The 83446-nt window shown below is 66.3% G+C and carries 71 protein-coding genes, 3 tRNA genes and 1 pseudogene; 45 read left to right on the top strand and 30 right to left on the bottom strand.

The window, feature by feature from the left end; all coding sequences use genetic code 11:
- Both SLQ31_RS28815 and SLQ31_RS28810 read left to right on the top strand, forming a co-directional pair.
- A pseudogene (locus tag SLQ31_RS28815) lies at nt 1–108 on the top strand (hypothetical protein); the annotation flags it as partial.
- The gene (locus SLQ31_RS28810; RefSeq protein ID WP_319437605.1) at nt 95–1981 is read left to right on the top strand and encodes a family 2A encapsulin nanocompartment cargo protein cysteine desulfurase; all 1887 of its coding nucleotides are present in this window, start codon (nt 95–97) and stop codon (nt 1979–1981) included. The pseudogene SLQ31_RS28815 and the gene SLQ31_RS28810, both read left to right, overlap by 14 nt.
- A gap of 141 nt (nt 1982–2122) precedes the next feature.
- On the opposite strand, the gene SLQ31_RS28805 is transcribed toward SLQ31_RS28810, so the two are convergent.
- From SLQ31_RS28805 to SLQ31_RS28795, 3 genes are read right to left on the bottom strand one after another with little or no spacing between them, the layout of a single operon-like run.
- Complete coding sequence (locus SLQ31_RS28805) at nt 2123–2815, bottom strand: GNAT family N-acetyltransferase (RefSeq protein ID WP_319437612.1); 693 nt, start codon at nt 2813–2815, stop codon at nt 2123–2125.
- Between the two features lie 31 nt (nt 2816–2846).
- Entirely contained in the window at nt 2847–4229 is a 1383-nt protein-coding gene (locus tag SLQ31_RS28800) for an NtaA/DmoA family FMN-dependent monooxygenase (RefSeq protein WP_319437604.1), read from the bottom strand.
- A gap of 13 nt (nt 4230–4242) precedes the next feature.
- On the bottom strand, nt 4243–5445 hold the full coding sequence (locus tag SLQ31_RS28795; RefSeq protein ID WP_319437603.1) for an LLM class flavin-dependent oxidoreductase: 1203 nt from the start codon (nt 5443–5445) through the stop codon (nt 4243–4245).
- 285 nt (nt 5446–5730) lie between these two features.
- Between SLQ31_RS28795 and SLQ31_RS28790 the strand changes: the two genes are divergently transcribed.
- Nucleotides 5731–5970 (top strand): TauD/TfdA family dioxygenase, encoded by a 240-nt coding sequence (locus tag SLQ31_RS28790; protein WP_319437602.1) that lies wholly within the window; start codon nt 5731–5733, stop codon nt 5968–5970.
- Nucleotides 5971–5979: 9 nt separating this feature from the next.
- Here SLQ31_RS28790 and SLQ31_RS28785 read toward each other — a convergent pair whose 3' ends face one another.
- The 4 genes from SLQ31_RS28785 to SLQ31_RS28770 all read right to left on the bottom strand — a co-directional run bounded on the left by SLQ31_RS28785 (nt 5980) and on the right by SLQ31_RS28770 (nt 9120).
- The gene (locus tag SLQ31_RS28785; protein WP_319437601.1) at nt 5980–7155 is read right to left on the bottom strand and encodes an LLM class flavin-dependent oxidoreductase; all 1176 of its coding nucleotides are present in this window, start codon (nt 7153–7155) and stop codon (nt 5980–5982) included.
- A gap of 485 nt (nt 7156–7640) precedes the next feature.
- Nucleotides 7641–7982, bottom strand: a complete 342-nt coding sequence (locus SLQ31_RS28780) for a WhiB family transcriptional regulator (protein ID WP_319437611.1) — start codon at nt 7980–7982, stop codon at nt 7641–7643.
- Nucleotides 7983–8672: 690 nt separating this feature from the next.
- Nucleotides 8673–8746 (bottom strand) — tRNA-Arg (locus SLQ31_RS28775).
- A gap of 95 nt (nt 8747–8841) precedes the next feature.
- Nucleotides 8842–9120 (bottom strand): hypothetical protein, encoded by a 279-nt coding sequence (locus tag SLQ31_RS28770; protein WP_319437600.1) that lies wholly within the window; start codon nt 9118–9120, stop codon nt 8842–8844.
- Between the two features lie 380 nt (nt 9121–9500).
- Here SLQ31_RS28770 and SLQ31_RS28765 point away from each other — a divergent pair, with 380 nt between their 5' ends.
- Nucleotides 9501–10709 carry an alpha/beta hydrolase gene (locus SLQ31_RS28765; protein ID WP_319437599.1) on the top strand — a complete coding sequence of 403 codons (1209 nt, stop codon included), beginning with the start codon at nt 9501–9503 and terminating at the stop codon, nt 10707–10709.
- A gap of 3 nt (nt 10710–10712) precedes the next feature.
- Here the strand turns inward: SLQ31_RS28765 and SLQ31_RS28760 are convergent, their stop codons facing one another.
- Both SLQ31_RS28760 and SLQ31_RS28755 read right to left on the bottom strand, forming a co-directional pair.
- A complete protein-coding gene (locus SLQ31_RS28760) occupies nt 10713–11381 on the bottom strand; it encodes an SDR family oxidoreductase (RefSeq protein ID WP_319437598.1) in 669 nt (222 codons plus the stop codon).
- Between the two features lie 127 nt (nt 11382–11508).
- On the bottom strand, nt 11509–12726 hold the full coding sequence (locus tag SLQ31_RS28755; protein ID WP_319437597.1) for a cytochrome P450: 1218 nt from the start codon (nt 12724–12726) through the stop codon (nt 11509–11511).
- 140 nt (nt 12727–12866) lie between these two features.
- Here SLQ31_RS28755 and SLQ31_RS28750 point away from each other — a divergent pair, with 140 nt between their 5' ends.
- A complete protein-coding gene (locus SLQ31_RS28750) occupies nt 12867–13472 on the top strand; it encodes a TetR/AcrR family transcriptional regulator (RefSeq protein WP_319437596.1) in 606 nt (201 codons plus the stop codon).
- Nucleotides 13473–13478: 6 nt separating this feature from the next.
- Here SLQ31_RS28750 and SLQ31_RS28745 read toward each other — a convergent pair whose 3' ends face one another.
- Complete coding sequence (locus SLQ31_RS28745; protein WP_319437595.1) at nt 13479–13781, bottom strand: hypothetical protein; 303 nt, start codon at nt 13779–13781, stop codon at nt 13479–13481.
- Nucleotides 13778–14008 carry a hypothetical protein gene (locus SLQ31_RS28740; RefSeq protein ID WP_413643253.1) on the bottom strand — a complete coding sequence of 77 codons (231 nt, stop codon included), beginning with the start codon at nt 14006–14008 and terminating at the stop codon, nt 13778–13780. Before SLQ31_RS28740 ends, SLQ31_RS28745 begins: the two co-directional genes overlap by 4 nt.
- A 100-nt stretch (nt 14009–14108) precedes the next feature.
- Here SLQ31_RS28740 and SLQ31_RS28735 point away from each other — a divergent pair, with 100 nt between their 5' ends.
- Complete coding sequence (locus SLQ31_RS28735; RefSeq protein WP_319437594.1) at nt 14109–14369, top strand: hypothetical protein; 261 nt, start codon at nt 14109–14111, stop codon at nt 14367–14369.
- A 7-nt stretch (nt 14370–14376) separates the two neighbouring features.
- Here SLQ31_RS28735 and SLQ31_RS28730 read toward each other — a convergent pair whose 3' ends face one another.
- On the bottom strand, nt 14377–17160 hold the full coding sequence (locus SLQ31_RS28730) for an ornithine decarboxylase (protein ID WP_319437593.1): 2784 nt from the start codon (nt 17158–17160) through the stop codon (nt 14377–14379).
- 162 nt (nt 17161–17322) lie between these two features.
- On the opposite strand from SLQ31_RS28730, the gene SLQ31_RS28725 reads away from it, so the two are divergent.
- The 4 genes from SLQ31_RS28725 to SLQ31_RS28710 are packed head-to-tail and all read left to right on the top strand — an operon-like array spanning nt 17323 to nt 24748.
- Nucleotides 17323–18798, top strand: a complete 1476-nt coding sequence (locus SLQ31_RS28725; RefSeq protein ID WP_319437609.1) for a wax ester/triacylglycerol synthase family O-acyltransferase — start codon at nt 17323–17325, stop codon at nt 18796–18798.
- Nucleotides 18798–20405: an HAD-IB family hydrolase gene (locus SLQ31_RS28720; protein ID WP_319437592.1), complete on the top strand. Its 1608-nt coding sequence runs from the start codon at nt 18798–18800 to the stop codon at nt 20403–20405. Before SLQ31_RS28725 ends, SLQ31_RS28720 begins: the two co-directional genes overlap by 1 nt.
- Nucleotides 20402–22738, top strand: a complete 2337-nt coding sequence (locus SLQ31_RS28715) for a glycerol-3-phosphate 1-O-acyltransferase (protein WP_319437591.1) — start codon at nt 20402–20404, stop codon at nt 22736–22738. Before SLQ31_RS28720 ends, SLQ31_RS28715 begins: the two co-directional genes overlap by 4 nt.
- A 15-nt stretch (nt 22739–22753) precedes the next feature.
- A complete protein-coding gene (locus SLQ31_RS28710) occupies nt 22754–24748 on the top strand; it encodes a bifunctional copper resistance protein CopD/cytochrome c oxidase assembly protein (protein ID WP_319437590.1) in 1995 nt (664 codons plus the stop codon).
- A 575-nt stretch (nt 24749–25323) separates the two neighbouring features.
- Here the strand turns inward: SLQ31_RS28710 and SLQ31_RS28705 are convergent.
- Nucleotides 25324–26361 carry a hypothetical protein gene (locus tag SLQ31_RS28705; protein WP_319437589.1) on the bottom strand — a complete coding sequence of 346 codons (1038 nt, stop codon included), beginning with the start codon at nt 26359–26361 and terminating at the stop codon, nt 25324–25326.
- Between the two features lie 467 nt (nt 26362–26828).
- Here SLQ31_RS28705 and SLQ31_RS28700 point away from each other — a divergent pair, with 467 nt between their 5' ends.
- The 6 genes from SLQ31_RS28700 (at nt 26829) to SLQ31_RS28675 (ending at nt 35690) form a co-directional block, all read left to right on the top strand.
- Nucleotides 26829–27293, top strand: a complete 465-nt coding sequence (locus tag SLQ31_RS28700; RefSeq protein WP_319437588.1) for a single-stranded DNA-binding protein — start codon at nt 26829–26831, stop codon at nt 27291–27293.
- 112 nt (nt 27294–27405) lie between these two features.
- Nucleotides 27406–29079, top strand: a complete 1674-nt coding sequence (gene ettA / locus SLQ31_RS28695; RefSeq protein ID WP_319437587.1) for an energy-dependent translational throttle protein EttA — start codon at nt 27406–27408, stop codon at nt 29077–29079.
- A 51-nt stretch (nt 29080–29130) separates the two neighbouring features.
- Nucleotides 29131–33951, top strand: coding sequence for an NAD-glutamate dehydrogenase (locus SLQ31_RS28690; protein WP_319437586.1), 4821 nt, complete (start codon nt 29131–29133; stop codon nt 33949–33951).
- Complete coding sequence (locus SLQ31_RS28685; protein ID WP_319437585.1) at nt 33944–34357, top strand: thioesterase family protein; 414 nt, start codon at nt 33944–33946, stop codon at nt 34355–34357. Before SLQ31_RS28690 ends, SLQ31_RS28685 begins: the two co-directional genes overlap by 8 nt.
- On the top strand, nt 34354–35001 hold the full coding sequence (locus tag SLQ31_RS28680) for a hypothetical protein (protein WP_319437584.1): 648 nt from the start codon (nt 34354–34356) through the stop codon (nt 34999–35001). The genes SLQ31_RS28685 and SLQ31_RS28680 overlap by 4 nt, the downstream gene beginning before the upstream one ends.
- Before the next feature lie 8 nt (nt 35002–35009).
- Entirely contained in the window at nt 35010–35690 is a 681-nt protein-coding gene (locus SLQ31_RS28675; RefSeq protein WP_319437583.1) for a DUF1345 domain-containing protein, read from the top strand.
- On the opposite strand, the gene SLQ31_RS28670 is transcribed toward SLQ31_RS28675, so the two are convergent.
- Both SLQ31_RS28670 and SLQ31_RS28665 read right to left on the bottom strand, forming a co-directional pair.
- Nucleotides 35687–37264: a glycoside hydrolase family 13 protein gene (locus tag SLQ31_RS28670; RefSeq protein ID WP_319437582.1), complete on the bottom strand. Its 1578-nt coding sequence runs from the start codon at nt 37262–37264 to the stop codon at nt 35687–35689. The genes SLQ31_RS28675 and SLQ31_RS28670 overlap by 4 nt on opposite strands.
- An 8-nt stretch (nt 37265–37272) precedes the next feature.
- A complete protein-coding gene (locus SLQ31_RS28665) occupies nt 37273–37683 on the bottom strand; it encodes a globin (protein WP_319437581.1) in 411 nt (136 codons plus the stop codon).
- Nucleotides 37684–37813: 130 nt separating this feature from the next.
- On the opposite strand from SLQ31_RS28665, the gene SLQ31_RS28660 reads away from it, so the two are divergent.
- From SLQ31_RS28660 to SLQ31_RS28650, 3 genes are read left to right on the top strand one after another with little or no spacing between them, the layout of a single operon-like run.
- The gene (locus SLQ31_RS28660; protein WP_319437580.1) at nt 37814–38446 is read left to right on the top strand and encodes an HNH endonuclease; all 633 of its coding nucleotides are present in this window, start codon (nt 37814–37816) and stop codon (nt 38444–38446) included.
- 19 nt (nt 38447–38465) lie between these two features.
- Nucleotides 38466–38705: a hypothetical protein gene (locus SLQ31_RS28655; protein WP_319437579.1), complete on the top strand. Its 240-nt coding sequence runs from the start codon at nt 38466–38468 to the stop codon at nt 38703–38705.
- Nucleotides 38692–39168: a DUF5130 domain-containing protein gene (locus tag SLQ31_RS28650; RefSeq protein ID WP_319437578.1), complete on the top strand. Its 477-nt coding sequence runs from the start codon at nt 38692–38694 to the stop codon at nt 39166–39168. Before SLQ31_RS28655 ends, SLQ31_RS28650 begins: the two co-directional genes overlap by 14 nt.
- Before the next feature lie 48 nt (nt 39169–39216).
- On the opposite strand, the gene SLQ31_RS28645 is transcribed toward SLQ31_RS28650, so the two are convergent.
- Nucleotides 39217–39564, bottom strand: coding sequence for an HNH endonuclease signature motif containing protein (locus SLQ31_RS28645; protein WP_319437577.1), 348 nt, complete (start codon nt 39562–39564; stop codon nt 39217–39219).
- A 23-nt stretch (nt 39565–39587) separates the two neighbouring features.
- On the bottom strand, nt 39588–42158 hold the full coding sequence (pepN, locus tag SLQ31_RS28640; protein ID WP_319437576.1) for an aminopeptidase N: 2571 nt from the start codon (nt 42156–42158) through the stop codon (nt 39588–39590).
- Nucleotides 42159–42192: 34 nt separating this feature from the next.
- Here pepN and SLQ31_RS28635 point away from each other — a divergent pair, with 34 nt between their 5' ends.
- From SLQ31_RS28635 to SLQ31_RS28610, 6 genes are all read left to right on the top strand, one after another.
- Nucleotides 42193–43404 carry an inorganic phosphate transporter gene (locus SLQ31_RS28635; RefSeq protein WP_319437575.1) on the top strand — a complete coding sequence of 404 codons (1212 nt, stop codon included), beginning with the start codon at nt 42193–42195 and terminating at the stop codon, nt 43402–43404.
- Complete coding sequence (locus tag SLQ31_RS28630) at nt 43401–43682, top strand: hypothetical protein (RefSeq protein ID WP_319437574.1); 282 nt, start codon at nt 43401–43403, stop codon at nt 43680–43682. The genes SLQ31_RS28635 and SLQ31_RS28630 overlap by 4 nt, the downstream gene beginning before the upstream one ends.
- A gap of 67 nt (nt 43683–43749) precedes the next feature.
- On the top strand, nt 43750–44358 hold the full coding sequence (locus tag SLQ31_RS28625) for a DsbA family protein (RefSeq protein ID WP_319437573.1): 609 nt from the start codon (nt 43750–43752) through the stop codon (nt 44356–44358).
- Between the two features lie 49 nt (nt 44359–44407).
- Nucleotides 44408–45817 (top strand): purine-cytosine permease family protein, encoded by a 1410-nt coding sequence (locus SLQ31_RS28620; protein ID WP_319437572.1) that lies wholly within the window; start codon nt 44408–44410, stop codon nt 45815–45817.
- Entirely contained in the window at nt 45814–46260 is a 447-nt protein-coding gene (locus SLQ31_RS28615) for a nucleoside deaminase (RefSeq protein WP_319437571.1), read from the top strand. Before SLQ31_RS28620 ends, SLQ31_RS28615 begins: the two co-directional genes overlap by 4 nt.
- On the top strand, nt 46257–47210 hold the full coding sequence (locus SLQ31_RS28610) for an isopenicillin N synthase family dioxygenase (RefSeq protein ID WP_319437570.1): 954 nt from the start codon (nt 46257–46259) through the stop codon (nt 47208–47210). Before SLQ31_RS28615 ends, SLQ31_RS28610 begins: the two co-directional genes overlap by 4 nt.
- Nucleotides 47211–47255: 45 nt before the next feature.
- On the opposite strand, the gene SLQ31_RS28605 is transcribed toward SLQ31_RS28610, so the two are convergent.
- Nucleotides 47256–47504 (bottom strand): hypothetical protein, encoded by a 249-nt coding sequence (locus SLQ31_RS28605; RefSeq protein WP_319437569.1) that lies wholly within the window; start codon nt 47502–47504, stop codon nt 47256–47258.
- 201 nt (nt 47505–47705) lie between these two features.
- On the opposite strand from SLQ31_RS28605, the gene SLQ31_RS28600 reads away from it, so the two are divergent.
- The 3 genes from SLQ31_RS28600 to SLQ31_RS28590 are packed head-to-tail and all read left to right on the top strand — an operon-like array spanning nt 47706 to nt 50716.
- Nucleotides 47706–48185: a ribose-5-phosphate isomerase gene (locus SLQ31_RS28600; RefSeq protein ID WP_319437568.1), complete on the top strand. Its 480-nt coding sequence runs from the start codon at nt 47706–47708 to the stop codon at nt 48183–48185.
- Between the two features lie 3 nt (nt 48186–48188).
- Nucleotides 48189–48980, top strand: a complete 792-nt coding sequence (locus SLQ31_RS28595) for an Fpg/Nei family DNA glycosylase (RefSeq protein ID WP_319437567.1) — start codon at nt 48189–48191, stop codon at nt 48978–48980.
- 47 nt (nt 48981–49027) lie between these two features.
- Complete coding sequence (locus SLQ31_RS28590; RefSeq protein ID WP_319437566.1) at nt 49028–50716, top strand: sodium:proton antiporter; 1689 nt, start codon at nt 49028–49030, stop codon at nt 50714–50716.
- Here SLQ31_RS28590 and SLQ31_RS28585 read toward each other — a convergent pair.
- A complete protein-coding gene (locus tag SLQ31_RS28585; RefSeq protein ID WP_319437565.1) occupies nt 50713–51564 on the bottom strand; it encodes a DUF1542 domain-containing protein in 852 nt (283 codons plus the stop codon). The two genes, SLQ31_RS28590 and SLQ31_RS28585, sit on opposite strands and share 4 nt — an antisense overlap.
- A 54-nt stretch (nt 51565–51618) precedes the next feature.
- Nucleotides 51619–52800 (bottom strand): serine hydrolase domain-containing protein, encoded by a 1182-nt coding sequence (locus tag SLQ31_RS28580; protein WP_319437564.1) that lies wholly within the window; start codon nt 52798–52800, stop codon nt 51619–51621.
- A 152-nt stretch (nt 52801–52952) separates the two neighbouring features.
- Here SLQ31_RS28580 and SLQ31_RS28575 point away from each other — a divergent pair, with 152 nt between their 5' ends.
- The gene (locus SLQ31_RS28575) at nt 52953–54683 is read left to right on the top strand and encodes a metallophosphoesterase (protein WP_413643257.1); all 1731 of its coding nucleotides are present in this window, start codon (nt 52953–52955) and stop codon (nt 54681–54683) included.
- A 6-nt stretch (nt 54684–54689) separates the two neighbouring features.
- Here SLQ31_RS28575 and SLQ31_RS28570 read toward each other — a convergent pair whose 3' ends face one another.
- Both SLQ31_RS28570 and SLQ31_RS28565 read right to left on the bottom strand, forming a co-directional pair.
- A complete protein-coding gene (locus tag SLQ31_RS28570) occupies nt 54690–56303 on the bottom strand; it encodes a PecA family PE domain-processing aspartic protease (protein ID WP_319437563.1) in 1614 nt (537 codons plus the stop codon).
- A 10-nt stretch (nt 56304–56313) separates the two neighbouring features.
- Nucleotides 56314–58209 (bottom strand): hypothetical protein, encoded by a 1896-nt coding sequence (locus tag SLQ31_RS28565; RefSeq protein ID WP_319437562.1) that lies wholly within the window; start codon nt 58207–58209, stop codon nt 56314–56316.
- Nucleotides 58210–58408: 199 nt separating this feature from the next.
- Here SLQ31_RS28565 and SLQ31_RS28560 point away from each other — a divergent pair, with 199 nt between their 5' ends.
- Genes SLQ31_RS28560 through SLQ31_RS28550 form a run of 3 tightly spaced genes read left to right on the top strand, consistent with a single transcriptional unit; the run spans nt 58409 to nt 61901 of the window.
- Nucleotides 58409–59986: a S53 family peptidase gene (locus SLQ31_RS28560; RefSeq protein WP_319437561.1), complete on the top strand. Its 1578-nt coding sequence runs from the start codon at nt 58409–58411 to the stop codon at nt 59984–59986.
- Nucleotides 59983–61167, top strand: coding sequence for a zinc ribbon domain-containing protein (locus tag SLQ31_RS28555; protein ID WP_319437560.1), 1185 nt, complete (start codon nt 59983–59985; stop codon nt 61165–61167). The genes SLQ31_RS28560 and SLQ31_RS28555 overlap by 4 nt, the downstream gene beginning before the upstream one ends.
- A complete protein-coding gene (locus tag SLQ31_RS28550) occupies nt 61164–61901 on the top strand; it encodes a hypothetical protein (RefSeq protein ID WP_319437559.1) in 738 nt (245 codons plus the stop codon). The genes SLQ31_RS28555 and SLQ31_RS28550 overlap by 4 nt, the downstream gene beginning before the upstream one ends.
- 3 nt (nt 61902–61904) lie before the next feature.
- Here SLQ31_RS28550 and SLQ31_RS28545 read toward each other — a convergent pair whose 3' ends face one another.
- Nucleotides 61905–62648 (bottom strand): hypothetical protein, encoded by a 744-nt coding sequence (locus tag SLQ31_RS28545; RefSeq protein WP_319437558.1) that lies wholly within the window; start codon nt 62646–62648, stop codon nt 61905–61907.
- A gap of 71 nt (nt 62649–62719) precedes the next feature.
- Complete coding sequence (locus SLQ31_RS28540; protein WP_319437557.1) at nt 62720–64081, bottom strand: flavin monoamine oxidase family protein; 1362 nt, start codon at nt 64079–64081, stop codon at nt 62720–62722.
- 84 nt (nt 64082–64165) lie between these two features.
- Between SLQ31_RS28540 and SLQ31_RS28535 the strand changes: the two genes are divergently transcribed.
- The 4 genes from SLQ31_RS28535 to SLQ31_RS28520 all read left to right on the top strand — a co-directional run bounded on the left by SLQ31_RS28535 (nt 64166) and on the right by SLQ31_RS28520 (nt 67966).
- Nucleotides 64166–65632: a hypothetical protein gene (locus SLQ31_RS28535; RefSeq protein ID WP_319437556.1), complete on the top strand. Its 1467-nt coding sequence runs from the start codon at nt 64166–64168 to the stop codon at nt 65630–65632.
- Complete coding sequence (locus SLQ31_RS28530; RefSeq protein ID WP_319437555.1) at nt 65614–65967, top strand: hypothetical protein; 354 nt, start codon at nt 65614–65616, stop codon at nt 65965–65967. The genes SLQ31_RS28535 and SLQ31_RS28530 overlap by 19 nt, the downstream gene beginning before the upstream one ends.
- 118 nt (nt 65968–66085) lie before the next feature.
- The gene (locus SLQ31_RS28525; RefSeq protein WP_319437554.1) at nt 66086–67396 is read left to right on the top strand and encodes a hypothetical protein; all 1311 of its coding nucleotides are present in this window, start codon (nt 66086–66088) and stop codon (nt 67394–67396) included.
- 42 nt (nt 67397–67438) lie between these two features.
- Complete coding sequence (locus SLQ31_RS28520; protein ID WP_319437553.1) at nt 67439–67966, top strand: hypothetical protein; 528 nt, start codon at nt 67439–67441, stop codon at nt 67964–67966.
- Here the strand turns inward: SLQ31_RS28520 and SLQ31_RS28515 are convergent.
- Together SLQ31_RS28515 and SLQ31_RS28510 are read right to left on the bottom strand one after the other, a co-directional pair.
- Nucleotides 67963–68838, bottom strand: coding sequence for a L,D-transpeptidase (locus tag SLQ31_RS28515; RefSeq protein WP_319437552.1), 876 nt, complete (start codon nt 68836–68838; stop codon nt 67963–67965). The two genes, SLQ31_RS28520 and SLQ31_RS28515, sit on opposite strands and share 4 nt — an antisense overlap.
- 26 nt (nt 68839–68864) lie before the next feature.
- Entirely contained in the window at nt 68865–69473 is a 609-nt protein-coding gene (locus tag SLQ31_RS28510; RefSeq protein WP_319437551.1) for a hypothetical protein, read from the bottom strand.
- A 126-nt stretch (nt 69474–69599) separates the two neighbouring features.
- On the opposite strand from SLQ31_RS28510, the gene SLQ31_RS28505 reads away from it, so the two are divergent.
- Nucleotides 69600–70316, top strand: coding sequence for a hypothetical protein (locus SLQ31_RS28505; protein WP_319437550.1), 717 nt, complete (start codon nt 69600–69602; stop codon nt 70314–70316).
- Nucleotide 70317: 1 nt separating this feature from the next.
- Here SLQ31_RS28505 and SLQ31_RS28500 read toward each other — a convergent pair.
- Nucleotides 70318–70388, bottom strand: a tRNA-Gly gene (locus SLQ31_RS28500).
- A gap of 134 nt (nt 70389–70522) precedes the next feature.
- Here SLQ31_RS28500 and SLQ31_RS28495 point away from each other — a divergent pair.
- From SLQ31_RS28495 to clpX, 5 genes are all read left to right on the top strand, one after another.
- Nucleotides 70523–70596, top strand: a tRNA-Pro gene (locus SLQ31_RS28495).
- A gap of 54 nt (nt 70597–70650) precedes the next feature.
- Nucleotides 70651–72087, top strand: coding sequence for a trigger factor (gene tig, locus SLQ31_RS28490; RefSeq protein ID WP_319437549.1), 1437 nt, complete (start codon nt 70651–70653; stop codon nt 72085–72087).
- 105 nt (nt 72088–72192) lie between these two features.
- A complete protein-coding gene (locus SLQ31_RS28485) occupies nt 72193–72780 on the top strand; it encodes an ATP-dependent Clp protease proteolytic subunit (RefSeq protein WP_319437607.1) in 588 nt (195 codons plus the stop codon).
- On the top strand, nt 72773–73435 hold the full coding sequence (locus SLQ31_RS28480) for an ATP-dependent Clp protease proteolytic subunit (RefSeq protein WP_413643237.1): 663 nt from the start codon (nt 72773–72775) through the stop codon (nt 73433–73435). Before SLQ31_RS28485 ends, SLQ31_RS28480 begins: the two co-directional genes overlap by 8 nt.
- Nucleotides 73436–73784: 349 nt before the next feature.
- The gene (clpX, locus tag SLQ31_RS28475) at nt 73785–75065 is read left to right on the top strand and encodes an ATP-dependent Clp protease ATP-binding subunit ClpX (protein WP_319437548.1); all 1281 of its coding nucleotides are present in this window, start codon (nt 73785–73787) and stop codon (nt 75063–75065) included.
- On the opposite strand, the gene SLQ31_RS28470 is transcribed toward clpX, so the two are convergent.
- Nucleotides 75062–76366: a nucleotide disphospho-sugar-binding domain-containing protein gene (locus SLQ31_RS28470; RefSeq protein ID WP_319437547.1), complete on the bottom strand. Its 1305-nt coding sequence runs from the start codon at nt 76364–76366 to the stop codon at nt 75062–75064. The genes clpX and SLQ31_RS28470 overlap by 4 nt on opposite strands.
- Nucleotides 76367–76511: 145 nt before the next feature.
- Between SLQ31_RS28470 and SLQ31_RS28465 the strand changes: the two genes are divergently transcribed.
- The gene (locus tag SLQ31_RS28465) at nt 76512–76772 is read left to right on the top strand and encodes a hypothetical protein (RefSeq protein WP_319437546.1); all 261 of its coding nucleotides are present in this window, start codon (nt 76512–76514) and stop codon (nt 76770–76772) included.
- Nucleotides 76773–76783: 11 nt separating this feature from the next.
- Here the strand turns inward: SLQ31_RS28465 and fdhD are convergent, their stop codons facing one another.
- Both fdhD and SLQ31_RS28455 read right to left on the bottom strand, forming a co-directional pair.
- Complete coding sequence (gene fdhD / locus SLQ31_RS28460; RefSeq protein WP_319437545.1) at nt 76784–77611, bottom strand: formate dehydrogenase accessory sulfurtransferase FdhD; 828 nt, start codon at nt 77609–77611, stop codon at nt 76784–76786.
- Nucleotides 77599–79935: an FdhF/YdeP family oxidoreductase gene (locus SLQ31_RS28455; protein WP_319437544.1), complete on the bottom strand. Its 2337-nt coding sequence runs from the start codon at nt 79933–79935 to the stop codon at nt 77599–77601. The genes fdhD and SLQ31_RS28455 overlap by 13 nt, the downstream gene beginning before the upstream one ends.
- Nucleotides 79936–80036: 101 nt before the next feature.
- Between SLQ31_RS28455 and SLQ31_RS28450 the strand changes: the two genes are divergently transcribed.
- Together SLQ31_RS28450 and SLQ31_RS28445 are read left to right on the top strand one after the other, a co-directional pair.
- On the top strand, nt 80037–80978 hold the full coding sequence (locus SLQ31_RS28450; RefSeq protein WP_319437543.1) for a LysR family transcriptional regulator: 942 nt from the start codon (nt 80037–80039) through the stop codon (nt 80976–80978).
- A 142-nt stretch (nt 80979–81120) separates the two neighbouring features.
- Nucleotides 81121–83295 carry a glutamine synthetase III gene (locus tag SLQ31_RS28445; protein ID WP_319437542.1) on the top strand — a complete coding sequence of 725 codons (2175 nt, stop codon included), beginning with the start codon at nt 81121–81123 and terminating at the stop codon, nt 83293–83295.
- Nucleotides 83296–83446: the final 151 nt, after the last annotated feature.

The following is an 83446-nucleotide window of genomic DNA, read 5'->3' as shown; positions in this document are numbered from 1 at the left end:
ATCGCCTCCTACCTGGTGACCCAGTACTCCTCGTTGGCCGTGCTGACCGACGATGCACTTGCCGTGCTCGAGGGCGCTGCGGTGGACCAGTTCCATGAGTACAAGTGAGTATCGATCGGTAGACGCCGAAGGCGACCTCCCGATCAGCGAGGCCGAACTGGCCGCAATGGCGAATCAGCTGTTTGCCGCCAGCTTTCGGCCCGGTAATGACAGTCCGCCGCAGACGGCTCCGCCGGCTCCGCGCGGAAACGTCCCCGACACCACATCGGCTGCCAGCTATGCACAGTCCGGCTTGGGGTCGCAGACCCACCTGGAGCCGACCGCCGTAATGGCGACACCGTCGCTGGCGGTTCCGGCTCCGAGTTCACCGGGGCCCGAACCGATTCCGCCGCAGGCGGTACCGGTGGCACCGCGGGGGAGCGCACCCGATCTGACCTCAGTGACGTCGGCCGGACATGCCGGGAGCGGCGTGGGCAGCTCGTTCAGTCCGTTCAACCTCGGCGAGTTCACGGTGCCCGACGGCATCATGCCGACGGCGCCGGGCGTGCTTGCGCAGGCGCGCCCGGCGGCTCCGGTCGCTCCGCGCGGTTCGGTGCCGGGGTGGTCGACGGAGGTTCCGGGGATTCCGGATCTCAGCTTCCTGTCATCACCCGAATTGGCTTCGGCCCCATCGGGTGACGAGGCGAGTTACTATTTCACCTCGGCAGCTCCCGGGTTGGCCGAACCGGTGCCGCAGATTCCGGACAAGCACGAGATCTTCGATGTGCACGCCATCCGGGCGGATTTCCCCATCCTGCGCGAAACGGTCAACGGCAAACCGCTGATCTGGTTCGACAACGCCGCCACCACCCAGAAGCCGCAGGCGGTGATCGATCGGCTGGCGTACTTCTACGCGCACGAGAACTCCAATATCCACCGTGCCGCACACGAATTGGCCGCCCGCGCCACCGATGCCTACGAAGAGGCCCGCGAAGCGGTTCGGCGGTTCATCGGAGCACCGAAATCCGAGCAGATCATCTTTGTGCGCGGCACCACCGAGGCGATCAACCTGGTGGCCAAGGCCTGGGGCGGCAAGCACCTGGGTCCCGGCGACGAGATCGTCATCACCAACCTCGAGCACCACGCCAATATCGTTCCCTGGCAGATGATCTCGCAGAAGACCGGCGCCGTCCTCAAAGTTGCGCCCGTCGACGATGCCGGTAATCTGCTGCTCAGCGAGTTTGAGGACCTGCTGGGGCCGCGGACCAAACTGGTTGCCGCAACGCAGGTTTCCAATGCGCTGGGCACGGTCACCCCGGTGGACAAGATCGTCGAACTCGGCCACCGCTACGGAGCCCGAGTCCTCATCGACGCCGCCCAATCAGTCCCACACATCCCGATCGACGTCAGCAAGACCGGCGCCGACTTCCTGGTGTTCTCCGGCCACAAGATCTTCGGCCCGACCGGGATCGGGGTGCTCTATGGCACCGAGGAGGCACTGGCCGAGACACCGCCGTGGCAGGGCGGCGGCAACATGATCGCCGACGTCACCATCGAACGCTCGATTTATCAGGGCCTGCCCAACAAGTTCGAAGCCGGCACCGGCAACATCGCCGACGCCGTCGGACTCGGTGAAGCCATCCGCTACGTCGAGAAGGTGGGGATCGACCGGATCGCCGCCTACGAGCACGCCCTGCTGGAATACGCCACGCCGCGGCTGGCCGCCATCCCCGGGGTGCGGCTGATCGGTACGGCCGACGAGAAGGCCAGCGTGCTGTCCTTCGTCCTAGCCGGCCACGACTCGCTCGAGGTCGGCAAGGCGCTCAACGCCGAGGGGATCGCCGTCCGGGCTGGACACCACTGCGCCCAGCCGATCCTGCGGCGGATGGGCGTAGAAACCACCGTTCGGCCGTCCTTCGCGTTCTACAACACCTACGACGAAATCGACGTCTTCCTCAAAGCGGTACGCCGAATCGCAGAAGGTGGCACCAACACCGGGTAAGCGTGGGCCCGTCAACGGTGCAGGCGAGGGTGACCCGGTGCAACGGTATAGGTCACGTCGACCAAAAGAACGCACGACAGGCACGTCTAGTCGGCGTGGCCGACATGCGACCGGGGAGTAGCGAATCATTGGATTGTTGGGCTAGCCCGGAACCCGCACCGTCATGAACGTGGCAGCGCGGCGGAGCCGGAAGCCTAGCGACTGGTAAAGGCGAATCGCGTTGGTATTGCTGGCCGCTGCGTGCAGGAAGGGTATCTCACCGCGTTGCCGGATGCCGTGGGCAACTGCATGCACCAGGCGGGTGGATAGGCCGCGACTTCGGTAATCGGCCGCGGTGCACACCGCGCTGATCTCCGTCCACCCGGGTGGATGCAACCGCTCGCCGGCCATCGCGACCAATCGGCCACCTCGACGGATACCCAGATAAGTGCCCAATTCGATTGTGCGCGGTAAGAAGGGCCCCGGTTTCGTCTGCTCGACCAGCGCCAGCATCTCCGGCACATCGGCGGCGGTCAGTCGTACCGCCTCGTCATCGGGTTGAGCGGCGACGCCGTCGTCAACCAGTTGGACACCCGCACCGCGCGCAACGATCTCCCACTCGGTGGGCGGCTGACCTTCGACGCCCGCGAGAGGGATTAACGCCCCGGGACCGGCAAGCGCGGCGATATCGGCCCAGTCCTGATCGTCCGGAGACAACGGCAGGGCCACGAACGGTGAGACGTCCACCGGATATCGCAGCGCCCTGCCCTTGCGTTCGGCGAAATGCGTATGCGGCCCGGAAAGCGATGCGTAAGCGGGGTTGTCAAGCGGGTGCCGCGCCGCGCCGGTCGACAGGCCATCGCCTGCAAATGTCGCCGCCGCGCGGTCAGGAGGCGACACTGCTGGATGCGTTACCGGATTGTGCACGCAGGGGAGCGAGCCCCAGATGGTCGCGCAGGGTAGTTCCTTCGTAGTCGCTGCGGAACACGCCACGCTCCTGCAGGAGGGGCACGACCTTGTCGACGAGGGGAGCAAGCCCGTCCGGCGTGATGTGCGGAACCAGGATGAAGCCGTCGCTGGCATCGGCCTGGACGAATTCATTGATGGTGGCGGCAACGGTCTCGGGGGAGCCGATGAAGTTCTGCCTACCGGTGACCTCGATGATCAGCTCACGGGTGGTCAGGTTCTCCGCCTCCGCCTTGGCGCGCCATTCGTTGGCTACGGCGACCGGGTCCCGGTGCATCCGGACGCTGGCCCGCCCGCGGGCGATGACGTTCTCCCCAACCACCGGGTCGACAGTGGGCAACGGACCATCGGGGTCGTGGTCGGACAGATCCCTGTTCCATAGCTGTTCGAGAAACTTGATGGCCGTCTGCGGTGAGACCTGAGCCAACCGGACCTCGTGTGCGAGATCCGCTGCTTCAGTGTCGGTGTCGCCGAGGACAAAGGTGGCCGCGGGCAGGATCAGCAACTCGTCATGGCGGCGTCCGTATTTGGCGAGTCGGCCCTTGACGTCGGCATAGAACGCCTGACCCGCGTCCAGCGTGCTGTGCCGCGAGAAGATCGCGTCGGCATCGGCGGCCGCGAATTCACGGCCCTCGTCAGAGTCCCCGGCCTGGAAGATCACGGGTCTGCCCTGCGGACTGCGGGGGACATCGAACTGGCCGGTGATATCAAAAAACGCGTCGCGGTGGGTGAATGCACCGGGTGTGGGGTTGGACAGGAAGACACCGGAGGCCTTGTCGGCCAGGATCTCGTCGCCGTGCCAGGAGTCGAGCAGTTCGTGTGTGGTGTGCAGGAAGCTGCGGGCCCTGTCGTAACGCTGATCCTCCGGGAGATAGCCGCCTCGGCGGAAGTTCTCACCGGTGAACGCATCCCAGGAGGTGACGACGTTCCACGCTGCCCGGCCGCCGGAAAGATGGTCCAGGCTGGCGAATTGCCGTGCCACTTCATAGGGTTCGTTGAACGTCGAGTTGATGGTGCCTGCCAGTCCAAGGTGTTCTGTGACTGCGGCCAGCGCGGCCAGTACGGTGAACGTGTCGGGGCGACCCACAACGTCGAGGTCGTAGATCTCATCGTTCTGTTCGCGTAGCCGCAGTCCCTCGGCGAGAAACAGGAAGTCGAACTTGCCGCGCTCGGCGGTCTGGGCGAACCGTACGAACGAGTCGAACTCGATGTGGCTGCCCGCCGCCGGGTCGCTCCACACCGTCGTGTTGTTGACACCGGGGAAGTGGGCGGCGAGATGAATCTGCTTGGTGGGCTTACTCATATCACAATCCTCGTCAGGCTGTCGCATAGCGGCTGGTGGGGCGGTCGAAGCCGAGCGAACCGCGCAGTGTGTTTGTGCCGTACTGGGCCCGGAACAGGCCGCGGCGCTGCAGTTCCGGCACCAGCCCGTCGGCGATCTGGGTCAGGTCATGTGGCAGCGTGGCCGGCCGTAGCCGAAAACCGGTAAGGCCGGCGGCATGCCACTGCTCCAGCAGATCGGCGAGTTCCTGAGGCGTGCCCGCAAAAATCTTTGCGTCACTGGCGTATTCGCTGCCCGCAGTTTCGTCGAGCCGTTGCTGTCGCGCCTGGGCCGCGCTCGTCGTGTCGTCGAGGAACACCACCAGGTCGGCGAACAACAGGAGATCATCGGTGCGTTCCACGGCTCGTCGTGCCACGGCGACACGTTCCACAATCGTGGTGGCGTACGCAATGTCATGCGGCGTCACAAACCCGACGTCAGCCGTGCGGGCGATCAACCGGTAGTCGTCGGCGCCGTGGTCCAGTGCGGTCACGATCGGCTGACCTTGCGGCGGCCGGGGAGTGATCGACGGTCCCTTGACCGAGAACCATTTGCCCTTGAAGTCGATGTAGTGCAACTTGTTCCGGTCGATGAACCGGCCGGTGGCCACGTCACGGATCTCGGCGCTGTCCTCCCAGCTGTCCCACAACCGGCGCAGTACTTCGACGTAGTCCGCCGCCTCGTCGAAGTGCTCGGCAATGCGTTCTCGCACCTGACGATCTCGCAGCAACAGCGCAGTCACGGGGGTGATCTCGCGTCGACCGAAGTGCGCGGCCGCATCGGTGCGGCTCGCGACCTGCACCCGCACCCCGGCGCGACCGGTGCTGACGTAGTCGAGGGTGGCGATCGCCTTCGAGGCGTGAAACGGCTCGCTGTGGGTGGTCGTGACGGTGGGGACGAGTCCGATGCCGGCCGTCCGCGGGGCGACCCTGGACGCGATCAATACTGCGTCGAGGCGGCCGCGTACCCGATCGGTGCGCTGGTCGGCGGCGAATTTATCGTCGGACTGCAGGGTGAACGCATCCTCGATCGTGACGAAGTCCAGCAGCCCTCGCTGAGCTTCGACGACCAGGTCAGTCCAATAGCCGGCTGTGAGAAGGTCTGCCGGCCTGGCGTCAGACTCCCGCCAGGCGGATGGATGCCAGCCGGCGCCATCAAGGGCGACGGCCAAGTGAATCAATGCTGACTGTTCTGACATGAACTCGGGCTCTCGTCGGTCGGCGGAGTGGAGAATATGGCCGATGCGGCGACGTCGCCCTTGCGGTTAAGACGTTCGCCGCTCACGACAACAACGCGAGGCGATGTAGCCAACGGCCGAACGCACGATGAGTTCCTCACGGTCGAGACACTTGCGACTGTCGATCCAACAACGACTCTAGCCCGGACATTCCCAACATCATCGCTACGATTCAAACCATTCCGCGGCGATGGCAGCGAATTTTAAGATGGCGCCGAGATTTCCGCTCAGGTGAGGCGACGCACGATGACAAGCCGCAAGGGTCTGTTCATCAGCTCGTCCGCGATCCGGCTGACCGGTATCGCGGAGGCAGAAGGTCGTGCGCTCCTTCCGGTCCTCCGTGCACACGCCTCCTCGCCCAACTCCAGCATCGGATTCGGTTGGAATGCCGGAGATTTCGTCATCTGGGACAACCTTGCCAGGTGGCATTTCGCAGTCAATGACTACGACGTTCCACGGGCCTACCGCAAGGTCATTGCCGGCTGAGCTCAGCCCTCAACGTGACGCTGTCGCCCCGACGAACGGGATCGATACCGGTGGTGCGTCGACCCGTCCGCTATCGAACAAGCCGCGCTCCCGCAGTATCGGCACGACGCCCTCGCCGAACCAGAACAGTTCTTCCAGGTGCGGGTACCCGGAGAAGATGAACTCGTCGATGCCGACCTCGGCGTATTCGGCGATGCGGTCGGCGACCTGGGTGTGGCTGCCGACGAGCGCCGTGCCCGCACCGCCGCGGACCAACCCGACGCCCGACCACAGATTCGGCGCGATCTCCAAGCTGCGGGCGTCGTGCCACGAGCCGTCGGCGCGATTGGCCTCGTGCAGTGCGAGCATCCGTCGCTGCCCTTCGGACTGGCTGCGGCTTAGGCCCGCCTGCGCGGCCTTGACCGTCTCCTCGTCGAGTGCGGCGACGAGTTTGTCGGCTTGCGCCCACGCCTCGTCGGCATCGTCGCGGGAAATGGTGTGTAGACGGATCCCGAATCGCACATTGCGGCCCTGCTCGGCGGCCAGCCCGCGTATCCACGCGACCTTCTCGGCCACCGCCGCCGGCGGCTCACCCCAGGTCAAATACACGTCGGCGTGCCGCGCCGCGACGGGCCCGGCCGCAGCCGAACTACCGCCGAAGTACAACGGCGGCACCGGATTCGGTGGGATCGCCAAGGACGCTTCTTCGACACTGATGTAGTTACCCTGCGTCGTGACCGTGTCGCCGGCCCAGAGCCGTCGGACAACCTCGAGGAACTCGTCGGCCCTCTCGTAACGGGCGTCTTTGTCGAGATGATCACCGAAGGCCCGCTGTTCGTGCGCCTCGCCGCCGACGACAACGTTGAGCAGGATGCGCCCCGGTGCATGGCGGGAGAAGGTGGCTGCCATCTGCGCCGACAACGTGGGACTGACCAGCCCGGGCCGGAATGCCACCAGGAACCCCAGTGAGGTGGTCTCGCGCGCGAGCAATGCCGCGGTGATGAACGCGTCCTCGCACCACGCACCGGTGGGGATCAGTGCCCCGGTGAACCCGAACGTTTCGGCAGCGCGCACGATCGACGCCAGATAGTCGATGGATGCGTCGCGGTCACTGTGTGCGGCGCCGACGGCTGTGCCGTGACCGCCACCCACGATCAGTCGGCTGTCGCCGTAGGTCGGCAGGAACCAGTGCAGCTTGACAGTCATAGGTTTGACAGTAGCGACCCCTCACGCACAGCGACTGCAACCGGTCCCATCTCACGCCAATCCGGTTTTAACTCAGCCTGATCCGAAAGAGAACGTGCTCAATTGGCCGCCCGGACGTCCACTGACGGAGCTGCGCTCTGCGCACATCTGAGTCGACGGGCGTCGCGTCGTTAGCCTGAATCAGGCCGCCACTGACAGTGCTCGACGAGCACCACCTCAATCCAGGAGTGGCGGGCACGTCACCCGCAGTGCGACCGAGTGCTGTCCTATCAACTGCTTGCCGAGGAGTGGGCCCGGCGATGATCGTCAGATGATCGGATCAGCCTGTGCCACAACGACGGAAGCCCTAGAGATGCGCGACGTCACCGCCTAGCTGTTGGTACCTCGGGTCCCATTAGGTGTCGCGGATCTTCTGCTCAAGTAGGAGACGGCGGCGGGGTCGTTCCTCGACGGTTCGGCACCAATCGGTTCATCGTTGTCCGCCATCAGGCGATCACTCGTTTTGGCACGGTCTGTCGATCGGCGACAGCCGCCTCGGTGCGGTACTGCTGGCGTTCACTGGATGTCATCGCGCCCCACACCCCGTGTGGTTCTGGGGTATTCAATGCGTGTGAGAGGCATTGGGCCCTCACCGGGCAGTCGGTGCAGATACCCTTGGCTTGTCGTTCAAGTCGACGACGATTAGCGCGTGGGCCGTCTTCGGGAAAGAACACCTCCACCGGGTGACCGACGCATCGCCCGATCGTCTGCCACTCCCATTCGACGGCCAACGGCGGCGGAAGTCGTTGGCCGGAGCGGGCAGACAGCGATAACGGATAGCGCGACACCACGATGGCAAGCACTCCTCTCGGCGGTATGTTGTCCTGATCATGAGCGTTCAGCCTCGCCAAGCCGAGGTATGTGATCGAGGTGAATCTAGAAGGATGGCGCTGACCGGTAATGTCGGCAGCTCGGCGACGGCTCTACTCCATCGGGGTCTCGGGTCCGTGATGATCCGCCTGGCTTGATCCCGTCGACGACTCAGTGCTCGAAGAAAAGTGCTGTGGCTGAGGCGAAATCGGGGTTAGCGGCTCAAGACATCTAATTGTTCATAGAGCCGTAGGCGTGTTCGTCGGCGTTGGGGGCGTTGCGCCGCTGGACCTCCCGATGCCGATCCCGATGCCGATGCCGATGATCGCTGCCTGCGGCAACGTCATCTCCGAGAGAAGGCCAAGGGCCCGGTCCGCGTCAACGAGACCAAGACCGGCGGGGCGGCGGGTGGATCCCGCTGATCGCATTCGCCATCGTCACGCTGCGCGATCCCGACAACTTCGCCGAACAGTGGCGCAAGACTCGCGACGAACGGGGCGTCCCGGATATCCGCTCGCACAGCTTCCGTAAGACGGTCGCGACGCTCATTGACGACGCCGGCCTGCCTGCTCGCATGACCGTCGACCGCCTCGCCGCCGCCATGCGCACCGCGGCCACGTCGTGGCCGCTGTGGAGTCCTTGCTGCACCGCCAGTAGCAAAAATTCTGCGCCCCCGGCAGGAATCGAACCTGCGACCTAGGGATTAGAAGGCCCTTGCTCTATCCGACTGAGCTACGGAGGCAGCGCGTGAATAGTCTAGCGGGGCTGGTTTGCCAGAAGGGGCGCGTGTAACTCCCTGTGAATTGGAATCTCAGTGAGCGCAGATCCACGCGAGCGTCAGTCAGTGCCGAATCGGGCCTGCATGGCCTTCTGTAGCCGCTGCACTTCCTTCAGCTTTTCGCGCAGCCGCAGCACCGGTTCCGGCGTCCGCTCGGCACCCCAGCCGGCGTCGAGCCGGCTCGACCAGCGGCGCTCCGCGACGGCGATCAGATCCTGGAGATCCTCGATCTCAGCCTGCATCAGGTCGCTGAACAGCCGCGCCTGAGCTGCATCGTTGGGATGAAATGCATGCTCCGTCGATTTTCGCGGAAACCGCCGGCTCAACGGCGCGGTCACGTGCGCGATGTACGAAGGCTCGGTGCGGGCGGTCAGGGCGCCGGCCGCAGCGGTATATGGATCCTCGAGAAGCATCGTCAAATCATCATGGAAATCGCCCGACGTTTCCTGGGAGTCAAGTTGGCAGACAGCGCGACGTCATCGCGCGTTCACTTTGCCGGGCGACACGCGGCCCGGCTGAGCTAGCTGGCGTGGTTCGCCAATTATCTTGACCTCTGGCCTGCACGAAGAGCGCGGCGGCAAACCGGAACCTGAGAATTCCTCAGCTTCGGCCAAAGTTGAGTTATGGTGTGACGACTGGCACACGCCTGGTCCATGCGCCGCTTCCGCGGTCTGGCAAAGGCGTTAGGCGAGCTAAAGACAAGGGAGTCTGACAGCTTATGAGCAGCCCGTTCGAGCAGGTCACCGCGCGCTGTACGCGGGCCTTTCACACTGGTTCGCTGTTGCTGCGGGGTTCGCCGGCTGCCGCGGGCTGGGTACTCGGTTGGCTCTCGGCGGAATTCGCCCCGCAGGTCCTCACCGGTCACGCGCTCTCGGCAGTCCCGTCGCCGCTGGAGAAGATCGCCTGCGCGCTGGCCGTCCAGAAAGCCGACACCGTCCTCGACGCCGCGCTCCAGGAGACCTTCGGCCGGAACTACACCGACGCCGTGCGCCACCCGCTGGAGGCGTACACGGCCCGTCGGCCCAGTCTGGCCGGCGTCGTCGAAGCCGCGCGTCGTCGGGGCCGGTACGCAAAAAAGACCACGAACATCTCCTACGGACCCGGCGGGCGCAATCACCTACTCGACATCTGGCGCCGCCCTGACCTGCCGGAGGGGTATCGCGCACCGGTCCTGATCCATGTGCCCGGCGGCGGGTGGTCGGTCAATGACAAACGAGGCCAGGGCTATCCGCTGATGACTCGGATGTCCGAGCTGGGCTGGATCTGCGTCTCGATCAACTACAGCCGCAGCCCGCGCAACGCGTTCCCGGCGCACATCATCGACGTCAAGCGCGCCATCGCCTGGGTGCGGGACAACATTGCCGAGTACGGGGGTGACCCGGACTTCATCGCCATCACCGGCGGTTCAGCCGGCGGGCACCTCTCCTCACTGGCCGCGCTGACCGCGGGGGACCCCACGTTCCAGCCGGGCTTCGAGGACGCCGACACCAGCGTCCAGGCCGCCGCGCCGTATTACGGCGTCTACGACCTGACCAGCTCCGACAACATGCACCCGCTGATGATGCCGCTCCTCGAACATGTCGTCATGCAACGCCGCGTGGCCGATGATCCCCAGCTGTACCGGGATGCCTCGCCCCTGCACCGCATCCACCGCAACGCCCCGCCGTTCTTCGTGCTGCATGGTGAAAACGACGCTGTCATCCCGAGTTCGCAGGCGCGGGCCTTCACCGCCGCACTGCGAAAGTCCGGCCCCCGCACGGTGTCCTACGCCGAATTGCCCAACGCGCACCACGCATTCGACACCATCGCCACGCTGCGCTGCCAGATGGCGGCCGAGGCCGTCGCGAGCTTCCTGGGCATCGTCTACGGGCGGCACGTCGCGGCGGGCAAGCGCACCAGAAGGGTTGCGGTCAGCTCCGCGAGCTGACGCTCAGGCCACCGTCATCAGATAGTCGGCGCCACCGCGATAGACGATGGTCGACGGGCTCGGCGTGACCGCGGCGTTGACGATTGCGGTCGCGAATTCCTCGGCCGGGACGATGACGGTCCCGTCGCCGGACACCACCGTCAGGTGGATTCCTGCGTGGTCGAGCTCGGAACGCATTGTGTAGAGCGCGGTTTCGCCCGCCCGCTTGCTTGCGGCGACGCCCGCGTATCCCTTCGGCACTGCCTTGTTCGGATAGAAATGAGCCTGGTGGCTGGTGACATACACGATCCGAGAATCGGCAGGCATCAACGGCATGGCCAGCGACACGAGTCGGCGCTGGGCGTCGCGGTTGAGCCGCATCGCGTAACCGGGATCCGCGCCCTTCTCGAGGCCACCCGACGCGTTGAGGATCAACGCATCCAGCTTGCCGAACTGGGTCGTGACGTATTGCATCATCGCGGCGACCTCAACATCGTCGGAGATGTCGGCAGCCAGGGCCGTGGCGTTCCCGCCGGCAGCGCGGATCGCCTCGACGACCGCGTTCGCCCGATTCACCTTTTCCCGGTAGTTCACGATGACGTGGGTGTCGGGGGAGGCGAGCTGGCGCGCGACCTCGGCTCCGATACCTCTCGATGCGCCCGTGATCAGGACGACGCGTGCAAATGGCTGCATGGCGGGTTCCTTCCATTGCTGCGGCGAAGCCCACGCTACACGAACTCTAAGAAAAATAAGGTAAATATAAGATAACGCTAAACGGTGGCCGGCCTCCTCAGGCCGGTGAGCTCACCTCATGCAGCCTTCAGCCTGAGCGCTTTCCTGCCGTGAATGTCACTGGAACCGTGCGGTATCCGCGTGTGACGGAGTTCCCGTGGAACTTCGCCTCGGTGTCGGTGGACAGCGTGAAGTCGGGCATTCTGGCCAGTACCTGTTCTACGCCGATCCGGAACTCGAGGCGCGCGAGATTGGAACCGAGGCAACGGTGCACGCCCGCGCCGAATCCCAGGTGGCGGTTCTGCCGTCGGTCCAGGACGCAGCGCTCGGGCTGCGGAAACTCGGCCGCATCCCGGTTCGCCGAGGCGTAGTTGACCTGGACGGATTCGCCAGGACAAAACGTCTGCCCGTCCAGTTCGACGTCGCGTGCGACGGTTCGCGGAATGCCGTGGATCGACCCGGCGAACCGAATGAACTCCTCGATGGCGTAGGGCATGATTTCTGGCTCGCGAATCAGTCTGTCGCGTTCGCCTGGATGAGTGGCGAGGTAGTGGAAGGCGAACGACATCGCGTTGGCAGTAGTCTCCAGCCCAGCCTGCACCAGCAGCATGGCGTTGCCGACCACGTCCTGGAATGCCAGTTTCTGGCCGTCGATCTCCGCATTGAGCAGCACGTCGATCATGTCGTCGACTGGGGGGCCTTCGGAGTGCGCGACGACCGCGTCCGTGAGGTGCTGGTACAGCCCGCCCCACGCTGTGCTCCGCACTTCCTCTGTGGTGCCGTTGAGGGCGGTGTCGGTCAATTCGATGCACAGCGGGACGTCGTCGACGGGCAACCCGAGCAGGTACTTGAAGAAAACAATACCCGGCTGTCGCCATGCCACCTCGGCGAGGTTACCGGCTCCCGACTCGATGAACTCATCGATCAATCGGTCTGTCTCAGAACGTATTTCGGGCTGTAGCTGTTGCATCCGGCCGGGAGAGAAGTACGGATTGAGGACCTTGCGGAATTTCTGCTGACGCGGGGGATCGAGGGTGATCACGATATCGCCAGGAAATTGCTCGGCACCCTGCGGCGTCGGGTTGCTCGAGAAGTGCTCCCAGTCCTTGAGGATCGCGGAGCACGCGCTGTAGGTGACTGCCACCCACGACCCGCCGCCGTCGGGGGTCAGGAAGGGCGTGTCGGTATAAGCGAATGAGGACTTCGCGCGCATGACGTCGTATACGTCGTAGAGAAAGTCGTTGTCGTTGAAGTCCTCATGGCGCAGGTCCCACCGCTCGGCATGCTCTTCGCGAGATTTGGGCAACGTCACACCCCTCGATGTGGTCGAACCAGTAACAGCAGCTCAGTCACTTATATACGAAACCGGATAATTTATCCGGCCATGAATATATCGACTGGGGCCGAGCTGTACAAGGTGCGACAGCGATCTGAGACTATCGACGCATGGTGGAGAGATGGACGCGTGAGCGGCGGCTGCAACACACCCGAAATCTGCTGCTCGACGCGGCAGAGGCGGCGTTCGCCGATCACGGCTTCGCAGGTGCCGCGCTCGACGACATCGCCGAGGTCGCCGGGTACACGCGCGGTGCGATCACGTCACACTTCGGAGCCAAGGACGACCTGTTTCTTGCTGTCGTCGAGCGGCGGCTACAACGCCTGGCGGCCAATTTCGACGACGTCATCGGCTCTTTCGAGGTGCTCAACGACCAACTGGTCGACGAACTTGTGAAGCGGTGGCGCGGCGTCACAACCGCCAGTCGGGCTGATGCTGCGCTCAACTACGAATTCTCCCTGTACCTGCTGCGAAACGCAGATGCACGCGAGCGTCTGGCGCCACACCGCGAACGGATGATCCAGTGGATCGCCAACTACATCATCAATCACGTTGCTCGCCTTGGCGGCGAGCTCCGGATGCCCGCCGAGACGTTGGCTCGGCTGCTTGTCGCCAGCACGGAGGGCGTGTTGATGGGAAGCCATTTGGACGACCAGGACCTTTACGAGCCCTATCTGCAGTTTGTGATGGCGAATCTCGTGCTGCCCAGCAGGTAACGGTTGTCAGGCCGGTGAGCGGGCGTCCTGTGGCCTGAGCAACGGCAGCGCCACCGCGACGACGATCAGCCAGCCCAGCGCCGCAACGGGGATCGCCCACATCCGCCGCACCGCCAGCGCCTGCTGGCAGCGATCGGTAGCGCCGGCGAATGTCGCCTGTGCCAGGTCGGCGCTAAAACCGCTGCCGCACTTGACTTGTACACCCCAGGCGTCGTAGTCGGGGAGGTATACCGGCCAGCGCAGGGCGAGTAGGCCGACCGTCAGCAACGCCACCGCGACGGTGCCCGCGACGATGCGCCGGGTGGTCACGTCATGCAGACATTCGCGAACAGCAGCACGGGCCACGATGCGATGGACCCTAAGAACGACACGACCAGATCAGCGCCGTGCAGTTGATGCAGGTGCTCGGTGTGGGTCGACGACCACACCAGCCCGACCGCGAGATAAGGGATGCCGAGCAGCAACCCGATGCCGATCAGTTCGGCGATGGTCAGCTTGTAAGCCAGGATCTGTCGAAGCTTCGTCACCAGCTGCATTAGGTCCCCTCCCGCCTGCGTGAGCCCAATCCTAATCAGAAGGGCGGCCAACGAGAGCGATTTGTGAGAACCTGAGTTTCCAGACTCGGGGAGGGGCCTGATGGACGATTTGATGACGCGAGTGCGCCGGGTGCTCAACTACAAGGTCAGCATCGAAGCAGTGCTCGAGGTGGCGATGTGGCTGGCCGTGCCACACCTGATCATCGGGCTCACCTGGGCGTTCTTCCACCCCGAAGCCGTGCAGCAGCTAGAGGTCCAGCTCGGCCGGATCCTGCCGGCCGGCGCCGAGGTCGCGGCGTACGTGGAGGCGGCCCTGTTGTGGCCGGTGCTGTTGCTGCTGCCGCCGCTGTGCATTGGCTAGACCAGGCCTAGTCGGCGCCCGAGTCCTCGCTGCTGGCAGTGACCAGGGCGCGATGCCCGTTCGACTCGGGTGTCACGGTACCGGCGGCGATCTCCATCGCCTTCTCGGTGTAGACCCGATACCCGTAATCGGGCCGGTAGCCATGTATCTCGGGGGTGTCCAGGTCGCGGATGAAAGCCAGGATCTGCGGGCTGAACAACTGCCCGGGCACCAACACCGGGAACCCGGGCGGGTACGGCGTGACGAACGTCGCCGAGACCACCTGCCGGCCGGCGGCCAGCCGCTCGTCGATCTCGGCGTCGGAGAGGTACTCGCAGTTGCCGTCGTTGTAGGACAGGTAGAACGCCGCCCGAACGTCCCCTTCGGGGGTGGCGTCGCCGTCGCGGAAGGCGGCGTGGAATCCGCTGAAGTCCGGTAGCGGAATCGATTGCCGCATCAGGCGATGCACCCGCCGTTCGAATCGTCCGCGCTCGCCCAGGCTCATCTCGGACACCTGCTCGTCAAGCTCGCAGGCGATCTTCACCAACACCTCGACCAGGAACGCCACCGAACTGCGGGTGGTGCCGATGTTGGTCATGAACAGCACGGTGTTGCGGGAGGTCTTGTTGATCTGGACACCGTGGCGGTCCATCAATTGTTCGCGCTTGAACTGATCGCCGTCGTAGCCGGTGTTGCCGATCGACAACGTGATTCGTGACGGATCGAGCACGAACTCGTCAGCCGCCCAGGCCGCCATCATGTTGCGCAGACCCGAGCGCAACGGCTGGCCGATGCGTGATGGCCGGTACATCTCCGGGATCAGATCCGAGGTGCGCAGGCACGACACGTACTTGCGCAACAACGGGTGAATGTCGATCGCGTCGCGCAACTGCATCGCGTTCTCGAGCTGACGCTGCACGAGTTCGACCCCTTCGAGTGCCACCTGACGCCGGCCCAGATCCAGCGATGCCAGGATTTGATAGTTCGGCGACGTCGACGTGTGCGCCATGTACGCCTCGTGGAACGCCTCGGCGACCTTCTGTTCGAAGTCCTGGTCGAAGACGTGAATCATCGAGCCCTGCCGAAGCGCCGTCAGTGTCTTATGGGTCGACTGGGTGGCGTACACCCGCACCCGCGCCCTGGCCGGATCGGGGATCAGCCGGTTTTCCAGCAGTTCCTCGTCCGACATCGTGGCTCGCTCGGCCAGCGTCGACTCGTAGTGCGCGATGTAGGACGGGTCTTGCAGCTTCTCGCGCAGCGCCTTCGCCGCGGCCATCCCGGTCCGGCTGCGGTAGACGGGGTGGAATCGCGCGAACGCGAACCATGCCTCGTCCCAAAGGAATACGAGGTCGGGCTTGATGGCCAGGCATTCCTCCATGACTCGCGTGACGTCGTAGACGATCCCGTCGAACGTGCAGTTGGTCAGCGACATCATCTTGACGCGGTCGAGCTTGCCCGCCGCCTTGAGGGCGAGCAGCTTGGATTTGATTTCGTGCAGCGGCACCGCGCCGTACATCGAATAGGTCTCCAGCGGATACGCCTCGAGATAGACGACCTCCGCGCCGGCCAGCATCATTCCGTAGTGGTGGGACTGGTGGCAGTTCCGGTCGAGTAACACGATGTCGCCCGGGGCGACAAGTGCTTGCGTGACGATCTTGTTCGCCGTCGAGGTGCCGTTGGTGACGAAGTAGCTGTGCCGCGAGCCGTAGGCCTCCGACGCCAAGTCCTGCGCCTCCCGCAATGGGCCGGTCGGGTCGAGCAGCGAATCGAGCCCGCCGCAGGTGGCTGACGTCTCCGCCATGAACACCTCGAGGCCGTAGAAGCTGACCATGTCCTTGATCCAGTGCGAGGTGACGATCGACTTGCCCTGCGAGATCGGCAGCGCATGGAACACACCGGTGGGCCGGTGGGCGTACTGCTTAAGGGCGCTGAAGAACGGGGTGCGGTAGCGGGCGGCGACCCCGTGCAGGATCGACAGGTGCAACTCGAGCATGCCTTCGCGGGCGTGGAATACCCGGCGGAAGTGCTGGCCGAGCCGGCCGGCGATGCTCTCGACGTCGATCTCGGTCATCAGGTAGAGGTCCAACTCGGGACGGAGTTCGGCCAGCGAGGTCGCCAGGATCTCGGCTCGGTCGTCAGGGGACTGGTGGTCAGCGAGTTCGCCGGTGAGTTCGGTGTCGATGAACTCGGCCAGCGTGGACAGATCCCGGGTCGACTGATGGGAGAACCGCCGCCGGATCACGACGGCCTGCAGGTTGACGTTGAGCCGGGCGGCGATCAACGCTTCGTCGCCGCTGCCGACCACGACCAGCTCGTAGACGAACTCGTCATCGGGACGGCGCCAACTGCGCACCTCTTTGCGCAGCGCGCGCTCTTGCGCGTCGGTCATCTTTTCCACGACCAGGACCTCGAAGTACGGCTGATCGCGATGTGACGTGGGCGCGCTTTCCAGCTGTCGCGGGTCGGTCGGGAACAGGTCCTGGTCTTCGGCTGCGGTCTCGGGGTGCCCGGACCGGTAGGACTCAGTGGTCAGCGCGCGGTTGACGCGGGTGACGACGCCGGCGAACTTGTCGTAGCTGCCGCCCGCGAATAGCCGCTGCACCCTGGCGAATTGCGGCGAGCCGGGGAACGCCCAGTACGGCTCCAGTGGCGTGAGGTCATTCAGTAGATCGCGGCAGATGCCGACGTATTTCTCTTTCAGCGCACCGGTCGTGGTTGTCCTCGTGAGCCGGTCGGCGGCCTCTTCGAGTCGGCACCAGGCGTCCGCCCGCAATTGCCCAACACTGTTGTACGCACGCGAGATGTCCACCATTTGAGGCCCTTTCACGATTCTCGGTGACAAGGGTTGCAGAGCGGGCATGTCGGGCGGGCCAACCGTGGACCAAGCGTGCCTGTCGATCGGCTGACGCCAGGGTGTCGACTCCCGCCAAGCCGTCTCACAATCGAGACCCGCCACCGTTGCGTGCCGACTAGCGTGGTCGGGGTGAGCGGACCTGTCGACGAACTCGGCGCCCTGGACATGCTGCTGCATCGCGGGGAGGCCAATCCGCGGACGCGGTCAGGGATCATGGCGTTGGAGATCCTCGACCGCACACCGGACTGGAACCGGTTCCGGACCGGCTTCGAGAACGCCTCGCGCAAGGTGCTCCGGTTGCGCCAACGGGTCGTCGTGCCGACCCTGCCAACGGCTGCGCCGCGCTGGGTGGTGGACCCCGACTTCAACCTCGACTTCCACGTCCGCCGGGTGCGCGTGCCCGAGCCCGGCACGCTGCGCGAGGTGCTCGATCTGGCCGAGGTGAGCCTGCAGTCGCCGCTGGATATCTCGCGACCGCTGTGGACGGCGACCCTCGTCGAAGGTCTGGAAGGTGGCAAGGCTGCCACCCTGCTGCACTTGAGCCATGCCGTCACCGACGGTGTCGGCGCGACCGCGATGTTCGCCGAGATCTACGACCTGGAACGCGAACCGGCACCCAGGCCGGCGCCGCCGATGCCGGTGCCGCAGGACCTCACGCCCAACGACCTGATGCGCGAGGGCTTCAACCAACTGCCCGGCGCCATCGTCAGCGGATTGTTCGGCGCTGTCTCGGGCGGACTGTCGGTGATCGGGCGCGCGGTGCGTAACCCGGGAACGGCCGTGTGGGACGTCGTCGACTACGCCCGCTCCGGCCGCCGGGTCGTGGGCCGCGCCGCCGAGCCCTCCCCGCTGCTGCGCCGCCGCAGCCTGTCGTCGCGAAGCGAAGCCATCGAGATGCGCCTGGCCGACCTGCGCTCGGCCGCACACGCCGCCGGCGGCTCGATCAACGACGCCTACCTGGCCGGGCTGTGTGGAGCGCTGCGGCGCTACCACGAGGCGCTCGGCGTCCCGATCAACAGCCTGCCGATGGCGGTGCCGGTGAGCCTGCGCGCCGAGGCCGACCCGGCCGGCGGCAACCGGTTCGCCGGGGTCAACCTCGCCGCACCGATCGCCGTCGCCGACCCGGCCGTGCGGATCCAGAAGATCCGTAAGCAGATGACGTCACGGCGCGAAGAGGCGGCCATCGATCTGATGGGTGCCATCGCGCCGGTGGTCGGGCTGCTGCCCGATGCCATCCTCGAGGCGATGACGGGGTCGGTCATCGCCTCCGATGTGCAGGCCAGCAATGTGCCCGTCTACGCCGGTGACACCTACATCGCCGGGGCAAAGGTGCTGCGGCAGTTTGGCATCGGTCCGCTTCCCGGGGTGGCGATGATGGTCGTGCTGGTCTCGCGTGGCGGCTTTGCCACGGTGACCGCCCGTTACGACCGCGCGTCGATCACCGACGAGGGCCTGTTCGCCCAGTGCCTGCGTGAGGGTTTCGACGAGGTGCTGGCGCTGGCCGGCGATCCGCCGCCGCGCGTGGTGCCCTCGTCGTTCCCCGATCAGGTCGACAACTCCGCCCAACCCTCCACGAACGGATCGGTGTCCTTCTGATGAGCGACAAGGAGATGCGGCTGCCCGGGTCGGTCGCCGAGGTGATGGCCAGCCCGGAGGGCCCACAGATCGGAGCGTTCTTCGATCTGGACGGCACGCTGGTGGCCGGCTTCACCGCCGTCATCCTCACCCAGGAACGCTTCCGCAGCCGCGATATGGGCATCGGTGAGCTGATCACGATGATCGCCGCCGGTCTCAACCATCAGCTCGGCCGGCTGGAGTTCGAGGAGCTGATCACCAAGGCGTCGCAGGCTCTTCGCGGGCGGGCGATGAGCGATCTGCACGAGATCGGCGAGCGGATGTTCGTGCAGAAGATCGAAAACCGGATCTATCCGGAGATGCGCGAGCTGGTGCATGCGCACATGGAGCGCGGGCACACCGTGGTGCTCAGCTCGTCGGCGCTGACCATTCAGGTCGAACCGGTAGCCAACTTCCTGGGTATCAAGAACACGCTGACCAACCGGTTCGAGGTCGACGAGAACGATGTGCTCACCGGCGAGGTGATCCGGCCCATCCTGTGGGGGCCGGGCAAGGCCAACGCCGTGCAGAAGTTCGCCGCCGACAACGACATTGACCTCAAGGGCTCCTACTTCTACGCCGACGGCGACGAGGACGTCGCGCTGATGTATCTGGTCGGCAATCCGCGGCCGACCAACCCCGAAGGCAAGATGGCCGCGGTGGCCCGCCGGCGGGGTTGGCCGATCCTGCAGTTCTCCAGTCGTGGCAGCGGCGGGCTGATGGGTCAGGTCCGCACCCTGCTCGGTGTCGGCGCCTTGGTGCCGGCCGCGACCGGCGCGATCTGGTGGGGGGCGCTCACCCGCAGCCGACGGCGCGGGCTCAACTTCTTCACCACCGCGTTCCCGAACCTGCTGCTGGCCGTAAATGGTGTGCGACTCAACGTCCTTGGTGGGGAGAACCTCACGAAGGAACGCCCGGCGGTGTTCATCTTCAACCACCGCAACAATGCCGACCCTGTCATCGTCGCGTCGCTGTTGCGCGACAACTGGACCGGTGTGGGCAAGAAGGAATTACAAAGCGACCCCGTCGTCGGCACCCTTGGCAAGCTCGTCGACACGGTCTTCATCGACCGGGACGACCCCAAGGCCGCCATCGAAACCATGCATGAGGTCGAGAAGATGGTGGCCAAAGGCCTGTCGATCATGATCGCACCCGAAGGCACTCGGATCGACACCCGCACCGTCGGCCCGTTCAAGAAGGGCCCGTTCCGGCTGGCGATGGCCGCCGGTGTTCCGCTGGTGCCGATCGTGGTCCGCAATGCTGAAGTGATCGCCTCCCGGGATTCCTCCACCATGAACCCCGGCGAGGTGGATATCGTTGTCCATCCGCCTCTTTCGATCGCGGACTGGACGCTCGACGATCTGCCGGAACGCATCGACGAGGTTCGTCAGCTCTACCTGGATACTCTCAAGGATTGGCCGGAAGGCGAAGTTCCGGTGCACGACCTGTACAAGAAGACACCGAAGAAGGCCGCCAAGAAGGCGCCTGCCAAGAAGGCTGCGGCCGAGAGGTCTGCGGCCAGGAAAACGCCCGCAAAGAAGGCCGCGCCTGCCACCCCGAAGTCGCCGAATGCCAGGGGCCGCAAATGACCCACACCGACCACCTGGCCGACTTCAGCACCACCGACGACGCGCTGGTGCTGGCCTCGGTCTCCTCGAAGGCCGAGTTCGAGCTGCTCAACGACTGGCTGCACGCCCAGCGGCGCGCACACCCCGACACCAAGGTCGAGGTGCTGCAGCTGCCGGCCGGTGATCCGCCGCCCGGCGTGGTGGCATCGCTCGTCGAGGAACTCTCGGGCGGAGAGGACCGCTTGGTCGTCCCGGTCCGGGTGTTCTGGGTTCCGGGCGGCCTGCCCACCCGGGTCAAGATCGTCGGCCTGCTGTCGGGGCGCGACACCTACCGTCCGCCGCAAGTATTGCAGCGCAACATCCTTCGCAAGGATCCATCCCGGGCCCGTATCGTCGCCGGCGAACCGGCGAAGGTGTCCGAGCTACGCCAGCTGTGGCAGGAGAACACCGTCGGCGACAGCCCGCGCGACTTCGCGCGCTTCGTGCTGCGCCGCGCGGCACTGGCGGTCGAGCGGATGGAACTGCGGCTGCTCGGGCCGGAATACAAGTCGCCGCAACTGATCACCGACGAGCTGATGTCGTCGTCGCGTTTCATGGAGGGCCTCGAGCAGATCCCCGGGGCCACATCGGTCAAGGCCGAGGAGATGCTCAACGAGTTGGCCACCGGGTGGAGCAGATTCTCCGTCGACCTGATCCCCAACCTCGGGCGTGCCATCTTCAGCCGGGGATTCGATCCCCGAATCGACTACGACAGCATGGAGATCGAGTCCATGCGCCGCGGCCTGGAAGACCACCCGGCGGTGCTGCTGTGGTCGCACCGGTCCTACCTCGACGGCGTCATCGTCCCGGTGGCCATGCAGGAAAACAAGCTTCCTCCGGCGCACACGTTCGCCGGGATCAACCTGTCGTTCGGGTTCATGGGACCACTGATGCGCCGCTCGGGTGTCATCTTCCTGCGCCGCAAGCTCGACGATCCGCTCTACAAGTACGTACTTCGCCAGTTCGTCGGGTACATCGTGCAGAAGCGCTTCAACCTCAGCTGGTCGATCGAGGGCACCCGGTCGCGAACCGGAAAGATGTTGCCGCCCAAGCTCGGTCTGCTCGCCTACGTCGCCGACGCGTACCTGGACGGCCGCAGCGAGGACATCCTGTTGCAGCCGGTGTCGATCAGCTTCGATCAGCTGCACGAGACCACCGAATACGCCAACTACGCCCGCGGCGGGGAGAAGACCCCGGAGAGCGCGGAGTGGTTGTTCAACTTCATCAAGGCGCAGGGGGAGCGCAACTACGGCAAGATCTACGTCCGCTTCCCCGAGGCGGTGTCAATGCGGCAGTACCTCGGTGAGCCGGGTGGCGAGGTCGCCACCGATGAAGCCGCCAAACGCCTCGCCATGCAGAAGATGGCGTTCGAAGTGGCGTGGCGGATCTTGCGGGTCACCCCGATCAACGCCACCGGGCTTGTATCGGCGCTCCTGCTCGCCACCCGCGGTCGCGCATTGACGCTGGGGCAGCTGCACCACACGTTGCAGGACTCGCTGGATTACCTTGAGCGTAAGCAGAATCCGATCACCAACAGCACCTTGCGGCTGCGCACCCCCGAGGGCGTGCGTGCCGCGGTCGACGCAATGTCCAACGGCCATCCGGTCACCCGGGTGGACGGTGGTCACGAGCCGGTGTGGCGGATCGCGCCGGAGCACGAACACGAGGCGGCCTTCTACCGCAACACGCTCATTCACGCGTTCCTCGAAACCGCGATCACCGAGCTGTCCTTGGCCCACGCCGGGCGGGCACCCGACGGTGACCGGGTTGCGGTGTTCTGGGACCAGGCCATGCGGTTGCGGGATCTGCTGAAGTTCGACTTCTACTTCGCCGATTCCGCCGCCTTCCGCGAGCACCTCGCCGAAGAGTTGTCGTGGCAAGAGGATTGGGAGGTGCATGTCGCCGGCGGTGGTGACGCGGTGGACAACCTGCTGCGCCGCAAACAGCCGCTGATGTCGCACGCCATGTTGCGGCCGTTCATCGAGGCCTACGAGATCGTCGCCGACGTGCTGTGTGACGCACCGACCGACATCGACGAGAAGGAATTGACCAAGCGGGCGCTGGGCGTGGGCGCCCAGTACGCCGCGCAGGGTCGAGTCCGCAGCAATGAGGCGGTGTCGGCGCTGCTGTTCGCGACCGCGCGGCAGGTGGTTGCCGACCAGCACCTGATGGAAGCCGCCCCGGATCTGCCGGAGCGCCGCCGGGCGTTCCTGCGTGAGCTGCGCAGCATCCTCGCCGACATGGACCGCATCAGCGCACTGTCCACCGAACAGTTCTATGTCCGCGAGCTGAATTTACGTGAGCAGGACGCCTGAACTTACGCTGACACCATGACCGCACCCGCCGACCGCCGCACCGCGGTATGGCCGGTGCTGTGGATGGTGGCGCTGCTCGCCGGGATCACCGCCGCCGGCATCGGCGCGCTGTCGCTGGCCGACGCACTGACGGCGACCGGCCTGCCCGACCCCGGTCCGGTCACCACGTTGGGGCTGCCGTTCGTGCGGGCCGCCGGTGAGATCGCGGCGGTGCTGGCCGTCGGCTCGTTCATGTTCGCGACGTTCTTCGTGCCGCCGCAGGACAGCGGCGTGCTCGACGTCGCCGGTTACCGTGCCCTGCGGATGGGCGTCGCCGCCACGGGGGCGTGGGCGGTGTGCGCCGTTCTGCTGATCCCGCTGACCATCTCCGACGTCTCCGGTCAGCCGCTGGGTGACCACCTCAACCCGGTCGAGCTGTGGTCGGTGGCGGACTTGGTCGACACCGCCGGTGCGTGGCGATGGACGGCGTTTCTGGCCTTGGCGGTGGCGGCCGCCGGCCGGGCGGTGCTGCGCTGGTCGTGGACGCCGTTCTTGTTTGGCGGCTCGCTGATCACGCTCATCCCGCTGGGGCTGACGGGGCACTCGTCGGCGGGCGGCGCGCACGACCTCGCCACCAACAGCCTGTTGATTCATCTGCTGGCCGGGGCACTGTGGGCTGGCGGTCTGCTGGCCCTGCTGGCCCACGCGATCCGCGGCGGCGAGCATGCCGCCCTGGCGGCGCGGCGCTTCTCGGCGGTGGCGTTCTGGTGCTTCATCGCGATGGCGCTCTCCGGCGTGATCAACGCCTTCATCCGGATGCGGTTCGCCGACCTGTTCGCCACCGAGTACGGCTGGCTGGTCGTGGCCAAGATCGTCGCGCTGTGTTCCCTTGGCTTCATCGGGTGGCGACAACGCCGCGGACCGGTGGCCGCGTTGCAGGCCGACCCGCAGGCGCGCGGCGTGCTCATCCGGCTGGCGTTCGTCGAAGCACTGGTGTTCGGCCTGACCTTCGGCATCGCGGTCGGTCTGGGCCGCACCCCGCCGCCTCCGCCGCTGACGGCGAACCCGTCACCGGCCGAAGTGGCGATCGGCTACGACTTCGCCGGGCCGCCGACCGTCGCGCGGATTCTGGTGGACTGGCGCTTCGACCTGGTCTTCGGCACGGCCGCCATCGTGTTCGCCGCGGTCTATGTGGCTGGGCTGATTCGATTGCGCCGTCGCGGTGATGCGTGGCCGGTGGGGCGGACGGTCGCCTGGCTGCTCGGCTGTGCGGTGCTGCTGTTCACCACGTCGTCGGGACTGGGCCGCTACATGCCGGCGATGTTCAGCATGCACATGGCGGCGCACATGCTGCTATCGATGCTGGTGCCGGTATTGCTGGTGCTGGGCGCCCCCGTCACCCTGGCGTTGCGGGCGCTGCCCACCGCGGGCAAGGGCAATCCGCCCGGGCCGCGGGAGTGGCTGCTCGACGCGCTGCACAGCAGGTGGTCGCGGTTCTTCACCCACCCGGTCGTCGCCACGATCGTGTTCGTGGCCGGCTTCTACGGCCTGTACTTCGGCGGCATCTTCGACGCCGCGGTGAGCAATCACGGCGCGCACGTGCTGATGAACCTGCACTTCCTGATGAGCGGCTACCTGTTCTATTGGGTGGTCATCGGCGTCGACCCCACCCCGCGGCCGTTGCCGCCGGTGGCCAAGATCGCGATGGTGTTCGCCTCGCTGCCGCTGCACGCGTTCTTCGGCGTGGTGTTGATGGGCACACCGCGGGTGCTGGGGGAGAGCTTCTACCGGTCGCTACAGCTGAGCTGGCACACCGATCTCGTCGGTGACCAACATCTTGGCGGTGGGATCGCTTGGGCGGCAGGGGAAATCCCGCTCGTGCTGGTGATGATCGCGCTGCTGATCCAGTGGAGCCGCAGCGACCGGCGCACGGCCAAGCGACTGGATCGGGCCGCCGACCGCGACGACGACGCCGATCTGTCCGCCTACAACGCGATGCTGGCCGAGATGGCCCGCCGCGAAGGCCGCTAACGACGCGCTTCGTTCGCCGAACGTAACGCCACGGCGGCGAAGTCGGCGATTTACCGCCATGGCGTTACGTTCGCGACGGGGTCTAGACCGGATTTCCGTAGCGACGGGGTTCGGTCGCCGATCGAGGCTCCCGCTGTGGCTCTGGGGAATCCACGGGACATGACGGTTGTCGGCGCGACTCCGGAATATCGCCAATGCGTTCAATGAGGTCGTTGAGAGGCCACCCCGACCACCGGATGAGATCGGGATCGTCGCCAGGCTGGAGCGAAGAGCTGCCTGGCCAGCCCTCCTCAAGATCCAGCAAGTAGTAATACAAGGCCGGATCGTCGGTGTCGTTCCACGGGCCTGGGTCGATGAGCGACCTTGTGGTGTCGCGGACCAAACCCCAAGTGATATCTGACGGCGGAGTTCTGTAGACCAGGTACATCATGGGCCCTTTGGTCCACGCGTGCGAGACCTCAAAAACATAGTGACCGGGACGAAGCTGACCGGTGTTCTTCGCATTCTGAATTGCGATGTGCCGCAGCAGATCGCGTAGCACACTTGCGGCGAATGAGCCCTCGCCGGCAATGGAGTCAGTTGATGGGCACATTGTTATTCACCCACGGTGGTGTCCAGGTCCAGTTCGGTCCGAGTTCCACTACGCCACTTCCTCCTGCAATGGGATACATGGTGATCAAACCCTTCTGCCCCCCTCCGGGTACAGTCGGGCTCCCGTTGATGTTGGCGACGATCCTCATCGTCAGGCTTTCGCCAGTGTCATTGCAACTGGGTATTCCGAGCGGGCCCGATGTGCAGTGCACTCGATTGATTGGGACCTCGTAGACGAGTGTTCCGTTTGTGTTGCTGATTGGCCGACTGTGAGAGATGAGATCTTTGAACACATTCGGGTTGATGACGCCGTGTCGCCAGTAGGCCTTGTCAAAACCGAAACCCTGTTGGGTTTGTGCGTCGTAGTAGCCGCGACGCATGACTACGTGATTGCCATCTAGGTCGGTTGCGTCGGCGACCACATCGTTAATCGGATAGGGAGAGGACGGCGGTGGAGCTTCCTTGAAGTCCACCGCCTGAACGCCGCCGTTCTCGGGTGGCTCGATAAATCGGTGATTGGACAACTCTGCAGTGGTAGCGGTGATCCTGGATGCAAGCTCATTGTCCGTGGTGCTGAGAGCGATTGCGCGACCGGCGATGACTGCGGCGTGCGAGCGGGCTGCCGCAATTCGCCCGCCCCGACTGGAGTCCGTTACCGACAAATCCTCGCTCACGCTGAATCCCGCTTCACGCGCTTGATTGATGGCGTTGAGGGCGTCGCGTTTGAGGTAATCGAGTTGATCGGCACCACGCCGGGCGATCTCGGAGGCTTCGTGCAGGGTGTCGGCGAGTCCACCGACTTGTATGAGATCGGCCATGGCCCGTTGCTGGGCAGCTTCGGCCGCTTGACCCTCCCACGAGGTGCCACCGGGCGAAAGGGTGTCGTGATGCGTGCTGGCGAACGAGTCCTCCCAATGCTCAGCGGTGTTCACCCAATCGGTAGCCGCCTGATACAGGTGCGCGGTGTCCCAGCCGACAATCTGCGACAGACTCGGCGCACCGGGCGTACCAGCGGGGGACATTTACACCCGGACCGATCTATCCAGCGCGGCCAGTCGATCGGCCGAACCTGCCTCCGTCGTCTCGTACCCGATTGCCGACGTGGCGATCTTGCTACCGGTTGCCTGCACTCGAGCGGCCAATACAGCTGCCGTTGAATGCAAGGCGGCGTAAGCGGCGCTTACGGCCTCGGAAGTCGCCTGCATTGGGGGTCCCGTAACTGCGGTCGGGACTTGGTTGGCTAACCGCGCTGATGTGGCCGCATGCTGCCCAGCTAGGGACTGCAAGGCGACGTCGCAAACCTCAAGGCGTCCCATTCCGCCAAGCCTAGAACTGGCCATCTGAGCTGACCAGTCACCCGCGCGGGTGACTATCCACAGTTGGCCCTCCATCCACAACCTCACCGATAGGGCTGCTTCCCGTCGTGGGGCTGTCGGCTAGTTGCGGCTGACTGGAGGCGCACACCACATCAAACGAAAGGACCACAGCCATGTTCGAGACTCATCTCACTGTCGTCGGCCGCGTCGTGACCGACCCTCGCCGCCGGATCGTCGGCGGCCAGGAGCTGATTAGCTTCCGGGTGGCCAGCAATTCCCGGCGCCGCACCGGTGACGGCACCTGGGAGCCCGGCAACTCGCTGTTCATCACCGTCAACTGCTGGGGCAAGCTCGTCACCGGCGTTGGCGCCGGCCTCTACAAGGGCGCGCCCGTGATCGTCGTCGGCGACGTTTTCACCAGCGAGTACGAGGACAAAGAGGGCATACGGCGGTCATCGCTGGAGATGCGGGCCAGTGCGGTTGGCCCCGACCTGTCCCGCGCCATCATCCGCTTCGAACAGCCCCAGCCCAGGCCGGCCGAGCCCGTCAGTGAGGAGCCCGAGAGTGAGGCGGGCACCCTGGACACGGGTGTCGCCGACGACGCCGAGGAGACCACGGGTCTGCCGTTGTCGGCCTGAGCGGCCGGTGTGGCCGCGCTGGCCTGGCCAGCGCGGCCGCAAGCCGTTCGTCGCGCGCGCCTAGGATGGTCGACGAGCATTTCACGACCAGACGGAAGGCAACACCGCGGCAATGGCGGAATACATCTACACCATGCGGAAGGTCCGCAAAGCGCACGGCGACAAGGTCATCCTCGACGACGTCACGCTGGCCTTTCTGCCCGGAGCCAAGATCGGCGTCGTCGGCCCCAACGGTGCCGGTAAGTCGAGCGTCCTGCGGATCATGGCCGGCTTGGACCAGGCCAACAACGGTGACGCGCTGCTGGCGCCCAACGCCTCGGTCGGCATCCTCATGCAGGAGCCGCAGCTGGAGGAAGACAAGACGGTCCGGGAGAACGTCGAGTCCGGCGTCGCGATCAAGGGCAAGCTCAACCGGTACAACGAGGTCGCCGAGCTGATGGCCACCGATTACACCGATGAGCTCATGGACGAGATGGGCAAGCTCCAGGAAGAACTGGACGCCGCCGACGCCTGGGATATCGACTCCCAGCTCGAACAGGCGATGGACGCGCTGCGCTGCCCGCCGCCCGACGAGCCGGTGACCCACCTCTCCGGTGGTGAGCGCCGCCGCGTGGCGCTGTGCAGGTTGCTGCTGTCCAAGCCCGACCTGCTGCTGCTCGACGAGCCGACCAACCACCTCGACGCCGAGAGCGTGCTTTGGCTCGAACAGCACCTCGCCGCCTACAAGGGCGCCATCCTGGCGGTCACCCACGACCGGTACTTCCTGGACAACGTCGCCGAGTGGATCCTGGAGCTCGACCGCGGCCGTGCCTACCCGTACGAGGGCAACTACTCGACCTATCTGGAGAAGAAGGCAGACCGCCTCGACGTGCAGGGCAAGAAGGACCAGAAGCTGCAACGGCGGCTGCGCGAGGAACTCGCCTGGGTGCGCTCCGGGGCGAAGGCCCGGCAGGCCAAGAACAAGGCCCGTCTCGGCCGCTACGAGGAGATGGTCGCGGAAGCCGAGAAGACCCAGAAGCTCGACTTCGAGGAGATCCAGATCCCGGCTCCGCCGCGGCTGGGCAACGTCGTCGTCGAGGTCGACCACCTCGACAAGGGGTTCGATGGCCGCATCCTGATCAAGGACCTGTCGTTCACCTTGCCCCGCAACGGCATTGTCGGCGTCATCGGCCCCAACGGTGTCGGTAAGACGACGCTGTTCAAAACGATCGTCGGGCTCGAGGAGGCCGACAGCGGCATCGTCCGGGTCGGCGAGACCGTGAAGCTCAGCTATGTCGACCAGAGCCGTGCCGGTATCGACCCGAAAAAGACGGTGTGGCAGGTGGTTTCGGATGGACTCGACTTCATCGAGGTCGGCCACAACGAGATCCCGTCGCGGGCCTACGTGTCGGCGTTCGGGTTCAAGGGGCCCGACCAGCAGAAGCCGGCCGGGGTGCTCTCCGGTGGTGAACGCAACCGGCTCAACCTGGCGCTCACCCTGAAAGAGGGCGGCAACCTGATCCTGCTCGACGAGCCCACCAACGACCTCGACGTCGAGACGCTGTCCTCGCTGGAGAACGCGCTGGAGGTCTTCCCCGGCTGTGCCGTGGTCATCAGCCACGATCGCTGGTTCCTCGACCGCACCTGCACGCACATCCTGGCGTGGGAGGGCGACGACGACAACGAGGCCAAGTGGTTCTGGTTTGAAGGAAACTTCGGGGCCTACGAGGAGAACAAACTCGAGCGTTTGGGAGCCGACGCGGCCCGTCCGCACAGGGTCACCCACCGCAGGCTCACACGCGACTAATGTGGCGCTGCGGACCAGCGCCGGTTCGCATGCTGATCAGGAGCGGCAGGTATGACGGCTGACCCCAGAACTACCGAGTCGATGGGCGAGGCCTACCTCGCCACGTATCGCGGTCCCCACGGCGGGGCCCCCGACCCGGATGCCACCGACACCGGTCCGCTCGTGACGGCGGCCGCCGCACGGGCGGTTCCACCGGGCCTGATCGCCGCACAGGAACAACTGGCGCAGAGCCGGGTGGTGGGGGAGAGCCTCGTCGCGATCTACTCCAGCGACGATCCCGGGGGCTTCGGGCCGGCGCTGCAGATCGTCACCGACCAGGCCACCATGCTGCTGGACTCGGTCACCGTGCTGCTGCACCGGCTCGGCGTCGCCTACATCGCATTGATGAACCCGGTGTTTCGGGTGCGGCGCGGTCCGACCGGCGAACTGCTCGACGTGCGGCCGTTGGCCGACGATGCGGCCGGCCAGGATTCGCAGGGCATCGAAGAGTCCTGGATCCACGTACAGCTGTCGCCGTCGGTCAACCGCAAGGCGCTGGCCGAGGCCGAGCGGATGCTGCCGATGGTGGTCGCCGACGCCCGGCAGGTGGCGCTGGATTCGGTGGCGCTGAGCGCGGCGCTGCACGACCTGGCCCGCGACCTCGACAACGACTCGGGAACCCGATTCACCGGTCCCGACCGCGAGGACGTCGCCGACCTGCTGCGCTGGCTCTCAGTCGGCAACTTCGTGCTGTTGGGCTGCCAGGACTGCACCGTGAGCAACGGGACGGCCACCGTCGTGGAGTCCAGCCGCCTCGGGGTGGCGCGGTTGCGCACCGAGGTGCTGCCGCAGCTCACCCATCCGGGTGATTTGTTGGTGCTCGCGCAGGCCACGATGCCCAGCTTTCTGCGTTATGGCGCCTACCCATACATCGTGGTGATCCGCGAGCACACCCCCACCGGCGACGTCGAGCACCGGTTCGTCGGGCTGTTCACGGCGACCGCGATGAGCGCCAATGTGCTTGACATCCCGTTGATCTCGCGACGGGTTCGCGAGGTGTTGACGCTGTCGCAGAACGACCCCAGCCACCCCGGTCAGTTGATGCTCGACATCGTCCAGACTATCCCGCGCTCAGAACTGTTCTCGCTCAGCGCCGAACAACTGCTCGCGATGGCGACCACCGTCGTCGACCTCGGCTCCCGGCGTCGCGCGCTGCTGTTCCTGCGCGCCGCCCAGCTCGGCCACTTCGTGTCCTGCCTGGTCTACCTGCCTCGCGACCGCTACACCACCGAGGTCCGGCTGCACATGCAGGACATCCTGGTGCACGAGTTCGGCGGACTGAGCATCGATTACACCGCGAGAGTCAGTGAATCTCCCTGGGCGGTCGTGCATTTCACGGTCAGGCTGCCAGACGGGTCCACGTACGAGTCGATCGACGCCAGTGAGGCCAACCGCACCCGCGTCCAGGAACTGCTCACCGAGGCGCTGCGCACGTGGGGCGACCGGCTGATCGCCTCCGCGCGTGAGGGCAAACTCGATCAGGCGATCGCCGAACACTACGCCGACGCGTTGCCCGAGGAGTTCAAGAAGGCCGTCACCTCAACCGAGGCGATCACCGACATCGGCCTCATCGAAGCGCTGCAACCAGATTCGGTCAAACTTCAGTTCGAAGAGGGCGACGAAGCCAACGAGGCCTTCCTCACCTGGTACCTCGGCGGGTCAACGGCGTCGCTGAGTCATCTGCTGCCGATGCTGCAATGCATGGGTGTGCTGGTGCTCGAGGAACGCCCGTTCACCGTCGTGCGCCCGGATGGCCTGAAGGTGTGGATCTACCAGTTCAAGATCCGGCCGGACGCGTCGATGCCCGACGCCGCGACCCAGGAGGAGTGGGACGCCACCGCCGTTCGGTTCGCCGACGCCGTCACCGCCATCTGGCAGGGCCGCGCCGAGATCGACCGGTTCAACGAGCTGGTGCTGCGGGCCGGGCTGACCTGGCAACAGGTGGCTGTACTGCGCGCCTACGCAAAGTACTTGCGGCAGGCTGGTTTTCCCTACAGCCAATCGCATATCGAGTCGGTGCTCAATGAAAACCCCGTGACAGCACACTCACTGGTCAGCCTGTTCGAGGCGGTGTTCGATCCGGACTCGGCCGACAAGGGCCTGGACGCGCTGGCCGCGGCGGATGCCGTCGCGACTGACATCGATGCGCTGGTCAGCCTGGACACCGACCGGGTGCTGCGGGCGTTCGCCGCGATGATCCAGGCCACGCTGCGCACCAACTACTTCGTCACCAGCGAGGACTCGGCGCACGCCCAAAATGTCTTGTCGCTCAAGTTGAATCCCCAACTGATCGACGAGTTGCCGCTGCCGCGACCGAAATTCGAGATCTTCGTGTACTCGCCGCGGGTCGAAGGTGTGCACCTGCGATTCGGCCAGGTCGCACGCGGTGGGCTGCGCTGGTCGGACCGCCGCGAGGACTTCCGCACCGAGATCCTGGGCCTGGTCAAGGCCCAGGCCGTCAAGAACGCCGTCATCGTGCCCGTCGGCGCCAAGGGCGGATTCGTCGTCAAGAAGCCGCCGGCACCGCTCGGCGACGCCGCTGCCGACCGGGATGCGTTCCGCCTCGAAGGAATTGCATGCTACCGGCTGTTCATCGCCGGCCTGCTCGACGTCACCGACAACGTCGACCGGGCCACCGGCGAGGTCGTCACCCCACCCAGAGTGGTCCGCCGCGACGGTGACGACGCCTACCTCGTCGTCGCCGCCGACAAGGGCACCGCCACCTTCTCCGACATCGCCAACGATGTTGCCCACTCCTACGGCTTCTGGCTCGGCGACGCGTTCGCCTCCGGCGGATCGGTGGGCTACGACCACAAGGCCATGGGCATCACCGCCAAGGGTGCTTGGGAGTCCGTCAAGCGGCACTTCCGGGAAATGGGCGTCGACACCCAGAGCGAGGACTTCACCGTCGCCGGTGTCGGCGACATGAGCGGCGACGTCTTCGGCAACGGAATGCTGCTGTCGCACCACATCCGGCTGATCGCGGCCTTCGACCACCGGCACATCTTCATCGACCCCAACCCGGTTGCGGAGCGGTCGTGGGCGGAACGCCGCCGGTTGTTCGACCTGCCGCGCTCGAGCTGGGAGGACTACGACCCCGCGCTGATCAGCGAGGGCGGCGGCGTGTTCAGCCGCCAGCAGAAGGCGATTCGGATCAGCCCGCAGATGCGTGCGGCCCTCGGTCTGCCGGGCGACGCCAACGAGATGACGCCGCCCGCCCTGATGAAGGCGATCATGCAAGCCCCGGTGGACCTCTGGTTCAACGGCGGCATCGGCACCTACATCAAGGCCGAGTCGGAATCGGATGCCGAAGTCGGTGACCGTGCCAATGACACTGTGCGCGTGAACGGAAACCAGTTGCGGGCCAAGGTGGTCGGCGAGGGCGGTAACCTCGGCGTGACGTCGCTGGGCCGTATCGAGTTCGACCTGTGCGGCGGGCGGATCAACACCGACGCCATGGACAACTCCGCTGGTGTGGACTGTTCCGACCACGAGGTCAACATCAAGATCCTGGTCGACTCGCTGGTCACCGGCGGCAAGGTCAGCGCTGCCGAGCGCACCGAGCTGCTGGCTTCGATGACCGACGAAGTCTCGCGGCTGGTGCTCACTGACAACATCGACCAGAACGATCTGATGGGTACCAGCCGAGCCAACGCGGCCTCACTGCTCAATGTGCACGCCCGCCAGATCACCGAGCTCGAGGAACGGCGTGGGCTCAACCGCGAGCTGGAAGCGCTGCCGTCGAACAAGGAGATCCATCGGCGTCAGGAAGTCGGAATCGGGCTGAGTTCACCGGAATTGGCGACGCTGATGGCGCATGTGAAGCTCGCGCTCAAGGACGAGGTGCTGGCCAGCGACCTGCCCGATCAGGAAGTGTTCGCGTCCCGGCTGCCGCGGTACTTCCCGAGCCAACTGCGCGACCACTTCACCGCCGAGATCCGCACCCATCAGCTGCGTCGCGAGATCATCACCACGATGCTTGTCAACGATGTCGTCGACATCGGCGGTATCTCGTTCGCCTACCGCGTCACCGAAGACACCGGCGTCGGTTACGTCGACGCGGTGCGCACGTTCGTGGCTGCCGACGCGATCTTCGGAATCGGCCAGGTGTGGCAGCGCATCCTCGACGCGTCGCGCAACAATGAGGTGCCGGTCAATGTCTCCGATCGGATGACGCTGGAACTGCGCCGCCTGCTGGACCGGGCGGCACGGTGGCTGCTGAACTACCGCCCGCAGCCACTGGCGGTCGGCGCCGAAATCAACCGGTTCGCCGCGAAAGTCACCGAACTGACGCCGCGGATGCCGGACTGGTTGCGTGGCGATGACAAGGCCATCGTCACCAAGGAAGCCGCCGAGTTCGCCGCACACGGTGCTCGCGCGGATCTGGCGTACGCGGTGGCCAGCGGGCTGTATCAGTACAGCCTGCTCGACGTGATCGACATCGCCGACATCGTCGACCGCGATCCCGCCGAGGTTGCCGATACCCACTTCGCGCTGATGGACCACCTGAGCACCGACGGGCTGCTGACCGCGGTGTCGGGACTTCCGCGCGACGACCGCTGGCATTCGTTGGCCCGCTTGGCGATTCGCGACGACATTTACGGGTCGATTCGGGCGTTGTGTTTCGACGTGCTGGCAATCGGCGAGCCGGAGGAGACGGGGGAGGAGAAGATCGCCGAGTGGGAGCACACCAACGGCTCGCGGGTCGAACGGGCGCGCCGCACGCTGGCTGAGATCTACGCCGACGACGAACGTGATCTGGCCACGCTGTCGGTGGCGGCGCGCCAGATCCGCAGCATGACGAGGACGAGTGGAACAGGATCAAGTGGCTAAGGGATTCACCACCGGCGTACATGTGCGCTGGTCGGATATCGACACGTACCAGCACATCAACCACGCCACCATGGTGACGATCTTGGAAGAGGCGCGGGTGGACTTCCTGCGCGAGCCCTTCGCCGAGGACATCACCACCATCGGGCTGCTCATCCATGAGGTGCAGGTGCTCTACAAAGGCCAGCTGCGGCTTGCTGATTCGCCGCTTCAGGTGACGATGTGGACGAAGCGGCTACGTGCGGTGGACTTCACCCTCGGTTACGAGGTGCGCTCGCTGACCGCCGAACCGGACTCACGGCCGGCGGTGATAGCCGAGACGCAGCTGGCGGCGGTGCACATCGAAGAGCAACGGCTGGTGCGGCTTTCGCCCAAACATCGGGAGTATCTGCAGCGCTGGCAGCGATGAGCCCCGACCGGAGCCTGACCATTCCCGACGCCGGTGGGCGCAGCGATCTGGCGGTGTTCGTCGAGCATGCGCTACGCCTCGACGAGGCCGCGGTGATCCGGCTGCGGGCCCGTTCCGATAGTCTGGTGACGGCCTGGGTGGCCACCGGGTTGGACGTGCTCGCCGTACGCGTCGTCGCCGGCCAGCTCAACCCGGCTGACTTATCCTGCGGCGCAGATGCATTGGCCCGAGGATTGCGCGGCGCCGACGACTCGGGCTACATCGACCCCGGTTATCCGATGGACTCCGCGTGGCGTGGGGGGTTGCCGCCGGACACCGGATTCACCCACGTTGACGACGTGCCGGCGGCCGTGCTCACCGAGCTGGCCGAGCGCGGTGCCGGCGTGGCCAAGGAGCACAGCAGTGCGCACGGGCCGCCCGCCTCGCTGCTGGATCAGGATGTGCTGCAGGTGAGTTCGGGTGACACCGCGGTTGGCGTGCCGATGCGCTGCGTCTTCGCCCTGACGGCCATGGGGTTTATACCCGAATCCCCGGGTGTCGAGGAGATCGTCCGCGTTCGGCTGTCGCCGACCTGGTTGCGCATCGACGCGCGCTTCGGATCGGTGTATCGACGACGCGGGGACCCCGCGCTGGTACTGCGTTAGGAGCCCGCATGGCCGATGTGAAGCCCGGCAAGCTGCCATTCTGGAAACGGCCCGCGGCTCGCGTCGCCGTCGGTGCAGCCGTCGGCGCGGTCGTGACGGCGGTGCTGTGGAACCACAACGGAATGCTGTCGCTGCTCGGCGGGTGGACGGCGCTGGCGCTCATCTTCACCGGCTGGACGTGGCTGGTCCTGTGGCCGTTCGACTTTGACGAGACACAGCGGCACGCCGGCCAGGAGGAGCCCTTGCCGTGGGTCGTCACCGCATTGGTACTCGGCGGCGCGACCGCCAGCTTGGTGGGAGTCTGGGTTCTGCTGGGGCGGAGTCAGGAAGCCTCCGCAGGTGTGCCGCACGATTCCGGCGCGGGCTGGATGGCGGTCGGCAGCGTCGTGCTGTCTTGGCTGACCATCCACACGCTCTACGCGATCATCTATGCCAAGCACTATTTCGATCCCAGGCAAGCCGCGCCCGGCGGGATCGACTTCAATAGCCCGCCGGGGCAGGAAGACCATCCTTGTTTCAAGGACTTCTTCTACGTCGGCTTCGCCGTCGGGATGAGCTTTGCGATCTCCGACACCAACCTGACCTCGACCAGAATGCGGGCCACCGCGCTGGGGCACGGACTGCTGTCGTTCGTGTTCGGCGCGATCATCGTCGCCTCGGTGGTGAATCTGATCGCTGCGGGCGTCTAGCCCGTCGCGATCCACGCCGCTGAATCCGGCGCCAGCTCGCCGCCGACCAACGGTGCACTGGCGGTGAGCAGTTCACCTGGCGGCAGCGGCAGCGGGGTGCTCCCGGCGTTCAGCACACACAACACGCCGCCGGACAGGAATGCCAGTCCGTCGTCCCGCAGCTGCAGCCATTCGACGTCGTATTCGGTGAAGTGAAAACGGTTGCGCCGCAACTGCAGAATCGTGCGGAAGAACGTCAGCGTCGAATCCGGATCCGCCAGCTGACGCTCGACGGTCAGCGGCGCCCACTCGGCTGGCATCGGCAGCCAGGTGTCGGGGTTCGACGAGAAGCCGTATGGGGGCGCGTCGCCCGACCACGGCAGCGGCACCCGGCAGCCGTCGCGGCCGCGTTCGGTGTGCCCGGAGCGCTCCCAGACCGGGTCCTGCAGAACCTCGTCGGGCAGATCGACGTTGGGCAGGCCGAGCTCTTCGCCGTTGTAGAGGAACATCGCGCCCGGCAGCGCCAGCATCACCATCGCGATGGCGCGGGCCTGGGCCAGCCCCGTGGCGCCACCGCCGTAGCGGGTGACCTCACGTTCGACGTCGTGGTTGGACAACGTCCAGGTCGGGCTGGCGTCGGCGAGGGCGGCCGCGGCCAGTGCGTTCTCGATCGCGCCGTGGATGCTGGCGACATCGAATTCGGCTCGTACCAAACGAAAGTTGAACCCCATGTGGAGTTCGTCGGGACGCAGATACTTCGCAAAGTCCTCGTTCTCGAACACCCAGATCTCGCCGATCGTCACGGCATCCGGGTAGTCGTCGAGCACGGAACGGATGCCGCGGTGGATCTCGTGCACCCCGTCGTGGTTGAACCGGGGATCGTCATCGTCGAGGGTGAGCATTTCGACGTCAGGGTTGGCCATGTTCGGTAGCCCTGGCGGCTTGGCCATGCCGTGTGCGACGTCGATACGGAAGCCGTCCACACCGCGGTCGAGCCAGAACCGCAGCGTCTTCTCCAGATCCTCGAACGCCTCGGGGTTGTCCCAGTTGATGTCTGGCTGCTCGGCGTCGAAGAGGTGCAGGTACCACTGGCCGGGGGTTCCGTCGCCTTCGGTGATCCGGGTCCAGGCCGGCCCGCCGAACACCGATACCCAGTTGTTGGGTGGGATTTCGCCGTTCGCTCCGAGGCCATCCCGGAAGATATAGCGTTCTCGCTCAATGCTTCCCGGCGGGGCGGCCAGGGCCGCCTGAAACCAGGCGTGCGCAGAGCTGGTGTGGTTGGGCACCAGGTCCATCGTGAGCCGGATGCCGCGGGCGTGCGCCTCGGTGATCAGCCGCTCGAGTGCCGCCAGGCCGCCGAACAGGGGATCGACGTCGCGCGGGTCGGCCACGTCGTAGCCGTGATCGGCCATCGGCGACACCATGACCGGGTTCAGCCAGATCGCGTCGATGCCGAGCCAGCTCAGGTGGTCGAGGTGGGCGGTCACGCCGTCGAGGTCGCCGACGCCGTCACCGTTGCTGTCGGCGAACGAGCGTGGGTAGACCTGGTAGAAAATCGCGTTCGCCCACCACGGGGCGCCGGCAGGTTGGGTCACAGGCGTCCTCAGAAGGCGGAGTTGACCATCGATTGCGCGGCCATTTCGAGATAGGCCAGGAGCTCACCGCGATGCTCGTCATCGAGCGTCGCCGAGTCGATCGAGGCGACCGCGGTGTGCATGCACCGCAGCCAGGCGTCACGTTCCAGGAAGCCGATCCGGAACGGGGCGTGACGCATCCGGAGCCGGGGATGGCCGCGCTGCTCGCCGTAGGTGCGCGGGCCGCCCCAGTACTGCTCGAGGAACATGCGCAGCCGGACTTCGGCGTCGTCGAGCTCGTCTGGCGGGTAGAGCGGGAGCAGCACTTCGTCCTCTCGAACCAGCTCGTAGAAGCGGGACACGATCTTGCGGAACGTCTCAGCGCCGCCGACCGCGTCGTAAAACGATTGCCCATCCCCGTTGGACTGAGTTTCCGTCACCCCACCATTGTGTACATCCGCTTCCGGCGCGGCCGACGTCACCCGATGTTCACGGATTTGACCTGGGAACGCCGGGCAAATAGTCGTGCGATCGCGGCGGATCCGTGGTGGACTGGTTGCCGGAGGACGAATGGTTCAGCGCAAACGGAACCGCGGTCACCGCGCCGCGGGGGGCCCGATTGGGTCCCTGCCGAGCTCAAGCCTGCACTCCGACCCTCACATACCCAGCCCGGCCGACGGATCAGTGTGGGGACGTCGCCGGGTGTTGTTACTGAATTCAACCTACGAACCGCTGACGGCGCTCCCCATGCGCCGGGCGGTGATCATGCTGCTGTGCGGTAAGGCGGACGTCGTGCACGACGACCCCAACGGCCCCGTGATCCATTCGGCTACCCGCGCGATTGTGGTCCCGTCGGTGATCCGGCTGCGCAGCTTCGTCCGGGTGCCCTACCGCGCGCGTATCCCGATGACCAGAGCCGCGTTGATGCACCGAGACCGGTTCCGGTGCGGGTACTGCGGCTCCAAGGCCGACACCGTGGACCATGTGGTGCCGCGCAGCCGCGGCGGTGAGCATTCGTGGGAGAACTGCGTGGCCGCGTGTGCGCAGTGCAATCACCGCAAGGCCGACAAACTCCTGAGCGAGCTGGGCTGGACGCTGCGGCTGGTGCCGATGCCGCCCAAGGGCCAGCACTGGCGGCTGCTGTGCACCATCAAGGAACTCGACCCGGCCTGGGTGCGCTACCTAGATGAGGGCGCGGCGTGAGGCTGCTACGGTTTGCCTCGTGAATGCTGCTGTCATCCACGGCCTGTTCGTGGGCATCCCCTTTGGCCTCGCGGCCGTGCTCGCCCTGCTGGTTTTTCCCGGCAAGGGCAAGCACGCCCCGACGTACAAATTGTCCGAGCCTTGGACGCACGCTCCGATCCTGTGGGCGGCCGTCGACGAGGTGGTTCCCGGCGGTGGCCATCACGGTCACGGCGCGGCCGAAGTGACTGTGGGAGGTGGAGCAAGTGGCAAGTGGTGAGCACGGGACCGTAGCGACCATCGATCCGGCCGACCTTCCGTACGGCTTCGCGCTGACGACCAGCGGACGCGTTTCGGGTGTCACCGAGCCGGGCGAGCTGTCGGTGCACTACCCGTTCCCAATCAGCCAACTGGCCGAGCTGGACGACGCGCTGAAGTACGGCAGCCGGCAGTCCAAGGCCCGCTTCGCCGTCTACATCGGCGATCTGGGCGGCGACACCGCGGCCCGGGCCCGCGAGCTCCTAGCCGACGTTCCCACGCCGAACAACGCGGTGCTGCTGGCCGTGTCGCCCAACCAGAAGGCGATCGAGGTTGTTTACGGCGCGGACGTGCGTGGCCGCGGCGCTGAGTCGGCTGCCCCGCTCGGGGTGTCGGCAGCGGCGTCGGCGTTCAAAGAGGGCAACCTCATCGACGGCCTGATCAGTGCCATCCGGGTGATGTCGGCAGCGATCTCTCGCCCGTAGCGATTTCGGCGCGGAAACGTTCGCGCAGCGAACGAAAACGCGCCGAAATCACGGAGACGTGAGCAACTCCGCACGAATCTGGACGTAGCGCTCTAGGAAGCCGCGTTCATCGAGCCGCTTGCGGCGCAGCCACCCCGTGACTTCGTCATTGCACTTGCTCGCATTGCACGCTCCGCACGCGGGCACCACGTTGTCGATCGTGTACCTGCCCCCGCGGGATATCGCCATCACGCAGTCCCGCTGCAAGGGCTTACCCGTTGCGCCGCAGTAGGCGCAGCCGTTCCAGGCGGCTTTGATTGCCGCCCACTGCGCCTCGGTCAGATCGTTGACCACTGCCTTGACGCGCCTGGTGCGCCTGCGTGCCGCGCGGGCGCGCCGACTGTTGGGGGCTGCCATGGCGTGATTTTGGCAGCGCGAGGCTAGCTTGCGTCGAAGGCGCGCGCTTTCAGCGAGCGTTCGGTACCCGCCCGGCCCTCGAGGACCAGCCTGCGCAGCGCCGACGGCAGGTCCCCGCCGAGGAACGTGTCGGCAGCCGCCAGCGCCTCCTCGCTGATGCCCCACGACGGGAACAGGCCGATCACCACGGTCTGAGCCACCTCGCTGGACCGGCGCTCCCAGACTCCGGGGATGGCCGCGAAATAGCGATCGGTGAACGGCTGCAGCAGCGCGGCCTGCCCGGCCGGCGCGAACCCGCCGATGATCGACCGCGCGGTGATGTTCGCCAGCGTGTCGTCCTCGATCACCTGCTGCCACGCGGCCTCTTTGACCGCGAGCTGCGGGCGGGCCGCCGCGGCGGCGGCGGCATGGCGGCGACCGGCTGCGGTCGGATCGCGCTGCGCCTCAGCGTCGATGAACGGGCTCTCGACCCCGTCGCCGTCGATGTCACCGGAGGCCGCCAGCGCCGTAACGATGCGCCAGCGCAGATCGGTGTCGATCTCCAGGCCCGGCAGGTTCACTTCGGCAGGCTCGTTGTCCAGCAGCGTCGCCAGCACCGCGACGTGATGCAGCTGCAGCACCGACGTGCACAGCGCGTTGACGAACGCGAGCTGGTGATCCGAACCCGGGGCCGACTCGCGCGCCAGGTCCAGCAGCCGATCCGCGAAGGCCGGCCAGCCGTTGGCGCAGGCCCACGCCGGGTCGGCGTAGGAATTCAGCGCGGTCTGCGCCTGCAACAGCAGCCGCTGGGCCACCCCGACCTCGGACTCGGCCTGGACGCCGCTCATCACCAACGCCACGAAGTCGCGCGCCGTCAGCTCGGCGTCGCGGGTCATCTCCCAAGCCGCCGACCACACCAGCGTGCGGGGCAGTGGCTCCTCGATGTCGGCGATGCGGCTCAGCGCGGTCTGCAATGACACCTCGTCCAGCCGCAGCGAGCAGTAGGTCAGGTCGTCGTCGTTGACCAGAATCAGCTTGCCGCGCGAAACTCCCTGCAGCGCAGGAACTTCGGTGAGCGGACCGGACACGTCGAGTTCCTCGCGGCGTACCCGCACCAGCTTGCCCGTCGTCGGGTCGTCGTCGTAGATGCCGACCGCGAGCCGGTGCACGCGGGTCTCGCCGGCGCCGGGCGCCGCACCGCCCTGGGCGATCGCAAACCGGGTGAAGCGGCCCTCGGCGTCGACGTCGAAGTCGGCCCGCAGCGTGTTCAGCCCGGTGGTCTTGAGCCACTGCTGCCCCCAGTCGGACAGGTCGCGGCCCGAGGCCTTCTCCAATGCGCCCAACAGGTCGCCGAACGTCGCGTTGGCGAAGGCGTGCGCGGCGAAGTAGTCGCGCAGCCCGGCCAGGAACTGCTCAAGCCCGACGTAGGCGACGAGCTGCTTGAGCACGCTGGCGCCCTTGGCATAGGTGATGCCGTCGAAGTTGACCTCGACGGCGTGCAGGTCGGGGATGTCAGCGGCGACCGGATGGGTCGACGGCAGCTGGTCCTGGCGGTAGGCCCAGGACTTCTCCACGTTCGCGAACGTGGTCCACGCCTGGTCGTACTCGGTGGCCTCGGCCTGGCAGAGCACCGAGGCGAACGTCGCGAACGACTCGTTGAGCCACAGGTCGTCCCACCAGGTCATCGTCACCAGGTCGCCGAACCACATGTGCGCCATCTCGTGCAGCACCGTCTCGGCCCGGCGCTCGTAGCTGTACCGGGTGACCTTGGACCGGAAGACGTAGTCCTCCAGGAAGGTCACCGCGCCGGCGTTTTCCATTGCGCCGGCGTTGAATTCGGGCACGAACAACTGGTCGTACTTGCCGAACGCATACGGCACACCGAAGTTGCGGTGATAGAACCCGAAGCCCTGCTTGGTCTCGGTGAACAACCGCTCGGCGTCCATGTACTCCGCCAGCGAGGAGCGGCAGAACAGGCCAAGCGGGATCTCTCCGTGCTCGTCGGCGTAGACGTCGTCCCAGCGGGCGTACGGTCCGGCGATGAGTGCCACCAGATAGGTGCTCATCCGCGGGGTGGTCGCGAAGGTGTGCACCTTCACCTTGCCGTCCTCCTCGGCCGCGGTGGTCGCGCCGTTGGAGATCACCTGCCAGTGCGACGGAGCAGTGACTGTCACGTCGAACGTCGCCTTGAGGTCGGGCTGGTCGAAGCACGCGAACATCCGCTTGGCGTCGGCGGTTTCGAATTGCGAGTACAGGTAGACCTCGCCGTCGACGGGGTCGACGAAGCGGTGCAGACCTTCACCGGTGTTGGAGTAGCGGCAGTCGGCGTCGACCACGAGGACGTTGTTCTCGGCCAGCCCCTGCAGTGGGATGCCGGTGGACTCGTCGTAGGAGGACACGTCGATCTCGACGCCGTTGAGGACGGCGCTGTGCACCGTGTCGGCGGCCAGGTCGATGTAGGTGTCGGCGCCCGGTAACGCCTCGAATTCGACGGTCGTGGTGGACCGAAATGCCTGTTCTCCAGAGGTCAGATCGAGAACGATTCGGTAGTTACCGACGGTGACCAGAGCGGCGCGCTCGATGGCCTCATCACGGGTCAAGTTGGGAAGTGCCACGGTTGAACATTACCTATCGGTAGCATCGCTGGCCGTGCCACTCGATCTAATCGTGGTGAGCGTGGTGATCATCACCGCGCTCGCGTTCGACTTCACCAACGGCTTCCACGACACCGCGAATGCCATGGCAACGTCGATCGCCAGCGGGGCGCTCAAGCCCAAGACCGCGGTGGCGTTGTCGGCGGTGCTGAACCTGGTCGGCGCGTTCCTGTCGACGGCGGTCGCCGCGACGATCGCCAAGGGACTGGTCGACGCGCACCTGGTGACGCTGGAGCTGGTGTTCGCCGGTCTGGTCGGTGGCATCGTGTGGAATTTGGCGACCTGGCTGCTGGGCATTCCGTCCAGCTCGTCGCATGCGTTGATCGGCGGCATCGTCGGCGCGATGATCGCCGCCGTCGGCACCCACGGCGTCATCTGGCGAGGGCTGGTGTCCACCGTCATCGTCCCGGCCGTACTGGCTCCGTTGATCGCCGGTCTGGTGGCGACCATCGGCACCTCGCTGGTCTACCGACTCATCCGGGGGTTGCCGGAGGACCGCGTCCACACCACGTTCCGCTACGGCCAGATCGGCTCGGCATCGCTGTTGTCGCTCGCGCACGGCACCAACGACGCCCAGAAGACGATGGGCGTGATCTTCCTGGCGTTGATCTCTTACGGCTCGGCAAGTACCTCGGACACGATGCCGCCACTGTGGGTCGTCGTGGCCTGTGCGGTGGCGATCGCGCTGGGCACCTACGCCGGCGGTTGGCGGGTGATCCGCACCCTGGGCAAGGGCTTGGTCGACATCTCGCCGCCGCAGGGTGTCGCGGCCGAATGCTCTTCGGCAGCAATCATTCTGCTGTCGAGCAATTTCGGCTACGCGTTGTCGACGACGCATGTCGCCACCGGCTCGATCCTGGGCAGCGGTCTGGGCAAGTCCGGCGCCGACGTGCGCTGGAGCGTGGCCCGCACGATGGCCGTCGCGTGGCTCATCACGTTGCCCGCCGCCGGCCTGGTCGGGGCCCTCACGTACGCCATCGTCCACACCATCGGCGGCCTGGTCGGCACGCTGGTGGGCTTCGGCCTGCTGGTCGCCGCGGCCGGGCTGATCTGGCGCCGAGCCCGCAAGATTCCGATCGACCACACCAACGTCGGCAACGACTGGCAGGGCAGCCTCACCGCGGGCACCGACACCATGACGGCGATGTCGGCCACCCCGCTCGATGTGTTGACCGACAGCGCGCAGCACGAGAAGAGCGGGTCATGACGGCCTGGATCAACGTGTCCGCCGTCGTGAAGATCCTCGTCCTCGGCGTGCTCGTCGGGGCAGGTCTACCGACGTTGTTCGCGGTGGGCGCGCGACTGCACGCGTTGGGGTCAGCCGGCGACGGCGCAGGCGCCACCCGGAGCCCGATGCTGATCGCACTGAGTTGGGTGCTGTTCGCGCTGGTGGTCATCGGCGTGGTCATCGGCGTGCTGTTCGTCGCGCGGGATTTCATCGGCCACCACACCGGTTTGTACATCCTCGGTGCCAAACATCGGTAAAGCGGGAACAGTGTCCTGTCGGCATGAGTTGAGATGAACGTCTGCGTCAGTCGCTGGGAGGAGCCCCATGTCCGAGAAATCCGTCGCTGGTTTCTGGTTCGACCCGCTGTGCCCGTGGTGTTGGATCACCTCGCGCTGGATTCTCGAGGTCGAGAAGGTGCGCGATATCGACGTCGACTTCCGGGTGATGAGTCTGGCCGTCCTCAACGAGGGCCGTGACCTGCCCGAGGAGTACCGGGAAGGGCTGAAGCGGGCATGGGGCCCGGTCCGGGTTGCCATCGCCGCCGAGCAGGCCCACGGCCGCGAGGTCCTCGCGCCGCTCTACACCGCGATGGGCACCCGCATCCACGATCAGGGCATCAAGGACTTCGACGTCGTGATCAAGGAGTCGCTGGCGGAGGTGGGCCTGCCCGCCGAACTCGCCGAGGCCGCCACCACCGACAAGTACGACGACGCCCTGCGCAAGAGCCACCACGAGGGCATGGACGCTGTCGGCGAGGACGTCGGAACGCCGACCATCCACATCAACGGAGTGGCCTTCTTCGGCCCGGTGCTCTCCAGGATCCCGCGCGGCGAGGAAGCCGGAAAGCTGTGGGACGCCTCGGTGACATTTGCGTCGTACCCGCACTTCTGGGAGCTGAAGAGGTCGCGCACCGAAGCGCCTCAGTTCGACTAATCGTCGCCTTCCGGTTGCGCGCCGGCTCGCCAGGTACAACCTTTAGTCCATGACAGTGGCTGACCCGGCAGAGCCGAGCGTGCAATCCGACGGCACCTACCGCGACAAGCTGGTGGCCGTCGAACCTGGTGGCAACGAGTTCATCGCGCACGAAGACCGGCACGGGAAGCCGAGCCAGCTGTTCTGGACGTGGACGTCACCCAACCTCGAGTTCGCCACGATCTTCGTCGGTGTGCTCGCGGTGGCCGTCTACGGGATGACGTTCTGGCAGGCCGTCGCCGGCATCGTGATCGGCACCGGGCTGGGCGCGATCGCGCATTACTTCCTGTCTGCCCGCGGCCCGCTTCACGGCGTGCCGCAGATGGTGCTGGGCCGCATGCCCTTCGGCTTCAAGGGCAATGCGGTGCCGTCGATCCTGATGTCGGTGACCGCCGGTGTGGGCTGGTTCGCCACCAACAGCGTCAGCGGTGCGTTCGCGCTGTCCACCCTGTTCCACATCGGTCCGCTGCCCGCGCTCGTCATCATCGTGCTCATTCAGACCGCGTTCGCGTTCTTCGGCCATAACCTGGTCCAGGCCTTCGAACGCTGGTCCTTCCCGGTGCTCGCGGTGATCTTCGCCGTCGCCTCAGTGGTGATCCTGACCAAATCGCACTTCGACGCACCCGCGGTCGACGGGGGTGTCGGGGGCCTTGGTGGTTTCCTGCTGACCGTCGGCACCGCGTTCGGCTACGCCGCGGGCTGGACGCCCTACGCCGCCGACTTCACCCGGTATCTGCCGGCTACGGTGTCGACCGCCCGCACCGGCCTGTTCGCCTCGACGGGCCTGTTCCTGTCCTGCGCGATCCTCGAGATCGTCGGTGCCGCATCGGTGACCATCGGGCCGGCGCTGTCCGATAACCCCACCGAGGCGTTCACCAGCGAGCTGTCCTCGCCGCTGGCCAAGGCGACGTTGCTGGCCATCGCGGTGGGTGCCATCGCGGCCAACGCGATCAACATCTATTCCGGGGCAATGGCTTTCGTCACCATCGGCGTCAAGCTGCCGCCCCACATCGCCCGCGCCCTTGTGACGGCGTTCTTCGGCGTCGCGGGCTTCCTGATCGCCTGGTGGGCACTGGCCGACGCGGCCGCCAGCTACGAGGCCTTCCTGCTGATCATCGCCTACTGGATCGGGCCGTGGCTGGGAGTGGTGTTCGCCGACCAGTATCTCCGCCGAGGCCAGTCGTTCGCCGGGTTCCTCTATGACCGCAGCTATACCAACTGGCCCGGATTCGCCTCGTTCGCCGTCGGCTTGGTGGTCTCGGTGCTGCTGTTTTCCAACCAGGAGAAGTTCGTCGGCTACATCGCCAGGTCGCTGCCGCAACTCGGCGACATCACGTTCTTCGTGGGCTTCCTGATCGCCGGCGCGAGTTATCTTGTGCTGTGCCGATCGAAGATAGCCGCGGAGCGCGCCGCGGCATGACACCCCAAGACATGCTCGACGTCGCCTACGAAGAGGCTCGAAAAGGCCTGGCGGAAGGTGGAATTCCGATCGGGGCTGCGCTGTTCAGCGCCGACGGGGTGCTGTTGGGCAGCGGCCACAACCGTCGCGTTCAGGACGACGACGCGTCGCTCCACGCCGAGACCACCGCCTTCCGCAACGCCGGGCGACAGACGGACTATCGCTCGACGATCATGGCCACCACACTGTCGCCGTGCTGGTATTGCTGCGGCCTGCTCCGCCAGTTCAACATCGGGGCGGTGGTGATCGGCGAGGCGCGCAACGCCGTGTGGGGCCACCCCGAGCTCGCCGAGCACGGTTTGAAGATCACCGTGCTCGACGACGACCGCTGCTACGACATGCTCCACCAGTTCATCACCGACAAACCGCACCTGTGGAATGAGGACATCGGAGTGGCGGAGTGATCACAGGAGTCGACATCTCCCGCTGGCACGCCGGGGGAGCGCAGGCCGACGCCGTCGCCGCCGAACTCGACGAGGGGTTACAGGAGTCCGGCTTCATCCTCGTCACCGGCCACGGCGTCGACCCAGGGCTGGCCGCCGGGGTGCGGGCCGCGTCACGAAAGTTCTTCAGCCTGCCCGACGACGTCAAGCGGCGGTATTCGGTGGCGGTCGGTGGCCATGGCTGGATCGCGCCAGGCGCTGAGGCCAATGCCTACGCCGAGGGCACCGAGACACCGCCCGACCTCAAGGAGAGTTACAGCCTGGGCGCCGAAACCGCCGTCGGCGATCCCGAGGTCGACCGGATCTGGTTCGCGCCCAACGTCTGGCCGGCTGAGGTAGCCGAGCTGCAGTCGTTGGTGAATGACTACACCGCGGCCATGCATCGGCTGGCCGACGACCTGCTGGCGTTGATGGCCCACGCGCTGCGGCTGACGGACAACCCGTTCGCCGCCCTGGCCGACCGGCCCACTTGGACCATGAACATCAACCACTACCCGCCGGTCAGCGTCGTGGGGGAGCCCGAGCCCGGGCAGTTCCGGATCGGGCCGCACACCGATTTCGGCACCGTGACGATTCTGGATCGTGAGCCCGGAGCTGGTGGGCTGCAAGTGTTTTCCGAGTCCGACGGCTGGGCCGACGCCCCGTACGATCCCGCGGCGCTGACGATCAACATCGGCGACCTCCTCGAGTACTGGAGCGGACGGCGCTGGCCGTCGGGCCGGCATCGGGTGCTGCCCCCGCAGCCGCATGCCCCCGAGGAGGACCTGATCTCGCTGATCTACTTCTACGAGGCCAACCACGACGCACTGGTCACTCCGCTGGCACCGCCGATCGGGCGGGTGGCCGGACTGACGCCGGTGACGTCCTCAGCGTTTATCAAGGAACGGCTCGACGCCATCACTGTGGGCTAGGGCCTCGCTCGGCACGTCATCGAGGTCGGCCCGCGGCGGACCTGCCTACCGAGCGTCGGTGCTGAACAGGTACCAGCCGCCGTCGCCCGGGCCGCAGAACCAGTACGGGTAGGCGCGGTCGAAGCTCGGATCGTTCCAGACGATTGGGGCGTCCGACGTGCACTGGGCCTCGGTGGCCCAGAACCACGGGGCCCCGTTGGAGTCGGTCTCCAGGTAGTCAGTGGCGTTGGCCGTTCCCGCTGCGCCCATCAAGCCCCCGAACGCCAGTGCCGCCGCCGCGATCGCCCTCTTCATGTCATCCCGCCCTGTCCAGTCGAATCAATTTGTCGACCGGATAATAACGCTCCGCGGCCCATTGATCAGGACTCCCGACATGGCACGGAAGCGGGAAAGGTCTTGCCCCGTTAGGGCAGGGGGTCGAAGGCGACAACCTACGCGATCCCAACAAATTCGGAGTCGGACAGCGTCGGCTCTGGACACGTTAGGGTTACCGCCATGCGTGTCTACCTCGGCTCAGACCATGCCGGATACGAACTCAAGCAAGCCATCATCGAGCACCTGACAAAGGGTGGTCACGAGCCGATCGACTGTGGCGCGTACACCTACGACGCCGAGGACGATTACCCGGCGTTCTGCATCGCCGCGGCGACCAGGACGCTGGCCGACCCCGACAGCCTCGGCATCGTGATCGGCGGCTCCGGCAACGGGGAGCAGATCGCCGCCAACAAGGTGCCCGGCATCCGCTGCGCGCTGGCGTGGAGCGTGGAGACCGCGTCACTGGCCCGCGAGCACAACAACGCTCAAGTGATCGGCATCGGCGGCCGCATGCACCCGGTTGAGGATGCGCTGAGTTTCGTCGACGCGTTCGTGAGCACCCCGTGGTCGAAAGCCGAACGCCACCAACGGCGTATCGACATCCTCGACGAGTACGAGCGCACCCACGTGCCGCCGCCGGTGCCCGGCGCCCCGGCCTGACCAGTGCCGGAAGGCCATACCCTGCACCGGCTGGCCCGGCTGCATCAGCGCCGCTTCGCCGGTGCCCCGGTCGCCGTGTCGAGTCCGCAGGGCCGGTTCGCCGACGCGGCTAACCTCAACGGCCGGTTGTTCACCCGCGCAACGGTCTGGGGCAAGCACCTGTTCCACCACTACGACGGTGGCTCGATCGTGCACATCCATCTGGGGTTGTACGGCACGTTCACCGAGGCGCCAGTGCCGATGCCGCTGCCCGTCGGTCAGGTGCGGATGAGGGTCGTCGGCGCCGAGTACGGTACCGACCTGCGTGGCCCGACCGCCTGTGACGTGGTCGACGAGGCCCAGGTCTCGGGGATCGTGGCAAGGCTCGGGCCCGATCCGTTGCGGCGAGATGCCGACCCGGCGCTACCGTGGGCGCGAATCTCCAAGTCCCGCAAGACTATCGGCGCACTCCTGATGGACCAGAGTGTGATCGCCGGCGTGGGCAATGTGTACCGCAGCGAGTTGTTGTTTCGGCACCACATCGACCCCTACCGGCTCGGTCGCGACATCAGTGAGTCGGAATTCACCGAGGCCTGGAGCGACCTGGTCGCCTTGATGAAGGTGGGTGTGCGCACCGGCAAGATCGTGGTCGTGGCACCCGAACATGACCACGGCGCGCCGTCGTATGCACCGAACCGGCCGCGCACCTACGTTTACCGGCGGGCCGGTGACCCGTGCCGGGTCTGCGGCACCCCGGTTCGGACGGCCGTGCTGGAGGGCCGCAACGTCTTCTGGTGTCCCACCTGCCAGGTGTGAACCCTCAACGTTGAGCGCAGTCGGGCGCCACCCGCGAGAATGCCTGAATGGAACTGATTCTCGTCGTCGTCGGTGCCATCGCTGTGGCGGCGATGGCAAGGCAGCGTGGCCTGGAGCCCGCTTTGATGATCGTCCTCGTCGGCATCGCCGCGTCGTTCCTGCCGGGATTCACCGCACCTGAACTGGACTCCCATGTCCTGCTCAGCGTGGTGTTGCCGCCGCTGCTCTACTCGGCGGCGCTGGACTTCTCGTTCCCGGCGTTCATGCGCAACATCAAGCCGATCCTCGGCCTCGGGGTGGCCCTCGTGGTGGTCACTGCCTTCACTGTCGCCGCGGTCTCCGCGTGGCTGGTGGTCGTGCCGCTGACCTTCGCCACCGCGCTGGTCCTTGGCGCCATCGTCGCGCCGCCCGATGCCGTCACCGCCGTCGCCGTCGGTCGCAAACTGGGCCTGCCCAAGCGGGTGATGACGATCCTGACCGGCGAGAGCCTGATCAACGATGCCGCCGCGTTGGCGTTGTTCTCGATCGCGGTCGCCCAGGTCGCCGGCACTCACATCTTCATCGACAACCCGCTGCTGCTGTTCGGCTACAGCGCGGTACTCGGTCCGGTGGTCGGCGTCGCGCTCGGCTACGTCACGTTGTGGATCCGCAATCGGTTGAACAATGCGAGCCTGGAGACGATCCAGGGCCTGGTGGTGCCGTTCGCCGCCTACCTCATCGCCGAACGGTTTCACGCTTCGGGCGTGCTGGCCGTGGTGGCCGCCGGGTTCGTCATCGGCAGCGGAACGCTGAGCGCGGGCTACCAGACCCGGCTGCAGGAGCGGTACGTCTGGCACTCCGTCGACGTGCTGCTTGAGGCGTTCGTGTTCGCCTACATCGGTCTGCATCTGCGGTTCGTGCTGGAAGACCTGCGCGACGCCCATGAGTCCCTGGTGGAGGTCGGCATCGCCGCGGCGGTGGTGCTGGCGATCGTGCTGGTGATCCGTCCGCTGTCGGTGTTCGTGATGTTCGGTCGTGGTGTGCTATCCCGTCACGTCGACCGCAAACTGAGCGTGCCGATTCCAGAAGGCGGCCGGGGAGCGCTCGGTGGTCGCAAACGAACCCGGCCAAAAGGGAAGTGGCGCTCGATGATTGACCACACCTCGTTGACCTGGCAGGAGAACGTGGTGGTGTCGTGGACCGGGATGCGTGGCGTGGTGACCCTGGCCGCGGCGGCCGGTATCCCGCCGACCATCGCCAATGGTGAACCGTTTCCGGAGCGCGCCACCATTCAGGCGATCGCGTTCGTGGTGGCCGTCGGCACGCTGCTGCTGCAAGGGGCGACGCTGCCCCCGCTGATCCGCAGGCTGAAGCTGTCGTCGCAGGAGGACGACCGCGCCTACGACCGGGAGGAAACCATCAAGGCCGAGAGCGCCGTCCACGCCGCGGCCGACAAGGTGCTCGCCTGGTTCGAGGCGAATCCGCCCGACGGGCTCGACCCGCACGTGCTGACCGACATTCGTAACTGGATCGCGCGGCACTCCAAGGACGCTGATGAAATGCCCGATCCCGAGGAGCACGACCTGCGCGCCGAAGTGTTCTCGACCTTGTATCGCGAGGTACTGGCCGCCCAGCGGGGCGCACTGATCAGGGAGCGCGACGCCGGTGAGATCGACGACGAGGCCGTGCGCGCCATGCTCGGGCGCCTGGATTTGCAGGAGGCCAGTGTGACGGCCCGGATGGACAGTCGGCTCTAAAAGTCGCCGAACCCGCCGCCGAAATCGCCCCCGCCGAAGTCGCCACCACCCCAGCCGCCGCTGTCACCAAGGCCGCCGCCGTCGCTACCCCAGCCGCCGCCGTCGCCGGACCAGCCGCCGCCACCATCGCCGCCGCCCCAGCCGGCGTCCTGGCCGCCGGCGTCCATACCCTGGTCATAACCCTGGTCGAAGCCCTGGCCGTAGCCGTTCTCGAAGCCCGAGGCGCCGTAGCCGACGCCGCCCATGCCGGAGAACAACGCGTCAAAGAGCAGTACCGAACCCACGCCCCAGGCGCCGGCGACCAGTGCCGTCTTCCACCACGGCTCGGAGTACCAGCCGGCCGGGACCGGGCGCCCGGCGACCTGGCCACCGGGGTAGTAGTTCGGGGTGCGCTGGCTGGGTGTCGGGGAGGCTTCGATCTCGCGGCCCTCGAACGCAACCTTGCGGTCCTCGGTGACGGAACCCGCGGACTTCTGGCCGGAGATCGTTTCCAGCTCCGGGCCGGGATCCATGCCCATCGCGGTGCGCGCGGCGCGCACGTAGTACAGCCCCTCGATCGCGCTTTCCTTGGCCAGCATGGCCTGCTTGGCGGTGGTGGCCTGGTCGATCTGCGACGACGCGGCGGTGAACCGCTCCGAGGCGTCGGCCAGCGCCTGGTTGGAGGCGTCGTTGTTCCCGGACAGGTTGAGCACCTGGCCGCCGAGACGTTCGATCAGCCGCCGTGCGTCAGCTTTGGCGTCGGCCAGGGTTGCGGCGTTGCGGTTGCCCGAGTTCCGCGACGAACTCATCACCGCCAGCACGATCGCCACGACCACGACGAGGATGAGCACTACGAGCACACCGTTCATGGCGTCCACAGTACCGATCCTGTGAGACTGCTCCGCAGAACGAGAATTTGCTTGTCAGAGCACGCCGAGCGCGCGGTAGACCGCGTCGCTCAAAGCGGTGCTGCGCGGGTCGGCATTGCACTTGGTGGCGTCGAAGTAGTTCATGACGTAGGCGTAGCCGATGCGGTGTTCGAGGTCGACGAACCCGTACGAGCCACCGGATCCGCCGTGGCCGAAGCTACGTAGGTTCGGCCCGGCAACCCCGCGCTGGTTGAGCATGTAGCCAAGGCCCCAGCCGTGGTCGGCGACTCGGGCACCGAGCACCACGTCGTCGTCGAAGCCGCCTTGCGAGACACGCACCGATTCCAGATGTTCGCGGCTGAGCAGCTTCTCCTGCGCCAGCCCGTTGTAGAAGGTGGCCAGACCCAGCGCCGAGACATGACCGTTCGTGGCCGGGAACTCGCTGCGGCGCCACCGCGTGAGTTCGTTGGACCCGAGTTCGTCGTCGGGGACGAAGCCCATCGCGACCGACATGCCGGCCATCGGATGGTCATCGAGCGACGTCGGATGCCCCGGCGCCTGACCGTTGGCAAGGACGTCGCGGATGTGCGGCTTGTTGACCATCTCCGCGCACCGATTGTGTTCGGCGACAGGCAAACCGATGTGCACGTCGATGCCCATCGGCTCGGCGATCTCGGTCCGCAGGTATTGGCCGATGGTGCGTCCGGTCACGCGGCGCACGACCTCGCCGAGGATGAAACCGAAGGTCACCATGTGGTAGCCCTGCGCAGTCCCCGGCGGCCACCACGGCTCGGCAGCGGCCAGATCGGCGCACACGCGATCCCAGTCGGTGGTGTCCTGCCAATGCAGGCGGGTGCGGGGGCCGATCACCCCGGAACGATGCCCGAGCACCGAGGCGACCGTGATGTCCTGTTTTCCGTTCTGGGCGAACTCCGGCCAGTACTGCGCGACCGGGGCATACAGGTCGATCTCGCCGCGGTCGGCGAGCAGGTGCACGCAGGTGCTCGTCAGGCCTTTGGTCGCGGAGAAGACGCTGGCCAGGGTGTTCTGCCGCCACCGCCGCCGGCGGCGGGCATCGGCATAGCCGCCCCACAGGTTGACCACCAGATCCCCGTCGACCCAGACCGCGACGGCGGCGCCGACTTCGTCGCGATCGGTGAAGTTCTTCTCGAAGGCGTCGCGAACCGCGCCAAAACCCGCGGTGCACGCACCGTCGATAGGGATCTGGTCGCTCACCGCGCCTCCTGACCGACGGTCCCAACTGGGGGCAGGCCGCCGGGAATCACAGCTGAATCTACGGAGGCCACGGTAGCCAGCAAAGCTTGGAGGACGATTGGAGTGGAATTGAAACCGCGTCGTAATTAGCGCAGGCGTTCATGAATTTGTTCATGTGGAATTTCCTGCCTATTCCACGTCCCCGCAGGTACTTGCGTCACGATCCAGGGGTGGAGTTTCCCGACACCGGCGTTCCGGCGGCGCTGGCCGGCCGGATGACGATGGCCGAGCAGCACGAGTGGCATCAGAACTATCTGCGGCGCCACCGGGTATCCCGGCGCAACTTCTTGCGTGGATCGGCGGCCGCGGCGGCGGTGGCCGCGCTGGGCACCGCGCCGTTCGGGCACCGGGCGTACGCCCAGGATGCACCCTTGGGGGTGGCGGGACGGCGAGTCGGCTACGGCTCGGACGCCTCGACCCAGCTGAGGCTGGCCGCCCAGCTCTCGCGCAACCCCGGCGCAACCAAGGTCTTCGTCGACCACGGGCCGACGCCGGGTCTGGGGGCGGCGGTCGAGGCGGAGGTCCGCAACCTGGTCACCCAGATCCCCGACAGCAGCGGCGGAGTGCTGTCGGCCGAGCAGTTCTACGTCCATGCGCCGCTGGACGGACTGCCAGGACGTGCGCCGCACTTCTACCGCTGGCGCACCGACGACGGCTTCGTCAGCGATGTGCGTTCCGCGGCAACCGCGATGCCCAGCGCGCGAAATGCCGTGGGCTGGTTCCGGTTTACGATGATGGGCGACCAGGGCACCAATGACACGCCCTCGTTTCCAGCTGGCCTTGCCCCCGGCGACTACGACGACAACTCCTACAAGCCCGACAACGATCCGTCGGTTGCGCATGCCGGCAATGTGCTCAACCAGATCATCGCCTCGCGCCCGGACTTTCATGTGCTCGCCGGTGACATCGCCTACGCCGATCCCACCGGCATGGGCGAGCCCGCGGCGTTCGTCCGAAAAGGGGATCCGCCCAAGGGTTTCGACAAGTTCAACCCGTTCGTGTGGGACGTGTATCTGGGTTCCATCGAGGCCAGCGCATCGACGACCCCGTGGATGTTCGCCACGGGTAACCACGACATGGAAGCCGCCTACCCGGTGCACGGCTACGGTGGGCATCTGAAACGGCTGGACTTTCCGGGCAACGGTCCGGCAGGATGCCCGTCGGTCTATTCGTTCACCTACGGCAACGTCGCGGTGCTCTCGCTGGACGCCAACGATGTCAGCGACGAGATCACCGCCAACACCGGGTATTCGCATGGAGCCCAAAACGGTTGGGTGGACGCGACGTTGGCGGCGCACCGGGCCAACCCCGACATCGACTTCATCGTCGCCTTCTTCCATCACTGCGCGTACTCCACCGTTTCCGACCACGCCAGCGACGGGGGAGTGCGGGCGGCCTGGGGTGCGCTGTTCGACCGCTACCAGGTCGACTTGGTGCTCCAAGGTCACAACCATGCCTTCGAACGGACCGATCCGATGCGGGCCGGCGCGCCCACCCGGACCGCCGAGGACAACGCGATCGTGTACCCGGAGACCGACGGAACCGTCTACTACACAGTGGGTTCCGGCGGGCGGCGTCGCTACAACTTCCAGCCGGGGGAGCAGGAAAGCTACCGCGGCCACGAGCTACTGGACACCTTCGTGCCCAACAGCTACGTGTGGACGGCCGACGGCCACAAGAAGGCCGAGGCGGTCGGCTGGTCGCGGGTGCGGTTCCGCAACTATGCGTTCATCCGCGTCGACGTGCGGCCCGGCAACCTGATCAGTGAGATGGACGTGACCGCCGTCGACGAGTACGGGCAGGAATTCGACAAGCTGACCTACCGCCGCCAGGTCCGCGCCTGAGGTGTGTCAGAAGAAGTCGAAGTGAGTGGCGCCCAGTCGATCCGGGGTCCCGTAGTCGATGTACATCGGTCCGAGATCCCACGGGATGCGTCCGGTGTTCGGCTTGGTCCCGGCCGTGTCGCCGTCGTAGAGAGCCGGACTGTTCTTGGCGTTGATGACATAGGTGTACAGCAGGGTCAGCCCGTCGGCGGTGTACACCGAAACTTTCGTCCCCGGCTTGAGCTTGTCCCCGTCGCGGGCGTCACCGGCGACGGAGTAAGGCAGGTTGCCGGTCTCCCCGCCGGAGTCGACGCTGGTCCTGACCGTCGTCTTTGTCCCGTCGTTCATCTGCACCTGCACATCAGCGATCGGGGCGCCGACGACCGATCCCTTCGACGGCAGCGGGTTGGGGCCGAAAACGACCAGTCCCCACGGGCCGATGATCTTCTCGTACATCAACATTCCGTCCCTGGTCTCACCGGGAAGTAGTGCGGTCGAGGTTGGACCGGAACCGACATTGGCACCGATACCCAATGTGCCCGCCGTGCCCTGGGGTGCGGTCCCGTAGTTGTCAAACGCGTTTTCGGAGTCTGCATCGACGATCCTGATGTTGCCCGGTGCGGTGACCGCGCCGTTGCCGAAGTCTATCGTCGTCATGTAGGTGTGATAGTTGTAGAACACCGAGTTGTCATCGTCGCCGTAGCCGCTCTCACCTGACCCGGTCGACGGTCCAAGATCCTTCTGTCCCACATACTTTCGCAGGATGGTCAGCCCGGAAGACCCGGTGTCGAGCTGGATCGGTACCACGGGACCACCGTTGACCGAGATGTAGACGATCTCCGCGTTGCCGGCCGTCCGCAACAGGTGTGCCGAGTAGACCATGCCGTTGCGCTGCGCCAGGCTGATGAGGCTCGCGGCCTGCGATGCCGCGGTGGGGGACCCGAGTGCTCCGACGACGGGGACGGTCGCGTCGGCTGCGTTCAGGGCCAGGCCGGCCGCCGTCGGCAGCATCATGGTCGCCAGCAGCGACAGCTGGGCGAGTTGATGGACGACGGGGACCCCGGTGGTGTTGGCCACCGCCGCCTTTGCCCCTTCCATCGAGTTCTGCCAGGTGTTCAACGCCCAGGCCGCTTCGGTCAAAAACATCTGGGGCACAACAGAAGCCACCCCGGACACCACATTGCCGGTGCCCCATGTCTTGGCCTGCAGGAGGCTCTGGGTCTGGGCGATCTGCTGCAACGCCAACTTCACTGCGCTGCCGGGAACGATGACTTCGTTGCCGGGGAGGAAGGACTCGTTGCCGTAGTTGGGATCGGGATCGGCTGCGCGGGAGGGGGCCGTGGATTCGGCTGCTGCCGCGGTGGTTACCGTCGCCCTCGACTTGGCTGTGACTGTCGACGCACTGCTGGGTGCCACGCGCTTGGCGGTCGGCGCCGTTGCGGTTCGGGTTCGCGAATGGGCTGAGCTCGTCTTTGCATGGGAGACGGAGGTACTCGACTCGCCCTTGGTCCCGGAGGGGCCGGATTGTCCGGTGTCCGCGGACGCGACAGCGCTACCGGCGGCCAGCGCCGCGCCGATGCCTAGGGTGATCGCCCCTGCGCCAAGCCAGGTATACGGCTGACGAGTTCGCTTGTGCTTCATTGGAATTCCCCTAACCCGAATGCGCGGTGCCGTCATGGCCAGGGCGGCCACTTGATCCGCCGAATCCGCCGAGGCCACCGCCTTGAGCCTTGCCTGGCTTGGCTTTTTCCGGCGTGGGCGCTGTCGCGTCGCCCCCATTGCCGCCGTTTCCGCCGGTTCCGGCGATCAATCCGCCGTACGCGCCGCTGCCGGCGGTCCCGCCCTTGGCGGTACCAGTGCCCTTGGTCGTTGCGCTACCGCCGTTGCCGCCGCGGCCGCCGGTGCCCAGGATGACGCCGCCCTGACCTCCCGGCGAGGCGTTGCCGCCCGAGGCGTCGCCGTTGCCGCTGGCCGATGCGTCACCGCCGTTGCCGCCGCGGCCGCCGGTCCCGAAGACGGTGACGGGGCCGCCCACGTTGTTGCCGCCGTTGCCGCCTTCACCGCCCGTGGCCGAGCCATCGGCTGACGAGGCCTTGCCGCCATCGCCGCCGGTTCCTCCGCTGCCGGCGACGGCGAATCCGGCGGCGCCGCCATGACCGCCCAAGGCATTGGCGGAATTCGTTCCAGTCGCCTCGCCGCCGTTTCCGGCGCTGCCACCCGAGCCGATATTGGTCCCACCGCCCTTGCCGCCCACGCCGCCACGGGCGTCGACGTCCGTGGTGCTCGCGGACTCGGCGGCGCCGCCCGCACCGCCCGCACCGCCGTTGCCGACGGTCGATGAGCCGCCCGCGCCGCCCACACCGCCATTCGACGCCGACTGCGCTGCATTGCCGCTGCCTCCGTCGCCGCCCCTGCCCGCAGTTCCCACGGTGGTGCTGCCGCCTTTGCCGCCATCGCCGGCGACCACACCGGCGCCCGCGTCGGTGCTCGTGGAGTCGGCCGTGCCTCCCGTGCCGCCCGCGCCACCGTTGCCAACGGTGGACGATCCGCCGGCGCCACCTTTACCGGCGAACGCGCCGGCTTGGTCGGAACGGGCGCTGCCGCCGCCGCCTCCGCTGCCGCCGGTGCTGTGGGTCGAGGATCCGCCGGCACCGCCGGCACCGCCACTGGCGTCGCCGCTGACGGAGTCGGCCGCACCGCCGTTGCCACCACCGCCGGCGAGACCGAAGGCTGTCTTTCCGCCGATACCGCCTGCGCCACCGGTGGGCTGGCCGTCGAAACTGTCGTGGGCCATGCCGCCGTCGCCGCCGCTACCCGCGTCGCCGCTGAGCCAGCCGCCGTTTCCGCCGTTGCCACCGGCCCCGCCGGTTTCGACCGTTTCCGCCTGCAGGCTGTTGTCGTCGGCTCCGCCCGTGCCACCGTTGCCACCGTTGCCAAAGATCGCGCCGCCGTTGCCGCCGTTGCCGCCCTTGGTGGCCGCCGACGTCCGGTTCCCGTCGGCGTCGTAGACCGCGGCCGCGCCGGTGCCGCCCTCACCGCCATTGCCCAGCAGCAAACCGCCATGACCACCGTTTCCGCCGGCCTTTGCCGCGGTGACGAGTGTCCCGTTCTGGTAGACGGCCTCGACTCCGGCGGCGCCGTCGCCACCGTTGCCGAAGAACATGCCCGCGTTGCCGCCGCTGCCGCCGTTCGCGCCAGTGCCGCCGTTGCCCCACAGCAGGCCGGCGTTACCGCCGTTGCAGGCACTGCCCGTGCAGTCGGTCGGTGCGTCGAGCCCGTTGCCGATCAGCCATCCGCCCTGTCCCACGATGGGCCGCATGTTGCCTGCGGCCGCGGCTAGGGCGAGCGGAGTGGAATCTGAGGTCACCGACGCCTTGGAGTCGTGCCCGAGCACCCACCACTGGTCAGGCGCTGCGGAGGCGGTCGCTGCCGCACCGATCGAGAAGGCGATGCCGCCGGTTAACGCGGCACCTGCGACAACGGCATGGGTGACCGGGAGAATTCTCCGCAGTGGCGTCCGATGGTCCAGCGAGCGGCGGTCAGCCACGTTTCCCCCCAAACGTCATCCACACGATCGGCCAATTAGTTTGCCAGCGGCTCGCGAGATGCAAGGATCAAGTTAGGGCCGTTAATTAGCCAAGTCAAGCGCTGCGGCACGGCAATTTTGATTTGCCAGATATCCTCAGCACCGCGCGCGGCCAGATTCCTGCGAGCTGCACGCCGGTGCACTATGGTTCGGTTCACCCATGTCTCGTACGGTGCTAGCCCTGCTATCGGTGGGCGTGCTCGCGCTTGCCTCCTGCGGGGTGCGAACACACACCGATTCGCCTCCGGCACAAGCGATTACCGGGCCATATGAGTTGCTGCTCGCCGCCTCGGCGAACCTCGGCGAATCCCACGCCCAGGCTGTCGAGCTGACCGCCGAACTCCGCGGAACCCAGCCTCCGGACCGATTGCAGAAGTGGGCGGCGGCCAACGGCCTGTCGGTGCGCTGGCAGCCGGGCGCCGGCTGGGCAGTTCTGCAGGGGCCACCGGCCAATGTCGCCGCCGCGCTGGGTGTGCAGGTGCGCGACTACCGCAACCCGTCCGGCGAACAGTTCTACGCCTCGCCCGAGCAACCGGACGTACCTGCGGCGCTACGTGATTCGGTGTCGGGGCTGGGCCGCATCCTCAGCTACACGCCGTATCACTCGAGCAGTCCCGCGATTCGGCCGCTGGATGTGCCCGACCACAGTCTGCCGCCCGATGCGCTGCGCACCATCTACAGCGTGCGGCCGCTGGCCGACGCCGGCTACACCGGCAAAGGCACCACGATCGTGGTGTTCGCGTTCGACGGTTTCGACCAGGCCGACCTCGACATGTATGCCAAGACCTACGAGTTGCCCACGTTCACCCCCGAGGTCGTGGGCGGGATGCCCGAGCAGCGCAACAACGAGGCCTCGATGGACCTGCAAGTGGCCCACGCGCTGGCACCGGATGCACGCAAGGTCCTGGTCAACGCGCGTCCGACGGTCGGGGGCGGGGGCACGTACGTCAAGATCGCCGAGATGATGCAGGACGCGGCCCAGCGATTCCCGGGCGCGGTGTGGAGTCTGTCGATCGGGTGGGGTTGCGACCGGCTGCTCACCGCCGCCGATCTGGCTCCGGTCCGCGAAGCGGTGGCCGACGCGGTGGCTCGCGGCACCACCGTGTTCAACGCCAGCGGAGATCTCGCCGGTCTGGAATGCAAACGCGGCCACGACTGGTCGGCCCCGCCCGGCCCGTCCGACGTCGGCCTGGACGCGGTCGCCTCATTGCCCGAGGTGACGACCGTCGGGGGCACCTCACTGTCGACCGACGAGCACTACCAGTGGCTCGCCGAGCACGGCTGGAGCGACGGGCCGCTGACCCAGGGCAGCGGTGGCGGAATCTCCGCCTTGTTCGAGCGCCCGCCGTGGCAGACCGCCGCACCCGACACCTCGTTGCGTCGGCTGACACCGGATATCTCTGCTGTCGCCGACACCACGACCGGCGCCGTGATAGTCCTGCACCAGCAGCTCGTCGTGGGCGGCGGCACATCGCAGGCGGCGCCACTATGGGCCGGCATCGCGGCGGTGCTGAATCAGTTCCTGCTCGACAACGGGGGACGCGCACTGGGGGACTTCAACCCGACGCTGTACCGCATCGCCGGGGGAGCTACCCGGCCCGCCTTCCATGACATCGTGCTCGGCACCAACGCCGTCGCCGTCGCCGGACCGGGCTACGACATGGTGACCGGTCTGGGCACGCCCAACGTCGACAACCTGGCCCGCGACATCCTCGACGTTCAGCGGGGACTGGCGTGACCGGGCAACTCGAAACCATGCCGTGCCCGCTGTGCGGGCACGACGTGCCTGCGGGCAGATTCTGCGGGCGGTGTGGCGCACGGCTGATCCATGAACGCGGCGGTGGCCCGGACTGGCTGCGAGTCAACGCATTTGTCGCGGCACCGGGTGAAAACGTGCTGCAGCCTTCGCTGGTCAGCTCGATGTTCCCGCACCTGCCGCGCCGCTCGCAAGGCACGTTCCGGGTCGGCCTTGCGCTGGTGGCAACCCTGCTGATCGTGTCCTGCGTGCTGCACTGGTATGTGCCGATGGTGGCCGTGGCCACGTTCGCCCCGGTGCTGCTGTTCGTGATCTACCTGACTGAGACCGGTGTCATCGCCGACTTGCCGTGGCGGGTATGGGGTTTGACCGTGGTGTTCGGTATCGCGGTCGGGGTTGGGTGGGCGCAGTTGACCGCAGCCATCGTCGCCGAGTCGTACAGCCTCGGGTTGGGCACCGAAGTGCCAACCGCGACGCTCGTGCGAGATGCCCTCCTGATTCCGTTCGGGGGACTGCTGGCGATGCAACTGCCGACGGTGCTGGTTCGGTTGACGCGACCGCCGATCCGAGAGTCGTTGTACGGCTTCGCCATCGGTGTGCTCGGGGCGATGGTGTTCGCGGTGACGGCGACGATGGTCCGACTGGTTCAGGAGATCGACGCAGGCATCACCATCAGCGATCAGACCGTCACCGATCTGTTGATCGAGGCCGGGGTCCGTGGCCTCACGATGCCGCTGACCGCGGCATCGGTGAGCGGCCTGGTCGGAATCGGGCTGTGGTACACCCGCCGGCCGGGTACCTCCCGCATCCGCCAGCTGGCGGCCGGCTGCTTGATCCTGGTGGTGGCCGCGGCGGCGTACGCCAATGTCGGGCTCGTCGAGGTGCTGCAGATCGCTTCGGATCTCCAGTTTTTGGTGCATGTGGCGCTGGCGCTCGCGGCGGTGGCGGCCTTGCGGGTGGGAATGCAGGTGGCGGTGCTGCATGAGCCGCAGGACACGCTGCATCCCGAGCTACCGATCCTGTGTCCGGGGTGTGGCCACGTCGTGCCCGATGTGGCGTTCTGCCCCGCATGCGGTGTCGCCGCACACGCCGCGTCGCGGACCTCGCGGGAGGCGCGGCGACGGGACCGGCCGCAGCCCGGCACCGAGTTGGTGCCGCGATGAGCGCGCCGTCGGTGTCTCGCGAACTGGCGCCTGGCTATTCGGTGCTGTCGGGGTCGTATACGGCGCCGCCGCTGCGTTATACCTCGCTGCGCCGGTTGTTGCTCCTGCTGGGCTCGGGGCTGGTGGTGGTGGTCGGCGCGATGACCGCGGCCTCGCTACTGACCGCGGCTCCACCGGTTCGCTACGCATGCCCGCCGGAGTGCGGTCGACCGCCGACCGGCATTCCGGTGCAAGCCAATCCGCGCTACTCGCCGGCCGACGGGTCGTTCTCGGTGGCCTACCCGGGAGAGGGGTCGGCCTACACGATCACGAAGGACGGCGACGGGGTCACCGCGGTCTTCACCGGTGGCGACGGCGGAACGATGGAGCTGTTCGAGGTTCCCGCCAAGGGTCGCACGGCCGAGCAGGTCGTCGATGATCTGTTGCACGACAAGCAGCCTGATGCCACCGTCGCCTATGTGCTGCCGAACGCGACCGTGGGTTATCAACTCGGCTACGGCGCCGTCTTGGACGTCTACCCCCAGGGCACCAGCGGGGTGGCCCGGCGCACCCGCATCGTGGTGATGGCCGCGGTGAAGAACGACCTGACGCTCGTCGGTGCGGCAATCGGCCCGTATCACCCGTTCCGGCCCGGCGACGGCCCGAGCCTGCCCTCGGGAGCCAACCTGCAACTCGCCCAGGATCTGGGCAAGTACATCAACAGCTTTCAGTGGAAGGGTGATCCGCCCCGCTAGCGGTCAGCCCCGCACGCTGTGTGCGGTGCCTCGTTTCGAAGCCTTCGCGGACGCCGCTGAAACTGACTTCGGCGCAATGGATGCTCGGTGGTTTCGCAGCGCCGCCTGACGAGCGGCCGCACTCGGCGGCAGTGCTGCACCGTTGATATTGATGCCGAACGGCGCCTGCGCCAGGGTCGCGCCTCTTTGGGCGACCGATCCGGCGACCGCGAGGAAGCCGGGGCCGGCACTCACGAAGTTGTTCGATCCAAGGACGTTGAACGACCACGTGAGCACACCGGCGCTACCGACGTTCGAACCCGTGCCGGATACATTGGTGGCGTTGTTGAGTGCGCCACTCGCGAAAACGAATACGTCGGTGCCGCCAAGGTTGACGGCGAGGTTGCCGAGGCCCGATGCTGCCACAGCATTTTGCGCGCCGCTATGGTTGCCGAAATCGATGGCGACATTGCCGAGCTGAATCGGCTCCGTTCCCGATCCGGACCCGGTTTGCGCGTTCGTGCCGACGCTGATGGCGGCCCCCAGGATGCCCAAGGCGACGGCGCCCGCATTGGTGCCCGATGCGAACGCGACGCCGAATAGTCCGTCCGCCTGGGCCGCGGCCGTTGAACCGATCGCGATAGCGATGCTGCCGAACGTGCTATGGCAGTTCGCCGTGTTGCCGAGGCCGAAAAACGATGCGCACGAGGCATTTGCGGCAGGTGCCACCCCGATTGCCGCGGTGCTCACGCCTGTCGCGACGGCCATGGCCAGCAGCCCACTCCCAAGCCGTGTCTTGAAATCTCTTGTGGTACTGATCATTTCGGGTCTTCCTCGGTTCAGGCTTTTGCCGGTTCGTACTGGATGACTTCTTTGGCAGCGCGCTCTCCGGAGCGAACGGCGCCGTCGACCCAGCCGTGCATGACCCCCGACGTCTCGGTGCCGGCCCAGTGGATGCGACCGCAGGGTTCGGTAATGGCCGGTCCGAATTCGGTGAGCACACCGGGCGGGGTGTGACTGAGCATGCCGCCGCCGGAGTAGCGCTCGACCGTCCAGTCCTGGTCGAGGTAGGCCACCGGGGTGGCGGCCTTCTCGCCGAATCGCTCGACCAAGGCCGCCAGGACTTCTTTCCTTCGCTCGTCGTGGTCCATCTTCGAGTACCGGCGGGCCTCAGGGCCTTCGGTGATCACGCACATCACCCCGGGGCGGGGCTGGTCGGTGGACGCGTCGATGGTCAGGTTCGCCAGCGAGCCCGGCGCGAACGTCTGACCCGTCAGGCCGTCCTTACGCCAGAACGGCTCGTCGTACACGATGTTGATCTTGACGACGGCACCGCTGGGCATGCGCTGATGCAGGAAGGACCGGTCCACCGGCAGCATCGGCTCGTAGAGGATCTGACTGGCGATCGCAATCGGCACGGCCACGATGACGCGTTGGGCGCGCAACGTCGTGTTCTCAGCCTCAACGGTGACGCCCTCGTCGTCCTGGATGATGCGCCGCACCGGCGTGCTCAGCTGAATCGCACCGCCAAGCTCGGCGGCGATCGCACCGGAGACCGCACCCATGCCGCCGACGATGCGCGAATCCTGGGACCCGTCCTTGATGCCAAGCACGAAAGACGGACCGCCGCCGGAGGCCAGCTGGCGGAGCACGAACAGCATCGACACCTCAGAGGCTGCAGATGTGTAAAGACCCGAAATCGACGATTCCAGCAACGTGTGCGCCGGCTTGGACAGTGTGTGGTTGTCCAGCCACTCGGCGTAGCTGATGCGGTCCAGCTTGGCGGCGTTCTTGGCTTCCCAAGGCTTCTCAAGGGGAATCGTCTTACACAGCCGGGTCAAATCGAGGAAGACCGCGCCCATATTGAGTGCTGCCCAAGGGCTCATCGTCAGCGGAATGGTGCCCTCGTAGCGGTAGTGCTTGCCCTCGACGACCATCATGGCTTCGCCATCGATGAACTGCTTGTAGCTGGCGACGCCGAACTCCTTCATCAGCCCGTAGATGGCATCCTGACCGGGCCCGATCCAGGCGCCACCGCGGTCGATCCAAATACCCTCTGGGCCTTCGACGGTGAACGTGCGCCCACCGACTCGGTCGCGGGCTTCCAGAAGGGCCACCGATCGGCCCGCTTGTTTGAGTCGCAACGCTGCCGTGAGCCCGGCAAAGCCCGCACCGATTACGCAGAAGTCCACATCAGCCATGGCTTATGGTGCGCCGAGCTGTGCGAATTCTGTGGGCGTTTTGGCAAAGTGTTAACCTGCACGCCGCACGGTCCCAGGAGGACGATGAGCACCGATAACGCCGCACGTACCGCCGTGGTGTTCGTGCACGGTCTGCTCGAACGCCGGCCGATGGATATCTTCGACGATTTCGCCAAGACGGTGTTGCCTCCGGGCGAGGGCGGTTGGGAGTACTACCCGCAGCCCGTCGAGATCACCGATTCCTACGAGGCGCGCCGCTACATCGCCCCCTCGACGGGTGTCGAGCTCTACGAGTACGACTGGTCATTCCTGTTGACGAGCTCGCGATACGCGGGATTCCTGCCCGCGCTGGCGCGGCTGTTCCTGCGCCGGCCGCGCCACGTGCCCGACCAGGTGTTCGGCGTCTGGCGCGCGGTGTGGTTGGTGCTGCTGGTGCCCATCGCCGTACTGCTGGGTTTGTTTGTGGTGGGCGGTTATTACCTGCAGTCGGGCGTAGCCGGGTGGATCGTTGGGCTGGTCACCAGCGTGGTGGTCCTCAGCGTCGCAGTCGCGGTGTTTCGGATGGCGCCGCGGGCGTTGACCCGCAGCTTTCTGACGACCGGCTTTGTGAACGTCGCGCGCTACTTCGACCTGATGGCGCCGGAGTCACATGCCGCCAGGCGTGCAATTCGCGGTGGGCTTGTCGATCTGCTGTACACGCTGCACCAAGGCCGCTACGCACGGATTGTGGTGGTGGGCCATGGCATCGGCGGCTATATCGCCTACGACGCGCTGACGACGCTGTGGGAGGAGATGCACGAGCTGCGTGCCGCACCGGAGGCGACGCCCGGTGGTCTCGGATCCCTGGGCAGCCTCGAGTCGGCCGCCGACCGGCTGGCCGCCGACGACTCGCAGGGCGCACTCGACGATTTCCAGGCCAAACAGTTCGGCTTGTGGCAGGAAATTCGGGCACAGGGAAATCCCTGGCGGATAACGGATTTCGTGACGGTGGGAACGCCGATGGCGTTGGCCGACCTGTTCATTGGCCGCCCGCCGATCTTCGGCGGCCTCAGCCGCTCCGACAGTCGGCGCCACGAGCTCTTCGACCGGCTGACCCGCAGAGGTGTAGTGGTTCGGTGCCCACCTCGGTCGGAGGCGTTGCCCGTCGATTCTGTCGAGCCGGGGCCGGCGAGTTATGGCTCACGGGATTCGGGCGTTCTGGGGGCTCAGTCACCGTTCGCCGTGACTCGATGGACCAACATCTGGTTTCCGGTGCGCCGCGGCAGCATTCGTGGTGACTGGTTCGGCGGTGTGCTTCGTCCGCTGTTCGGGCCCGGCATCCGTGAGATCGCGGTCAGTGGCAATCTTCCGGAGCGGCTAAAGCCAGGTGCGGCCCAGATGTGGTACTTCAGGAAGCCTGAGCGCGACGCTGAGGGCGACGTGGCGTTGCATCTCCGCGAAGTTCTTGCCCTGGAGGATCATTCGGGGCTCGATGCCTCAATGAGTGCGCCGGAGCCAGATCCCGCGACGGTCGGCCGAGTTGTGTATCGCTCGTGGCAACGCAGCATGTGATGGCCGTGCGGTTGGTGTGCGCGGCCTGCGCTATCGCCGCGCTGGTGCTGGCTGTCCTTGCTGGTTCGGATCTGTACTTCGCCGGCTTCCCGGATTCGCACCTCACCGATTACGACCTTGCGGCCGAGACGCCCAAGCGGGTCCTGATGTGGGGGGAGTGGGTGCTCGTCGTTCTCTTCCTGTTTCTCGCCGTTGCGCCAGTCAGCGCGAAGGCTCGTGGCGTCGGATTGGTCGGCGGCCTGATCGCACTCGCGCTCGTGGCGGTAGTCCAGTGGGTCGGCATCCCTTGGTATTTCATCACCCACCTCGGCCTCGACAATGGAATCGGCGGTTAGCTCCGCTGGGGCATGGTGTGATGCAGATCACTTTCTTGCTGTGAACTGTTTGGGGTGCGCTTGTCGTGAACCGAGGTGAGTCCGTCAACGAAGACGGCCGCCACGAAAGGGACGGGCAATGACGCTTGCCACCACGAAGGTGATCACTGTTACGGCGATGAACGTACTCGCCACGGCGGCAATGCATTTCCCGAGTGACCCGCCATCGGCGGCGCCTCCGACCCAAGTGCGGCCATACGTCCTGACGGCATCGCCAACGTATCCAGACGCCGCCGCAACTCCGAACAGGCTGCTCGCCGCGAACATCGAATTACCAAGGGGCAGTGTTGTATTAGTTCCCGACGTACTCGCGCAGCGCGCCGAAGTGACGGTGTTCGCTCGCGTGAGCGCGCCGCACGCCGTCGACGCTGTGCCCAGACTCTCGGTCAGCGCGCACCACGTGACCGCCGTCGTCGCCACGAAGCATCGGCAGGCTGCCGAGGTGTCGGCCCTCGCGACCCCGGGAGCGGTCGCTGACCAGATTCGCGCGCTGGTTGCCGTGTACGTCAGCAACGGCACCGCCCAACATCCCGACGCGGGGCTGTTGATCGGCAATGGATTCAACGGCGGCGCTGGTCAGGACGGTGGCCGGGGCGGGATGCTGTTCGGCAACGGGGGGCGCGGTGGCGACGGGGTCCAGTCGATCAACAACGGCAGGGCCGGCAACGGCGGAAGCGCCGGTCTATTCGGCAATGGGGGCGACGGCGGCAGGGGCGGCGACTTCACCGGCTCGATGAACGTGGCCTCCATTGGTCGCCAGGGTGGTCGAGGCGGTAACGGCGGCATGCTGATCGGTAATGGCGGCAAGGGCGGCAACGGCGGTACCGGCCAAAACCTCGATACCGGCGGCGCCAACGGCGGCCTCGGCGGCCAGGGCGGCAACGCCGGGGTATTCGGCAGTGGTGGCGATGGTGGCCAGGGCGGAACCGGCAACGCCGGCACGGGCACCGCGCGGGCGGGTGCGGGCGGCAACGGCGGCAAGGCTGGAGTTGTGGGCAACGGCGGATCGGGTGGCACCGGGGGGAGCGGCTCCAGCAAGGGCAATGCCTTCGGTGGGGACGGCGGCAAGGGCGCGGATGGCGGGCGTATCACCGGCCGGGGCGGCGCGGGCGGAACCGGTGGTGCCGCTGGAAGCAACGTCGTCACGAGCACGGCCACCGGCGGCCACGGCGGAAACGGTGGCAACAGCCACGGGCTCTTCCGGCCCGGTGGCGCAGCTGGCAACGGCGGTGGCGCCCAGTCCATTCCGGGCACCGGCATCGGTGGGGACGGTGGCAACGGCGGCCGGGGCGGACCCGGTGGCAATCCAGGCATGGGCGGCATCGGTGGCGACGGAACCGGTAGCACCCCGGGCAGTCACAACGGCAACCCCGGCGGCGGCGCGGTGTAATCGCTGACACCTGCCGAAGTGATGTGCTACCCAATCACGATGATGAGAATCAGCCTCGCCGGCGCCGTAGCCGTCAGCGCGATGTCGGTCGTATCGCCGGTCGCGCACGCGGATCGGGCTGAACCACCGCCGCTGTACGGCGCCTACAACCTGTTCATCGACTTTGCGCAGCAGACGTTCAACGGCGTACCGACACCGATGGATTCAAAAACCTTCGCGGCGGCATTCACCACGCGGTGTGACGGGAACGGTTGCGTCGCGACCATGGACAACGCCGACGACCATGCCCGCAATCCGGGCGCGCCCGCCGCCTACGACTACCGATGGAACGGCACCCGCTGGGAGACCAGCGGCGAGTATCCCTACTTCTGCGATCGCAACGACCCGAAGAGCGCCGTGCAGGCCACTCGCTCGGACTACTGGATCCCCAACCCTGACGGCAGCTTCGCTGGAGAGCGGACCCTCGTTGTCGGAGGAGCCGGCTGCCCCGGTGAGGGGCCGGGCACCCATTGGCTACCGATCTCGCTGACCCCGATCGATCCGCCGCCGGCTGCTGGGGCCGGCAGCTAGCTCTGCCAGTCGCTTGAGCCGTCGCGCCGGGTGTAGGTGCCGGTGGAGTTCACCACGATGATCGGATCACCGGCGCCGAAGTTGTCGTAGAACCATCGTGCGTTGGTCGGGCTGATGTTGATGCAGCCGTGACTGACGTCGCGCTTGCCCTGGTCGCCAACCGACCACGGCGCGCTGTGGACGAAGTTGCCGCTGTCGTCGAACCGGACGGCCAGCTCGACAGTCGTCTTGTATCCGTAGGTCGAGTTGACCGGGACTCCGTACGTCGAGGAGTCCATCACCACCGATGGCATCTTTTCCTGGACGTAGTAGGTGCCATTTGCGGTCTGGTGGCCGCCGGCTGACATGCCCATCGACATCGGGATGGTCTTCTCCACGGTCCCGTTGCGGCTGACGGTGAGTTGGTGAGTGGCGTCGTCGGCCGTCGCCACCAGCGTGTCACCGGTGCGGAAGTTGGACACCGTGCCGCCCGCATCGACGGTTACCGCGGTGTGTGCGGGCCAGAAGCTCAGCGGACGCCAGCGCAGCTGCGTGGGTGTCATCCAGTAGAACTTGCCGGCAACCGGCGGGACCGACGAGATGTGGATGGCGTTTTCGGTTGCGCCGGCGTCATCGACCCGTGCCGGGAAGTCGATGATGATCGGCTGGGCCACGCCCACCGTCGACCCGTTGGTGGGGGCCAACCGCGGCGGGCCGAATGGCGCTGGACCGGTGAACGGTGCCGGGTCCTGCCCGGCGATAACCCCTGGATCGCCGGGGCCCTGATCCGGATCCGCCTGCGCGATGCCCGCGCTCAGCGCGAGGCCCACTATCGAGGCCATTGCGGCCGCCTTCAGAGCGGTGGAGAAGATTGCGATCTTCGGCCACGACATATAGATCCCCCTGCGGTTGCTGAGACTTAGTGAGCGGCCGTGGTCCTGCCACGCTTGCTGTTGCCCTTACCGGCGGACGACGCGGCCGATGGGGTCGACTTCTTGGTGGCGCCCGCCGCCGCGGAGGGCGTGGAGGCAGCGCGCTTGGATGTCGCCACCCGCCGGCCGGCTGGCTTGGCGACACTGCTGGCAGGGGTGACCGACCGCGCCTGGGCCGGCGCGGGGGTGCTGCAGCTCTGGCCGGCGAAACAGACAGGGAACTTCGGCACTCTGGGGACGCGGAGGAACCGCAGTCCCGGATTGACCGTGTCGGCGAAGCCGTTCCAGGCGTATGCCGTCGCGGCGAAAGCCACCACGAAGCCGCTGAGGCCGATGGCGGCAAGGCCGGGGCCCGCGCCGAAACCAAGGCTGTTCAGGTACGCCAAGATCTCAGCCGCGAACGCGAGGAAGTTGGGGGGCGCGCTCGTGGTGTCGTCGGCGGTCGGGCTCGCGGCCGCCGGCGTGGAGACGGCCACGAGCTCTACCGCGTGAACTTCGGTGCGGGGGAGCGAGGCCACCGTGACCGGTGGTGCGGTGACCAAACCCAGGGTGAGGATGGCGGCGCCAGCGAGGGCGGCAAACGGACGAACAGCCATGCTCTGGAATCCTCGGCGCATCATTACCTTTGGTCGTCGGCCATGTGAACTGGCGAATCGATCATTCCATCCGTGCCCGATAATTTCGGCTGTTTGAGCGCTCAAGGAATCGGACATGATGGGACGGTGAAACTGCTGCCCACGCCCGACGTGACGCTCACCGACTCCGAGGTCGAAGACGCGCTGGGGCGGGCCGTCGCGGTCATCAATCCGCTGCTGTACGTGTTGTGGCGGACAGACCCGTTCGGACTCAAGCGGCGAACCCCGCCCAACGCCATCTCGTGGGCGCTCAACGCCGCGGATTTTCCTGGCACGCTCGCGTGGGACGACCTGAGCACCGACGAGCGGATCAGCTGGTGGGTGTGGCGGGTCGGCGCACTGAACACCGTGGTGGTGGCGTTCCCCGGCGTGCTCGGTGTCGTTGCACGAAGACTGCCCATCCAGGACCTGCTCGGGTTCGCCAGCCAGGCCATCGTGCTGTGTGCGGTCGCGCGCGAACTGGGCGTCACCGACTATCGGCGTCAGGTCCGGATGCTGGCCTCGGTGCTGTGCGGGCGGGACCTGTCGGTGGTGGTCCACGAGGAGCACAAGCCGGTGAGCATCCCCTTCACGCCCGTCGGCATCGCCAAAGCACTGTGGAAGCTGGTCGGCATCCTCGACGCCGTCGGCGACGAGCTCGCGAAGCGTCCGCACCCACGCGCGCCATTCCGGTACATCGCCATGCTTCCCGCAGTGGGTGCGGTGGCCTCTTACCTCGGGGAATGCGGTGCGCTGTCCCGCGCGGCCAAGGCGGGCAGGCAGTGGATAGAACAGCAAAAACCGCCCCAGAGGGGCGGTTCATGAGAGCGGGCGACGGGAATCGAACCCGCGTAATCAGTTTGGAAGACTGAGGCTCTACCATTGAGCTACGCCCGCGTGTTTGCGCGGACCCAAATGTACCGGCGCCGACCTGATCAAATCCAATCGGCCCACCTGAAAGCGCATCGGCAAGGTCGATTGCCGCTGAACAGGCATTGGGCCGTAGGATTCGGGCGCGAGAAATACAGCACCGGGGTGTAGCGCAGCTTGGTAGCGCATCCGCTTTGGGAGCGGAAGGCCGCAGGTTCAAATCCTGTCACCCCGACACGCCCAACGAACGTCCCACACGACCGAAGATTTCGACCCGAGGAGCACCGCAGTGAAGAGCACCGTCGAGAAGTTGAGCCCGACCCGGGTTCGCATCAACGTGGAGGTGCCCTTCACGGAATTGCAGCCTGACTTCGACCGGGCCTACAAGGAGCTCGCCAAGCAGGTCCGCCTGCCCGGGTTCCGGCCTGGCAAGGCGCCCGCCAAGCTGCTCGAGGCCCGCGTTGGCCGCGGCGCGGTGCTGCAGCAGGTCGTCAACGACGCGCTGCCCAGCCGCTACAGCGAGGCCGTCACCGCCACCGAGGTGACTCCGCTGGGCCAGCCCGAGATCGAGGTCACCAAGATCGAGGACGGCGAGGAGCTGGTCTTCACCGCCGAGGTCGACGTGCGGCCCGACATCGAACTGCCCGACCTGAGCGCACTGAAGATCTCGGTGGAGCCCATCGAGGTCAACGACGACGAGGTCGACGCCGAGCTGGAATCGCTGCGCGCCCGCTTCGGCACCCTCAAGGGCGTCGAGCGTCCCGCCCAGGAAGGTGACTTCGTCTCCATCGACCTGTCCGCCACCGTCGACGGCGAAGATCTTCCCGACGCCGCCACCGAGGGCCTGTCCCACGAGGTCGGCTCCGGTCAGCTCATCGACGGCCTCGACGACGCCATCGTCGGCCTTGCCGAGGGCGAGTCGAAGGTCTTCACCACCAAGCTGGCCGCGGGCGAGCACGTCGGCGACGACGCCGAGGTCACCGTCACCGTCAAGTCGATCAAGGAGCGCGAGCTTCCCGAGGCCGACGACGAATTCGCGCAATTGGCAAGCGAATTCGACACCATCGAGGAACTGCGCGAGAACCTCGTCGACCAGGTGAAGCGGGTCAAGCGCATCGGCCAGGCCGAGAAGATCCGCGACAACGCGCTGGAGCTCTTGCTGGAGACCACCGAGGTGCCGCTGCCCGAGTCGATCGTGCAGGCGCAGGTCGACCAGACCGTGCACAACGCGATCCACGGCCTCGATCACGACGAGGCCAAGTTCGCCGAGGCCCTCGAGGCCGAGGGCAGCTCGCGCGAGAAGTTCGACGCCGAGACCCGCGACGCCGCCGAGAAGGCCGTCAAGACCCAGCTGTTGATGGACGCGATCGCCGACGATCTCGACATCCAGGTCGGCCAGAACGACCTGACCGAGCGCCTCGTTCTGATGTCGCGCCAGTACGGCATCGAGCCGGCCCAGCTGCTGCAGATCCTGCAGCAGAACAACCAGCTGCCTGCGATGTTTGCCGACGTGCGCCGCGGGCTGACCGTGGCCGCGGTGGTCGAGGCGGCCACCGTCACCGACACCGATGGCAACGTCGTCGACACCGCCGAGTTCTTCGGCCCGCCGGCCGACGCCGAGGGCGCTGAGGTCATCGAGGAACTCGAAGGCGACACGGCCGACACGGACGACACGAGTGATGAGGCCGACGAGGCCGCTGAGCAGCAGGCCGACAAGGCTGAGTAACGCCGACAGCGAAAGCGCCCTCTCCTGGGAGTGCGCGCCGCTGTGGGTTGGTTAGGGTCGGGTAGAACGAAGTCCGTAGAAAGCAGGTATCAAGTCGTGACTCAAATGCGTTCGGGCATGCCAGGGCTGAACCTTTCCGACTCGGTGTATGAGCGGTTGCTCGCCGAGCGCATCATCTTCCTTGGCTCCCAGGTCGATGACGACATCGCCAACCGGCTGTGCGCGCAGATCCTCCTGCTCGCCGCCGAGGACCCGACCAAAGACATCTCGCTGTACATCAACTCGCCCGGCGGCTCCATCAGCGCCGGCATGGCGATCTTCGACACCATGGTGCTCGTGCCGTGCGACGTCGCCACCTACGCCATGGGCATGGCCGCCTCGATGGGCGAGTTCCTGCTCGCCGCCGGCGCCAAGGGCAAGCGCTACGCGTTGCCGCACGCGCGCATCCTGATGCACCAGCCGTTGGGCGGCATCACCGGTGGCGCGGCCGACATCGCCATCCAGGCCGAGCAGTTCGCGCTCATCAAGAAGGAAATGTTCCGGCTCAATGCCGAATTCACCGGCCAGTCGCTCGAGCGCATCGAAGCCGACTCCGACCGTGACCGCTGGTTCACGGCGCAGGAAGCTCTGGAGTACGGCTTCGTCGACCACATCATCACCCGCGCCCACTTCAACGGAGTGTCCAATGCCTGATACAACGCCCATTTCCCAGGCAGATCCGCGGCTCGCACCGCAGGCGCGCTACATCCTCCCGTCGTTCGTCGAGCACTCCAGCTGGGGTGTGAAGGAATCCAACCCCTACAACAAGCTGTTCGAGGAACGCATCATCTTCCTCGGCGTGCAGGTGGACGACGCCTCGGCCAACGACGTCATGGCCCAGCTGCTGGTGCTGGAGTCGCTGGACCCCGACCGCGACATCACCATGTACATCAACTCGCCGGGTGGCTCGTTCACCTCGCTGATGGCGATCTACGACACCATGCAGTACGTGCGCGCCGACATCCAGACGGTGTGCCTCGGTCAGGCTGCATCCGCTGCGGCGGTGCTGCTCGCGGCGGGCTCGCCCGGCAAGCGGCTCGCGCTGCCGAACGCCCGGATCCTGATCCACCAGCCGTCGCTGGGCGGCGTCATCCAGGGTCAGTTCTCTGATCTGGAGATCCAGGCCGCCGAGATCGAGCGGATGCGCACCCTGATGGAAACGACGCTGGCCATCCACACCGGCAAGGACGCCGCGGTCATCCGCAAGGACACCGACCGCGACAAGATCCTGACCGCTGCGGACGCCAAGGAGTACGGGATCATCGACACCGTGCTGGAGTACCGGAAGCTTTCCGCTCAGAACGCGTGATTCCGGGTCGCCGCTCGGCTTCGCCGGTGGCGAATCCTGGCCAGCCCGCCTTTGGCGATCTGGACGGTATCGTGGGGAACGACGACAACCACGATGCAACGTTACGGTCGGCGCAGCTCAACGCCTCGGTTAGGTCACGACGGCGACACGCCAAAACACAGCTAAGCGTGCCGAGGCGACGAGAGCCGTGTCAGGCGATATGTTCACCATCACGCACGAATACCACTGACGCGATTCGCCTTTATCTGTCGCACCGTGGCAGAGCAAGCGGGTAGCGTCGGGACAGACACCGGCACTGACTGACTCGCAACGATCGAAGACCCGGCGAAGAAAGTAGGACCTCACCACCATGGCGCGTATCGGAGACGGCGGTGACCTGCTGAAGTGCTCGTTCTGCGGTAAGAGCCAGAAGCAGGTGAAGAAGCTCATAGCGGGCCCGGGCGTCTACATCTGCGACGAGTGCATCGATCTGTGCAACGAGATCATCGAAGAGGAGTTGGCTGACGCCGACGACGTCAAACTCGATGAGCTGCCCAAGCCTGCTGAGATCCGGGAGTTCCTGGAGGCCTACGTCATCGGCCAGGACACCGCCAAGCGCACGCTCGCCGTGGCCGTCTACAACCATTACAAGCGCATCCAGGCGCAGGAGAAGCACCGCGACTCCCGTTCCGAGCCGGTGGAGCTGGCCAAGTCCAACATCTTGATGCTCGGCCCGACCGGGTGCGGTAAGACGTACCTGGCGCAGACGCTGGCCAAGATGCTCAACGTGCCGTTCGCCATCGCCGACGCCACCGCCCTGACCGAAGCCGGTTATGTCGGCGAGGACGTCGAGAACATTCTGCTCAAGCTGATCCAGGCGGCCGACTACGACGTCAAGCGCGCCGAGACCGGCATCATTTACATCGACGAGGTCGACAAGATCGCCCGCAAGAGCGAGAACCCCTCGATCACGCGCGACGTCTCCGGTGAGGGTGTGCAGCAGGCGCTGCTGAAGATCCTCGAGGGCACCCAGGCGTCGGTTCCCCCGCAGGGTGGTCGCAAGCACCCGCATCAGGAGTTCATCCAGATCGACACCACCAACGTGCTGTTCATCGTGGCGGGTGCGTTCGCAGGCCTGGAACGGATCGTTTCGGACCGTGTCGGCAAGCGCGGCCTCGGCTTCGGCGCCGAGGTGAAGTCCAAGGCCGAGATCGACACCCAGGACCACTTCGCCGAGGTCATGCCCGAGGATCTGATCAAGTTCGGGCTCATCCCGGAGTTCATCGGTCGTCTGCCGGTGGTGGCATCGGTGACGAACCTGGACAAGGAGTCCCTGGTTCAGATCCTGTCCAAGCCGAAGAACGCCCTGGTGAAGCAGTACACCCGGCTGTTCGAGATGGACGGCGTTGAGCTGGAGTTCAACGAGGACGCGCTGGACGCCATTGCCGATCAGGCCATCCACCGCGGCACCGGTGCCCGCGGGCTGCGCGCGATCATGGAAGAAGTCCTGCTGCCGGTGATGTATGACATCCCCAGCCGCGACGACGTCGCCAAGGTCGTCGTCACCAAGGAGACCGTCGAAGACAACGTGCTTCCGACGATCGTGCCGCGCAAGCCGGCCCGCCCGGAGCGCCGCGAAAAGTCCGCCTAAGTACGGATTCGTGTCCGGCGTTCGGCGATCACCTCGTCGAGCAGCAGGGCGATCTCTGCGACCCCGTCTCGCTGGGCGAATGCCGTCTGTAGGTTGCGCGCACAGTTGCGGTAGTGCGGGTTGTGCAGCACCGCATCGACCGCGTTGCGCACCGCACGCCGGGTCGGTGTCCCGGTCCGCAGGTTGATCCCCGCGCCCGACCAACCCACCCGCGCGGCCACCTCCGGCTTGTCCTCCGTGTCGCCGGCGACCACCAGCGGCACCCCGGCACACAACGCCCGCTGAACGGCACCGAACCCGCCGTTGCTCACCATGACATCCACCTTCGGCAGTAGTACATCGTGCGGAATGAACTCGGCGACATAGGTATTCGACGGCAGCGAGACCTTGAGGTCGGCCACGTCGCGACCCCCGGTGGTGGCGACGACGATGACGTCCTCACCGTCGAGCGCCTCGATGGTCGGCTCCAGCAGTCGGCCCAGATCAGCATTGTCGACGGTGCCCTGCGTGACGTGGACGACCGGCCGGTCACGGTCGAGCTCGCGCCACCATGACGGCTGCCGGAAGGTCTGTGCCGGAACCGGATGCACCGCCCCGACATAGCGCACGTTGGCAGGCAGGTCGCTGCGCGGATAGTCGAATGCGGGCACGCTTGGCACGATGAGGCGGTCGGCCAGCAGCCCGGCGTCCAGCACGAATACCGGCAGCCGCGGCGCGTTCATCGCGTCCAGACGGCGGTTGGCCGCGCGGTGCGACGGGCCCAGCAGCACGTTGTGCGACAGGGCGGTGAGCGTCCGATTGCGCAGCCGGCCCAGCGGCCCCGTGGCGGGCAGCATGCCCAGACCGGCGGGACCGGTGTCGCGGCTGGCGATCATCAACGGCATCGGGGTGAACATCAGCACCGGTGGCAGCGACGCGCGCGAACCCAGCAGGAACGGCAGGATCCCGAAGAAGGCCGTGTCGACGATGACCGCGTCGAAGCGGTTCTCGGCGAACAATTCGGTGAGGATCGCGGCCTGGCGGGGCATCGGCCCGATGAACAGCTCGGTGATGTCGAAGTTGAGCTTCCGCAGCCCGGTCAGCGCGGCTCGCTCCGGGCTGTCGTCGACCTGGCCATCGGCCAAGTCCGCCTCGGTCGGCAGCGGGTGAAGCCGGGCGCCGCAAGCGCTTACCTTCGCTGCGTGCCGTGGCGAGGTCAGCACGGTGACCCGGTCACCGCGATGCGCCAGCCCGCCTGCTACCGCCAGCAGCGGGGTGATGTGCCCGGCTGCCGACAGTCCCGCAATCAGAATTTCCGCCATCGTGCTCCCAATCCCTCAGTGGCTGATCGGGATTGATGGTCGCTGGCGCAGGGGTTGGCCGGCTTGGAGATTTTATGGAGATTGCGTGGAGATTGGCGGCAGTCGTCGCAGAGCCAGTATCGTCCGGGTTCCGTATCATCGGAGGATGAACAAACTTCGCCAGCGGTCCGCGGTGGCTGCGATTGCTCTGGCCGTCGGCATGACCGGTATGGCGACAGCGTGTAGCAAGGACGAGAAGCCAGCGCCCACGACTACGACGACGACGACCACCACGACGCCGGCGAGCACCAGTGTCGCGCCGCCGCCGTCGCCCACCGAGAAGGGCTCGGACGGCGGTGGCCCCAACAGCTTCTCGCCGCCGGTGAAGGCCCCGCCGGCACCGACGGCGATACCGGGCAACAACTGACGATCGGCTGCTCAGTGCCGGATGCGGTCGCCCCGGCTGTAGACGTTCATCGATTCCCCGCGCAGGAACGCCACCAGCGTCAGACCTGACTGGGTGGCCAGGTCGACGGCCAGCGAGGAGGGCGCGGAGACCGCGGCGAGCACCGGGATACCGGCCATGACCGCCTTCTGAGTCAGCTCGAAGGACGCGCGGCCGCTGACCAACAGGACGGTGCCGTCGAGCGGGACACGGTTGGCCTCCAGCGCCCAGCCGATCACTTTATCAACGGCGTTGTGCCGGCCGACATCCTCGCGCACCACCAGCATCGTGCCGTCGACGGCGAACAACGCCGCACCGTGCAGTCCGCCGGTGCTGGCGAAAACCTTTTGCGCTGACCGTAGTTGGGTGGGCATCGCGGTCAGCGCCGCGGCGGTGACGATCGACGGATCGTCGCCGGGGGAGTGCCGGCTGGTCAGCCGGACCGCGTCGATCGAGGCCTTGCCGCACACCCCGCACGACGAGGTGGTGTAGAAGTTCCGCGTGACGTCGACCTCGGGCATCGGGACGTCGGGGTGCAACGTCACGTCGAGGACGTTGTAGGTGTTGGTGCCGTCTTCGGTCTCTGAGCCACGGCAGTAGCGGACGGTGAGGACATCGTCGCGGCGGGTGATGACCCCTTCGGTCAGCAGAAAGCCCTGCGCCAGTTCGACATCGGAGCCGGGCGTGCGCATCGTGACGCTCAGCGGCCTTCCGTTGACCCGGATTTCCAGCGGCTCCTCGACGACCAGGGTCTCCGGGCGCTCAGTGGCGATACCGTCGATGACGTGGCTGGCCCGTCGCCGCGACGTCACCCGGCCCATGCTGCGCCGCCTTCCTGTCCGCCGCGTTCCAGGCGGATCACGACCGCCTTCGACACCGGTGTATTCGACTTGGCGGCAACGTGATCCAGCGGCACCAGAGGATTGGTCTCAGGGTAATAGGCGGCGGCGTTGCCGACCGGCGTCGAGTACGGCACCACCAGAAAATCTTTGGCGCGGCGCTCCTGCAGATCACCGTGAGCGTCGGTGAACTCCGAGATCAAGTCGACCCGGTCGCCGTCGGCCAGCCCGAGCGTTTCGATGTCGGCCGGGTTGACGAAGACGACGCGACGCCCGCCCTTGACCCCGCGGTAGCGGTCGTCGAGGCCGTAGATGGTGGTGTTGTACTGATCGTGGCTGCGTAATGTCTGCAGCACCAGCCGTCCCGGTGGCACCGGTACCCAGTTCAGCTCGTTGACCGCGAAGTTGGCCTTGCCGGTGATCGTCGGGAACTCGCGGGAATCCCGTGGTGGATGCGGCAATTGGAAGCCGTCGGGCTGGCGCACCCGCTTGTTGTAGTCGACGCAGCCCGGCACCACAGCGGCGATGGCGTCGCGGATGGCGTCGTAGTCGGCGGCGAAAGATTCCCACGGCACCGGGTGGTCGGGTCCGAGCACCGCGCGGGCCAACTGGCAGACGATGGCGACTTCACTGCGCACCTCGTCGCTCGGCGGGGTCAGGCTGCCGCGTGACAGGTGCACCATCGACATCGAATCCTCGACGGAGACAACCTGTTTGCGGCCACCCACCAGGTCACGATCGGTGCGGCCAAGGGTGGGCAGGATCAACGCCGTGCGCCCGTGCATCAGGTGGCTGCGGTTGAGTTTGGTCGAGATCTGGACGGTGAGCGCGCACGTGCTCAACGCCGCTTCCGTCACCGCGGTGTCAGGGGTGGCCGAGGCGAAGTTGCCGCCCATCGCGAGAAATACCGACGCCTGCCCGTCGCGCATCGCCCGGATGGCATTGACCGTGTCATAGCCGTGCTTGCGGGGGGCGATGATGCCGAAACGGTTGTCCAGTGCGGTCAGGAAGGTCTCGGGGACCTTCTCCCAGATCCCCATCGTGCGGTCGCCCTGGACGTTGGAATGCCCACGCACCGGACACACTCCGGCGCCTGGCTTGCCGATCATGCCGCGCATCAGCAGCAGGTTGGTCATCTCGGCGATCGTGGCGACCGCATGGGTGTGCTGGGTGATGCCCATGGCCCAGCACACGATGGTGCGCTGCGAGGCCGCCAGCATGCCCGCGACCCGCTCCAACTGGGGCCGGGCGATACCGGTGGCTTCGGTGACGGTGTCCAGGTCGACTGTGCGGGCGTCGGCCAGGTACTCGTCGAAGCCGTGGCAGTGCGCATCGACGAACTCGCGGTCAATCACGCTGCCGGGGGTGCGGTCCTCGGCCTCGACCAACAGCCGGCCCAGTCCCTTGAACAACGCCAGGTCGCCGCCGAGCCGGATCTGCACGAACTCGTCGGCGATCGGCACCCCGTGGCCGACGACGCCGTTCACCTTCTGCGGATCCTTGAACCGGATCAGGCCGGCCTCGGGAAGCGGGTTGACAGCGATGATCTTGGCCCCGTTGGCTTTCGCCTTCTCCAGCACCGACAGCATCCGCGGATGGTTGGTGCCCGGATTCTGTCCGGCGATGACGATGACGTCGGCGTGCTCGATGTCCTCGACCGTCACCGAGCCCTTGCCGATGCCGATGGAATCGATCAGCGCGGTGCCCGACGATTCGTGGCACATGTTGGAGCAGTCCGGCAGGTTGTTGGTGCCGAAGCTGCGGACCAGCAATTGATAGAGGAACGCCGCCTCGTTGCTGGTGCGTCCCGAGGTGTAGAACACCGCCTCGTGCGGGGAGCCGAGGTCACGCAGGTGCTCGGCGATCAGCCGGTAGGCCTCGTCCCAGGCGATCGGCCGGTAGTGCTGATCGCCGGGCCGCAACACCATCGGGTGGGTGAGCCGGCCCTGCTGGGACAGCCAGTACTCGGGCTTAGCGGCCAGCTCAGCGATCGTGTGACGGGCGAAGAAGGCCGGGGTGGCGCGCCGCTTGGTGGCCTCCTCGGCCACCGCCTTCGCCCCGTTTTCGCAGAACTCGGCCACTTTGCGGCCGCCGTGATCCTCGGGCCAGGCGCAGCCGGGGCAGTCGAAGCCGTGCCGCTGATTGAGCCGAGACAATGTCGCCAGCGTGCGGACCGGGCCCATTTCGGATAGGGCGCGCTGCATGCTGACGATCACAGCCTTGACCCCGGCCGCCTCGTGTTTGGGGCCGCTGACCTCGACGTCCCGTTCGTCATAGTCCGCATTGACGTCTTTGGCACTGGCCATGCCTCCAATTTAGCCCTCCGAATCGGCGGCCTACCCCAGATACAGCGGGTTGGTAATCGGTATTTGACATGCGGTGATAGCTGACGGCTATCGTCAGATCGATGGCGAGCGACGTGCTGCTGCAGCATCTGGACTATCTGCTGGCGCTGGCCGCCGAGCGCCACTTCGGGCGCGCGGCCGCGCGTTGCCACATCAGCCAGCCGACGCTGTCGGTGGCGATCCGCAGGCTGGAGCGCGACCTGGGCATCGTGATCGTGCAACGCGGCCGTCGCTTCGAGGGCTTCACCGAGGAGGGGCAGCGGGTTGTGGCATGGGCCCAGCGCATCACCGCCGAACGCGATGAAATGCTCGCCGATCTCGAACGGATGCAGGGGCGGCTGACGGTCACCGCCCGGCTGGGCGCGATTCCGACGGCGGTACCGGCCAGCCCGTTCATCACTGCGGAGTTCCTGTCCCGCAATCCCGCGGCGTCGGTGCGTATCGAGGCGTTGTCGTCACGGGAAATCGCCAGGCGATTGGCCGATTTCGAGATCGACGCCGGGTTGACCTACCTGGATGACGAAGCCCTGCCGGGCACTCGGTCGGTCGAGTTGTATCGCGAGCAGTACGTGCTGGTGGCATCCGCCGACGATCCGTTGATGGGCAAGGCGGAAGTGGCGTGGGCGGATGCGGCCGGCCTGGACCTGTGCGTGCTGACGACCACGATGCGTAACCGCCGCATTCTGGACGCCAACATGGCTGCCGAGGGCATTCACTATCGCCCTGTGGTGGAGGCGGATTCGGTCGACGCGCTCTACGCACACCTGACGCACGCCCGGCGGGCCACCATCGCCAGCACCGCCTGGCTGCCGCAACTTCCTGTGCCGCAAGGTTTTTCCGCGCGGCCGATGGTCAAACACGGACCGAGCCCGGCGATCGGGCTGGTCGTGCTCGACCGTGCTCCGGCCTCCATCGTGGCGGCCGCCCTTGTCGCGGTGGCTACGGACCTCGATCTCGCCGCCCGCTTTGCTGGTAGCAGCCCGATTGGCGGAAAAGCCGACTGAGAATCCCTTGCGACCGCAAGCTGTCATTTGCGCCATCTGTCGTTGACGCCGTCGTAACAAGTTCGGAACCGGAGCTTCTTAGTGTTGGCCGGTCACACATCCGCGAGCAGACGCGGACGTTATGGGTGCAGAGGAAAAACAGTTGAGCGGAAACGCGGCCCGTCTTCAGGCGATCACCAACGTCGAGGCGTACGTGCCTCCCCCTATCAGCTTCGATCCAGGTGAGGCACCAGGCGAGATCTTCGGTGCCAACGTCTTCACCGCCGCCGAGATGCGACTGAGGCTGCCTAAGTCGGTGTTCAAGTCCATCACCGCGACGATCGACAAGGGTGCGAAGCTCGATCCGGCCGTGGCCGATGCCGTCGCCGCGGCGATGAAGGACTGGGCGCTGTCCAAGGGCGCGACCCACTACGCCCACGTTTTCTACCCCATGACGGGACTGACCGCCGAGAAGCACGACAGCTTCCTCGATCCGGTAGGCGACGGGACCACGCTCGCCGAGTTTGCGGGCAAGACCCTGATCCAGGGGGAGCCGGACGGCTCCAGCTTCCCCTCCGGTGGCCTGCGCAGCACCTTTGAAGCGCGCGGTTACACCGGCTGGGACGTCACCAGCCCGGCGTACATCCTGGAGAACCCGAACGGCAACACGCTGTGCATCCCGACGGTGTTCGTCTCGATGACGGGTGAGGCGCTGGACTACAAGACGCCGTTGCTGCGCAGCCAGCAGGCCATGGGCGCGCAGGCCGAGCGCATCCTGAAGTTGTTCGGGCACAAGGATTTCGACCACATCGTGTCGTTCTGCGGGCCCGAGCAGGAGTACTTCCTGGTCGACCGGCACTTCTTCTTGGCCCGTCCCGACCTGATCAACTCCGGCCGCACGCTGTTCGGTGCGAAGCCGCCCAAGGGCCAGGAATTCGACGACCACTACTTCGGCGCCATCCCGGACCGGGTGCTGGCCTTCATGATGGACACCGAGCGTGAGCTGTTCAAGCTCGGCATCCCGGCCAAGACCCGGCACAACGAGGTCGCCCCAGGACAGTTCGAGATCGCGCCGATGTTCGAGCGGGCCAACATCGCCGCCGACCATCAGCAGCTGCTGATGACGACGTTCAAGACCATCGCCAAGAAGCACGGCATGGAATGTCTGATGCACGAGAAGCCGTTCGCCGGCGTCAACGGCTCGGGCAAGCACGTCAACTTCTCATTGGGCAACGCGGAGTTCGGCAGCCTGCTGGTGCCGGGTGACACCCCGCACGAGAACGCGCAGTTCCTGGTGTTCTGCGCCGCGGTCATCCGCGCGGTGCACAAGTTCGCCGGCCTGCTTCGGGTGTCGGTGGCCTCGGCCACCAACGACCACCGCCTCGGCGCCAACGAGGCCCCGCCGGCGATCATCTCGATCTTCCTCGGCGATCAACTCGCCGACGTGTTCGAGCAGATCGCCAAGGGTGCTGCCACGTCGTCAAAGGGCAAGGGCTCCATGATCATGGGCGTCGATACGCTGCCCGTCCTGCCGACCGATCCGGGCGACCGCAACCGCACCAGCCCATTCGCGTTCACCGGCAACCGGTTCGAGTTCCGCGCGCCGGGCTCGGGGCAGACCATCAACGTGCCGATGATCATCATCAACACGATCATGGCCGACTCGCTCGACTACATGGCGACGTGGCTGGAGAACGCCATCGACGACGGCGAGACCTTCGACATGGCCGTGCAGAAGCTGCTCACCGAGATCATCACCGAGCACGGCGCTGTCGTGTTCAACGGTGACGGCTATTCGGAGAACTGGCAGACCGAGGCGGCTACGCGCGGCCTACCGAACCTCAAGACGACCATCGACGCGATTCCGGAGCTGGTGACGCCGGAGGCGATCGAGGTCTTCGAGAAGTACGGCGTGTTCAACGAGCGGGAGCTTCGCAGCCGCGAGGAGGTTCGCTACGAGACCTACGTGCTCACCGTCGGCGTCGAGGCCAAGATCACGCTGGAAGTTGGCTCGACGGTGATTCTGCCTGCGGCCGTGCGCTACCAGACCGAGTTGGCGCAGAACGTCGCGGCGCTGAAGGCAGCCGGGGTGGATGCGGACACGACCTTGCTCGGGACCGTCTCCGCCCCGATCTCGGAGCTGACCAGTGCGTTGACGGCGCTCAAGACGGCGATGGGAGCTCACGGTGGTGATTTTGCTGCCGAGGAGGCCAAGCATGCGCAGAGCCTGCTTCCGTTGATGGATGCGGTACGCGCGGCCGCCGACACGCTGGAAGGCGTTGTCGCCGACGACCTCTGGCCGCTGCCGACCTACCAGGAAATGCTCTACATCCTCTGACGACTTGCGCTGAGGCTGTAGCTGTCGACACCGCTACTCGCTTGGCTTCAAGGGGTGATTGCAACACTTCGTGATTGGGGTGTTGATGCCGCGGAGTCCGTTGTTGTCGGTTCAGGTTCGTTTTTGGGAGTTGGTATCCGCGGGGCTGATC

The sequence above is a fragment of the Mycobacterium sp. RTGN5 genome, assembly GCF_033804465.1.
In the GTDB taxonomy this organism is placed as follows: Bacteria; Actinomycetota; Actinomycetes; order Mycobacteriales; family Mycobacteriaceae; genus Mycobacterium.
Note: the sequence above shows the minus strand (reverse complement) of the source record. Positions and strands in the feature narration are given on the sequence as shown.

Bases quoted from the DNA above. Each gene is read 5' to 3' on its own strand.
- SLQ31_RS28615 (WP_319437571.1), top strand. From the start codon at position 45,814: ATGACACCCCAAGACATGCTCGACGTCGCCTACGAAGAGGCTCGAAAA.
- SLQ31_RS28515 (WP_319437552.1), bottom strand. From the start codon at position 68,838: ATGTCGTGGCCGAAGATCGCAATCTTCTCCACCGCTCTGAAGGCGGCC.
- SLQ31_RS28675 (WP_319437583.1), top strand. From the start codon at position 35,010: ATGGCCGATGTGAAGCCCGGCAAGCTGCCATTCTGGAAACGGCCCGCG.
- SLQ31_RS28625 (WP_319437573.1), top strand. From the start codon at position 43,750: ATGTCCGAGAAATCCGTCGCTGGTTTCTGGTTCGACCCGCTGTGCCCG.
- SLQ31_RS28795 (WP_319437603.1), bottom strand. From the start codon at position 5,445: ATGTCAGAACAGTCAGCATTGATTCACTTGGCCGTCGCCCTTGATGGC.
- SLQ31_RS28605 (WP_319437569.1), bottom strand. From the start codon at position 47,504: ATGAAGAGGGCGATCGCGGCGGCGGCACTGGCGTTCGGGGGCTTGATG.
- SLQ31_RS28545 (WP_319437558.1), bottom strand. From the start codon at position 62,648: ATGGCCGTCGCGACAGGCGTGAGCACCGCGGCAATCGGGGTGGCACCT.
- SLQ31_RS28680 (WP_319437584.1), top strand. From the start codon at position 34,354: ATGAGCCCCGACCGGAGCCTGACCATTCCCGACGCCGGTGGGCGCAGC.
- SLQ31_RS28715 (WP_319437591.1), top strand. From the start codon at position 20,402: ATGACCCACACCGACCACCTGGCCGACTTCAGCACCACCGACGACGCG.
- SLQ31_RS28470 (WP_319437547.1), bottom strand. From the start codon at position 76,366: ATGGCGGAAATTCTGATTGCGGGACTGTCGGCAGCCGGGCACATCACC.
- SLQ31_RS28520 (WP_319437553.1), top strand. From the start codon at position 67,439: ATGAGAATCAGCCTCGCCGGCGCCGTAGCCGTCAGCGCGATGTCGGTC.
- SLQ31_RS28455 (WP_319437544.1), bottom strand. From the start codon at position 79,935: ATGGCCAGTGCCAAAGACGTCAATGCGGACTATGACGAACGGGACGTC.
- SLQ31_RS28735 (WP_319437594.1), top strand. From the start codon at position 14,109: ATGGACGATTTGATGACGCGAGTGCGCCGGGTGCTCAACTACAAGGTC.
- SLQ31_RS28480 (WP_413643237.1), top strand. From the start codon at position 72,773: ATGCCTGATACAACGCCCATTTCCCAGGCAGATCCGCGGCTCGCACCG.
- SLQ31_RS28690 (WP_319437586.1), top strand. From the start codon at position 29,131: ATGACGGCTGACCCCAGAACTACCGAGTCGATGGGCGAGGCCTACCTC.
- SLQ31_RS28585 (WP_319437565.1), bottom strand. From the start codon at position 51,564: ATGAACGGTGTGCTCGTAGTGCTCATCCTCGTCGTGGTCGTGGCGATC.
- SLQ31_RS28450 (WP_319437543.1), top strand. From the start codon at position 80,037: ATGGCGAGCGACGTGCTGCTGCAGCATCTGGACTATCTGCTGGCGCTG.
- SLQ31_RS28790 (WP_319437602.1), top strand. From the start codon at position 5,731: ATGACAAGCCGCAAGGGTCTGTTCATCAGCTCGTCCGCGATCCGGCTG.
- SLQ31_RS28765 (WP_319437599.1), top strand. From the start codon at position 9,501: ATGAGCAGCCCGTTCGAGCAGGTCACCGCGCGCTGTACGCGGGCCTTT.
- SLQ31_RS28535 (WP_319437556.1), top strand. From the start codon at position 64,166: ATGAGCACCGATAACGCCGCACGTACCGCCGTGGTGTTCGTGCACGGT.
- SLQ31_RS28730 (WP_319437593.1), bottom strand. From the start codon at position 17,160: ATGGTGGACATCTCGCGTGCGTACAACAGTGTTGGGCAATTGCGGGCG.
- SLQ31_RS28570 (WP_319437563.1), bottom strand. From the start codon at position 56,303: ATGAAGCACAAGCGAACTCGTCAGCCGTATACCTGGCTTGGCGCAGGG.
- SLQ31_RS28465 (WP_319437546.1), top strand. From the start codon at position 76,512: ATGAACAAACTTCGCCAGCGGTCCGCGGTGGCTGCGATTGCTCTGGCC.
- SLQ31_RS28700 (WP_319437588.1), top strand. From the start codon at position 26,829: ATGTTCGAGACTCATCTCACTGTCGTCGGCCGCGTCGTGACCGACCCT.
- SLQ31_RS28485 (WP_319437607.1), top strand. From the start codon at position 72,193: ATGCGTTCGGGCATGCCAGGGCTGAACCTTTCCGACTCGGTGTATGAG.
- SLQ31_RS28630 (WP_319437574.1), top strand. From the start codon at position 43,401: ATGACGGCCTGGATCAACGTGTCCGCCGTCGTGAAGATCCTCGTCCTC.
- SLQ31_RS28705 (WP_319437589.1), bottom strand. From the start codon at position 26,361: ATGTCCCCCGCTGGTACGCCCGGTGCGCCGAGTCTGTCGCAGATTGTC.
- SLQ31_RS28800 (WP_319437604.1), bottom strand. From the start codon at position 4,229: ATGAGTAAGCCCACCAAGCAGATTCATCTCGCCGCCCACTTCCCCGGT.
- SLQ31_RS28525 (WP_319437554.1), top strand. From the start codon at position 66,086: ATGACGCTTGCCACCACGAAGGTGATCACTGTTACGGCGATGAACGTA.
- SLQ31_RS28575 (WP_413643257.1), top strand. From the start codon at position 52,953: ATGTGGAATTTCCTGCCTATTCCACGTCCCCGCAGGTACTTGCGTCAC.
- SLQ31_RS28560 (WP_319437561.1), top strand. From the start codon at position 58,409: ATGTCTCGTACGGTGCTAGCCCTGCTATCGGTGGGCGTGCTCGCGCTT.
- clpX (WP_319437548.1), top strand. From the start codon at position 73,785: ATGGCGCGTATCGGAGACGGCGGTGACCTGCTGAAGTGCTCGTTCTGC.
- SLQ31_RS28810 (WP_319437605.1), top strand. From the start codon at position 95: ATGAGTACAAGTGAGTATCGATCGGTAGACGCCGAAGGCGACCTCCCG.
- SLQ31_RS28760 (WP_319437598.1), bottom strand. From the start codon at position 11,381: ATGCAGCCATTTGCACGCGTCGTCCTGATCACGGGCGCATCGAGAGGT.
- SLQ31_RS28590 (WP_319437566.1), top strand. From the start codon at position 49,028: ATGGAACTGATTCTCGTCGTCGTCGGTGCCATCGCTGTGGCGGCGATG.
- SLQ31_RS28740 (WP_413643253.1), bottom strand. From the start codon at position 14,008: ATGCAGCTGGTGACGAAGCTTCGACAGATCCTGGCTTACAAGCTGACC.
- fdhD (WP_319437545.1), bottom strand. From the start codon at position 77,611: ATGGGCCGGGTGACGTCGCGGCGACGGGCCAGCCACGTCATCGACGGT.
- SLQ31_RS28785 (WP_319437601.1), bottom strand. From the start codon at position 7,155: ATGACTGTCAAGCTGCACTGGTTCCTGCCGACCTACGGCGACAGCCGA.
- SLQ31_RS28710 (WP_319437590.1), top strand. From the start codon at position 22,754: ATGACCGCACCCGCCGACCGCCGCACCGCGGTATGGCCGGTGCTGTGG.
- SLQ31_RS28750 (WP_319437596.1), top strand. From the start codon at position 12,867: ATGGTGGAGAGATGGACGCGTGAGCGGCGGCTGCAACACACCCGAAAT.
- SLQ31_RS28540 (WP_319437557.1), bottom strand. From the start codon at position 64,081: ATGGCTGATGTGGACTTCTGCGTAATCGGTGCGGGCTTTGCCGGGCTC.
- SLQ31_RS28720 (WP_319437592.1), top strand. From the start codon at position 18,798: ATGAGCGACAAGGAGATGCGGCTGCCCGGGTCGGTCGCCGAGGTGATG.
- SLQ31_RS28660 (WP_319437580.1), top strand. From the start codon at position 37,814: ATGGTTCAGCGCAAACGGAACCGCGGTCACCGCGCCGCGGGGGGCCCG.
- SLQ31_RS28620 (WP_319437572.1), top strand. From the start codon at position 44,408: ATGACAGTGGCTGACCCGGCAGAGCCGAGCGTGCAATCCGACGGCACC.
- SLQ31_RS28600 (WP_319437568.1), top strand. From the start codon at position 47,706: ATGCGTGTCTACCTCGGCTCAGACCATGCCGGATACGAACTCAAGCAA.
- ettA (WP_319437587.1), top strand. From the start codon at position 27,406: ATGGCGGAATACATCTACACCATGCGGAAGGTCCGCAAAGCGCACGGC.
- SLQ31_RS28550 (WP_319437559.1), top strand. From the start codon at position 61,164: ATGAGCGCGCCGTCGGTGTCTCGCGAACTGGCGCCTGGCTATTCGGTG.
- SLQ31_RS28645 (WP_319437577.1), bottom strand. From the start codon at position 39,564: ATGGCAGCCCCCAACAGTCGGCGCGCCCGCGCGGCACGCAGGCGCACC.
- SLQ31_RS28510 (WP_319437551.1), bottom strand. From the start codon at position 69,473: ATGGCTGTTCGTCCGTTTGCCGCCCTCGCTGGCGCCGCCATCCTCACC.